The 80,839-nt window shown below is 52.8% G+C and carries 56 protein-coding genes and 3 pseudogenes (1 of these 59 only partly in view); 28 read left to right on the top strand and 31 right to left on the bottom strand.

Features of this window, described 5'->3' with window-relative positions:
- Window positions 1–20: 20 nt before the first annotated feature.
- Entirely contained in the window at window positions 21–572 is a 552-nt protein-coding gene (locus ACQE3E_RS23975) for a hypothetical protein (protein ID WP_427501733.1), read from the bottom strand.
- Between the two features lie 651 nt (window positions 573–1,223).
- On the opposite strand from ACQE3E_RS23975, the gene ACQE3E_RS23970 reads away from it, so the two are divergent.
- Window positions 1,224–1,697, top strand: a complete 474-nt coding sequence (locus ACQE3E_RS23970) for a hypothetical protein (protein WP_427501732.1) — start codon at window positions 1,224–1,226, stop codon at window positions 1,695–1,697.
- Window positions 1,698–2,385: 688 nt separating this feature from the next.
- Here the strand turns inward: ACQE3E_RS23970 and ACQE3E_RS23965 are convergent.
- Window positions 2,386–2,658, bottom strand: a complete 273-nt coding sequence (locus ACQE3E_RS23965; protein WP_427501731.1) for a hypothetical protein — start codon at window positions 2,656–2,658, stop codon at window positions 2,386–2,388.
- A gap of 194 nt (window positions 2,659–2,852) precedes the next feature.
- Here ACQE3E_RS23965 and ACQE3E_RS23960 point away from each other — a divergent pair, with 194 nt between their 5' ends.
- Window positions 2,853–2,984 carry a hypothetical protein gene (locus ACQE3E_RS23960; protein ID WP_427501730.1) on the top strand — a complete coding sequence of 44 codons (132 nt, stop codon included), beginning with the start codon at window positions 2,853–2,855 and terminating at the stop codon, window positions 2,982–2,984.
- A 152-nt stretch (window positions 2,985–3,136) separates the two neighbouring features.
- Here the strand turns inward: ACQE3E_RS23960 and ACQE3E_RS23955 are convergent, their stop codons facing one another.
- The 9 genes and pseudogenes from ACQE3E_RS23955 to ACQE3E_RS23915 all read right to left on the bottom strand — a co-directional run bounded on the left by ACQE3E_RS23955 (window position 3,137) and on the right by ACQE3E_RS23915 (window position 36,326).
- On the bottom strand, window positions 3,137–4,366 hold the full coding sequence (locus ACQE3E_RS23955) for a glycosyltransferase family 4 protein (protein ID WP_427501729.1): 1,230 nt from the start codon (window positions 4,364–4,366) through the stop codon (window positions 3,137–3,139).
- A gap of 225 nt (window positions 4,367–4,591) precedes the next feature.
- Window positions 4,592–17,347, bottom strand: coding sequence for a calcium-binding protein (locus ACQE3E_RS23950; RefSeq protein WP_427501728.1), 12,756 nt, complete (start codon window positions 17,345–17,347; stop codon window positions 4,592–4,594).
- Complete coding sequence (locus ACQE3E_RS23945; RefSeq protein WP_427501727.1) at window positions 17,344–17,961, bottom strand: DUF6438 domain-containing protein; 618 nt, start codon at window positions 17,959–17,961, stop codon at window positions 17,344–17,346. The genes ACQE3E_RS23950 and ACQE3E_RS23945 overlap by 4 nt, the downstream gene beginning before the upstream one ends.
- 22 nt (window positions 17,962–17,983) lie before the next feature.
- Window positions 17,984–18,472: pseudogene (locus ACQE3E_RS23940) on the bottom strand (REP-associated tyrosine transposase).
- 144 nt (window positions 18,473–18,616) lie between these two features.
- Complete coding sequence (locus ACQE3E_RS23935; RefSeq protein ID WP_427501726.1) at window positions 18,617–19,285, bottom strand: hypothetical protein; 669 nt, start codon at window positions 19,283–19,285, stop codon at window positions 18,617–18,619.
- A 623-nt stretch (window positions 19,286–19,908) separates the two neighbouring features.
- Window positions 19,909–21,459, bottom strand: coding sequence for a TolC family protein (locus ACQE3E_RS23930; RefSeq protein ID WP_427501725.1), 1,551 nt, complete (start codon window positions 21,457–21,459; stop codon window positions 19,909–19,911).
- Window positions 21,449–22,792: an HlyD family type I secretion periplasmic adaptor subunit gene (locus ACQE3E_RS23925; RefSeq protein WP_427501724.1), complete on the bottom strand. Its 1,344-nt coding sequence runs from the start codon at window positions 22,790–22,792 to the stop codon at window positions 21,449–21,451. Before ACQE3E_RS23925 ends, ACQE3E_RS23930 begins: the two co-directional genes overlap by 11 nt.
- Window positions 22,789–25,014: a type I secretion system permease/ATPase gene (locus ACQE3E_RS23920; RefSeq protein WP_427501723.1), complete on the bottom strand. Its 2,226-nt coding sequence runs from the start codon at window positions 25,012–25,014 to the stop codon at window positions 22,789–22,791. Before ACQE3E_RS23920 ends, ACQE3E_RS23925 begins: the two co-directional genes overlap by 4 nt.
- A gap of 317 nt (window positions 25,015–25,331) precedes the next feature.
- Window positions 25,332–36,326 carry a S8 family serine peptidase gene (locus ACQE3E_RS23915; protein ID WP_427501722.1) on the bottom strand — a complete coding sequence of 3,665 codons (10,995 nt, stop codon included), beginning with the start codon at window positions 36,324–36,326 and terminating at the stop codon, window positions 25,332–25,334.
- A 222-nt stretch (window positions 36,327–36,548) separates the two neighbouring features.
- On the opposite strand from ACQE3E_RS23915, the gene ACQE3E_RS23910 reads away from it, so the two are divergent.
- Together ACQE3E_RS23910 and ACQE3E_RS23905 are read left to right on the top strand one after the other, a co-directional pair.
- Window positions 36,549–37,061: a hypothetical protein gene (locus ACQE3E_RS23910; protein ID WP_427501721.1), complete on the top strand. Its 513-nt coding sequence runs from the start codon at window positions 36,549–36,551 to the stop codon at window positions 37,059–37,061.
- A gap of 214 nt (window positions 37,062–37,275) precedes the next feature.
- Entirely contained in the window at window positions 37,276–37,467 is a 192-nt protein-coding gene (locus ACQE3E_RS23905; RefSeq protein ID WP_427501720.1) for a hypothetical protein, read from the top strand.
- 838 nt (window positions 37,468–38,305) lie between these two features.
- On the opposite strand, the gene ACQE3E_RS23900 is transcribed toward ACQE3E_RS23905, so the two are convergent.
- The 3 genes from ACQE3E_RS23900 to ACQE3E_RS23890 all read right to left on the bottom strand — a co-directional run bounded on the left by ACQE3E_RS23900 (window position 38,306) and on the right by ACQE3E_RS23890 (window position 40,530).
- The gene (locus ACQE3E_RS23900; RefSeq protein WP_427501719.1) at window positions 38,306–38,845 is read right to left on the bottom strand and encodes a hypothetical protein; all 540 of its coding nucleotides are present in this window, start codon (window positions 38,843–38,845) and stop codon (window positions 38,306–38,308) included.
- A gap of 89 nt (window positions 38,846–38,934) precedes the next feature.
- Window positions 38,935–39,294 carry an REP-associated tyrosine transposase gene (locus ACQE3E_RS23895; RefSeq protein WP_427501718.1) on the bottom strand — a complete coding sequence of 120 codons (360 nt, stop codon included), beginning with the start codon at window positions 39,292–39,294 and terminating at the stop codon, window positions 38,935–38,937.
- Window positions 39,295–39,597: 303 nt separating this feature from the next.
- Window positions 39,598–40,530: an IS5 family transposase gene (locus ACQE3E_RS23890; RefSeq protein WP_427501717.1), complete on the bottom strand. Its 933-nt coding sequence runs from the start codon at window positions 40,528–40,530 to the stop codon at window positions 39,598–39,600.
- A 601-nt stretch (window positions 40,531–41,131) separates the two neighbouring features.
- Between ACQE3E_RS23890 and ACQE3E_RS23885 the strand changes: the two genes are divergently transcribed.
- Complete coding sequence (locus ACQE3E_RS23885) at window positions 41,132–42,403, top strand: IS256 family transposase (RefSeq protein ID WP_427501716.1); 1,272 nt, start codon at window positions 41,132–41,134, stop codon at window positions 42,401–42,403.
- Between the two features lie 688 nt (window positions 42,404–43,091).
- Here the strand turns inward: ACQE3E_RS23885 and map are convergent.
- Window positions 43,092–43,880, bottom strand: a complete 789-nt coding sequence (gene map, locus ACQE3E_RS23880) for a type I methionyl aminopeptidase (RefSeq protein WP_427501715.1) — start codon at window positions 43,878–43,880, stop codon at window positions 43,092–43,094.
- The gene (locus ACQE3E_RS23875) at window positions 43,873–44,079 is read right to left on the bottom strand and encodes a ParD-like family protein (RefSeq protein ID WP_064031023.1); all 207 of its coding nucleotides are present in this window, start codon (window positions 44,077–44,079) and stop codon (window positions 43,873–43,875) included. The genes map and ACQE3E_RS23875 overlap by 8 nt, the downstream gene beginning before the upstream one ends.
- Window positions 44,080–44,228: 149 nt before the next feature.
- Between ACQE3E_RS23875 and ACQE3E_RS23870 the strand changes: the two are divergent.
- Window positions 44,229–44,447, top strand: a pseudogene (locus ACQE3E_RS23870) (tyrosine-type recombinase/integrase); the annotation flags it as partial.
- Window positions 44,448–44,748: 301 nt separating this feature from the next.
- Here ACQE3E_RS23870 and ACQE3E_RS23865 read toward each other — a convergent pair.
- The 10 genes from ACQE3E_RS23865 to mobI all read right to left on the bottom strand — a co-directional run bounded on the left by ACQE3E_RS23865 (window position 44,749) and on the right by mobI (window position 55,543).
- The gene (locus ACQE3E_RS23865) at window positions 44,749–45,642 is read right to left on the bottom strand and encodes a hypothetical protein (RefSeq protein ID WP_427501714.1); all 894 of its coding nucleotides are present in this window, start codon (window positions 45,640–45,642) and stop codon (window positions 44,749–44,751) included.
- 91 nt (window positions 45,643–45,733) lie between these two features.
- Window positions 45,734–47,146: an MBOAT family O-acyltransferase gene (locus tag ACQE3E_RS23860; protein WP_427501713.1), complete on the bottom strand. Its 1,413-nt coding sequence runs from the start codon at window positions 47,144–47,146 to the stop codon at window positions 45,734–45,736.
- A gap of 18 nt (window positions 47,147–47,164) precedes the next feature.
- A complete protein-coding gene (locus tag ACQE3E_RS23855) occupies window positions 47,165–47,527 on the bottom strand; it encodes a hypothetical protein (RefSeq protein WP_427501712.1) in 363 nt (120 codons plus the stop codon).
- On the bottom strand, window positions 47,524–48,009 hold the full coding sequence (locus ACQE3E_RS23850) for a thermonuclease family protein (protein WP_427501711.1): 486 nt from the start codon (window positions 48,007–48,009) through the stop codon (window positions 47,524–47,526). Before ACQE3E_RS23850 ends, ACQE3E_RS23855 begins: the two co-directional genes overlap by 4 nt.
- Before the next feature lie 14 nt (window positions 48,010–48,023).
- The gene (locus tag ACQE3E_RS23845) at window positions 48,024–48,656 is read right to left on the bottom strand and encodes a DUF4400 domain-containing protein (RefSeq protein WP_427501710.1); all 633 of its coding nucleotides are present in this window, start codon (window positions 48,654–48,656) and stop codon (window positions 48,024–48,026) included.
- Window positions 48,653–49,057, bottom strand: coding sequence for a hypothetical protein (locus ACQE3E_RS23840; protein WP_427501709.1), 405 nt, complete (start codon window positions 49,055–49,057; stop codon window positions 48,653–48,655). Before ACQE3E_RS23840 ends, ACQE3E_RS23845 begins: the two co-directional genes overlap by 4 nt.
- Complete coding sequence (gene traD / locus ACQE3E_RS23835) at window positions 49,035–50,879, bottom strand: conjugative transfer system coupling protein TraD (protein ID WP_427501708.1); 1,845 nt, start codon at window positions 50,877–50,879, stop codon at window positions 49,035–49,037. Before traD ends, ACQE3E_RS23840 begins: the two co-directional genes overlap by 23 nt.
- Window positions 50,876–52,963 carry a MobH family relaxase gene (gene mobH, locus ACQE3E_RS23830; protein WP_427501707.1) on the bottom strand — a complete coding sequence of 696 codons (2,088 nt, stop codon included), beginning with the start codon at window positions 52,961–52,963 and terminating at the stop codon, window positions 50,876–50,878. The genes traD and mobH overlap by 4 nt, the downstream gene beginning before the upstream one ends.
- A gap of 14 nt (window positions 52,964–52,977) precedes the next feature.
- Window positions 52,978–53,427, bottom strand: coding sequence for a hypothetical protein (locus ACQE3E_RS23825; RefSeq protein ID WP_427501706.1), 450 nt, complete (start codon window positions 53,425–53,427; stop codon window positions 52,978–52,980).
- A 1,150-nt stretch (window positions 53,428–54,577) separates the two neighbouring features.
- Window positions 54,578–55,543 (bottom strand): conjugative transfer protein MobI(A/C), encoded by a 966-nt coding sequence (mobI, locus tag ACQE3E_RS23820; protein ID WP_427501705.1) that lies wholly within the window; start codon window positions 55,541–55,543, stop codon window positions 54,578–54,580.
- Window positions 55,544–55,729: 186 nt separating this feature from the next.
- On the opposite strand from mobI, the gene ACQE3E_RS23815 reads away from it, so the two are divergent.
- Window positions 55,730–56,698: a hypothetical protein gene (locus tag ACQE3E_RS23815; protein WP_427501704.1), complete on the top strand. Its 969-nt coding sequence runs from the start codon at window positions 55,730–55,732 to the stop codon at window positions 56,696–56,698.
- Here ACQE3E_RS23815 and ACQE3E_RS23810 read toward each other — a convergent pair.
- Window positions 56,685–56,855: a hypothetical protein gene (locus ACQE3E_RS23810; RefSeq protein ID WP_427501703.1), complete on the bottom strand. Its 171-nt coding sequence runs from the start codon at window positions 56,853–56,855 to the stop codon at window positions 56,685–56,687. The two genes, ACQE3E_RS23815 and ACQE3E_RS23810, sit on opposite strands and share 14 nt — an antisense overlap.
- Before the next feature lie 153 nt (window positions 56,856–57,008).
- Between ACQE3E_RS23810 and ACQE3E_RS23805 the strand changes: the two genes are divergently transcribed.
- From ACQE3E_RS23805 to ACQE3E_RS23795, 3 genes are read left to right on the top strand one after another with little or no spacing between them, the layout of a single operon-like run.
- On the top strand, window positions 57,009–57,545 hold the full coding sequence (locus tag ACQE3E_RS23805; RefSeq protein WP_427501702.1) for a transglycosylase SLT domain-containing protein: 537 nt from the start codon (window positions 57,009–57,011) through the stop codon (window positions 57,543–57,545).
- 2 nt (window positions 57,546–57,547) lie between these two features.
- Window positions 57,548–57,817, top strand: a complete 270-nt coding sequence (locus tag ACQE3E_RS23800) for a flagellar transcriptional regulator FlhD (RefSeq protein WP_427501701.1) — start codon at window positions 57,548–57,550, stop codon at window positions 57,815–57,817.
- Between the two features lie 14 nt (window positions 57,818–57,831).
- Window positions 57,832–58,344 (top strand): FlhC family transcriptional regulator, encoded by a 513-nt coding sequence (locus tag ACQE3E_RS23795; protein ID WP_427501700.1) that lies wholly within the window; start codon window positions 57,832–57,834, stop codon window positions 58,342–58,344.
- A gap of 209 nt (window positions 58,345–58,553) precedes the next feature.
- Here the strand turns inward: ACQE3E_RS23795 and ACQE3E_RS23790 are convergent, their stop codons facing one another.
- On the bottom strand, window positions 58,554–61,787 hold the full coding sequence (locus ACQE3E_RS23790) for an LGFP repeat-containing protein (protein ID WP_427501699.1): 3,234 nt from the start codon (window positions 61,785–61,787) through the stop codon (window positions 58,554–58,556).
- 775 nt (window positions 61,788–62,562) lie between these two features.
- On the opposite strand from ACQE3E_RS23790, the gene ACQE3E_RS23785 reads away from it, so the two are divergent.
- The 4 genes and pseudogenes from ACQE3E_RS23785 (at window position 62,563) to ACQE3E_RS23770 (ending at window position 63,724) form a co-directional block, all read left to right on the top strand.
- A complete protein-coding gene (locus ACQE3E_RS23785) occupies window positions 62,563–62,838 on the top strand; it encodes a type II toxin-antitoxin system Phd/YefM family antitoxin (RefSeq protein ID WP_427501698.1) in 276 nt (91 codons plus the stop codon).
- Between the two features lie 83 nt (window positions 62,839–62,921).
- The gene (locus tag ACQE3E_RS23780) at window positions 62,922–63,164 is read left to right on the top strand and encodes a type II toxin-antitoxin system RelE/ParE family toxin (protein ID WP_427501697.1); all 243 of its coding nucleotides are present in this window, start codon (window positions 62,922–62,924) and stop codon (window positions 63,162–63,164) included.
- A 22-nt stretch (window positions 63,165–63,186) separates the two neighbouring features.
- Window positions 63,187–63,375, top strand: a pseudogene (locus ACQE3E_RS23775) (transposase); the annotation flags it as partial.
- A gap of 106 nt (window positions 63,376–63,481) precedes the next feature.
- A complete protein-coding gene (locus ACQE3E_RS23770; protein WP_427501696.1) occupies window positions 63,482–63,724 on the top strand; it encodes a transposase in 243 nt (80 codons plus the stop codon).
- A gap of 531 nt (window positions 63,725–64,255) precedes the next feature.
- On the opposite strand, the gene ACQE3E_RS23765 is transcribed toward ACQE3E_RS23770, so the two are convergent.
- Window positions 64,256–64,642 carry a hypothetical protein gene (locus tag ACQE3E_RS23765; RefSeq protein WP_427501695.1) on the bottom strand — a complete coding sequence of 129 codons (387 nt, stop codon included), beginning with the start codon at window positions 64,640–64,642 and terminating at the stop codon, window positions 64,256–64,258.
- An 85-nt stretch (window positions 64,643–64,727) separates the two neighbouring features.
- A complete protein-coding gene (locus ACQE3E_RS23760) occupies window positions 64,728–65,798 on the bottom strand; it encodes a helix-turn-helix domain-containing protein (RefSeq protein WP_427501694.1) in 1,071 nt (356 codons plus the stop codon).
- Window positions 65,799–66,065: 267 nt separating this feature from the next.
- Between ACQE3E_RS23760 and ACQE3E_RS23755 the strand changes: the two genes are divergently transcribed.
- The 14 genes from ACQE3E_RS23755 (at window position 66,066) to ACQE3E_RS23690 (ending at window position 77,229) form a co-directional block, all read left to right on the top strand.
- Window positions 66,066–66,314, top strand: coding sequence for a hypothetical protein (locus tag ACQE3E_RS23755; RefSeq protein WP_427501693.1), 249 nt, complete (start codon window positions 66,066–66,068; stop codon window positions 66,312–66,314).
- Between the two features lie 3 nt (window positions 66,315–66,317).
- The gene (gene hxsD, locus ACQE3E_RS23750) at window positions 66,318–66,593 is read left to right on the top strand and encodes a His-Xaa-Ser system protein HxsD (protein WP_427501692.1); all 276 of its coding nucleotides are present in this window, start codon (window positions 66,318–66,320) and stop codon (window positions 66,591–66,593) included.
- Window positions 66,593–68,059 (top strand): His-Xaa-Ser system radical SAM maturase HxsB, encoded by a 1,467-nt coding sequence (gene hxsB / locus ACQE3E_RS23745; RefSeq protein WP_427501691.1) that lies wholly within the window; start codon window positions 66,593–66,595, stop codon window positions 68,057–68,059. The genes hxsD and hxsB overlap by 1 nt, the downstream gene beginning before the upstream one ends.
- Window positions 68,056–69,213 carry a His-Xaa-Ser system radical SAM maturase HxsC gene (gene hxsC, locus ACQE3E_RS23740; protein WP_427501690.1) on the top strand — a complete coding sequence of 386 codons (1,158 nt, stop codon included), beginning with the start codon at window positions 68,056–68,058 and terminating at the stop codon, window positions 69,211–69,213. The genes hxsB and hxsC overlap by 4 nt, the downstream gene beginning before the upstream one ends.
- Before the next feature lie 3 nt (window positions 69,214–69,216).
- On the top strand, window positions 69,217–69,879 hold the full coding sequence (locus ACQE3E_RS23735; protein ID WP_427501689.1) for a thermonuclease family protein: 663 nt from the start codon (window positions 69,217–69,219) through the stop codon (window positions 69,877–69,879).
- 854 nt (window positions 69,880–70,733) lie between these two features.
- Window positions 70,734–71,243 (top strand): HNH endonuclease, encoded by a 510-nt coding sequence (locus tag ACQE3E_RS23730; protein WP_427501688.1) that lies wholly within the window; start codon window positions 70,734–70,736, stop codon window positions 71,241–71,243.
- A gap of 69 nt (window positions 71,244–71,312) precedes the next feature.
- Window positions 71,313–71,915: a hypothetical protein gene (locus ACQE3E_RS23725; RefSeq protein WP_427501687.1), complete on the top strand. Its 603-nt coding sequence runs from the start codon at window positions 71,313–71,315 to the stop codon at window positions 71,913–71,915.
- Window positions 71,916–71,978: 63 nt separating this feature from the next.
- Complete coding sequence (locus ACQE3E_RS23720; protein WP_427501686.1) at window positions 71,979–72,149, top strand: hypothetical protein; 171 nt, start codon at window positions 71,979–71,981, stop codon at window positions 72,147–72,149.
- Window positions 72,150–72,276: 127 nt separating this feature from the next.
- The gene (locus ACQE3E_RS23715; protein ID WP_427501685.1) at window positions 72,277–73,095 is read left to right on the top strand and encodes a hypothetical protein; all 819 of its coding nucleotides are present in this window, start codon (window positions 72,277–72,279) and stop codon (window positions 73,093–73,095) included.
- Between the two features lie 102 nt (window positions 73,096–73,197).
- On the top strand, window positions 73,198–74,463 hold the full coding sequence (locus ACQE3E_RS23710) for a hypothetical protein (protein WP_427501684.1): 1,266 nt from the start codon (window positions 73,198–73,200) through the stop codon (window positions 74,461–74,463).
- A gap of 219 nt (window positions 74,464–74,682) precedes the next feature.
- Window positions 74,683–74,970, top strand: coding sequence for an IS66 family insertion sequence element accessory protein TnpA (gene tnpA, locus ACQE3E_RS23705; protein ID WP_150050865.1), 288 nt, complete (start codon window positions 74,683–74,685; stop codon window positions 74,968–74,970).
- The gene (gene tnpB, locus ACQE3E_RS23700) at window positions 74,958–75,308 is read left to right on the top strand and encodes an IS66 family insertion sequence element accessory protein TnpB (protein WP_427501683.1); all 351 of its coding nucleotides are present in this window, start codon (window positions 74,958–74,960) and stop codon (window positions 75,306–75,308) included. The genes tnpA and tnpB overlap by 13 nt, the downstream gene beginning before the upstream one ends.
- An 83-nt stretch (window positions 75,309–75,391) precedes the next feature.
- Window positions 75,392–77,005, top strand: a complete 1,614-nt coding sequence (gene tnpC, locus ACQE3E_RS23695; RefSeq protein WP_427501682.1) for an IS66 family transposase — start codon at window positions 75,392–75,394, stop codon at window positions 77,003–77,005.
- A 23-nt stretch (window positions 77,006–77,028) separates the two neighbouring features.
- Complete coding sequence (locus ACQE3E_RS23690; RefSeq protein ID WP_427501823.1) at window positions 77,029–77,229, top strand: PEP-CTERM sorting domain-containing protein; 201 nt, start codon at window positions 77,029–77,031, stop codon at window positions 77,227–77,229.
- 479 nt (window positions 77,230–77,708) lie between these two features.
- Here ACQE3E_RS23690 and ACQE3E_RS23685 read toward each other — a convergent pair whose 3' ends face one another.
- A protein-coding gene (locus ACQE3E_RS23685) for a conjugal transfer protein TraG N-terminal domain-containing protein (protein WP_427501681.1) crosses the window boundary here: on the bottom strand, window positions 77,709–80,839 show its 3' portion. 511 nt of this gene lie beyond the right edge of the window; 3,131 of the gene's 3,642 nt are visible here — the last part of the coding sequence; its start codon lies beyond the right edge, outside the window; it ends in the stop codon at window positions 77,709–77,711.

Here is an 80,839-nt window from a genome sequence, read left to right as displayed (position 1 = left end):
ACGGTCTCCCGAAAAATTCCCTATTTGCAGACAACGGCCGTTCTTAGCCGGTCCTCTAACGAATCAACCTTGTACTGTTTGAGGAAAGCCTTGATTGCAACAGGCTCATGCTGCTTGCCATCGTTCGAATAGAAGAAGAGGGTGGCCCTGGCCCGCTTCTGGCTGGCATTGAAGTGATAGGAAAGTTCCAGGACGCCGGTCGGATCTGTCAGGGCGGCATAGGCGAGCAACGAAGAAGGGGCCTGGACCGTCCTGCTGATGGCCAGGGCCTGGTTTCGGGTCCAGGTTTCAAACTCCTTCAACACGCCGTTCGTGCACTCGGCAACCTTCTCGATCAAGATGTTTTGAAAATAATTCACCGTGTCGAAACCGCCCCCCATCCCCGGGTCATCCGGGTCTGGCGGGGCGTCCAGGTCATCCACGACGCCAATACTGGTTAGGGCCGTGCTCTGGCCGGCAAGTTTCGCCCCGTCCTCTTCGGCATTGGACGGTACCGGCAGGACTGTGATAAATAGCCAAAACAGCATTACCGCTGACAAAGGTTGTCTTGGATGGTGCTTTTCGCTATTCATAGTCTTTTCATGTCCCTTGACCATAACAATAAGAGCGAAAGGATTTTGTGGCTTCCATTGCCATCTGAAGAATCACATGGTGCTCGAGATTTATGACTGTCATCTTTTCTGAGTTGCCTGGGACGGTAACTTCCACGCCATTCAGAGAAATCACTGCATTCCCACCCTGTTCGTTTTCGGTTTTTAGAAGCGTAGCGATCATGGCTTGTCTAACAAGGTATTAAGCTGTTAATAGTATATTCGCCAGAGATTAAACGTTGTCTGTCTAATTTGTTGATCAGCAAATGATTTCCCCTTCGATATATCATCAGTGATAGGCGGCTATGACTGGTAACAATTGAATTGCCGTCATTGAATCACATTTGGCGATGGCAGCAAAGGGTCGGTTTGGCTCCGTGACGAACGGCGGCTTTCGGGTGTCAGAATTCAATGGCGGCTTTCCGGCGATGAATCTGAAGAACGGACGGTCAACACCCGACCCTTTGCGGACTATCGCTACGTTTGATTCAATGTCTGCAATTTGACGTTTACCAGCCATATCTACTAGATTCCGATGATATACAGAAGGGAAACCCAAATACTGATCAATAATTTATCGTTTCGAGGTTCATTTTTCGGTAGATTATGCTGTTAACAGCTTAATAACTTGTTATGCATCACATGCGACCTAAAATAACGGCGATCATTTTTGTCCTTATGGGATTGGTAGCGACGCTTGCGCTACTCGCGCAAGGCACCGTTGGACCTGCATCGATTGTTCATAAAGAGGTGGCCGAGCGTGTTGGAAATTCCGCAGCTCGAATCAATGCTGTTGTAGTCGCAAAATCAGAGGTATTGCCCCGGTCCATTGAATTACCATGGCGCCGGGAAGCAAAAATCACCATAAAGCAAATATATTGGTGGCTTACTGTGGGATATGGAATACCGGAATATGGAGAGGAATATATCCTTCGAAACGAGCGTAATGTTGAGGATGTCCGTTGTTTAGTTAGAGTTTTTGGTGACCACGTTGTTGGAATAACCATTGTTCGAAATCTGTCAGATACTGCATTCTCTAATAGCCTGATGGCCGCGCTATTAAAGGAGTTCCCAGGGTATATTTTTTTGGAAAAACAACATGCATAACCAGCGGGTCAACTTGACCGTCAAAAGCTACGCTCCTATCGTCGTTGCACTTTTGCCGCCAAGTTACCCTTATCGTTATGCACTATAGAGTCGAATACAAAGAGGATAGAGAGGCCATGCAGTTCGACACAGCGGAAGCTTGTCTAGGCTTTCTTGAGTTAGTGGGGACTACAATAGATAAACCCGTAGGTGTCTATATTGCTAGGAGCAATGGGGAGGCTCTGAGTTGTGTGATTGGAGCCTTAACAACTGCATTTGTGTGGTATCCAGCCAAGTATGATGGCATTGGTACTTGGTCTTCATACACCCATAAACCAGCTGAACGAGAGTTGGACTATTGGTTGTGCGGGTATCACACCCAAGCGGCTACTGAAAACCAGGTCGATAAGGCGCTTCTTTCTGAGGTAGTGCAAGGCTTTCTTAATGACGGCACAAGGAGTGACTTGATCCAATGGGTAAGAGACTAGCGCATAACACGGCGCTCCAGCCGACGTCAGGCCGCGATACGGCCTTCCTTGGCTGAGCTTGGCGTTAAACAAGAAATATCTGACTAAAACCAGCCATTCAGAAATTAACCCCGAAGGTCGCAAATTGGCCGGTTGGTTCAGGTCGCCACCGTCTGCTGTGTAATCCTACAGTTTGCAGAATCTATATTTAGCTGAACGGCCGCTTTGTAGAATCGTGACCGTCAAAAATGGGTCGAGTCCAGCCGAAGACCACTTTCAATGGCTTGCCCAATAACGGCCCTTCGTTCGTTGAGGTCATGGGCGGAAAAGTCACCGGTATCGCCTAGAATCTGGTTTGGCAGGCTGACACCGATCATTTGGGCATTTCGACCAGCGGCTATGGGAGTGACCGCTAGGCCCAAAGGTCCACCATCGGAATACGCGGCCCCCTTGATATGCAGCGACTCAGTGACCAAGCCATTGTTTTCATTATAAATACGTTTAAGGACTTTCATTGATTTAACATAATTAATGTTATGCGAAGTCAGGAATCTGTTTAAGCAATAGCGTCATGTCCCGTTTTCGCAACGTTGCCCTGTTAACCTTGACGCGCGAAGCGGGCTGTCAACCGGCATCACACTGACAGGACGATCTGGCTCCAACCTCATCCCGAGATGGCTACCGCGTCAAAGACCTGGTCAATTTCACCTTGCTGGACAGTCAAGTCGAGAATCTGGTGTCGGCAATGACGGCGTTCGCACCGCCGGCTGCGAGTCAGACCACCTTGCCGACCGAATATCAGACCGCGCTGGCACCGGTGATTGCGGCCAATTGGCACTAATCGGCGTATCCTGAAGCCTGTCCCTGAGGTGTTTTGCTTCAGGGATTTGGCTCCCGATCCTTGGTGCGCTTCCGAATGGATGTCCTCTGGTATTCTTGCGGTCGTTAACCAACGGGAGACGTCACAAAACGCGGCTGCTGTTTTCTACAGGCTTAGCCGCGTTGCCTCAAATGCTCCAATAATTCAATCTGTGCAGGCAAACAAACCGCGTTGAGATCATAGCGATCAATCACGGTTTGGCGGGCGTTGCGGCGTAATGCGGCAAAACCCTGCGGCCCTGCCTTTAGACCTTCGATAACCTGATCGGCAATCTCGCTGGGCGAGAAGAAGTCCACCAACCAACCGTTTTCGCCGTCGCGCACCACTTCTTTTACCGGCGCGGTGTTCGAAGCCACCAGCAAACAACCGGCGGCCATCGCTTCCAACATCGACCAGGACAACACGAAGGGGTAGGTCAGATAGACGTGAACCCTGGATAGTTGCAATATCGTCAGAAAGGTCGGATACGCTACCTTGCCCAAAAAATGCACCCGCCGACTATCCAATTCGTCGCCAAGCTCCGCCAGCAACTGTTGACGATAGGTCTGCCCCGGCGGCAGACGCTTGCCGTAACTGACCTCGTCGCCGCCGACGATCAAAATTTGGGCGTGGGGGCGAGCCGCCAGGATGGCCGGCAAGCTGCGCATGAAGCTCGGAAAGCCGCGGTAGGGTTCCAGGTTGCGGGCAATATAAGTAACGATTTCGTCGCCCCGACTCAGCGATAATCCCGCTTGCGCGAGGGTCAAGGTGGCATCCGGCTTCGGATACACGATGCGAGTATCGATACCGTCGTGGACCACGTTCAATTTATCCTGGTAGCCGCTTGGATAGCCTGACTTCTGCCACTGGGTGGGGCAAAGTCCGGCATCGACGGTATCCAAGGCCAAGTAGTTGCCCAGGTTCTTGGTCCGCAAGCGCGGCCCATCGTCGAAGGCGACCGGTTCGCTGGGATCGAAACCGACATCGGCACCGGTCAGGCGGTAAAAGAACTCAAAGTAGCCCAGCAGTGGCGAATCCGGAAATACCTCCTTCAAATACCAGATCTCGCCCCAGCCGTTATGGCCCAGCATCACATCCGGCACGAAACCGGTGCGCTTCAAGTCCAGGGCGATGCGGGCGATGCTCTGGGCGTTGATCACAGCCGATTCGGTTTCCCGCAAATAGTGGTGAACGGTGTGCGACCGTGCCCGGTGCGGCCGGTAAACAATTTTCCGCACGCCCGGCAGTTCGCCTTCCGAACGTTGGGTGATAAACACGACTTGATGCTGAGGATTCGCAGCCAGATAAGCAGCCAAATGGCGATACTGTCCAGGGAAGTTTTGATGGACGAATAGGAATTTCATCGGATGTTAAAGCGCTAAACCAAGCCGTTTGCGGCGTTTACAGTGTAAGGCACAGGAATGTTGATATTCTAAAGCGATCATTTTGGGTAGACCACGGGGCAGCGGCTAGCGGCACCGAGCGCGATCACCGAGTGTAGGGCTGGACAGCCTCCACGGGGCGGGTACCCATGAACGAACCTGGAGTCCCCGAGGCCAAGCGCCTCGGGAACTGGCTTTAGAGGACGATCAATGCCAATTGGCCGCAATCACTGGTGCCAGCGCGGTCTGATAATTGGCTGGCAAGGTGGTTTGGCCCGACGCCGGCGGCGCGAAGGCCGCCATCGCCGACACCAGACTCTCGACTTGGCTGTCCAGCAAGGTCAAATTACCGTCGGTGGTCTTGAATTGCTCGACATGGTTGGCGCTGCCGCTGTACCAGTCTTGCACAACCAATTTGTCCGAGGTACCGATGATGCTGACTTCCAGGTTGTTGCCGGTGTGTACGAACCACAACTGGTCGGCGCTCACGCCGCTGACGAACAGGGCCACGTCGGTATTGCCCGCCGTCGCATCGTTCTCGACCACGGTGTCGGCACCGTAATCTCGGCCCAGCTGGTAAGTGTCGTTGCCATTACCACCAACCAAGGTATCCATTCCTTCTCCACCATCCAGCTGATCGCCGCCGCTGCCCGTACTCAGATAATCATTTCCTGCGCCGCCGCTAAACGCGTTGTCGCTATTCGAAGAATCACCTAACAGTTGATTGTCTGAGTTATTTCCAATCAAATGGAATCCAGAAGATCCCCAAACGATAGCGTTTTCAATATTTGAGGCAAGCTCATAAGTCTTACCGGATGATATTTCTGAAAAGTAAACAGTATCCACACCTTCTCCGGCATTCTCCACTAACGTATCGACGTTAATGTCAGTGTCTGTTAACCAATACGTATCGTTACCATCACCGCCAACTAAGGTATCCGTGCCGTCACCACCGCTAAGCCCGTCATTACCGAAACCGCCGCTCAATATATTAGCGCTTTCGTTACCATTCAGGCTGTTGTTGCCGGTATTGCCAATGCCATTGATAGCTCCCGCACCGTAGGCCAAATTCAGGCCCTCCACATTGGCAGCCAAGCTATAGTTATTTATGCCGGTTTCTACAGTATCCCAATCACCTTCGCCCATGCTTTCAACAACAATATCCCCTAAGTTATCGACATAGTAATAGTCGTCTCCAACACCGCCCATCAGAGTATCGGCACCCAGTCCACCATCCAGAGTATCGTCACCTAGACCTCCAGAAAGAAGATTGGCGCTCTGATTTCCGTAAAGCTGATTATCCCCATCGTTGCCGCTACCGTTGATAGCCCCGGCGCCATACGCCAACTGCAAGTTCTCGACATTGGTGATCAAGGTATAACCGCTAATACTCGTTTCCACGGTATCCCATCCCTCGTCCGCGTTCTCGAACACCGCGTCGCCGACGTTGTCAACGTAGTAATAATCATCATCGACGCCGCCGGATAGGTTGTCCGCGCCCAAACCGCCATCAAGCGTGTCGTATCCTGTTCCTCCAATCAGTACGTTGGCTGCGCTGTTGCCGATTATGAAATTATCTTCTTCATTCCCGGTGCCGTTGATGGCGGTTGTGCCGGTTAACGTCAGGTTCTCGACGTTGGCTCCCAGGGTCCAGGTGATACTGCTTTGCACGGTATCGATGCCTTCGTTAGCATTTTCAACGACCGTATCGCCGCTACCCACTACGTAGGTGTCGTTGCCGACGCCGCCGGTCAGGGTGTTGGCTACGCTGTTGCCTGTCAGGACGTTGTCCAAGGAATTGCCGGTACCGTTGATGGCGGCCGTGCCGGTCAAGGTCAGATTTTCAACGTTGGCGCCCAAGGTCCAGGCGATACCGCTTTGTACAGTGTCGATACCTTCGTTGGTGTATTCTACGACCGTATCGCCGGTGCCCACGACATAGGTATCGTTGCCGGCGCCACCGGACAGCACGTTGGCCGCACTGTTGCCGGCCAGGACGTTGTCCAGAGCGTTGCCGGTGCCGTTGATGGCGGTCGTGCCGGTCAGCGTCAGACTCTCCAGATTGGCGCCTAAAGTCCAGGTAAGACTGCTTTGAACAGCATCCGTACCTTCACCAATCGCCTCTATCACGACATCGCCGGCATTGTCCACCACGTAAATATCGTCGCCGACCCCACCCATCATCGTGTCGGCGCCTGTGCCGCCGGATAAGGTATTGGCCGCCGCATTGCCGGTCAACGTGTTGTTCAGAGTATTGCCGGTGCCGTTGATCGCCGCAGTACCGGTCAATACCAGGTTCTCAACGTTATTACCCAAGGTGTATGCCGCGCTGGAATTCACGGTATCGGTACCCTCATTCGCATTTTCGGTGACGATATCCGAGGCATTGTCGACATAATAGGTATCGTCGCCCATGCCGCCGACCAGACTGTCAGCACCTGCGCCACCGTCCAAGGTGTCGTTACCGGCACCGCCGGTCAAGGTATTGACGGCACTGTTGCCGGTCAGAACGTTGTTTAGAGTATTGCCAGTACCGTTGATGGCGGTCGTACCGGTCAACACTAGATTTTCGACGTTATTGCCCAACGTGTAAGCCACGCCGGAACGCACGGTATCGGTACCCTCATTCGCATTTTCGGTGACGATATCCGAGGCATTGTCGACATAGTAGGTATCGTCGCCCGTGCCGCCGACCAAACTGTCGGCACCCGCTCCACCGTCCAACGTATCGTTACCGGCACCGCCGGTCAAGGTATTGACGGCGCTATTGCCGGTCAGGACGTTGTCCAGCGTGTTGCCGGTGCCGTTAATCGTGGTCGTACCGGTCAAGGTCAGATTTTCAACGTTGGCGCCCAGGGTCCAGGTGATGCCACTTTGCACGGTGTCGATGCCTTCGTTGGCGTTTTCCGCGACCGTATCGCCACTACCCACGACATAGGTATCATTACCAGCACCGCCGGTCATCACATTGGCTGCACTGTTTCCGGTCAGGACGTTGTCCAAAGCATTACCGGTAGCATTGATTGCGGTTGTACCAGTCAAGGTCAGGTTTTCAATGTTGGCGGAAAGAGCGTAAGTCACAGCGCTTTGTACTAAATCGTTACCTTCACCGATCGATTCGGATACGACATCGCCGGCATTGTCCACCACGTAAATATCGTCGCCGGCACCGCCAGCCATCGTATCGGCACCGGTACCGCCCGATAGGGTATTGGCCGCACTGTTACCGGTTAACGTGTTGTTCAAGGTATTGCCAGTCCCGTTGATCACCGAGGTACCGGTCAACACCAAATTCTCGACGTTATTGGCCAGAGTTAACGAGACAGTACTGCGCACCGTGTCTGTTCCTTCGTTGGCATTCTCTGTCACGACGTCGGAAGTACTGTCAACGACATAGATATCGTTTCCTGCGCCTCCCACTAACGTGTCATTACCGGCACGACCGTCCAACGTATCGTTGCCGGCACCGCCGGTCAGTGTGTTAGCGGCACTATTGCCGGTTAGGACGTTATCCAGCGTGTTGCCGGTGCCGTTAATCGCGGTCGTACCGGTCAAGGTCAGATTTTCAACGTTGGCGCCCAGGGTCCAGGTGATGCCACTTTGCACGGTGTCGATGCCCTCGTTGGCGTTTTCCACAATGATATCCCCGGTTCCGACCACATAAGTATCGTTGCCTAATCCGCCGGTCAATGTGTTGACCGCACTGTTGCCGGTCAGGACGTTGTCCAAAGCATTACCGGTAGCATTGATTGCAGTCGTGCCGGTCAAGGTCAGATTTTCAACGTTGGCGGAAAGAGCGTAAGTCATGGCACTTTGTACTAAATCGTTACCTTCACCGATCGATTCGAATACGACATCGCCGGCATTGTCCACCACGTAAATATCGTCGCCGGCACCGCCAGTCATCGTGTCGGCACCGGTACCGCCCGATAGGGTATTGGCCGCACTGTTACCGGTTAACGTGTTGTTCAAGGTATTGCCAGTCCCGTTGATCACCGAGGTACCGGTCAACACCAAATTCTCGACGTTATTGGCCAGAGTTAACGAGACAGTACTGCGCACCGTGTCTGTTCCTTCGTTGGCATTCTCTGTCACGACGTCGGAAGTACTGTCAACGACATAGATATCGTTTCCTGCGCCTCCCACTAACGTGTCATTACCGGCACGACCGTCCAACGTATCGTTACCGGCACCGCCGGTCAGTGTGTTAGCGGCACTATTGCCGGTTAGGACGTTATCCAGCGTGTTGCCGGTGCCGTTAATCGCGGTCGTACCGGTCAAGGTCAGATTTTCAACGTTGGCGCCCAGGGTCCAGGTGATGCCACTTTGCACGGTATCCAAGCCTTCTCCAGCGAGTTCCGTTACCGTATCGCCGCTAACGTCCAATACATAAATATCGTCTCCTAAACCGCCGAGCATAGTGTCCGCGCCAGTTCCACCATTTAAGATATTGTTTCCGTTATTTCCGGTAAGGATATTGGCCAATGAGTTCCCGGTCGCATAAATTGCATCACTACCAGTCAATACCAGATTTTCCACATTTGTCGTCAGCGTATAACTTACCGAACTCCGCACTGTGTCAGTTCCCGCGCCTGACGATTCGTTGACCACGTCACCGATGTTATCCACGATATAAACGTCATTGCCCGTACCGCCAGCCAGGTTATCCGTACCCATTCCGCCGTCCAACGTATCATTACCGCTTCCGCCGCTAAGTGAGTTATTGGCTGAATTACCCGTTATGACATTGTCTAGAGCGTTCCCTGTACCGTTAATTACATCCGCACCAGCCAGAACCAGATTCTCTATTTCGGTACCTAACGTAAACGAAACACTGCTAGTCACAGTGTCGATTCCTTCGTTAGCAAACTCAACAATCTGATCGCCAACATTATCCACAATAAAACTATCATCACCTGAGCCACCTTCCATGTAGTCAGCTCCACCACTACCATCCAAGGTGTCATTACCGCCTCGGCCGTACAGCACATCGGCGGACATGCTCCCGGTAATGGTATTCGCCAATCCGTTGCCATCGCCAACCGCGCCATTTGAGTTGGCTAAAATCAAGTTCTCGACGTTGTCGGCGACAAGCGTGTATATTAGCTTGCTTCGAATCGTATCGACGCCTTCTCCACTATTCTCTATGACCTCGTCGTCGACATCATCAATTTCATATAAATCGTTTCCGTCGCCGCCAACCAGTAGATCCGAGTCTAAACCACCATTCAAATAATCATTACCCGAGCCGCCTAACAGCACGTCGCCGTCAGTTCCACCGTTTAACGTATCGTTTCCAGATCCTCCTTCCAAGGTGTCTTCACCATAATTGCCGGAAAGCACGTCATCCCCTCCCAATCCAGACAGTAAGTCATAACCGCTCTTACCTGCGAGAGAATCATTTAACTCCGTTCCCGTTAACACCATATTGGCAGCCGGAGTAACCGAAAGATTAAAGTTAGTTGAATTGACGTGGCCTTTTTTATCGGCAACAGAAACTTGAATAGTTGTAGAGCCTAAATTACTTCCTGTTGGCTGCCCGCTAAATGTTTTTGTAGCAGCATCGAAAGTAATCCAACTTGGCAATGGCAACCCGCTCTGAAGTCTTGCCGAGTAGGTTAGTTCGTCGCCCTGATCGGGGTCGACGAACACCTCAGGCAAAGCAAAGGCAAAGGTATCGCCGTCAACAACGTTTTTATCCGGTAAAGACACGGCAAGTTCAGGGGCGAAGTTCAAGTCCAGACCGGCTTTCTGTTCAATGGTCTTGGCATCCCATGTCACACCGTTACTAAATCTCAGCGCTTCGATTCGATAGCCCGGATTCGGCAGCCATCGAACCTTAAGCTGATCCTCCGTGCCGTTGATACTGATCAGGATATTCGCGTCGTCGTAAGTGAGCGTGACATCCTCCGGGGCAATACCCGGTTCGAGCGCTATTTGGTCATATCCGCCACTGACTCTGTCAAAATCGACTATCAAGTCTTTATCGGAACCAATCCCAAAAATGTAAGTGTCATTGCCTAAACCACCGTTCAGGAGATCATTACCCGACCCGCCAATGAGGGTATCGTCGCCAGCGCCGCCGTACAAAACGTCGTCGCCTGCGCCACCGGAAAAGTTGTCATTGCCTTCGAATCCTTGCATGGTATCCGCGCCGGAAAAACCAACCACCGAATCGTTCCGGCCGGTGCCCTGGATGTCTCCCCCTTGGGAGGCACCCGCCCAATAACGATTAGCTATTGCAGCCTTATCCCAGACAGTACCATTCACAAATTCGACTCGATCTACGTGGTTAACGCCAGGTATAAACCAGCCATCAAGTACCAGTTTGTCACCAGTTGTCGAGACAACCAGCTGAAGATCATATTCGTTTTGATCCCCCATACCCACGTGCCAGTGCTGGCCTGTCACCACCACGTCTTCCGGTCTGATACCCGCCCCCATGCGGATCGTATCGCTACCGTCGTTTTCATGGTCCAGAGCACTATATGGCCCATTACCCGTACGGATTTGATCAGTACCATAACCTAATCCAAACAGATAGGTATCATCGCCCGCACCGCCAATCAAAAGGTCGCCAACGCCACCGCCGATGGTATTGGTGGTTATTTCCCCGTCGGCACCGCCGTCCAAAGTATCGTTACCGTCGCCACCCTCCACATAGTCAATGCCTAGGCTGCCACTTAGCACGTCATTGCCGGCGAAACCGTAAATTCGATCTGCACCGTTTAAACCGGCAATCGTTTCATTGTTCATCGAACCGTAGAGTAAATCATCGCCACCACTAGCATTTAAACTGAGTGCTGCCAGAATCTGGTTTAGATTCCAGATAGTGCCGTCCGCAAATTCAAATCGACTAATAATGTCTGTCTGCGATGGCTCGAATGATTGAATATCCAGCGTGTCCGAACTGTCGCTCAGTGCTATTCGCAAGGTACTATAATTCGCCGCATCGACGGGAAGCATGCTTAATCTGAGCAGGTTGGGCGAGATATCAGCGTTGAACCGGACAATGCCGGTTGGGTGATAGCCGGTAACGACGTCTGCGCCATAGCCATGCCCGAATACATAAATGTCGTCTCCACCCGCCAATGTATCGTTCCCCGCACCACCATCCAGAACATCTCGGCCTTTTCCTTCACCACCATACAAGTAATCGTTTCCGGAACCGCCTAGCAAAAGATCGTTACCGGATCCGCCATCAAGCGTATCGTCACCGTCCCCTCCATACAACGAATCAAAACCCGAACCACCATTGATGGTATCGTTTCCTGCTTGCCCGTTAATGACATCGTCGTATTTGCTTCCATTTAAAGTCTCGCCTACGGACGTACCTGAAACAGGGCCGCTCGTCGGCTTTGTAAGATCCCACACGGTTCCATCCGCAAAAACCGCCCGTTCAATCCTGCTGAAATCGTCACTTAGACGGTTGCTCAAAATCAGAATGTCTGTGGTACTACCGGCTAGTTTGATACGCAAATCGGAATAATATTCTTCTAATATAACGTCTTGTGGACGAACGCCAGAGGTAAACTGGATTGTATCGTTTCCGCTACCGGACTGCGCACTTCCCAGCAGTTCATACTCGGTAATCTGAACTGTTCCGGAGCCGTAGCCGAACAGGTAAGTGTCATCACCTTCGCCTCCATAAAGTTCGTCAACCGAATTGGTATTACCTCCGCCATCCAGTACATCATTGCCCGAGTTTCCGTAGATACGGTCGCCACCGCCCAGCCCATTAAGACTATCGCCATTGGGACTGCCATAAATGTAATCCGCTCCGGATGTGGCGCTCTGACTGCCGCTGTGGGCTTCGATCGCGGCCCCATCCCAGACCGTACCGTCTGAAAACTCCAGTTTTAGCGTACCGTAGATATTTTCTTGATTGAACCATCCGTAGACTTCCAATTGATCAGACGCCCCAATAATCGAAATCATCAAACTCCCATTGTTGTAACCGCCGCGTGCCAGGACAATCTCGTTAGGAAGTAACGACAGCCGAATTGTATCGGTATCGCCAGCAGCCACATCTCTGCCATAAACCGTCCGCTGATAAACTGAATCGTAGAGATAATCTTGGCCGGATCCGCGGCCGAAATAGTAGTAATCGCTGCCCCTTCCCCCTCTCAGTGTATCGTTTCCGGCGCCACCATCTATCACGTCGTTGCCATCACCTCCGTCAAGATTATCGTTGCCTCCGCCGCCCATCAACGTATCGTTGCCATTGAAGCCGAACAGTTGGTCCGCACCGAAACCGGTTTCTTCTCGATCGTCGGATGCAGTGCCGTAAGCGATGTCGTTACCCTCTGAACTGGCCAAGGTCAGCCGATTTTGGATATCTTGCGCAGTCAAAATCGAGCCGTCCGCAAACAAAATCTGAGCGAGCCGATCGAATCCATCGTAACTTTCTACGAATTGCCCGGATACGGTGATTTGATCGCCACCATTCACACCAATGAACAAGCTGTTGGCATCCCGTGTAAATTTCAAATCCACCAGAGAGATGCCGGCGCCGAATATCAACGTGCCATTGCTGAAATAGACCAAATCATTGCCGTCGCCACGCGAGAAGTAAACATCGCTATTGTTCCCGCCGTGTATAGTGTCATTGCCTCTACCCCCGACGAGAACGGCGGCCGTCCCATCACCGATAACGGTTAGATCATCGTTACCCGCACCGCCCTCCAAATGTACCTGATCCCATTTGCCGGAGTACGTACCACCTTGAATCGTATCGTTGCCATCACCGCCAAACAGAACATCATTGCCACCGGAACCCACGATACTGTCATTACCGCCCAAACCATTGAAATAATCGTCATCCTCCGGATATCCCACGATGGTGTCGTTGCCGTTGGTCATATGCCAGAGATTGGCTTTGATGTCGTCGACGGTCCAAACCGTGCCGTCAGCGAATTCGATTCGTTGAATGACATAATTCTCGGCCGTGGAAGTCCCCCCCGTCATTCGCCAATGGTTCAGTATCAGCTTGTCGCTGCCATTGCCAAGATCCAATACGAAGCCATCGTTATAATCGGATTCGCTGGCCGTTGGGCGGCGCAGTATTACGCTCCCGGGCAAGATGCCTGCACCCAATTTGATGACGTTGATACCGTTCGCCACTTCCTCGATGCGGTCTTGGCCATAACCCAGATTAAATAGGTAGGTATCGCTGCCCAGGCCGCCGCTGAGATAGTCGTTACCGGTTCCGCCATCCAGCGTGTCATCGCCGGCATTACCGTAAACACTGTCATCGCCGCCGGCCGCGCGAATGTTGTCGGCCCCAACGAATCCGAATAAGCCTTGTGATGTATCATTACCGGCGAGAACCGCTGCTTTGATTGACTCAAAATTTAGGCCGGTACCGTCGCTGAATTGAATGTGTTGAATGGGGTTATAAGTATTGTTTACATCAGCGTCTGTAAAGAAATTCCTAATGGTGATTTTGTCGTTGGTATTGGCCAACGACAAGACAAGATCGTCGGAATAAGCGGAACGGGCAACCACAATGTCGCCTGCATTGATCCCTTCTTTGAATTGCAGGGTATTGTGTTTACCTTCCGTACCAAACGACGGCATAATCGTGTCTTGGCCGTCGCCTCTGCCAAATCGGTAGGTGTTATTGCCCCCGTTGTCATACAACCAGTCATTCCCCATGCCACCGTCGAGCGTATCGTCGCCTGCATACCCGAAAAGCCGGTCGTCGCCCATCCCGCCGATGAGGATATCGTTGCCGGAACCACCGTACAGTGTATCGGCACCTGCGCCGCCGTAGAGTTTGCCGCCATCGTTACCCAAGCCCAGGTTGAGGGCGGTAGTGAGGGACGTACCGACCAGCGTTTCCAGATCGACTTGATCCCCGTTGGCGAATGCCAGCGTGGCTTCGGTGCCGAAAAAGGCGCTTTGGATTTTGACTGTTTCTCCAGTATCCGTGACGATACCCAAGAGGAAGTATTGATTTTGATCGCCAAAGTGACCAACCGTAAGATCTGTCACAGTATTAGCAGATGCGAGTTGGATGGTATTATGACCATCAATATCGCCAATCGTGTCTTCACCAGTTACGTTCTGATAAGTATCGTCACCGGCGCCGCCGGCCAGATAATCGATGCCACTCCCACCATCTAAGGTGTCATTACCGCCATCGCCAAACAAGTTGTCGTTGCCCTCGCCGCCGAACAGCAAATCAGCGCCTTGGTATTGCGCATCAATGCCGGCGGCGTCGCCTTCCAAGTTGTCATCGCCGTCCCCACCGTAGATCGTATCCGCACCGCCTTCGCCCCAAACCGTGTCGTTACCGCCCTTGGCATCAATGAAGTCATTGCCGTGATAATAGGCGGCATAGCCCACACGCATATCGTCCCCTTCGATGATGTCGTTGGTATCGCCGCCAAGGATGGTGTCGCTACCGCCGCCGCCCCGGGCGAATTGCTGCACTTGGCCTTCGCCTAAATCCAGGTAGTCGTCACCGTGCTGATCCGGACTGGCGTTCAGGTCGCCGTCCAAGCCATCGTCGTTGGCACCGCCGTAGACCGTATCGTTACCGGCGCCGCCGTCGAGGGCGTCCATGCCGTTTTCGCCGTAAATCACGTCGTCGCCACGCCCGCCCATGACCCAATCGCCGCCGTCGCCGCCGTAGACCATGTCATCACCGCCTTGGCCGGTATCGAGCGAGCCGTTCACCGGGCTGAGGCCGACACCGTTGAGATTGGGCCGAGTCGAGTCGGCAAAGGGATAGGTCTGGTCAGTCTTGGCAAAGGTCCAGTCATTGACCGAAGTGGTGTAATCCGCATCGGCGAAGATGATGTCGTTACCGGCCCCGCCTTCCAGCCAGTCGCTGCCTTCGCCACCCATCAAGGCATCGGAACGGCCGCCGCCGATCAGTATGTCGTCGCCGGTGCCGCCGCTGAGAAAATCGCCCACCCGATCAGCCGGGACCGGGCCCAATCCGGCTTCGGCGTTTTGTTCGTCAGCATAGAGTACGTCGTTGCCTGCACCGCCTTGCAGGAGGTCGCGACCGGCGCCGCCGTCCAGCACGTCGTTGCCTTGGCCGCCGAGCAACAAGTCGTTGCCGTTGCCGCCGTACAGAATATCGTTACCGCCCAACGCCACCGCCTGAACGACGGCCCCGTTGAGTTGCTGGCGGTGATGAGTCACCCCGTCTTCGTCCAGTTCGGCAATACTGGTCACGGACCAAGCGCCGCTGGCGTTGGCGATACCCCCATCGCCGTAGAGCAAATCGTCATCGCCGCCGCCCAGCAGAATATCCGCGCCGTCGCCGCCGGCCAATACATCCTGGCCACTACTGCCGTAGAGTTGATCGTTACCGCCGCCGCTGGCCAGCAGGTCGCCGCGTTGCGCCGTGCCGACAGCGGTTTGGCCTTGGTTGTATAGGGTCTGGAAGTCTTGTTGCTGGTCGGCGTACAGCAGATTATCGCCGCCGCGATTGGCCAGCAGGATGTCGCTCCCGCCCATACCTTGCAACAAGTCGTTGCCGGTGTCGTCGTAGAGGGTATCATCACGGCCCGGATCGGCTTCGTCGCCAACCTTAACATTGCCCAAGGCGTCATAATCAATCTGGATACCGTCTGTGTTGGGGTCTTGGTCCAGGGGCTTGAGGTCTCCGTGGGGAATAACACTTGCCGAAACGTCGGCGGCGGCAGTTTGCAGATGAATGCCGAAATCGTTCTCTGCGAATGCACTAGCGCTAGTTTGGTTTTGGAAAGTTATGCTATCTTCGGCACTCAGCGTCAGATGGCCGGGAGAATGGAACTGAATAATCTTGCCGTCACGAGAAGTAAAGATTGTGCCGCTGCCGTTATCGGTAAATACACCATCAATAAGTTTACCTTCATAGAAAATTCTATTTTGACCGCTATCAACAATAGTGTCGTTGCCTTCGATTATGTATAAGTCTTCACCCTCTCCTCCAATCAGCGTATCGGCGCCAGCCCCGCCTTCCAGCGTGTCTTTACCTCTACCTCCCTCAAGTCGGTTGTTGCCGCCATTGCCGGTCAAATGATCGTTTTTAGAACTGCCGATAGCGTTTTCGATCCAGTTGTTTTCTTGACCAGCCACTTGAAAGGCAATGGCTATTTGGGATTTACTTGTTTTTTCACTACTGCCGACAAAACTGAAATGGCCTGGGCGTAGGTCAATGGTGACGCTTTGGCTTTGGTCGCTGGCGTCGATTGTGTCCGTACCACTAGCGTCCCAGATGGCTTGAATGGCATCAAGAGCACCTGTTTTAAACTGGAAAATATTATCGCCGGCATTGGTATTAGGATTGACGCCATAGAGATATTGAATAGCCAAAATATCGTACAGCATCGGTTTTGACGGTAACCACCAACCGCCGAATTTATCTATATAATTAACCATTGTGGTGTATTTGGTATTGGCTGTTTCGGCTAAATCAGGATAATCTGTTAAATAGGGAGAACTCTCATTTGATTTATAGTCTTTTGGATGATCCAATCCAAGGGCATGCCCGAGTTCATGAAATATCGTTTCATAGCCAATCTGTCCCGGCGCAAGTTGGCTATTTTGTGATACTGCGCTATTTAAAAAAATATCGCCATCTACACCGGCCTTTTTAGGATTGGGTGATAGCGTGTTCCCGAATTCGTCCGGATCCATTTTTATGTTTGTAACCGCAATATCGCCAATTTGGCCTATCGATTGTACAAAGGTAATATTGGCTACCGCTGCCCAAGCCTCCGTAGCTAAGTTGAAAACGTCCTTTTGTGCTTGGCTAAGGCTGCTAAAACTGTTGACGTCAACAACACTGCGGGAGTTTAATAACCATGAGTCACCATATTCTCCGGAATAATAGGCAGGGCGGCCATCTAAAAAGCTATAGGTTATAGTTAAAGGCGTATTAGGATTAAGCCCGGTGACCCGGTCACCGTTCCAAGAATACTTTGCCAAGGTATTTATGATATTTTGTTGATTCGTAGTCATTTAATATAGTCCATCAGTAATTTATAATTGGGGGAGTGGTTTAAAATTGGGCAGTATTCACGTCTGGGATTGGGCATTGGAAAACATAGCCATGGCTCCAAATTAATCATATTATTGAGAATACTTACAAATTCTTTGAGAAGGACAGCCACAGGTGCAATTTTACTCGTTTCATTGCCATTATTATAGATAATAGAAGTACTCCAATCTCTATCGTCAATATATTCTATTTTATACCGTTCCAGATTATATTGTTCATCTTGGCTTAAATTATGCCGGTTGTCATAGCGCACCATAAACTCGGAAAGTTCTTGTTGGCGTTTTTGATATAGTTTTTGATAGAGATCGACCAGATATTGCACCTGTTTAGGTTTTATCTTGCCGTAGCGGTCACCGATGACATTGACATCGTCAACCCCGTGATAATGCACAGTTCCATCCGCATAGAGCTCAATTTGATAATTAAGCCACGCAGCGCTTTGGACGCCGTGCTTGTCAAAAATCAACACAGGCGGGGGCTTTGCAGGGCAACTTCCAATCGACAAAATCCATAAAATCATAAGGCGCAATAGCCAGCGGGCATTGCGCCGTATTTTCAAACTATTCAAACTCATATAAATCTCCATCCATTCCTGCTCAATTTAAAGGATAAATATCACGTTCAACCCATCGGTGAAAGGTCGAATAAGGCCAGTCTTTTACTTGCTAAACATAACCATGTTTCATTGGGTTGCAATGGATATCATTCGAATGCGCTTGAAAATCCGCTTCATCTCGAATGAGATGATTCCAATAACGCCGCTGCCAGATGCCGCGTTCTCCTCGTTTAAGTCGCACACTCGATCTGCGCTCGGTTGTGGGTATTGCTTTAGAAAATCCAATTTTTATCAAGCGTATTCGGGTGGCAAAATCGGTATCGTTTTCCGGTAACTCAATCAAACAATGCATGTGTTCGGGCAATACCACCCAGCCGTGAATTTCGAACGGGTGATGAGCTTTCACCGTTTTAACCGACTCCCTCAAAGCTTGAATATGCCGGATCAACAAATCGTTATCCTTTCTTTATAACAAATTGATAGTAAAAAAATAGGTTTCGCCATGATGCCAAATTCTCCGGTAATCCATTTGTTTATTATCTATTTCGTGTTTTAAATACGGCGAAGTGCCCGTTGGTTATTGCGCCTTACGGCCTTAATGCGCCTAATTTCTGTTGCTCGGTAAAGTTTGCCATGATTATAATCCTTGTATATATTTAAAATTAATAATGAATTAAAACTTGAAGTCATCTGGCAAATATTGCGGGCAATCTTCTTCGCTGTTTTGGTGTTTTTCCGAAAAACACAGCCAGTTTTTTAAATCATTTGCCATATATTTTTTAAGTATTGTCAGTAACCCTCTGTAATAAAAAGCATTCGCAATATCTATTTTCGTATCCTCGAGTGTTAAGTGCGCTGATTTGCTCATTCCAACACCAATAGCTCTTTTACCATCATACTTTAGGAGTTCTCGAAACGGTAAAGATAAGAAGTCTTTTACCACTTCATCGACTTGCTCTTTACTTAGTGTTGCATCATAGCCTGCAACAACTCCATCAGTTTTATACGATTCATCGTTATCTCGGATAATAATGTTGTCTTGATAATGCACATTTCCATTTTTGTATATCTTTATAGAATGAAATCCAATTAATCCAATTTTCCTAAAATCACTCCTAAGCTCTAATATGACAGGGTTTGGCGTCTCAAGTGCGTAACTATTATCAAAAAAACATACAGCCAAAATTATAGAAACGATCATAAAACGCGATAAGATGCGCCGATAGGTGCCGACGCCAGGAGGCGCATCTGTCGAGTTACTAAAGGCCGTAAGGCGCAATAACCAGCGGGCATTTCGCCGTATTTCTATTCTCGGGTTATTATTCAAATTCATATCAATCACACGCCTTCCTATCTATTATTTGTTGCTCATAATTAGAACGATTTCTATCTAAGAGAAGTTACTGTACGGCCTTTTTTCTTGTACAGGCCGACAATAATTACTTTCGATCCGATTCCTTAACTAACCTTGTTTCGCTCGTTTCCGAGCGCCGATGTAACGTAGACGATCATTCGGTTTTTTCACCCACTCCGCGGCGTTTTGTAGCTACTGCCATCGCTTCGAATAAATTAATGTGTCTGGCGCGGCCCTGGTTCAGGTAGCGGTCGCCTTGGATGGGCAATGTTGGTCGATTGTCGCTAACAGACTAACTGATTACCATCACCCTTTTGTACTATCCGCCTGGGTTTTATGTGTGACGCCTTGCGCATTTCAGCTACGTTCGCGCTGCTAGACCCCACACGGTGCCATGGACGAATTGAATGCGCTGCAACGGGTTGGGGGTATTCGACGCGTCGTCTTGCGTGAGTAAGTCCAGCACGGGGGGCGATCGGTGGTCGCGGCAATCGTGATGAGCTGAGCGTTAACCGAGGATACTCAAACAGCAAGCGCCGACCGTTTTTGAGTTTTGCCTTTTGTCGTTTTGTCGTGTGGCGGTTGCATCTGCGAACGCCAGCCTATTGAATTCATCGTTCTGGAGTGCTGATAGCCGACTGACCGTTTCCGGCGCGCCCTTCGGCTTGCTCGATGATGTCCCGGCCCAGCAGGCCGGTGCTGGTGAATAAGCGCAAGCGCGCCGCTCGCCAGTCGGCCAGAGTGCGCAGGCGCTCCTGGCGGGCGTCGGCCAGCGCGGTCTGGGTATTCAGCAGTTCCAGGATGTCGGCGGCGCCTTTGTCGTAACGCCGCTGCGAGCTGGCGACGGCAGTTTGCGCGCTGTCCAGCCAAGTTGCCGAATAGCTCAGATTACGCAGTGCCGCTTCGGCCTCGGCGTGGGCCTTGACCACGTCCAGCAGGGTTTGTCGCTCGGTGTCGGCCAGTTCGGCCGCGCGTTGTTCGGCTTGGGCTTGCGCGCCGCGGATTTTGTAGGTGCGGGCAAAGCCTTCGAACAGCGGGATGGTCAGGTTGATGCCGATGGTTTCCACCCGGGTTTGGCTTTGCGACAGGGCTTGATTGGGGTAGCCGTTTTGGTAGGCGTTCAGGCTGAAGTCCAGCGTCGGCAGGCCTTCGGAACGGGCTTGCACGATGCGCTGCTTGGCGGCTTCCCATTGGGCCTGGGCCGCAACGATGGCCGGATGCCGGCGTTTGGCCTCGGCCAGCCAGATTTGCAGGTCGCGGCCGTCTTGGGCCAGCGTTTCGCCGGTTTGCTCAGGCTCGGCATTCTCCGGCAGGGTCAATACCGTTTCCGGGGCGATCCCCATGGCCTGGCGCAGTACCGCCAAGGCTTTGCGGTAATCGCCGTCGGCCCGGCTGCGCCCCAATGCCGCCTTGGCCAGGGCGGTTTCGGCTTGCAGAGTATCGCTACGGCTGCTGGCCCCGCTGGCCTCGCGGCGGCGGGCGCTGGCCAGGGTTTGGCCGGCCAACGCTTCGCTGTCGGTCTTGGCCTGCCGTTGGGCATTGGCGGTTTGGGCGTCGAAATAGGCTTGAATCACGCCGTCCAGCAGGCGTTGAAACACCGCGTCCTGGTTGGCCAAGGCCTGGGTCAACAGCCAGTTGGCGGCAGCCAGATTGGCGGCGCGGCCGCCGAAGTCGAACAAGCGCCAACTCAGATTGCCGTATAAGGTAAAGCCGTCGGTTTCGCTCGAAGGGAGGGGCGAGTCCGGATATTGGTAATAGCTGTTCAGATGGTTGACCGCCGCGTTCACGGTCGGCCAATAGCCGGCCTTGGCCACGCCGAGATTGGCGGCTTGGATCTTGAGCTCGGCCCAGGCGGCTTGGGCTTGCGGATGGTGGCACAAGGCTAGATCCACCGCCTCGTCCAGCAGCAACGGCGCGGCAAAGTCCTTTTCGACCGGACAGATGATGCCGCGCCGGTCGCCCGGCAATACGGCGCCTTGCTCCAGCACTGGCGGCCGGGTATCGAGCGGATCGTCGAGCACATCGGGGATATTCGGTCCGGCGGCCCAATCAAAACTCAGCGCCGGCACCGGTAGCAGACTCAGCGCCAAACCCAGCGTGATGACTTTGCTCGAACGGCGGGGGTGGCACGCGGTTCGCACCGTTCCGGACTTAACGCTCACGCAAGCTTTCCCGGCCGTGCTGCAACAGCGGCGTCAGTACGTATTCGATGACCCGGCGCCGGCCGGTTTTGATGTCGGCCTGGATCGACAAGCCGGGTGACAGCACCGCATCGTGGCCGTCGACCGCCAGCGTCGCCTGGTCGAGGGCAATGCGCACGCTGTAGATCAAGCCTTTTTTCTCGTCTTGAATCGCATCGCGCGAGACGTGGGCCACCCGGCCGGTGACGGTGCCGTATTTGGTATAGGGGAAGGCGTCGATCTTGACTTCGGCGCTCTGGCCTTCCTGGACGAAGCCGATGTCCTTGTTTTCCAAGCTGGCTTCCACTTCGACCGTGCTGTCTTGCGGCACGATCTGCAACAAGGGTTGGGCCGCCGCGACCACGCCGCCGACGGTGTGGGCCGCGAGTTGCAGTACGGTGCCGGACACCGGCGCGCTCAGTTTGAGCAAACGGCCATGGGCGTCGGCGCGGGCGGCGTCCTGTTCGGCGTCGCTGGCCAGTTTGCCGGCTTGGGTGTGTTCGTCGAAGGCCAGTTTGCGGGTTTCGGCGATCAGCGCCGCGCGTTGGTTTTTGGCGCTGTCGAGTTGGCCTTGCAGTTCGATGCGGGCCTGTTCCTTTTCCAGATAGGCGTGCGGGGCGACATCGTGGGCCTCGGCCAGGGCCTGGAAGTCGCGGGCTTGTTGCGCGACCAGCGGCAGTGCCGAGGCGTAACGGGCGATGTCGCCGTCCAGGCGTTGCCGCTTGGCGGTGAAGTCGCGGTACTGGCCTTCCAAATGCGCCAACGCGGCTTGGTATTTGGCCTCGGCTACTTGTTCGGGCCGAATCAAAACCGGTGGCTTGCCGCGGTCGATGGCGTCGATCAACGCTTGAGCCCTGGCCTGTTGCAAGCGGGCTTCGACGACATTGGCTCTGGCCTTGTCGCGTTCGGCATCGAAGGCGCTACTGTCCAGATTCAATAGCGGCTCGCCTTGGCGGACGAACTGGCCTTCGCGGACGTAAATCGCCGCGACGCTGGCGGTATCGACCGAGGCGATGGTTTTGGTGCGGGCGCTGGGGATGATCTTGCCGGCGGCGTTGACGATGATGTCCACTTCGCCGAACCAGGCCCAGGCCAGCGTTGCGGCGACCAGTGCCATCAACAACCAGGCCACGCCTCGACCCAGCGGCGAGACCGGTGCGGCCTGTAAGGCCAGGGCGGCCGGCAGAAATTCGGCTTCGTCGTTCGAACGTGGCGGGCTATCCAGTTCCCGCCGTTGCCGCCAAAAGTAACGGAAGGTGTCGCGGTAACGGCCCCACAGTTCGGCGTAGGCTTGCCAGCGGTAGCGCAGGCTCATGCGCCGGCCTGCTGCAATTGGTAAAGGTGGGCGTAGATGCCGTTCGGCACTTGCAATAATTCCTGATGCCGGCCGGTCTCGGCGATCTGGCCGCGCTCCATGACCACAATACGGTTGGCATCGCGTACCGCCGACAAACGGTGGGCGATGATCAATACGGTGCGACCCTGGCAGATGCGGCGCATATTGTCCTGGATGACTTTTTCCGACTCGTAGTCCAAGGCGCTAGTGGCTTCGTCGAAGATCAGGATGCGCGGGTTGCTGATCAACGCCCGGGCGATGGCGATGCGTTGGCGCTGGCCGCCGGATAAACCGGTGCCGTGTTCGCCGACCAGCGTGTCGTAACCTTCCGGCAATTCGCAAATGAACTCGTGGGCGCCGGCCAGTTTGGCGGCTTCAATCACGGCTTCGAACGGCAAGGCCGGATTGACCAAGGCGATGTTGTCGCGAATCGAGCGGTTGAACAGAGTATTTTCCTGCAACACCACGCCGATTTGTTGGCGTAGCGAAGCGGTGTCGATGATGCCAATGTCGTGGCCGTCGATCAGTACCCGGCCGCGGTCCGGTACGAACAGGCGCTGCACCAGCTTGGTCAAGGTGCTTTTGCCGGAGCCGGAGCGACCGACGATGCCGATCACTTCGCCCGGCGCGATGCGTAAGTCGACCGCGCGAATCACGTCCGGCGCATCCGGCCGGTAACGGAACGACACCTGGTCGAACTCGATGGCGCCGGCAATCCGCGGTAGCCGGGTTTTTTGGCCCATGACTTCGCTGCGGGTATTGAGAATGTCGCCCAAGCGGCGCATCGAAATGCCGACTTGCTGAAAGTCGTTCCACAGCTGTGCCAGCCGCAAAATCGGCGCCGAGACCTGGCCGGACAACATGTTGAAGGCCACCAGTTCGCCGACGGTCAACTGACCGTCGACTACCAGCGTGGCGCCCAGCCACATGATCGCGGCGGTCACCAGTTTGCTGATCAGATTGACGCCGCCGCCGGCCAAGGTAGCGGCCTGGGTGACCGACAGACCGGCCGTGACGTAAGCGGCCAGTTGCTTCTCCCAGTGTTGGGTCCAACGCGGTTCGACCGCCATGGCCTTGACCGTGTCGATGCCGCTGATGGTCTCCACCAAAAAAGCCTGGCTTTCGGCGCTACGGTTAAATTTCTCGTCCAATCGAGCCCGAATCACCGGGGTGAACACGACCGACAACAGAATATACAGCGGTATCGACACCACCACGATCAGGGTCAGCCAGGCGCTGTAATACAGCATTACGCCGATGAAGATCACCGAGAACAGCAAATCCAGCAGCAAGGTGATGGCATTACCGGTCAGAAACGAACGGATATTCTCCAGCTCGCGGACTCGGGCGACCGAATCGCCGACCCGGCGGGCTTGAAAATAGGCGGTGGGCAAGGCCAACAAATGCTTGAACAAGCGGGCGCCCAACTCCACGTCGATCTTGCTGCTGGTATGAGCGAACACCCACGTGCGGATACCGGACAAGGCAGCTTCGAACAGCATCGCCCCGATCAGGCCGATCGCGATCACATTCAAGGTCTTCATCGCGTGATTGACCAGCACCTTGTCCATCACCACCTGGAAAAACAGCGGCGTGACCAGGCCGATCAGCTGCAACACCAGCGAAATTAACAACACTTCGCCGAACAGTTTGCGGTACTTGATCAAGGCCGGAATGAACCAGGTGAAATCGAACTGGGCCGCCTCGCCGGCATAGCTGGCCTTGGAGGTAAAAAACAACAGTTCACCGGTCCAGCTCGCCAGCAGTTCGGCCAGGGTCATCACCGCCGGCGGCTCGCCGGGGCGCTGGATCAAGGCTTTGCCGCCGGCGTTGGGCAAGCCGCCATGGGTGGGCGCAGCCCCGCCTTGGTCAGGGCCGGCAGGTGCGGGCGACCCGGCATCGTATTTGGCCAGGATGAAATAACGGCCGTCCTTGCCCAACGCGATCGCCGGCAACGGCGCTAACGCCAAACGTTTCGGGTCCTGCCGGCGCGGCTTGGCGGTCAAGCCCAAGCGTTGAGCGGCCAGTTGCAGTGCCCGGTTATCGAAGCGGCAGCGCCCTTCGCGATCCGGCACCAACGCCGGCCCGAACTCGTGGCGCAAGGCGGCTTCGTCGGCGGCCACGCCGTGGAAGGCAGCCATCATCAATAACGCGGCCAGACCGGTGTCCAGGTCGGCGGGGGGTGGGGCGGACAGGCTCATCGGCTTTGCATCCGGGCCGTCCTGCGCTGATCGAGCAATGACTTGGTAACAAGCGGGGCGAAGCCAGATATTGAGGAGTGGTGCGAAGCTAACACAGTATCCTTACTACGTTGGTTGAAGTGATGATGGAAGGTCGGCGATGACAACCCCAGAACCGATACAGGCTTTGACTGCGGATTCGATCCACTGAAATTCGGCGCTAATTTACCGAGATTCCAGCGCGCTGTCCAACCCTGGTATCGGGACGTCGCTTCGCCTGTGTTCTGAGCCAGGGCCGGCGCCCAGAGATCGGGTCTCCGAGCGCCGATCCGGTGGGCTTATTGCCAATTCGCGACAATCACCGGCGCCAACGCGGTCTGGTAATTGGCCGGTAACGTGGTTTGGCCGGCCGCTGGAATCCCGAAGGTCACCATTGCCGAAACCAGATTCTCGATCCGACTGTCTACTAAGGTATGGTTGCCGTCGGTTGTCTTGAACTGTTCGACATGAGCGGCGCTGCTGGCGTACCAGTCCTTGAGCACCAGTTTATCCGAGGTGCCGATGATGCTAACTTCCAGATTATTGCCAGTGTGAACGAACCACAACTGGTCCGCGCCGACACCAGTCAGAAATTGAACGACGTCGGAATTGCCGACCGTGGCATCGTTTTCGACGATCAGATCCACGCCGTCGCCGCGGGCAAAGCCGTAAATGTCGTTGCCCGCGCCGCCGGCCAAGGTGTCGGCGCCTTTTCCGCCCCTGAGGGTGTTGGCACCGGCGTTGCCGTAGATCGTGTTGTCCAGACCGTTACCGGTGGCGCTAATCGCTACCGTACCCGTTAGACGTAAACTTTCCACGTTGTCGGTTAAGCTGTAGCTGACGCCGGCGTATACCGTATCGCCACCTTCGCCGGCCGCTTCAATCACTACGTCGCCGATATTGTCCACCTCGTAGGTATCGTTGCCTTGGCCGCCGCGCATGGTGTCGGCACCGCCGCCGCCTTTCAATGTATTGGCACCGGTATTGCCGTAGAGGACATTATTTAGGCTGTTGCCGGTAGCGTTAAGCGCCGCCGTACCGGTTAAACCTAAATTCTCCACATTGTCAGCCAGGGCGTAGCTGACGCTAGATTTCACGGCGTCGATACCACTATTCATTAACTCCAGAATTGTATCGCCAGCATTCTCAACGAGGTAGGTATCGTTGCCCAAACCTCCCACGAGTTGATCAATACCCGCTCCTCCGTCCAAAATGTTGGCCTCGTCGTCACCAGTCAACAAATTGTTGAGCGAATTGCCGGTGATATTCAATCCTGACTGCGAGGACTGCGCGTTTTCGACATTTTCCGCCAGTCTATACGTCAACCCCACCGCAAAACCTGACAGACGTACCGTATCCCAACCTTCTCCCGCCTTTTCCAACACGTTATCGATGTTGCCATCGTCAGCGGAAAGATAGTAAATGTCGTTGCCGGCACCACCGACCAAAGTATCCAAACCTTTACCACCATCCAGTTCGTCATCACCCGAGTACCCGTTAAGCAAATTATTCAAAATATTACCGTTCAAAATGTTACGCAGCGCATTCCCATTTGCGGTCGTTGCCGAATCCCCCATCAGTGAAATATTTTCTATACTTTCTCCTAATGAAAAATTGACATAGGCTAAAATTGTGTCGAAACCCGAGTTGACATAACCATCAACGTCCCAGATTAAACTATTATCTTCAAACACAATGTCGCCGGGGTTGTCAACAATATAAATATCGTTACCGACACCGCCATCCATAAAATCCGCACCTAAACCGCCATCCAGCGTGTCGTCGCTTCCAAAACCACCTTCATCAATTAATCTATTATCTAACGAGTTTCCGGTTAACCGGTTGCTGGCTTCATTCCCCGCGGCTCTGATGGCTGACGATCCAAACAATGTGAGATTCTCGATATTGGAATACATGCCCAAGGTGTAATCGACATTCGATTGTACAGTATCAAAACCCTCGTCTAAATGTTCAACGACCACATCCGATTGCTTATTAAGGATATAAATATCGTCTCCGCCGCCGCCAAATAGCGTATCAACACCATCGTTAACGCCTCCGCCGCCGTTCAGTGTATCGTCACCTACGTTGCCAATTAGTTTGTTTGCTAACAGGTTTCCGGTCATATTGGTTCCTAGCGAAGAACTTGCTCGCATCACTTCAATATCATTGAAACCGTCGTTGCTTAAGGTATAGTTGTTTCGAATCCACACAGTGTCGATACCCTCGCCGGTACCTTCGAATATGACGTCGTCCGCATTGTCTATTACATATTCGTCGTCCCCGATGCCCCCGGATAGGGAGTCGACACCCTCGCCACCGTCAAGTAAATTGTCGCCGTTATCCCCGAAAATGTTATTGTCAAGATTGTTGCCATGGAGCGTTAACCCAAGCCCAATTGAGCCAAGGTTTTCAATGTTCGATGACAGGTTGAGAACATCGTCCTCGGTAATAACCGTATCGATACCTTGATTTTCAGTTTCAATGACAGTGTCGCCGAAAATAAAATAGGTATCGTCGCCCAGTCCGCCCGAGAAGGCGCTTGATCCATTTCCGGTTAGCGTGTTATCTAGTTGGTTGCCCGTTATCCTGTGGCCTAAAGAACCTAATGCAACGACGTTTTCCACATTACCATAGTTATTAAGATCCATGTCCGAATCACCGAGCACCTGATCATAACCGCCGTCCGCCAATTCGGTAATGACATCGCCCAAATCGACATAGTAGGTATCATCGCCATCGCCACCTTGCAAAACGTCATCTCCTGATCCGCCATCAAGCGTGTCGGCGCCGTAACCTCCGCCGCCATACAATGTATCGCTACCATCACCACCAGATAACATGTCATCGCCATCGCTGCCTTGCAACAAATCGTTACCATCACCCCCATCAAGCGTGTCATTGCCATATCCGTAGATACCCCCCTCATCAAGCGTGTCATTGCTATATCCGTAACCACCCTTCAAAGTGTCGTTTCCGTCCTCGCCCAACAGTAAGTCGTACCCAGCGCCACCGTCCAAATAGTCATTACCGGTACCGCCATATATTTCGTCATCCCAGGCCCAGGCCAATTCCGAGCCCCATGAATAGGTGTATTCCGCTTCATTTGCGTATGCTAACACCGTGTCGTTACCCTCCAAGGCGTGTACGATCATCGGGCCGTCGCCGGTCCATGCGTAGTATTCGCCATTCAAACGATCTAATCCCCAGTTGAATGACGCTAGCGATGCGTAATCGCTAATATAGTCGTCTCCACCAGTCCCGCGAAGCGGAGGACGGGCATAATTCAAAAGATTCTGCAACACATAGGCCGAACTGCTGGCTCCGGCCAATACCGTGTAGTGGTGTAACATCTCTCCCGTGGAGGATTTGGTGTCCCAACTCACCAGTGCATCAGGTGCGATACCTTGCCCCTGTGAATTCTCGGCGGGGGTCCAGTCGGAAAGACTCAGTGTCCCGGCCGATCCTCGGTGATCCGGGTCAAGCTCGCCCCATTCAACTTGTAAATTAATAAAATCGTCGGTCGAATACGTGTTTCCGTTAATTGAGCTACTGATTAATTTATGATCGAAATTAAAACCGTAGCCACGATAATTAACTAAATCGGTTAAATTTAAGGTGAGTCCCTGAGTAAAGTCGCTACGATTTAAACCCTCGATTTGACTAGATGTTCCGCCAAAATCCATAAATGGCAGCTGGCCATCTGCCATCCATTGCGCTTGAGTTTTACCTAAATATTTTTGATCCAGGTTATTCTTGCCGGCAAATTGATTGATGCTGTCCGTCCATAAATTGGCAATTCCAGGCGCGATTTTTGAAAAATTTGCCCTATCGTATTGGGCAAAGGCAACCTTGTCGCCTTTATCTAACATTACGACTGAAAACTCGGTGGTATTAATATCGACAAGGTAAAAGTCGCCGCTTTCTCCGCCTTGAATGATTCCGGTTTCCGGCGTCATCAGAATATCGTTGGCTGGAGTACCGCTAATATCGGCTGTTTGAACAAGTTTTCCGAATCGCTCGGCATCATTATAGAAAGCCGAGGCTCCCAATTTAGTGGGTAAATAGGTTTCGCCACTTGGCGCGGTTAAGGTGGTTGGTTTTTCAGTCAATTCCCTTAGCAATGTTCTAACATCGACAGTTTTATCAGCAAACTTAATTTTATCTATTTGATATTCTCCACTAGTGCCGCCGTAAATAGTGATAACCCCATATACCGGGGAGTCGACAACGCGATCAACATACTGTTTTTTTATATCATCCCAAACCGGCTTAGACTCTCGAATCGTGTGATCGACCACCTTGATAACAAACGATCCGTATTCTATAGTCGGATAATATCCGAGTCCTTGATTTACTGTTGAGCTATCAATAGTAATTTCGTCCCACTTAAAATCCGACATGTCCAGCGTATCAACCCCTTCGGCACCTCTTAATCGTTCGTCCAATGCAATAATATCCAGATTACCGTAGCCACGGCGATACATGTAGGTATCATCACCGGCGCCACCGTTGACTTGGTCGATAAGTTTGTCCGAGAACTGCTTAGTAAAGTCAACGGAACCACTCAATTGGTTCTCAATGATGCTTCCATAGCTGTATATTGGCCGCCCGGAGTAATGCGTTTCAACATAGGCGCCACCGCCGTCGATGGTATCGTTACCGCCGAAGCCGAGCAGTAAATCCCCCGCGGCCACGGCGGCCGTGACAAAGGATTCCGCCTCGGTACCGTATCCGGAAGACTCTATGGATTGGTCTTGCGGCGGAGCAAGCGCTTTAAATAATGCGCTAGGCGAGTTTTTATCAGAGGATCCGGGAGCGACATAGTTTAAATAATTGTATTCGAAAGAATAGTCACGATTTCCTTTACTATCGCGCATAGTAGCGCCATTTTTATAGTGTTGGTATTCGGTTCTACTGACCGAGATAGTTTGTGTTTCGGTGTATCTATGCAGATTCCCCCAGTAAGAGTAATCTACTAGGTTGGTAAAAACAAATACATTGAGTCGATCCGGTGCTTTAATAAAAGCCCCTGCTTCTCCACCTATAACGGCTTGTCTATCGCTTAAATCGATGGTTACCGTCAAACTGTGTGGATAATATGTTTTATCGGGATTATTAACAGAAATCCAAGTCTGGTAATCGAGAATATCGGATTTTTGATTAATTTTGTACTGATATAGGCCGGCTTTGCTATCCCCGGTTAAAAAGTTATCAATCGAGTAACTCGTCGAGTGACCGCTCGCATCGAAGACGGTAGGGAAAACGATATTTTTAATGTCGTTTTGCCAAGCGCCGGTTTCAAAATAGCCGATAATATCGACCGTATATTTACCGTCCAGCGATTGAATCCGTAAGGTGTCGAAATGCGCCGGTCGCTGAATGCTTGCCAGATAGCTAGGGTCATTCCATCTTCTATACTTAGAATAGTCTTTATAATTTGTATCCTCGTAGCGCCACAACGCCGGAAATATGACTGTATCCGCCAACGCAGCTTCCGCGGAGGTCGGCGGGGCGGAGACGTAGGGGTAGTCGGTGTATTGACTAAGATAATCCGCTTCCAGCGGGTTGGGGATGCGAAAAAAACGCAAGCCTTCGGGAACGGCGCCAAACGGCATCATCAAAGTATCTTGCCCACCGTGGAAGGTATCCCGAACTACCGTGACGCCGCCGGTCGTTTGAAACTTATCGTCGCCGACGCCTCCGTCCAGAATGGCCCCGGACAATCCACCGGCCAAGCTGTCGCTACCAGCCCCACTGGTAACATACCAATAGGCTGCGCTCGAGTCCGCGGTATAGCGAACGCCGTTCAAGGTCGGGTTCTCGGTAGCCGAGCCCAACGGTCCGCCGTAGAGTTGATCGCTGTTTTCCGACCCGATTAAAATCCCGACAGCGGATGTATTTCCCACTGATTGGGTGTCATATTGGCTTAGATAATCAAAGCTATCGTCAGGGAAAAAGCCCCAGTTTTCGAAGATACTTCTGAGTGTGGCGGTTGAGTTGGTCCCTGTAGCGCTGGTGAACTTGAAGTTGGTACCGATGCTATAAGAAGATAGCGTTAGCGAATTAGAAAAACCGCTTCCCCAACTCAATTTAACTTTGGCGCCGTTACCGAGCAGTTCGAACCGCAGCTGATTGTGGTTTGTGAAATCGGTAACCCCGGCAATCTCGACAGTATCAACGCCGGTGAGTTTGGCAGCAGTATCGTTGCCGGACGCTAGTTCGAGTTTGATGACGTCGGTTCCCGAACCGGTATCGAAGTAATCGTCGCCCGCCCCCCCCATCAATAGGTCGTCGCCATCGCCGCCTAGCAGCTGGTCATTGCCACCGCCGCCAGTCAGCGAATCGTTGCCGTTCCCACCCGACAGGACATCGTCGGCGTTGCCCCCAATGAGCGTGTCGTTGCCGTCCTCGCCCAATAACGAATTGCCGTCATTACCGCCAATTAACTCGTCGTTACCCGCGCCACCGTTCAGTGAGTTGAACCCCGCTTCGCCGTAAAGATGGTCTTCGCCATTGCCGCCGAACAAAATATCGTTATTCGCGCCGCCCCAAAGCCAATCGTCGCCCTCGTCACCCAATAGCGTGTCTTGACCGAGTCCGCCATGCAACTGATCGTTACCGTCTCCCCCGGATAGCTTGTTGCCATCGTTACCGCCGACCAACTCATCGTTACCGCTCCCGCCATCCAAGACGTTGTAACCCGCGTCCCCATATAGATGGTCGTGGCCGGCACCGCCGTTTAAACTATCGTCGTTCTCGCCGCCCCAAAGCCAATCGTCACCGTTGCCGCCTGTCAGGGTGTCGTTTCCGGAGCCGCCCATTAACGTATCGGCGGTATTGGTGGCGCCTAGCCTGTCGGAGATCGAGGCGATGCGGTCGTTTCCGTTACCGCCGCGGAACGTATTTCCGCCCGCCAACCCGAAGATAACATCGTTCCCTGCGCCGCCGTCAATAGTTAGACCGTTGCGATTCAAGGCGTAGACGAGATCGTCCCCGCCCAAGGCGTTGATAATCGTCGATCCGAACCGGTCTTGCAGGATTGCGTCGTTGTCCTCCGTGGCTAAGTTCCCGATCAAGGCCGATACCTGCCGCTCCGATGCGCCGTACTGGACGTAATAGAGTGGCGAGCTATTCAGTTGCCACTGTGCAAGATCGACGGAACGCGCACCGAGAATCACGCTACTGCCGACGCCGTAATTCAAAGTGGTTTCAACGGCAAAGCCGTTTTGGGTAACGTTGGAGAAATTAAAGTGCCGGGTAACGTTTGCCGACGACAGACTAATAAAACGCAACGTATCGATATCTTCCAGGTCGGTTATGACGTCGGCGCCATCTCCGGGATTGAAGACAAACACGTCGGCGCCGCTGCCGCCGGTCAGGCTATCGTTGCCACTGCTACCGGTCAGCGTGTCATTGCCGCCACCGCCATCCAGAATTTCTGCTTCGCTGCTCGCATTGATGATGTCGTTCCCGTCGTAGGCCAAATATCGGCGAGGTCCTAGCAAACTCATCGCGGAGTCCCAGACCTCCTGACTTATGGTCTTGGGTTTGGCTACAGAGCCACCGGCGCGTAGCGTCTCATCCTCGGCGGTTCCGGTTCGCCAGTGCATGTTCTCGATACTGTAATACGCTGGTAGCGTGGGATTGTAGTATTCTCGGGTCATTGAGATTATCCAATTGCCATCACCGCTAGCGCTCCAAGTGAACCGACGCAGGAAATCGCTAGCGCCAAGATCGACGTAACTGCCGTCGGCCAACTCAATTTCAAACTTAATTCCCGCCGCAACTTCCGCCCATGCATCCCGAATATCAGCAATCTGTCCGGACTGCATTTGCCCTTGTTCCATTCGGTCTGCGTAGTAATTGATCAAGCCCATTTCGAACCGCCTGTTGCGATAGGTGGCTTGCTCCTCGGGGTGGAAAACCAATGACCACTCCGGCGCGACATAAATCGTACCCACGGAATACCCGCTGGTAATCGGGTCTTGGGTTATGGGGCTGTCCGCGCGATAAGTGTAAAGTTGCGAATCGTTCAGAACGGCCGTAACGCCGTTAAGAATGATCTTGCTCTGGCTGCCTCCCCCGACATCGTAGCTAATCTGCAGGTTGGACCCGATCACCGTTTGCGTGATGTTGCTTTTGGGGATTTTGGACTGGGTACGGATTACCAACGCATCCGCGGCATTGGCGGTTTTAAAGTCGGTGATGATCGTGGTGCTTGCGGTATTGCCGTCAATTAGAAATACATCGGCGTCCGCGCCGCCGGTCAACGTGTCGCTCCCTTGCCCGGCAATCAGGAGGTCTTGCCCGGAATCCCCGAAGAGCGCATCGTTACCGATCCCCCCTTCCAACAGGTCATGACCGTTTCCACCGGTCAGGGTATCCTTGCCGCTACCGCCGATTAAACTATCCGCGCCGGCTCCGCCATCGATGCGGTCGTTGCCGGTGCCGCCGTTCAAGTTATCGTTATTAGCCGATCCCGTGAACACGTCATCACCGCCACCGCCTACCAAGCGATCGACACCTTGTCCAACCGTAAGCGTTTTTCCGGCAACATTCCCTGAGCCAGTTGTTAGATTTATCGAAGTATTGCCGCTCACCGCCGCCATATTCAATTCGGATGGACTTGAATCGGGTACGTTGGCGATTTTCCAGTTTCCAATATATTCGTCGGTAATCACATAGCGCTTAGTTTTGTCGCGTTCGACGCCGACAATATCCAGCGACGCGAACAAATCTGCTGACGTTTCCATCCCGCCCAGACTATCCTCGACTTTGACTTGCCAAGTGCCGATGCTATTTTCCCCGCGAAAATGAACGCTCATCAGTTGCTGGCTAAATAGCGTCTCTCCCGGCGTATTCGCCAAAATTGCCCCGTCGGATTGAACGCCATTTCGATTCAACAAGACACTATGCGTGCCATTGGGCGAGATGAGTGTAATCACCAGGCCCGCCCACCTGGGATGATCGAGTTCCAGATGTAACAACACCTGTTCCACATTGACCGAACTGGTGACGTCGAAATTTAAAGTCCAAGAGGTATTCCCTGTACCGGGGTCGGTAACCGTATTGGCCGGCTGACGCTGATCCACAGCCACTCTGACCGGTTCGCTGCCTTCCGATTCCCAGCTTTCCGCCATCCGGACCGCCGCTGCCGCGTCCACCAAGCCGAAGCCGAAATCGTGGCTGAAATGCATGCCGCCGCCGTTCCAATCACTGTTGCCGTTGCTATACCAAACGGTGTCACCCTGGGTTCCGTCGCCAAGGTTCTTGGTAGCGGTGAGCGCTAAAATCGTTTGTACGTCGCGGTAACTTAAACCCGGATTAGCTTGCAGCATCAGCGCTACCACGCCGGAAACGACCGGCGCCGCAAAGGAAGTCCCTTGAGTTTCCTGGCTGTCGGCGCCAACCACGCTGCCGTTGGCGGTTTCGATCCGCACGCCGCTGGTGACAATGTTGGAACCCGGTGCCGCGACTAAAATATTTGCCCCACGGTTACTAAACGGCTTAACCACAGAGGAACCCCCACCAATGTCGCCGGTTCGGTTGATTGCCCCTACATTGATAGTCCAGGCGTTATTGGTCAGACTTGACAGCCCGGCGTCGTAGGCCTTGGCGCGGTCGTTTCCGGCGCCGAAAATCAATACCGTACCAAGACCGTTTCGCCCCTGTCTGACGGCGTTCTCAATCGCCTGATTATCCGACGCTTGTTCCACGCTAGCGCCCAAGTAAGCCTTATCGTCGTTCCAAGGGTTAGTGTGCCCCCAACTGTTATTGACGATGTCGTAGTGTTTTAGGTTCGCTAAATCGGCTTGATAGCCTGAAACCGAATTTTCAGGCACCATGCCGATCGAATTTAAATCTGAGTCGTAAGCCACGCCCACGCCGCCGATGCCGTTACGGTCGGCTCCGATGACCCCCGCCACGGCGGTGGCGTGAACCGAATGGTTGGCGGTGTCTATGAATTCGGCACTTTTATTGTCAACCAAATCGGGATGGTTCAAATCGGCCGCTTGGCGGCTGACGGCAAATTGGCCGCTGGGTTCCAGCACCAGCACCTGGACGCCCTGCCCGGTGTAGCCCATATTCCAGGCCGTTTGCGCGTTAATGGCACCGAGATACCATTGCTTGGCGTAATCGGGATCGGCTGGGGCGTTGGCGGGTACCAGCAATACGCGTGCCTTCATTTCGCCGCTGACGGTCGGATCGGCGACATTGGCCACCACCGGCGCCGTGTTGCCTTGGGCATCCTTGACTTTGTAACTGAATTCGGGAACGACTGAGCTGCCGGCTTTCGGCGTAAAGGTGATGGTTTTACCGTCGGCGCTCAAGGCCACGGACCCGCCCAGCGCATCGCCCACCCAATAAATCGATAATTGCGGGCTGCCTGGGTTTTGCAAATCCAGGTCGTTCGCCAGCAGGCTGCTGACGGCAATGCTGTAGCCGCTCGCCGTGCCGTTGACCTCAACGCGATCGTTGACCGGCAGGGGATTGGGTAGGGTAAAGTCCACCGCAGTCGGCGTTTGTCCGCGCAGGAAGCTGAAGCGCTCGACATTCTTCACCGTCTGCACGCCGTCGCGGTTGGAGACTTGGCCGGCCAGCACAGCGCTGCCGTCGCTGTTTTGGGTGTCGGTAATGGTCCAACTGGCGTCGGCGTTTTTGGCGAAACGGTATTCTTCCAACTGGCCTTTGAGTTCGATCAAGTCGGTGCCGGCCCCGCCGTCCACCGTGTCCGTGCCGCCACTGGCAATAATCACGTCGTTGCCGTTGCCGCCTTGCAGGTCGTCATTGTCCAGACCGCCGTCCAGCACGTCGTTGCCGTCGCCGCCCAGCAGCTGGTCGTTGCCGCGATGGCCGCGGATCAAGTCGTCACCGGCCAAGCCTTCCAATACGTCGTTGCCGTCGCCGCCGGACAGTACGTCATCGGCGCTGCCACCAATGATCAAGTCATCGCCCGCCGCGCCGTCGATGAAGTAGTTATCCGCGCCGCCGCCAACCAACACATCGTCGCCATAGCCGCCATAGACCACTTCGCTATGAGTCTTGGCCAGGTTCAAGAATACGCCCCGGTCATCGGCGACCAGCACGGTATCGATGCCGGCCCCGGCGTCGATGTCGGCCTGGTAGTCGTCGGCGTCGATGATCAACAGGTCGGCACCTGCGCCGGCATTGAAGTGATCGCTACCCGCGCCGCCGGTCGCCCAGTCGTCGCCAGCGCTGCCAATTAGAGTATCGTTGCCGACGCTGCCGATGGCTTGGTCGGCGCCGCTGCCATTCAAGTCCAGCGTCACGCCGAAGCCGCTTTTGGCGACCAGCGCGGTTTGGCCGCTGCCGCTGATTTTGTCGATGGCTCCGCTGGCGCCGTAAGCGGTGCTCGATACGGTAGGCGCGCTGCCGGTTTGGTCGAACGGCACGTCCCACAGGGTTTTGTGGCTGCCGTCGGCATAGGTGGCGACCACGCCTTTGATGCCACTCTGGCCGACCACCGGATTTGCCACTGTACTAGTCTGTAGGTGAGCGGGATTGAGATCGATGCTGACGATGTTGAGGTCGGTCAGGCTTTGCCGTTCTTCCGCGCTGGCGTAGCCGTCCCGGTTGCGGTCGGCCCAGAGTTGCAGTTGGGCATAGGCGCTGTCGTTGGCATTCAGTATGCCGTCCTTGATGCCGTTAGCGTCGCCGTCCAGGCTGAACAGGCTCAGCGGTTTGCTTGGCGCCTGCCCCGAGCCGGTCGAAGGGTCGGTCAAATCCACCAGTTCAGTGCCGTTGTTGATGCGACCGTCGCCGTTGACGTCCAGTACCAGCAGAGGATCGGTCGGCGCGGTCCAGTGCACGGCTTCCGAAACACCGTCGGCGTTGAGGTCGAAGTTAACGCCATCGGCACCCAGGCGGATGCCGTCGCCGCCGGCGTCCAGGCTGAGCGGGTCGGTGTAGGCCAGATGCTTGCCGTCGAAGGTCAGTTGCAGTTGGCGGCCTTCGGCATCGTGGCTCTGTACAAACCAGCCGGCGGCAAAGCCGCCGTTGGTTAATTGATTTTGGTTGGGCGAGAGGATCACGTCGGTGGCGCCGTTGAAGGTGACATACTGGCCGTTGACATAAGCCCCCGAACCGGCGTTGGGGGTAATGGCAATGGCGCGGCCCTGGCTGTCGAGATGCAGGGTACCGGTAAACGTGAAGTCCTGGCCGTTGCTGCGGTTAACGAGGGTTTGGTTGGGCAAGCTGCCGACAGCGCCGGCGGGGAGGTTGTTCAACACGATTTGGCCGTCCCCGCCGGACGAACCGCCGAAGCCGGCGGCGCGCAAGGCGTTCATCAGGTCGTCGGTGGGATTGAAGCTGTGGTTGCCGGGCCGGGTGGCGTCGGCCGTCAGGTTACTGGCGACGGTGTTGGCTATGCCGCTGCCGTTAACGTACGTCGACGACATCGCCGCGTTGTAACCGGCACCGCCGGCCAAGTTCCCCCAACCGTGCGCGCTGCTGCCCAGGCTGGCGGGGCTGGTGGGTTTCAGGTCGCTGGGGTCGGTGGTGAGGTCGAAGGTGGCGGGGTTGGTTGAATCTTGAACCAACTGCTTATTATCAAACAAATCAAGTACTGCAGTCTTTAAATCAGCTATCGATACAGGACTTAACCCGAGATAATCAGATAATGAAGTCCAAAATAATGGTGAATTTTCTTCGCTTAAACCTAGAGCGGGAGCGATACCGGTTTCCCACAAATATTTACCAGACAAACCTGCCGCGACTCCTCCAATTGCGGCAGCACCAAGTGCCCATGCTCCAGTTATTGGAAAGCTCAATATCGCTGCGCCTACCAACACTCCGGTTAAGGCTCCCATTGCCGTTGACCCTAGTTCAAAAGATGTGACGTTTGGGTCTTTCATTTCCCATAACACTTCGGCGGCGGCAACCGTTGTTCCTAGGTTTTTGGCGATACCCTCAATTTTGATTGCCATCGGCTTAACGGTACTGGCGAAATCGTTATACCAATCGATATTGGCCAAACTCGTTTTGACAGTATCAATACGAGCAAGGACCATTTGGTTGCCAGTTTGCTTTTCTACAATGGTAAGCTCGTCATATAAAGCCGTAGTTACCTTATCCCATGCCTTTGCCATTTCATGCGTTTGTATTGCTGTAATGGTTTCTTGTTTGACAAGGTCATTTGCAGTTTTAATGAGATTGTTCAAAGAGCTCGTAATGCGATCAAGTCCTTTGCTGGCAATCTCTGCCCCAACGCCACCCGCATCCCAGCCATCTAAATCATACCAAGCCATATTTATCTCCTGAAAGCAATAAAGACAATTTTTTCAAATAAACAATATGCAACTGCTAATAATATTGCTGCCGCTATGCCGCTAAATAAATAACCAGTTACAGAAAGAGCAAAACGCGAAGAATTAATTGGCAAAAAATTAAAGTCATACCCAGGATTCACAAAAAGACAGAAATATCCCAAAAAGGACATCAATACAACTCCAGTAAAAAACACTTTTATCACCTCAAATTGTGTTTTTGGCAACCAATCAATTAAACCCTGGTTCCTCCGAATAGACAGGATTGAAATGAATAAATAATACGGTGATAAAGCCCACATGAGCGAAAAATAGAGCTCGGATACTTGTGGAAATTCAGACTTTATTGCATACCCTTCTATTGGGGGGAATATTGCCTTTAATTTTGATGTGACAGATTGAAGCAGCCAATGCTTATCGAGAATGTTTTCTGGACAAAGCAACGCAATAAAAAATCCAAATACAATTGGGGAAATAAACATTAGGCGACCTGGATTTTTAAAATTAGGTTTGTCGTATTTCATTTATTCTATTTTCCATGGGCTGTTGGACTCAGATAGGCATCAAGGCCGTAAGGCGCAATAACCAACGGGCATTGCGCCGTATTTTCAAACTATTCAAACTCATATAAATCTCCATCAATTCCAGCCCAATTTAAAGAATAGATGCTCTGCTCAATCCACCGGTGAAAGGTTGAGAATGGCCAATCTTTTACCTGCTTTACCCAGCCATGCTTTACCGGGTTGTAACGGATATAATTCAAATGCGCTTGAAAATCCGCTTCATCTCGTATCAGGTGTTCCCAATAGCGCCGCTGCCATAGGCCGCGTTTTCTACGCTTGATTCTTTTGGCCGACCCGTTGACAGCCAGTTCGTTGAACAACTGTAAATCCATGCGCTGCCGGTCGGCTTCCGCTAGCGGCGGATACTCGCGCGGCGGCTGATAGGGCGTCGTGTAGACGTACCAAGCCAATACCAACAGGACGATAACGCTAAGAACGAGCAGTATTTTTTTTTGATGGGCATGTTGGCGCGGATGAGCAGGCCGAATGATTATGTGGACGAAATCGTATTTTATGAAAATGACAAATCAATGACATCGGCTAAAGTCAGCGGATTCAAGCATTGACCTATCCGCTAGGCTTTGACTTTTAAGGCTTTTGCGTTAGCGGTTGTCCCAGGGGGCATGACGCTAAGTCTTTTCAGGTTGCTCGGCTTTGTTGCATAAACCCCAGGGTAAGCAAACTTCCCTTTACCCCAAATCCGCTAGACGGATTTAGGGTATAGCCACCGTAACCGGCGTACCCAAGTGGGTGAATCGGTTTAACAGTGCAGCCCGAATCTGTAACTCGGCAACCTGGCTGTTAAAGCGTCGTGCATTGACGGGTTCGCCCAACAGTTTGAAACAACGCATTTTGGTTTCCACCAGGCTGCGGCGATGATAGCCGCTCCACTTTTTCCAAATGGCTCGACCTAACCGTTGCATGGCACGCAGCGTTTCATTTCGAGCGTGGGCGCCTGGCGTATTTTCTTTCCACGGCTTGCCGTTCTTTCGCACGGGAATAATGGCTTCCGCGCCCCGTTCGGCAATCGCCGTGTGATCACGTTTAGTGTCATAGGCGCCATCGCCACTGACAAAGTTGATACGTTCGTCCTGAGGAATCTGATTGAGCAAATCCGGTAATACTTGAGCGTCACCGACACGGTTTGACGTGACTTCAGTCGCCCGAATTTCCAGGGTTTCGGCATCGATTCCTAAGTGAACCTTACGCCATTGGTGGCGATACTCAGCCCCGTGCTTCTTGGTTTTCCATTCGCCTTCTCCCAACATTTTCACGCCGGTGCTGTCGACGAGCAAGTGCAACCCCTTGGGATTGGGGCGATAAGAAATACAGACCTGCAAGCGTTGCTGGCGACGGAAAAGCTTCGAATAATCAGGCATCGGCCAGTCGAGGCCAGACAGCTTCAACAGACTGTCCACCATGCCAGTAGCTTGCCGTAACGCCAGGCCGAATAGGTTCTTGACCATCAGGCAAAATTGAATCGCTGCATCTGAAAACTTCTCCGCTCGCCCACGTTTTCCACTAGTCGGCGCTAACCAATCCATGTCTTTATCGATCCATAGCAACAGGGCTCCGCGTTGCTTCAAGGATTGGTTGTAATCACGCCAATTGGTCGTTCTGTATTTTTGGGGTTGTACCTTAGGCATTTAGGCTCACTGTCAGTGATTCTCCTTTCACAGTGGGGGCTACGGGCGATTTATGCAACAAAGCCCTTGTCTAATAATTTCAGCAAATTACGCTTTGTTGGCAAGGTTTAACTGCTCTTTTCAGGATCATCGCTCATAACTGCTCACATAGGAAAAATGATTTATTTGTAAGGTTGAGGTCATTTCTACGACTTGCCTCTGAACGAGTTCAGATAAGTTTTCAGTGGGGCCGCGTAACGATGAATGCATTCAAACCTCGAAATTTCGACAGCGTGGAAGCAACGAAAACCAAGTTTCCCCAATTGCTTTCAGACTAAGCCTTCCAGCAGCATTATTCATAGAAACCGAGCATCTTTGTCCGCGCACCATAATCCCACAAGCCGCTACTGCCCGGATTTCATCGCTAACCAATCCAATCCAAATCGCCCCAAATATTTACGAAGCCTATCCGAATCATTTGTGCTGCCGCGCTGCGTGCGGGAAACGCTAAACAGCCGGGAGTTATAACTAAATCTGGTGTACGGCCAAGCTTGAAGAGAGGTGGCGTCCTCTGCTGAAATGAGATTGACGAGATCGAATAACAGCCACCACGAGAGACGCCATGAACAAAGATAACGCAAAAGACTGGGGATGTGCGGGTTCCATCCACGATAGTTTGACTGATTTATTAAGAAACGGTGCTCGCGCCTTAATTCAACAGGCCGTTGAAGCCGAGCTCCAAGCCTTTTTGACGGACTACCGGAATGTGACGGATTTGAAAGGTCGCCAGACGGTTGTTCGCAATGGGTATTTACCCGAACGTGAAATCGTTACGGGGGTGGGTCATGTGGCCGTCAAAATTCCCAAGGTGCGAGACCGTTCCGGCGGTGGCATCAAATTCAATTCGTCCTTGGTGCCACCCTATGTCCGTAAAGCCAAGCGGGTGGAAGCGGCTTTGCCCTGGTTGTATCTGCGCGGTATTTCGACGGGTGACATGCAGGAAGCGTTGTCGGTGCTGCTGGGCACAGAGGCTAAAGGCTTGTCGCCAGCGGTGGTCAGTCGCTTGAAAGCGCAGTGGGCCGATGATTATCAAGCCTGGAATCAGCGAGATTTGTCGAATGAGCGCTATGTCTATGTGTGGGCCGACGGTATTTATTCGACGCTGCGCGGCGAAGATGACCGCCTCTGTCTGTTGGTGATCATCGGCGTCAATGAGCAGGGTGAAAAGCGACTTTTGGCACTCTCGGATGGCTATCGAGAATCCAAGGCATCCTGGCTGAGCGTCTTGCAAGACTTGCAGGCTCGCGGTTTACAGGACGCGCCGAAACTCGCCACCGGTGATGGGGCGCTGGGCTTTTGGGCGGCGGTGAACGAAGCTTGGCCACAGACACGGACGCAACGCTGCTGGGTTCATAAAACGGCGAATGTGCTGGCCGCATTACCGGATTCGCTTCAGGCAAAAGCCAAGGCAAGCTTGAAGGAAATCTGGATGGCGCAAACCAAAGCTCAGGCAACCAAAGCCTTTGATCGCTTCCAGAGAGACTTTGAGGCCAAGTACCCCAAGGCGGTTAACCTCTTGGAAAAAGACCGTGAATCGCTACTGGCGTTTTACGACTTTCCCGCCGAACACTGGGCACACATCCGCACCACCAATCCGATTGAATCGAGCTTTGCCACCATTCGCCATCGGACGACGCGAACCAAGAACTGCGTGTCACGGAATACGCTGCTGGGCCTGGTGTTCCAGTTGGCACTGACCGCCGAAAAAAGTTGGCGCAAGATACGCGGATTTAAACAATTGCCGGACGTGATCCAGGGCATCCGATTTCAGGATGGCATCGCTGTCATCGCTGAGACAGATAATAGGGAAGACAATCAGCAGATCGCCGCCTGATTCAATTGGCCTGTACACCAGATTTGACTATTTCTCTAGAGCCTATATGGCTGACTATTGAGATATCTTGCAGATGTTCTGCTAAAACAAGTCCAGCGCCACACCTATCCGGGACTAAATTCATCACTTCGCTAGCGCTCCGTTTCCATGAATTTCAGCGCATGTGAATTGCGTTTTAATCCCCAGTGCTTAATCCATCTCAAACGGGATAGGTAAGCATAAAAATTCGAACTAATCATTGGCTTCATATAATACGCAACCTGGTTCCATTGATATTGCAAGGCTTGGTGACACGCCGTTAAGTCATGCGAGAGCCGATGTTTCGACCCATGGTTGGGTCGAAACGAGATGATTCGGACGCATCGGGGCCGCCGAAGGCCATCACCGAGACGGTGGAGTCCTGATTTTCATCCCATGGATGGGCGAAAATCTTTCCGGACGGAAGCCGTCACTCGCCGCGAAACCTAGTAGGCATGATTGGTAAAAATAATATTGCGGTCATTGCATCAGATTAGACGATAGACCACAACGGGTCGCCTGGCGACCGTCGGCTCATCAGATTCACGCCGGAAAGCTGTCATTCAATTCCGATACCTGAAAGCGGCCGTTCGTCACTGTGTCCAACCGACCCAAAAGCGACATTTACAGCTTTGCGATCAATTTCGGCTGGAATTTAAAGAGCTGCCGTTCAACTTACAGTTTTTGTTAAACGTTCTTCATCTCGCAGAGTCAGAACTTCATAGCCCTCTGCTGTAACCGCAATAGTGTGTTCCCATTGTGCAGAGAGCTTTTTGTCACGAGTAACGACTGTCCAACCATCACGCTTTGTTTTAATTTTAGCTTCGCCTTGGTTGATCATTGGCTCGATGGTAAAAGTCATACCTTCTTGCAAAACAATTCCGCTATTCGGTTTTCCGTAATGTAAAACCTTAGGCTCCTCATGCATTTCTTGTCCAATACCGTGACCGCAGTATTCGCGTACAACCGAATAGCCATGTGAAGATGCAAATTTTTTAATCGCGTAACCAATATCACCAAGTGTTGCGCCGGGTTTTACTGCGCGAATACCCTGCCACATAGCCTCGTAAGTTTTATCAACTAGCCTTTGGGCTAATGGTGAAGCATCGCCGACTATGAACATTTTACTTGAGTCGGCGATATAACCATTTTTTTCAAGCGTTATATCGACATTGATGATGTCACCGGACTTAAGAAATTGGGTGGTGGAAGGTATGCCGTGACAAACAACATCATTGATTGATGTGTTTAGAACAAATGGGAAATCATATTGTCCTTTACTGGCCGGTCTTGCATTTAACGTGTTGGTAATAAAATCTTCAACCCGATCATTGATTTCCATGGTTGAAATGCCGACTTTGATGTGTTGATCGAGATAAGTGAACACAGATGCGAGCAAACGCCCTGATTCACGCATCAAATCAAGTTCATTATCATTCTTTAGGACAACACTAGCCATTGCTAACCTCATTTAACTCAACAGCAGCAAGGCGTAATTGTTCTCGCAAAATCTCTGTGTAAGTCATGTTGGGATGAGTTTCAGCGAGCATGCCGATTTTTATCCAAAACTCAGCCTGGGAATTGATCGAACGAACCATCGTGCTACTGGCTTTCCGGATCTCTTCATGTAGTTCATCACTGATTTTAACGATGCCCATAATTACCCTTAATATACGAAACGTATATGTATTGTATATTAACGTAATGGTGATCACAAGAATCTGCAAAGGACGTTTCCGGCGAGTGCTGGTCTTCGCGATATAAAAATGGCTATCCCTGTGCTGATTTTCCGCTACACCGGCACGGTTACCATTTGTACGAAACCCATGTGCAACAAGCCATTAATTTAGCCGCGCGCGGAAGCCGAATTGCCAAACGCGCATCGGCGCATACATTTCGTAACAGCGTTGCCAGCCATCTATTGCAAGCCAATGTCGATATTCGCACCAATCAAGAACTATTGGGCCACAGCGATTTGAAAACGATGATGGCGGCAATGAGTCAGTTTGTAGTCATTGGTCAATGAGTGTTCTCTGACAGCTATTGGCCGGGTCGAGCCGAAGACGACTCAAGGTTGCTTGCCCAAAAGCCGCCACTCGTTGAAGTTAGGAATGAAAAATTACGCCGACATCATCAAGGACCGGTTTTGGCCGGAGGGGCCTAACGGCTGGAGATCCAACAAGTTATTGGCGCCAAATTCCCATTGATTTCAACCAAACATGCTTTAACCGGCCACGGGCACTTAGTCGTCTTGCAGTCGATCTCTCAGCCTAACGCCCGAACCATGCTTGCCAACCTGTCGATCACTTGTCGTTCTGTTGTCGTCTTTACTTTGAGCGATTGCATAACGCACAGTCCAACACTATCGTCGATTCCGTCGTCCGAAAATGCTTGTAATCGTAAAATCGGATATTCGCGTTTTCACTCAGCAAGAGTGAGCAGTCGGGAATATTCCGGCCACCTGTTCTACTCGAAATCCGGGTTTTGAACTCCTCCAGTCCCGATGTCCCGTAGACTTTTGCAATACTCGGATGCAGCGGGTTTAAATAGTAATGCGCTTCGATCTGTTGGCTATTTAGAAACTCCACCAGCGATTTAAACTCGTCGAATCGCGTCATTATCCAAGGCGAAACAGACTTTGGCCCCCTACCCTGCTCGAATTGTCTGTTGACGAATTCAGTTTCGTTTCTCTGTATTTCCGTCTCGTACCGGACCAATTGATACCGGCCCGTTTCGTCGATGTCGTATCGAACGGAGATGGTGTGATGGTAGGCATCAAACAGATACCCTATCCCATCGCCGAGGCTGGGTTCGAACAGGTAGTCCAAATAGAATTTCCAGCGCGATTCGCCGGTCACGATCGGATGCAATCGATTGGCCGGGCCCTCGTTCACCGGGTCTGAAAAGGCGAACGGCTCCAATCCGTAGACGATGCGCTTCAGCGGCAGCCCTTGTCCGATCAAGGCCTTGATCGTTTGAAGAATTTCGCCCGGCCGCCCCGCCAAGAAGGCCAGGTTGTAACACCGGCTTTCGGGGAAATACACCGCCAACAGCCGTGGATCGAGCAAGCCCATCACCGATGAACCGACCAAAAGGCAATCAATTGGCTGCTCTGGATCCGGAGCCGATATCGTGTTCAACAAATGCCGCACCTTGAGGTAGCGTTCGTTGGTCGCCGGCGACGTGTAGGGTTCCGCAACCCCTCGGTCGACGTCGAACACTTGGTAGGGATTGACCCACCAGTTCCACGCCGGCATCGCCCCGCCGATCAATGCGGATAAGGCCACAGCGGACCGCCAGCAATGGCCGAACTTAAAACGACCAGTAGATGAAGCTTTCATGGGCTGCCGATAACCAGGTGCCGGCGAAGAACAAGCCAGCGAAGACCGCAAGCGCCTTCAAATTCGGGGTCAAGGTGTCGAGTTGCGCTTGCGCATGGCGGTAGCGCAGACAAATGGCCAGTAGGAAGCCGATGGCGAGCATGTCCAGGCCGTTGACTAGCCCCGATATCGGAACCATCTCGGACCCGAACCAGCCGGCGAGCATAACCGGTACCGATATCCCATTGAGTCCCAGCATTGCTTGCCAGATCTGTAACGCCTGGTCAACGTTCGCCGCCCTAAATAGCACCCACGCAAAAAACACTCCCAACAAGGTCAAGGTTCTGGCCAGATAGCCCGGCATCGAATAACCGGTCTGGGTCCACAGCCGATACAGCGCGATCATTCCGCCGTGCATCGCTCCCCAGACGACGAAGGTCCAGGCGGCACCGTGCCATAAGCCGCCCAGTAGCATCGTCATGATCGCCGCCCACAGACCACGGTAAAAGCCTTGCCGGCTTCCCCCCAACGGGATGTACAGATAGTCGCGCAGAAATCGCGAGAGCGTGATGTGCCAGCGCTTCCAGAAGTCGGCGATCGTGTCGGCTTGGTACGGCGAATGAAAGTTTTGAGGGAGCACGATTCCGAACATCAATCCGATGCCGATGGCCATGTCGCAGTAGCCCGAGAAGTCAAAATAGATTTGCAAGCCGTAGCCCACCGTCGCTACCCAGGCTTCGCAGAGCGTGAGTTGATTGCTGAGTCCAAACAAGGGATCCACCACGGCCGCCAAGCGATCGGCGATCACGGTCTTTTTGCACAGCCCGGCCGCGAACAGGAACAGGCCTTTGGTCATGCGTTCCGGATCGAAGCGAATCCCTTGCTTGAGCTGCGGCATCACGTCGGAGTAGTGCAGGATCGGGCCGGCAATCAGATGCGGGAAAAACGAGATGGAAAACGCGAAGCGGCGCAGGTTGAAATCCTCGACGCGGCCTTGGGCGCAATCGACTAAATAGGCGATCGCCTGAAAGGTGAAGAACGAAATCCCGAGCGGCAAAACCACGTGTAGCAATGGCCACTGGCTGCCAGTCAGCGTATTACCCGTCTCAATCAGAAAATCGGCGTATTTGAAATAGGCCAGCAACCCCAGATTGTAGAGAACACCCACGGCGAGCAGGACGTTGGAACGGGTGAAGGCCATCCGTTTGCCCCAGTAGAAATTCAGCAAGGCGTTGACGACCAAGAGCACGGCATACTCGCGGCTCCATGCCGCATAGAACAACACCGAACTGGCGACGATGAACCACTGTGCCGTATTTCCGTAGTGTCGCGATGTGAACCACCACCAACACACCAGGGTCGCCGGCAGAAACAGGTAGAGGAATTCGGGGGCGGTGAACAGCATGAAGACCTCGCCTGCCCGTTATGCCATGTTGTCCGACGCGGACTTCGCCGCGGCAGCCAATGCCGCTCGCGTTTCGGGGTGAGGCGCCAATGTGCTGGCGGTGGGGGCCACGACCTTGTTCTCCGGATCCAGCAACACGATCATGCCCATCACCACTCTGAACAGCGAAGCGCTACGGCTTAAGCGAATCAGGTATTCACACACCCGCCGGCAGTGCTCGCTGTCTTCAATGAAAAAGGGTTCCGCTTCGTCTTCATTGTGCTGCGGTTTGGCGATGTTCTCGGGCAGGGTGGCGCCGTAGCGGCGGCTGATCGCTTCCAGCGCGCTCGTCAGTTCAAGGGCCATATCAAGATCAGCCTGGTTCGCCTTCGCCATCTTCATTTTGATGCTCCGGCATGTCGATAATCCCAAGGGGCCATAGGATTTTGGTCTTGCCACAACCCGCGCCGCTGATTCCGAGCATCCCGCTCGGCTTGATGAAAGACCGGATCACTGGTGTATTGCCGATACGCCCAGGCCCCGCCCTTGGCCACTTGTGCCAAGTTAACGTCCTGACCTTCCAGGTCGACATGGCCGATGAGGCGGCCATAGCGATCGGTATGGTCGACCGTGACCCGGCGCTGGTACACGGTATTGGCTAATCCGAGCCTGGCAGCCTCGCCATACATTTGTTTGAGCTCCGGCGCATCGATGTTGGCCAAGCGCACTTTTAAGGTCTGCCGATCGTCGGTCTGTAAAGTGAGCGTGTCACCGTCGTGTACGCCTAAGACTACACCGGCCAGACGCTGCGCCTGGGCAGCGGTACCGAGAAGAAATAACCCTAACAGGGTAATCAGGCGGCCTGTCTGTCGGTATCGATTCATTGTGTGGCTCCTGGCTATACCCGTTTTTGGGTGTGGGCGAAATAGATATTCATCGCCAAGGCGATGCCGACACAGGCGATCGGCATCGCTTGAGGCGGAATCGGAAATGGGAAGGTCAAGCCGAGCAGCAGCAAGTACACGATGCCGATGACGGCGTAGAAGCTATAGCGGTGCGCTAGAGGACTGGAATAATCGAAGTTGGATTGCTTGATTTTGCGTTGTATCAAGCCGTCCACCGCACTGGGGATAACCGAGGCGATTAGAAACGGCCACCACGACAACAGCAAAAACAAACGCCGTAGCGATTGGTAAAAGGTCCCGAACAACACGTCCAATTTGCTTTGGACAAACGGGAAATAATCGGTCTGCCCAAAATGCTCAAATCCGACCGATTTCTCGCGCTCCGCTGTCGTGGGTATGAAAAAGTGGTAAACGTTTTGTTGAATGCCGGTTTGCACCAATAAGGCATTGAATACCGAGGTGGCCTCCTCGCGGATGCGCCGATCGTGATCGGCGCCGAGGTATTCGACGATCATCCGGTCTTCGGTGTCTTGCATATCGGTCAGCCAGCGATCGGAGACCAATACCGCCACCAAAAACACTTCGGCGATCCACAAGATGAAGGTGACAAAGAGGCTTTTGGTCATGACACCGCCGAAATACGCTCAAGGATGGCCATCACTCTGGGGTTGGTCACCAACCTGTCGATCGGTACTTCCGTGGCTAACCGCTCGGACAAACAGGTTTGCAGGGCGTGCACCGTCTGGTGCAGCCGGAAGCCGTCATCCGGATGAGCTTGCGCGGATGCCCGAGCATACCGTGTCAGCACTTTAAGCATCATCTCAGTGATGGCGGTTTCCTGTTGCTCAGCATCCTGGCCGTGTTCGAGCAGGATTTTGATCGCGCACTGGATGATCTCGATGGCCACCGGCCAGTCGAGTTCCAGGATTTGCAATTCCGTGTTCTCGGACCGGTTTAATTTGCGCCACCGTTCCAATTGGACTACTTCCATCGGTTTTTCGGGTTTACGCCGTTTGGGATTTGACATTCGTGTGTTCCTTATCCAATTCAGAAATGAGTATCGGCAGGCGGCCCTTGACGATGCGGCCGCCGGACAATTTGGCGATGTAGTGCAGATCGGGCAATTGGCCTAATAGCTGCGGAGCGAATAAGTCGCCCTCTTCCTCCATCAACCGTTCGCCGATATTTCCGGAAAATACCGCTGGATTTGCTGAATGGGTAGAAACGCCCTGGGTTCTCATGACGTATTTCAATCGGGTTTTGGGTAGGTTATCGGTTATGTAGGTTTGGGTTTCGGCATCCATCACGCGAAGCGCGATGAGGTTGTTGAGGTTGGCCAGTATTTGCCGAGCCTTGGCTTCGGAACCCAATCGGGCCGAGAAGTCGGCAAACGTCTGGGTGGCAATGAACAGTCGGAATTTGGCGCCGCGGCCTTTGTTCAAGAGCTGGATGCACGGGTCGTTAATCACCTCGGCCGCTTCGTCGACGAAGATATTGACCGGCCGATTGTCGATGCCGTGGTTGTAGCGGTCGCCGGCGACGGCCGCCAGATCCGCCAGCAGGATGGAGCCGATTGCGCTACCGACCATGCTGTCCGATAAGGAATCCAGGCCGATATAGGCCACTTGGGCGCCTTTAATGATTTCGGCGGCATCGGTGATGGCCCGCGTATCGTTCGCGTCGCTTTGATCCGGCGACAATAAGGCCCCTAAGCTGCCGGAGGTCAGCATATTCATCAGCGGCAACAGCGAGGCAATCATTTTGCTGAAATGGGTGCGGTCGTGTTCGAACATGGAAATCAGCCCTTCCAGGTCGGTGTTCTGTTGTTCCGCCTGCACGCGCTCCCGATAGAACCTGACCAACAACTGCGCGGTTTTATCGCTAAAGTCCTGCTTCTTCAAACCCACACTGGCACGCCATTCGAAATCGAGGACCTTGTCGAAATAACGGGCCAGCGCTTTAATGACCAAGGGCACGGGGCCGCCTTCCAGATAGGTGCGAAGTTTCACCAAGGACGGTTGTTCTTCGGCGGCAAACAGCCCTTGCACGATATTGTCCAGCGCCTTCTGGCCGAAGGCCTTGAAGGGATCCGACCCGGACTCGCCGGGACTGACCGCGGCAATTCGGCTGGCCAGCTCGGACGAGCGATTGAAGTTTTTCAAAGGATCGATGCGCACGCTCTGGTCCGGAAAGGCCGGATGGAAGTAGACGAATCGCTGCGGCGAACCGGACAGCTGACAGGCACGTTCGGCACACCATTTCAAATCTTTGTCGCCCTTGGGGTCGATGATGATCACGGCTTCGTTGCGCAGTACGGCCTGCGTGACCAGGATGTCGAACAGCCGGGTCTTGCCGGCGCCGGTGGTGCCAACGATCAGGGTGTGGCCGGCGCTATGCGCAATGGCTTGCCGGATGTAGCCTTCGCTTAATCCCAGACCGTGGATCCAGGTCGCCCCCATCCGATCAAGATTGACCGGAATCAAGCCGGTTAAATCGCGTTTTTGGATGTCGTAGGCCAACTGGGCGTGCTGCTGATTCCACTCGAAGCCCCAACCCAGCCACCATTGGTCGGGATGGCGTCGCACGATCCCGGCGAGACTGGCGACGTTGAAGCGTTGGAATTTGAAATATTTGAGCCGGTACTTGCGATACCACACCCTAGCCGATGCCGGCAGGCGTCTGCCCGCCATCAAGAGACACACCGCCATCAGCCCGTTGAACGGTTCGCGCGGCAGGCCGGAAAAGATCACCATGACATACGCCACCAGTCCAAAGGCGAACCAGACCACAATCGCGGTGACTTCGTAATTGGGTCGCCAGGGTAGCTGATAGTCATATTCGTCTTTCATGACTTTTTGACGATGAAGCGCTTGTTGATATTGTCGACAACAATATCGGCTCGATTAAAGGCTTGCTTTATTAATTGTTTATATTCTATTAGCCCTTTATCCTCGATATATTGCCTTAGTAAGGCTAAATCCACGGTAAAGGTATCTTCGGTCTCTTTCACAGCCATCGGCAGTTCGAAGGTTTTAATCAAGTGAATCAGGGACTCAATCGAAAGGGTATCATCGCGGTGTCCGGCATTCTTCACCGAGATCTCGCCGGAATTGGCTGGCGGGTGATCGGCGTCCGGGGCGTCTTCGGTGGCGTAACGAGCTGGTTGGGATACCGGTTTGGCTTCGGCGGGTTCTAGCAACACGGCCAGATGTCGGCTGGCCGCCTTATTCAGCAAAACGCCTTTGACGCCGCCGATCTCGGTCACCTTGACCATGGGTTTGCGGGAATCGACTTCGATCATGCCGGCCGCATCCAGTGTCCTGACGATCTCGATGGGCTCTTGGCCCAGCCGAGCCGCGAGCGGCTGGTGCAAAACGAACACCAGACCTTTGGGTTGGACCAGAAAATAGTCGGCCGATGCCGGACCCAGGTTTTGCGTCAGCACGGCGCCCGCTTCGGATTTCGCCGCCAGCCATTGCCTGGCGGCTTGAATCTCGGCATGCTTTGCTGCCTCCCTCGATTCCGATGCGTCCGGCATGGCCGTCGGTGGGCTCGGTTGAGCATGACTCGATGCCGCCGGGTTTGGCGTGCCGACTTGAAGCACTTCCCGCGCCTCGGTTTCGACGACCGCTCCCGGCGCTGTTTCCGGTGCCGACAGTGGGTGATGCGGCGCCCCAGGCGTGGATACGTTGTCGTCAGCGCGGGCTGACGTGGCGGCCACGATGTCAATACCTGCTATCGGATCAGGCTGCCCGTCTTGATCGTCGATGTGGATCACCTGTCCGTTGACAATTAAGGGTGCGGCTTCGGGATACACGTGCCGAGGGTCCGACAACTTAAGCACTCTGAGCGGCGTATCCAGGCAATCCGGCTGAATCGTCCAATAACGCCTTACCTCGCGTGCGTCCATTCGATACGGAACGGCCAGCTGACGATCGAAGAGGATGTCGGCTAAGGTATCCGGGTGTTTCGGAATACCGGGAATATTGTTTTGGGTGATCAGGCGACAAATCTCCTCGGCCGCTTCGTCCCAGACGATAAACAGGCCTTCTTTCAATCGCCAAACGGTCGCCCTTTTGACGTTGTCGGTCCATTTTCCCTTTTTAACCAGTTGCCGCATGGCATCTAATATGAACCATTCGATGGGCGCCCCGATCGACGGGTCGATGGGAATACAGTTTTCCTTGAGGTCCCTTTCAACACTGTTGTAATCCGCGTCCATCACCAACGCAAACATCTTTGAATGATGCGGCGTACCGGCAATCGTCAGCAGCATTTCTTTATAGATGATTGGGCCATATTCGTTTAAATATTCTGAAACGCTTGCGAAGATGATTTTATTGATCAATGCCGCCGAGACAATCTCGTGGTCGCCATGACGATTCGCTCGCCAATGCAGATAATAGCGCTGGATTCTTAGTTTCTTTGCCCAAGTCTCAATATCATCCCCCAGGATATTGCAGGTATGCCGCCCGTCTTCCGATTTAATTTCCATATCAGTGACCGGTTTACCTAAATCATGCAACATGCCGGCAATGAATATCGCCAGCCGCCAGCGGGGCGTGAGTTGTTTGCGTTTTGCCGGCGTTTCGTCGATGCCGTATAACACACCGTGCGACTGATAAACGGCTTCGTATCCCACCTCCAGTCCATGCCGGAATAAACCGCCCGCCCCTCGATGGTGATGCTTTTCAGACGCCGGCAACAAATGCACAAATCGCGCGTAATTCAATATTAATGGATATACCCGCTGTTGATATTCCTCGTCTGTTACGCTCAAATAATGTCTGATCTTTTGAATTAACTCCGCTTGGGACTCCAATATTTTCTGGGGTTGCCTCACCGGCAAGCCTTTGGCAAATGGCGGGTAACGGGGCACGTCTTCTTCCGGCTCGGTAGCCCCTAAAATCCGGTTCAGTATTTTCGCTAACATCGCCGATGCCCGAATTATTTCTTTAGACTTTTCGGATCGCACGACGCCTTCAATCGAGACGGCATAGTGGTGGTACGAACGATCTCACGATCGCAGTCGGTCATATCCAGTTTGTGCCGGCAATACTTTCGCCAAGCTCTTTCAATGTCGTCCGAATCGGTCTGACAACTTGGTTGAGTGTCCGCCAGATCCGCCTCGCCGAGCGGGCGAGTGACGAGTCCGGTGCCATCCGCTGCCCCGCGGGTTTCGGTTTGCGGCTGCCGGGTGACCACGTGCTCCATCGACGACTGCCGTACCGCCGCCCCGCCCGTTTCCGAGGCAAAGGCATCCATGCTCAGCCGCCAGTGAGGTTGCGGCCTGGTCTGCGCCATCGATGCAATGACTTGCGCCGAGGTAAGCTGATCAACGGGTGCCTGCGCGCAACCGGCAATTAAGGGAAAAAGTAAGCATATCGCTGTCCGCATCGGCCTGTCCTCAGTTGTGGGTCAGACCAGCATATCGCATTCGAAAAATGAAACCCGCTGGCTAAATGCTTCAGAAATGCACTTTCCCAGCGGGTTTTCTGATCCCCGTTTCTCGATTCCCACTCATGTGTATTTAAACGACTTGCACCATTGCAATCTTGTCACAGGCACTGCACCATTGTTTTGTTAAACCGCCTGCACCATTTTATAAATATGGTTTTTGGCGGTTAAAAATCTAATGGAGCAATATCGTTTAAAACTTGAGCTATTGAGCGATATGGCTGGGCCACTTTCATTCAGCGAACGGCGCTCGCCGGCAACAAACCACCACTATCTGTTAACTTTCAGTCGGTTACATCACTGGATGCAATGGCGCAGCCCCTTTAAAAAACGAATGGCTCAGCCTGTTAAAAAAAATAATGGTGCGGCCTGCTGAACCAGACAATGGTTTTCAGCGGTTAGTTAATTTTTTAAACTCTCTATTTCTAGTTCCCATTCAATCAGTTGCGCGCTCTGCTCCATTATTTTTTTTAGCTGGCCGCCCCATTCCGGCGAAATATTTTCGCTAGGCTACGCCTGCCTGATCGTGGGCTTCGGCCGGGAATCTTTGGAATTCGCGTGGTGGAAATCGGGGTCTTAAGAAGCGCCCTTTACACCGCTTGGGATATCCCGGCCGACCCTATTCAACCTGAAACCGGAACAGGGGTTCACCCTATCAGGGTCGCTAAGTTATCGGTGATTGACGTGCAATGGTTGCTTTTTGACCGAAAAATGGAAGACGAATCGACTCGAGATCGACGCACAATCGACACCAATCGATTTTTACCGAATTTCAAGTGTTTTCCCACGCCGAGTCGATTTTGAGTCGACTTTCAGATCGACAGTCGCCGTGATAAGCGACTTTGACCAGAAAATGAATCGGGCGATTTTTATCGGTTACCCTGGATCTGCACGATGCGTTACCCGATTAAGACCCCAGCGAGAGATCGGCAGCGCCAACCCGGACGCGGAAAATCTCGAAACCAACCTATCCCGACGGGTTTTGCGGCGCATCCGACCTCACGTTGCTGCGAACGCCAACCCGATACAAGCCAATCCAGTGCCTATTCAGATTGGCAACCGCCCGTTTAAAGGGCAATACAGCACGCGCTTAAACGTTTTGATAGTCCAGCAATGCCTCTTTAATGCCGGCTAAAAGCCACATCTGTTTCCTGATTCTGGCAAGCTCATCTTCTGTTTCGATCACAAGCTTTGCAAACCATTCCGGCTGTGCCTGGACGATTTTTTCCAAAATCGAATAGTGATGCACGTTTCTCGGCTTTTTATAACGCTTTTTTTCGATAGCCTTTTGACCGAGAAATTTAGCCTCGTACCATTCGATGCTGATCGAATTCCCCCGGTTGCTCTTAATTCTCAAGCCTAACGATATTGACGGCGTTTCCAAACTATAGTCTTTCTTGTTATTACTCCAGTAATAACTGACATAATACTCGGCTTCTTTTTCCAACAGCGCGGCTTGATCACACAACCAAAGTTTTAATGCATCATTATTGGAAAAACTGTTCGCGGCGTCTTCAATGCTTGATAGCCGTTTTAACTCATACCTTACAGCGTCTAGATTCTGCTTGGTTTCCTGTTTGTTTACGTGGCAGGCTATTAATGTATATTTAACCAATAATTCTAATATCACAGTCAGTCTTTTATTAAATTTTCTGATCGATTCTAATTGATCTTCCGTTTCGAATACCAATGTCTTTAATTCCAGAGGCGCTTTCGCCAAAAAGTGATCGAGATAGTGAAATCGATACCGATCTTTTGGAAGGGCGAATAATCGCGTTTCAATAAACTGGTTATTTGACCAACGACCGACGCCCCAACCAAGTAGCCGTTTGTCATCCGCTGTCCATTCAAGCTTGATTCCCAGAGGGTATCTAGCGACGGCGGAATTTTGGCGAATCAATTCAATATAACCTTCCGTATATCGATTAACGACTGCCTGCGCTTGCTCTCGCAACTGATCTATTTGATGAAATAGCCAGGCGCAGACGGCCGGCGTGGCTTGATAGTACGTATAGACCGCGGGCTCGATCGCCTGGCTGGGTTGTGGATTCACCATGAGAAAGACCTTCCCTATCGGTATAGCAAAGGGGGCATGGTAGCGTATTGACTTTTACAAACCCGCTGGCAAAGTGCATTTTAAAAGCATCTAGCCAGCGGGTTTCTTGTTTGAAAATTGCTAAGATCGACACGCGTCTATCATCAGTCGCTATAACCTTACGCAATCGACAGGACACTCATTCACATGTTTATACTTGGCTTAGATATCGGCTACTCGAACGTTAAAATCGCCTTCGGCGAGCATCAATCGCTTCCCACCACCCGCCTATTCCCGGCCGGCGCCGCTCCCATCGAACACTTGCCGCAAGCCATCGATCGAACAAGTGATACGTTGCGGGTCAACGTCGACGGCACCGCCTGGGGCGCCGGCATCAGCGTCAGTAAACTGAGCAACTGGAACCGGGCGCTACATCGGGACTATGCGGCGACCCCCTCCTATCGAGCGCTATTCCACGCCGCCTTGCTGGCTACGGAACAACCCCACATCGACGTGTTGACCACCGGGCTGCCCGTCTCCCAATGGCAGGACAAATCCGCGCGGGATGCACTTGCTGCGCAATTAACCGGCGTTCATCAGGTCACGCCGAAACGCCAAATGAGCGTGGCCCGCGTTCAAGTGATCCCGCAACCCGTCGGCGCCTTTGTCGAACAACTGTTCAGCACGCAAGACCAACGGCTCAACGCCGGACGGGTGCTGGTGATCGATCCGGGGTTCTTCTCGGTGGATTGGGTACTACTGAACGAAGGCGAAATCGTGACGGCATCGTCCGGTACCAGCCTGGAAGCCATGTCGGTCTTACTCGATAAAACCAGCGAACTGATTTGCCAAGACTATGGTGGCCATCTTCCCCCGGAAAAAATCGAGGACGTCTTAAGAGCCGGTGGCACCACAGTGTTATTGCTGGGACAGACCATTGAAATCCAGGCGTATTTATCTGCGGCCGCGCAATCGGTCGCGGAGGTAGCCTTGGCAGCGATGAAACAATCGCTGCGGCGCGAGAAAGCTTCCGTGGATATCGTCCTGCTCGCGGGCGGCGGCGGCGCCCTGTATCAAGAAGCCGCCAGGTGTATTTTCCCCTCGAACCCTGTATTTCTGCCGGCGCAGCCGGCGATGGCCAATGCCCTCGGCTTTTTCTATTTCAGCCGAGCGTGATGATGAAAATATTGGTTACGATCAATTCAGGCTCCTCCCCGGAACTGTATGCAGCGATCGAAACGACACCGGCCAGGGACCGGGCGGAAAGGCTGCGGACCTTGGCGACACTCGGCGTCGTCAGCGCGCGGAATGGTCTACAAACCGTGTCAGCCATGCCTGACACGCCGCCAAACCGGCTCGAAGCGAATCAGACTCTGGTGAAGCTCAAGTCAAGTCTGAATGCCGAACAATAGCGACTTGCGCTATTGCGTTTTTTGATTCCTGTGTTTTTCTATAAGAGTAGGCACTGAGTATGCGAAAAGTGTGGATGATCTGCGTCTTGAGCGCCCTGTCGGCTAACGCTTACACTAACCCATTAACTGAATCGGACTGGGGAAGAATTGCGATGGAAAAAGGGCTAGACCCCTTTGAATTGTATGCCGTATCATTGATGGAATCATCGAAATACAGCGGTAACAGAACGATATCGCCTTGGCCGTGGGCGATCAACTCGGCCGGCAAGTCGATGCTGCCTCAAACCCATGCCGAAGCGCTTCAGAGCCTAGAGCGTGAATTAGACAAAGGGATTCGATCAATCGATATCGGCTTAATGCAGGTGAACATCAAGTGGCATGGCTATCGAGTCCACGACATCCGCAGCCTCTTTGATGCAAACGTGAATCTACGAATCGGTGCCGACATTCTGGCCGAGGCCATTCGATCCGAGCCCAGTGACAGAGCGCTGGGTCTAGGACGATATCATGCCGGTTATGGAAACGAGCCGGAGCGATTAGCCCGTGCCTATCTTTACGGCCAAAGAGCCTTATCGATTGCCAATGCGCTTAGGACGTATTTTGGAGATTAATCATGACCGATGCGATTGAAGCATTTAACCTCAAGCTTCTGTTGTTCATTCGAGAGCATATGTTGGACGATCAGTCCAGTAAGCTACATATCCTCATGGGCGTTGATAATGACGCGGCGCATTTAATAAAAACGGCCAGTATTGAAGACATTATCAAATTATCCAAAGTGGGATTTTTTTTATTCTCACCGCGTTTTGAATGTGATGAGTTAAAGAAAATTCTAGACTCGAATACGCTTGATCCTAAAACCCTGGTAGAGATTTTTAAATAAAAGGATACTTATTTATGGCCCAGAATAACGATGCAATTTCAGTGTTCGACAAACACCGCTTGGCGTATGACATGGTTAAGGCCGGCTTTAGGACATCAATCGTCTATATCCATACGCAGCTCTCAAAGATTTTGTTACGCAAGCTGTATAAGACACTTCATAATAAATCGCCGAGCTCAGGTTTGTTGCCGTCATCGGCCTACGTGTTGTCCAACCGCAAAAACCAAATCTATGCCACGTTATTCATGCGTATTTACTCAAAATTACATAAAGATATTGAAAATTCCATCGACGTGAAATTGGTCATGGACTCGTGGGACATTTATAAGCTTTTGGTCCCTCAGTGTTCTAACGAAGCGCTCGATATACATCCTCGAACCATCAACGAAGCCTGGGCACTGACCAGAGACTTTCGGGCGTCAACGAATTATTTTGCAAACTGTCGTCAGTGCAATCAACACTATTTAGCCTGCGACGATAGCCGCTTGGCAAAAAAGTGCCCGTTTTGCAACGCCGGAAACAGGTGAGCGGTTAAGTATACCAACCAATTTGTTTGTCAAAAACCCGGGGGTCGTTGCGTTTCGAGCCGCTTATCTGTCAGCCTAGTGGCGTATTTCCCCAAGCTTAAAGTGGTTAGATAGGGAAAGTTCGTTTTCAAGACCAGTCATTTTGGGTCTGCTGTAAATTTGCGATAGAAGCCATTTAAAGCAACGGTGACCGAAAACACCGACACCTGCTAATCGTGCACCCACTTGAAGGTTAGGCGGGCTCCGGGATTTATCTCGTTCAGTCCATTCAAAGTGGCCACGTTTTGTACGCCACCGCCGAAGAATCCCTTGTCTTTACGGAATGTCAGAGTGGCACTAGCAAGTTGGTAAAGGTACAGTCCGTTCGCAGCAACATGGATTTCATCGTGGGTTGCAATGGTCACCCCGGGGTCCGTGGCATTCTCACGGATCACAATTTCTTTGCGCCAAGTGACGGTGGCGGGCGTCTGAAGAACGAACTCGACTCGATCGTTTGGCACGGCGCCTTCTTCCACGGTCACTTCGATCAAATCCGCCGCATCCGATGTACGCAGGACGTCACCATCACGCAGGAAGTTAACAGGCTGAAACACATCCGAGGCCGGGCGATTTTCCGGCGCCCAGACTCGTATACGCACTTCGAATTGCCCGTTTCCATCGCCAGGCCTGTCGTCGTTGATCCTTAGAAACAATTTCCGCGGCTCGTGATAGTTCCAAGGGCTTCTAACCATGCCGTTGCCAATGCGGAAGTAGCCGTTGAGCCGACCAAGCAGGCAAAACGCTTTTGCTGCGGGGTCTAGCCCTACATGCAGCGGCCAGTTTTTGTCGGCGACCAGCCGCGTTAAGCCTTCCGGCCCATTGGAGGGATCGAGAAGGCCGCCACCCCAGATTTGCCCACTGGCATCGATCTGGATCTCGCAACCGGGATAAAGTGTGATGCCGGTCGGCACGTCGCCGGGACTGGCCGCGCCTATCGGAATGCGGATGTCGCAAATCGTCTGGGTTGCAGGCCCCCAAGCATGGATCGGAATTGGCACGGGTCGGCGCGGCACCAGGGGCAATCCAAATAACTCCAGACCGGCGGCGTCCGTAATCTTGGGCCAGAACCCAAAGCGGTTGGCGGCTAGCGGCGCGGGAAACCGTGACGTGGTAACCGGGTTACCGTCCTGTATACGACGCTTTGCATGCCAGAAGGCCAGAGCCAACCCTGCCAGCAAATCCAGCGGAGAATGACTCGAAGTCTCGCTCGAGTGACCACAAACTTCATTAAGGTTTCCGCCTCCGTCTATGACGATGGGAAGTTGCGGCGCAAAATAGCTGTCTCGAAACAATTCGACGATGACGCGTTCCAGCATCGCTACCAAACGTGCGTCGCTGGCATCGTCGTTGAACGCCAAGGCCGCGATGCCATGGGCAAACAGCGTGCGGCTGCCAATCCCTTCGGGCTCCAATTCAGGATGGGCTTGGCGGATTTGAAACCATTCCGCGAAGGTATCGCGGACCGTCGTATCAGCATCGTCTATCCCGGTCAGGCCTATCCAGCTATGGAAATTGACAGACCACTTGTCATACGTTGCGAAAGCGGCTTGCCCTGTGGTCAAGGTTGAATAGGCCAGTGCCTTGTCGAGCACATCGCGAAATAACAAGGCGGCCGGCGTTTCGTCCTGCTCTTTGATGTCGAAGATGCTGGCGTTCTGCATTACCGCGAGCGCACTGAAGATCGTGGACGGAAGTATGCCCAATCTGGAAACCAAGGAGGTCAGATCGAGGGTCAAGGGCGGTACGGCACCGAGCGCCGTGCTGATGACGGGTCCCAGCAAAGAGAGTGCGACTGGCAGCGATATCCAGCCGATAACCTGGGAGGCAGCGATGGGGCCTTCCAGCAGGGGCCAATAACCGGCCCGTTCCATGGCACCGCGAAAGTTCGTGCGCGACCCGAAAGCGGTGCCGCCGGCCGCAAACTGAAGCGCACGCGAAAACGGGTGCTCCAAAACTGGCAGTAGACCGGTAGCCCCCCGCCACGTGAGCCCCCCCATTGGTCGAACCAACAGATAGCCGTTATCCGCCAGGTAGTTCCCCAGCCAGGTGGCCTGGCGTCTCGCTGTATTCGAAATGTCCTGGTCATTTCCGGCGAGCTTGGAGATTATCCAGCAGGACGCGACTAGGCCGGTCAACTCGTCCATTGAAAGTTCCCAACGGCGGTAGCGCGTCCAGTAACGGTATTGGCGGTCGCTGTAAGCCTGCGCTTCGGTCGGTCCAAGCCAGCGCGTGAGGAGTTCGGGATCGCGTCTTGGATGATGGTACCAATGGCTGGCCGGCAGCGAGTTGGCATAGACGCCATCGCCCACATCCAGGAATTGGTCTCCCCGGACGTCCGGCTCGTTTTCGTTGTAAATGGGCAGACCGGCATCCCAGCGTGTCGGCAAGCGCGCCTCCGAGTTCGCCCCGTTTTCGTTCCAGCTAAACAAGGAATCCAGCGTTTGTTGGGCAGCACTCAAGACCCTGGCCGATTCGGCATTTCCCGCATCGAGTTCAATCGCCAATGCGGTATGCAGGAGTGCGCCGTCCATCAACGGATTCTCGCCGTAGCTCTCGACGATATTCCAACGATCTACGTCCTCCAGGCGGCTTGCCTGCAGGCGGTTGCGGACCACCAAATGATTGCGACGCCCTTCGTGTCCGATGGCGAAGAAGCGTCCGATTATCTGAGCCCTAACCTGCGCATAAATGCGTTCGTAATGATGAGCTTCGGCGACCGCTTCAGTCTGACCCGGATGCCAGGTGACAATGCCATGTTCGAATACGTTGTACCGGCCGCCGCTGCCATCGGGAATGTCTAACTCGTCGGTGACGGGAAAGCCCAGAAAGCCTTGTTCCCAGCTCAAATCGGCCCACTTTTGCCGTATTAAGCCGTGAACCTCGAAGGCGCCCCAGCGTTCGGTCCAGTAGATGGAGCCGCCATCGAAATGATTAAAAAATCCGCCCCCGCCCGGGGTTTGGGTCTCGTCGCTAGCAGGTCTGCCCAGCAAGCCAGTATGTGCGCCCAGACTCAGCCATTTAGCAAGTATTGCGCCGCGCACGATATATCCTCGTAAGTCGGGTACCTGGATGATGACCGGATTGGGACGCGGCGTGAAATTGCGCAACACGCCACGGTCGTTACGCTCACCCGGTAAAACGTAGCTGTAAGGATTGCCGGCCAGAGCGATTTTGAAGTACACGTCCGGATTTCGCTCGCCGGGATGCTCGGTGAAGTCCGATCGATGGAAACGAAAGACCGCGTTTCCGTTTGGATCGGTCAATTGCGTCGTGCCTAATTTGTCGTCAGGGCTCCTGGGGTCCTGGTCATAGGCTTCGATGGTGAGGCCGACCAGAGGCAGGCTTCTGGAATCGACGCAACGGCACGCGACGACCAACTCAGGGTCTGGGTGGGTCGATGTCACCGTTACGGTGACCCGGTTGGAATCCGTTTGCCCGGTTGTACGCCAATGTCCTCCCGTCTGTCCATGTGTAGGCTCAATCCAAATCCGGGTCTGAAGGATAGCGTGTATCGTGGGGTTACTAGGGCTATTGAGGGCCACATCGACTCGGAAAGTGCCATTCTCTAGGTCGATCGAGGCCAGTATGCGTTGCTCATCCACTACCAAACTAACAGTGGCCGAGTTTGGTGGATCGGTGAATGCTTGGAAACTGCCTGAGAAGGCGACTACTCTCGAAGTACCCAGTGGAGCTTCTATCACATCGCCGTCAGCGGGAGAATCCAGGGATATGGACGTCATGACAGTCTCCTTTTATTATCGAGTAGCGGTAGCTACCAATTCATTGAAAGATCCTCGCAACTTGAAAGGGCACACATTGGAGGGTTGGCCTGCATCAATCGACTAAGAAATAACGCTAGTGAAATACTACAGAGAAAAAATGGTTTTTGTAAATAAGTACGTTTGTAGTAGTACATTCGTACTGGCACTGACGCATAATGGTCATCAGCGTTAGTCGTTTGCGTGAGCAGCGCAGTTCTTTTGGTACGACTACGCATGACAGAGCTTGCAGCCAATAGCCCCTCCCAAATTGGTGAAAATTCGGCTTTAGTTTCACCAATTTCACCAATTCTGCCAAACCCTCACTAGCCTACCCCCTACAAGACGGTATGTTGACGGCGTAGAGGCTATAATCGGGACTTAATTCGATCTGAATTTATTAGTTCAGAAGTCGTGCAAAATGAAACTATCAGAAAACATTAAACCCATCAGTTACTTAAAAGCCAATGCGGCCGAAGTCATCGAAAAGTTAAAAACCGGACATCAGCCGCTGGTCATTACCCAAAACGGCGAGGCTGCGATGGTGGTGCAGTCGGTTGCCGATTACGAACAGACCCAGGAATCCCTGGCCTTGCTAAAAATGTTGGCGCAGAGTCAGCAGGCTCTCGCCGAAGGCAAGACGGTTTCCAGCGCGGAGGCGTTTAGCTGTTTACGTGCGCGGCGCGGCTTGACATGAGCGTTCCGATACGATTGACAGAACCGGCCATAGCCGATTTACTTACCATCAATGATTACTAACTGATCGAAGTCAGTGATAAGGTGGCGGCAAAAATCATCGATACGCTTGAAGCCGCCGTCAACAGCCTTGCCGATTTGGAAGAACGCCGCACTGTGCTGAAAGAACTTCTGGTATTGGCGATTCGGCAATACCGCCAACTCATCGTAAACCCCTACCGGATCATTTATCAAAATCAGCCTGATCAAGTCGTCGTTCATGCCATCTTGGATGGGCGACGCGACATGCAAACCTTGTTAACCCAGCGTTTGATCGGTGCACTCTAGTTGCTCAACCCCAAATTCAAGGATGACTTGTCTGTGCTCCCAGGAGTACAACGGCCAGGCGGCCGTCGATGTTGACAGCCTACTCATCGTGACGGTCACGCTGACGCAGGACACCAACGACAAGCCGCAAGTCGAACCGATGCTGGACGAAGTAGCCCAATTGGAAAGCGATTTGGGCAAACCCGATACCTTGCTGGCCGATAACGGCTACTTCCGCCAAGGCAATGTCAAAGTTTGCGAAGACCGAGGCATCACGCCTCTGACCGACCTGGGCCGAGATTCGCATCATCTACCTTTGGCAGAGCGCCTCGCGGACGATGCGCCCGCGCCCCCACACCGGCGATCCGGTGGTCAACATGGTGCATGCCTTGAAAACCCAACAGGGACTCGCCTGTTACGGACAGCGCAAATGCAGCGTCGAGCCGGTGTTTGGCGTCATCAAACCGATCATGGGCTTTCGACAGTTCTCGTTGCGCGGCCTGCAAGCGACATCGGACGAATGGAAACTGGTCGCCTTAGCTTACAATCTGAAACGGATGCACGTGCTGGCGGCCGGATAAGCTGGAATGAGCGTCAAAGTCTCGCCAGTTTGCCTGGTATGCCGAGCAGATTAGGCGGCTTTTGGCTGGGTGACATCCGGTAATTTGTTTTGCGAGCCGCACCACCGGCTTCTTTTGCCGGGCGGCCCCACAAAATCAGGCGGCTAAGGTTATTGTCCGACAGGCTCCAAGCAAAGAGCGAAATCAATCCCGATGTAAACGCTTGTCTTTATTACAAAAATCAAGCGGTTAATTTCCATTATTTAACATAACCTAATCTTATGCGAAGTCGCACAAACAACCAAATGTTAGTGCAAACAAAGAGTGTAATTGTTAATGAAGCGGCCATCCATAGTCATCTAAAGTGGCTTTTGCTTATATCTCGTCAAATTGTAGCTTCGCTCCCACTGGGCCTAATTGAGTGACGAACTCCAAAACCTGTTTAAACTCATTACCCGATTTGTAAAGCTTTGAGTCCTGCAATAACTGGTCAATGCAATTTCGCCGTTTGTTATTGCTCATTTCCTTTGTCCTATCTGGATAATGTTTAGACTAACTGGCCTGCATCTCGATTAAGCGGGTTTCGGCCATCTCCCAAGGTAAGCGTCGGCCGTTTTCTTTCATCTGTGCATATGCGATGCGGGCCGCCCCAACGTCAATAATGCCATGACCAATCAAGCTTTCCACAACCCACAGCGTGCCTTTTACTTCAACAAATTCCTGCTCAGCAGCCTTGCGCAAGTTTTGATCGCCGGTCAGTAACGGACATTGCTCCTGCTTGGCCAACATCAACGCAAAACAATCATAGCGGCTAGGCTGCTTATACTTGGCTATCAGCTCTTCAACCTCAACCATTGACGCCGGCGTTAACTCGCCCAACTGCAAGCCATACTCCAGCAAATAACCGTGATCGGCTTCCAATTCATCGGCGAACAACATATCCGGCACTTGAATCTGATAAGGCAACTTGAATAGAGCTCGAATCAAACTGCCCTCTTCCAAATCGATCAGGATATTGGCGTCGCTAATGAGTAACCGGCTCAAGGCTATCTAACGTCCGTTGTTGATGGAATTTCGCTACCGGTAGCCCTAATAATTCAGCGGCTTTGGATTCGCTGAAATAGTCTTCGGCCAGCGCCCGATAGACCAACTGCTTAAACAGCAGGGTTTGCTCGGCGGGATATGGTTTGCCCGGCTCGCAACTGCGCCACCCCTTAGAGCTAAAGGCCATATAACTTGCCTGAAACGTGGCCTGCGTAATAATGCCAGCTTGATGCGCACGAAACAAAACGCCCTGCATGCTCAAACCAAATTCGTGTTTCAGCATAAACAGTTCGTTCAATTCCAGCCGGTGGCGCTTAGCGCCTAAATGCTCAATCAGCGTTGGCTTGGGCAGCAAAAACGTGCCGGCAAAACGATTACACAGCTTTTCTTCGTCGGCCAGCAATGCCGCATCCAAGCGGCCTTTTAACAGTAAGTGCCCCAATTCATGCGCCAAGGTAAACCGTTGGCGGTCGCCGGTCCAATTTGCGCCGACTACGACCACCGGCAAAATGTTAATCATGCCCGCCAAACCATCGAACTTTTTGCTGTCGTCCACGCAACTGCTGATCACCATCACCCCATGAACTTCCAGGGTGTCGATCATATCCGGGATGCAACCCAAGCCCAGGTTCCAGGCTAGCCGCACGGTTTCCGCCAGGCTGTCGATTTGCTCGGGATCCTCAATGCGTTCCGGCAAACCGGCGGGCAAGGCAAACGGTTGGATGGGCGATTGCGGGTATAAACCCAGCAATTCGTGCCAGCGTTCGGCCTGATCACTGATGTCCGCCTCGATTTTGGCTAAGCTCTTTTGCGACAAGCTACTTTTCTTACGATATTCGATACCTTCGATAGTCAGGGTTTGCGGGCGAAAGAAATACTCGGTACGCACGCCCAGAATTTTCGACAATTTGATCAGTTGCGCGGAAGACGGGGTTTGCAGTTCGTTTTCAAACTTGCTGATGGTGGTGTGGCTCAAGTCCGCTTGTTCGGCTAAAGCCCGCAACCCCAAACCCGCCGCCTTCCGGGCGCGGTGTAGACGTTCACCTAACATGGTGGCCTCTTGGGTTTACAAAAACTATAAATATAGTGATTAATGTAAACTTTTTTACCACATCAAGCCAGCGCTATTTCGTCGCTGGTGTAGTCGAGGGCACTACGCTTTTGGCGGTGCACATTCATAAATCAGGGATTTTTTTGGGTTTCAAGTGTAGCTATTTGTTGGTTATGAATACTTAACTGATACACAATTCGACAAGCGTCGCCTGATTAGATACCCTAGCAACGATTCGCTTTTGAATCGCTATTTTGGAAAATGGATATGAAAAAAAGCTTTTTGACCTCTTTATCGGTTTTGGCTGTATCAATTGCTGCTGATGCCTCAGCGGCTTTGCCAGAAAGCGCAACTAATCAAATGCCAACGCTGGACACCGCTTCAATCGAGAAACAAACCTCACAATTGCCGTTTGTGATTGATAGACCAACTGTCGAAAATGGTGGCGTTTTTGTGGCTGCTCACAGCTCGCATGCTTCTCACTCATCTCATCGGTCACACTACTCATCACGCTAAAAAATGACAAAACACGAACTCAGTTTTGATGTTCGCGTTTTTTCGCTTGAAACGATCAAACGGGCGCTTTATCGATATCAAGACAAGTGTTCGTTTGACATTCAACTGAGAGACAGCGACATCGTGATCGCTTTTGAATCATCTATCGACGACATGACAGATCGGATTAAACGCGAAGTCTTGGATCAGGATTTACGCGACACGGTTTCGAAAGAAACCGCAAACGTCCGCCAATTGATATTGGCAAACGCCTTTTCGAATACAGGATTGATTGGATAATGTCACTGCTAGGGAAGCGCTTCAAGCTGGTTGATGACTTCAACCAAGCGAAAAACCACGATTACCACCTGCTGCCGTCACGTTTTGCCGGATTGGATGATGGTCGGTATCTTTTGAGCAACGAAGTCGGCGAATATCTGGTTGTCGACCGTCCGCAGCTCGAAAGCTACGTCAGGAAAATCGTCGATCAGGATACAGACTTTTACCACGACCTGAAATCCAAGCATTTTCTATTCGATGACGACTCCAATGTCGCTATCGACCTACTGGCGCTTAAATACCGTACCAAGGCGCTAAGAACTTCGCAATTCACCTCGCTGCATATCTTCGTGGTCACGTTGCGTTGTGACTATACCTGCCAATACTGCCAGGTATCGCGCCAAACTGACGACAAGCATGCTTTCGATATGTCCGAAGAAACGGCCAGCAAGGCGCTGGCCTTGGTTTTCAGGAGCCCGTCGCCAGCAATCAAAATCGAGTTCCAAGGCGGTGAGCCGCTGCTCAACTTCAATCTCATCCAATATGTCGTGTCAGAAGCCAAAAAGCTCAACGAAACGCATAAAAGGGATTTGCAGTTCGTCATCACCAGCAACCTGAGCTTTCTCGACGATACCGTGCTGGCCTTCTGCCAAGAACACGGCATCCATCTGTCGACATCGCTGGACGGCAACGAAGCCCTGCACAACAGCAACCGGCCTCGCCCCGGTAAAAACAGCTACAAGATTACGGTCAAAGGCATCAAAAACGCCCAGCGATTTTTAGGTCGCGACAAGATTGGGGCGTTGATGACCACGACCGAAAAAAGCCTGTCGCAAGTCAGATCGATCATCGATACCTACCTGGAACATAACCTCGACTGCATTTTCCTGCGTCCGCTCAGCCCGTATGGGTTTGCGGTCAAGAATCACCAGACGCAGAAATACGACATCGACAGATGGTTCGAGTTTTATAAAGAAGGCTTGGACTATATCCTGGAGATCAACCGCCAAGGACACCACTTCGTCGAGGTCTACACGCAAATCATCCTGACCAAGCTGCTGTCGCCTTTCAATACCGGCTACGTCGACCTGCAATCGCCTTCCGGCGCCGCGATCGCAGCCATTGTTTACAATTACGACGGCGATGTCTACGCATCCGACGAAGCGCGAATGCTGGCCGAAATGGGCGACAGGAAATTTAGGCTCGGCAGCGTCCATACGGACAGCTACGAAGACATCTGGCTATCGGATGTTCTGCTCGATACTTTGGAATCGAGTCTCTCCGAAAGTGCCCCGATGTGCCACGACTGCGGTTTTTTGCCCTATTGCGGCACCGATCCCGTCTACCACTACGCCACGCAACAGGATGTCGTCGGTCATAAGGCATTCAGCGGCTTCTGCGCCAAGAACATGAAAATCTTCAAGCATGTGATTAAGCTGCTGGAAGACCCAGACACCAAAAAGATATTAACCAACTGGGTGAGATGATGATTCATTTGAGCGCCAAGGACAATGCCGCTTTATCGGCGATGACGCATGAAGAACCGTTGATCGCCAAGATCACCGTTAATCTGAACCTGCCAAACGGGCTTCGTTCGCAAAGCGTTTTGATCATGCATGAACCCGCCGCGATACCTGACGGCTTTGGATTAGTGCTGCTGGCGTTCGATGGCGAAATCGCTAATGCGCCTGTAAATACCGTCAGGCTGTCGAATGAAATCCGCTATCTTAAAGAAAACGACGTCATCAAGTTCTATCCTACCGGCTGCAAGATCAATGTGTTGTACCGGAAAGAAGCGAACGTAAATACTTTCCTGCTGACCGAACGCTGCAACTCGTTTTGCATCATGTGTTCGCAGCCGCCGCGCGATATAGACGACAACTATTTGGTCGATGACATCCTGGAAGCATTGCCGCTGATCCATCCTGAAACGCCTGAGATCGGCTTTTCCGGTGGCGAGACGACGCTGATCGGCAACGACAGCTTCACCCGGCTGATTCAAGCCGCCAAAAACCACTTACCGAATACCTCGCTACACATTCTGTCCAATGGCCGAAATTTCAAGAACCTTGATCTGGCGATTAAGGTTTCGCGCGTTCAGCATCCAGACGTCATGATCGGCATACCGCTGTATGCCGACTATTCGCAATTGCATGACTTCATCGTGCAGGCAGACGGCGCATTCGACGAAACCATACGCGGTATCCTCAACCTAAAACGCTGTCAGGTCCCGGTCGAAATCCGCGTGGTCATCCATCGGGAAAATTACCACCGTCTACCGAGACTGGCGGAGTTCATCACGCGGAATCTCCTGTTCGTCGACCACGTCGCATTGATGGGGCTGGAAATAATCGGCTTCGCGAAATCGAACCAGCAGGCGCTATGGATCGATCCTTATGATTACCGGCATGAGCTGCAGGAAGCTGTCGAAACCATGGCGAAAGCCAGCATGAAGGTATCGATCTACAATACTCCGTTCTGCGTCGTTCCCGAATCCATTCGCTGTCATGCCGTCAAATCCATCAGCGACTGGAAGAACGACTATCTGGATGAGTGTTCGGAATGCAACGCTAAACAGCAATGCGGCGGGTTTTTCTCGTGGAATCTCAGCAAACCCAGCTTACACATTCGCCCCTTATAACGTATGCGCATAATTTTATTCTTATCACTTATCTTAAATGCCGCAGTCGCTTTATCTGAAACCCTAGAAGGGTATGTCGTTTCTGTGCATGACGGCGATACTGTGACGTTACTATTGGCCGATAAAAGCCAAGTCAAAATCAGGCTGGCACAAATCGATGCCCCAGAGAGCGATCAGGCGTTTGGTCAGAAATCGAGACAAGCGCTAGCCAGCATGGTTTTCAACAAAAACGTCAAAATTGAAAAAGAGACCGTCGACAAATATGGTCGAACTGTCGGCACGATCTTTGTCGATTCCATAGACGTGAACAAAGAACAAATCAGGCAAGGCATGGCGTGGGCATACCGCCAATATCTTCATGATCAAAGCCTCATTCAAGATGAAGAAAATGCAAAACAATCCAAAATTGGCTTGTGGTCTGATCCAAATCCTATGCCACCTTGGGAATACAGGCATTCAAGAAAGGGGCAACAGCAGAATGCACCCCCACTCAACGTGTCTACAGCCATTGAAAAACCGTCCAATAACCAATGCGGTGCAAAACGTTATTGCAAGGAAATGAATTCATGCGACGAAGCAAAGTTCTACTTGAATCAATGCGGATTAAGCAGGCTCGATGGCGATGGCGACGGAATTCCGTGCGAAAAGCTGTGTAATATCAGGTAGCCCATACCTTTTCATTAGCCAGCTAAACTTAAATAAATATAGTTGCGGATAAAAACGATTATGCGGAAAGACATTGCGGTCTTTTTATGGTTTATATTTTTACTTGTCCTGCCTATGGTAGGCATGGCCGACACCTATCACGATAACCTAAGAACCTGTCTAGGCGGTTACCCGGCCCTTTGTAATCATGCCCTGCTCAGTGCGGAACATGCCCAGCAAGTCCGGAAGGCGGAGTACGAGACCAACTTAAGAACCTGTCTTGGCGGTTACCCGGCCCTTTGTAATCATGCCCTGCTCAGTACGGAACATGCCCAGCAAGTCCGGAAGGCGGAGTACGAGACCAACTTAAGAACCTGTCTTGGCGGTTACCCGGCCCTTTGTAATCATTCGCTGCTCAGTACGTACACCACCGTCCGATGCTCCGCTTTGCGCAGAAAACGGGTCTTGTTATGGCGACATTAGTCCCATTACTGGACTGCCAAAAACCGTCAACGTACATGGATATTTTCGTAGAGATGGAACCTATGTTAGAGGGCACTATAGAAGCCACAGATAGACGCTTCAACACTTGATTGTAGGGACTTGCAATCGAAAACGAGCAATCAGCAATCAATACAATTTTTGTACCGGAATCAAATGGTGTTCAAACTGACATTATCTGCAACTAAAACCGACCCGTTGCGGACTGTCGTTCGAAGTGATTCAATGGCAGCGATTAGGTCATTAGCTGCCATAACGCACAGTAACCGATGAAACACGGAAAAAAAATCTCATGCCTATCAAATTATTATCGTGTAGAAGTACATAAATGAGTGGATATACTGTTGACAGCTTAATAACTTGTTAGCCCATTTATGCCAGGCACTAAACACTTCACTCGAATGCAATATAACGTCGCACGTGGTTTACGAGAGATCGTTGCACCACGTCAAACCATGCCAACAGCTCAGTGGCAACATCTTAAAGATGAATTTGATGGCCTTTGTGTTTTTTGCGGAAGTGGCGCAACCAAGGAAAATAGAGGAATCGTCCCAGACCACCTTATCCCGGTCACGCGCTTCGGTGAGCTAGTTATTGGAAATACAGTTCCCGCTTGTCAAACATGCAACGACTCTCGCGGAGATGGCGATTGGCGGCCCTTTGTCAGGGCTAAGTATCCAGGAGACTCAGAAGCACAAATCGAGCGAATTGAGGCGTACCTCAAACGCCACCCTTATCACCCATCATCCCCGGAGACGGCGCTCTCCCCTGAAGAGCAGAAGAGCTACGCTCAACTACTTAAAGACTGGGAGTCTTTGCTTGCGCGAGCACGCACACTGCATTCGTCTGCGGAGACAAGGAGAAAACACCATGCAAAGGGCTAACCAATCATTCCACCGGACCTGGTGCATAAAGCCGCGCTAGTCCGGTGAATTCAGACGTTAGGTTCGCAAATGCAAATTGTCCCGGGTAACCATATTGAAGAGCGCTTCAGAGCTTTGGCGACCGAGGTCTTTGGCCTATCTGTTGAAGCGTATCTCGCCGCCAATCACGGACGTCAGTTGTTTGGCTACGCGATTGACCTTCCCGCTCACTCGTTTTTCCCGTTGTTTGGAAATCCCCCGGCCTCACTAACTGAAGCCATGAATAGGCGATTTGGCGATTCAATTGCTGGTTACAAAGTTGCCGTCCAAGAGGTGTTTCCAATCGCCGGCCTCAATGCAGACGTACTGCTTTTGGCTACCGAGCTAAGCGTTGCGCCGGAAAGTGACTTCGATACCATATTGATACATAAACTATGCCATTTGGTACTTGACTCCAATTCGCTTGGACTAACCAATCTCACCCTTGACCAGAAATCTCGCTACAGCGGTGAACGCCTGTACAAGAAGACTGACAGAGAAAATGAACGAATAACTAAGCACAGCGTTCAATTCTGCACGCTGCTTGCCGCTGCCGCCGAAAGGTACGCCAAAAACTCCCCCGTGCTTTCCATTCGGTCAGCTGTACTTGACTCCGCAATGCGTTATGACCTTAAGAGCAACACGCGAACCTAACCCGGCAGTCGATCAGACCTGCGCGAAAAGCCGCGCAGGCCGCTCATTTCTACGTTATAGCGCATGAAGAATATCCAAGTCATCGACGGTGCCGCTAACTCTGTGTACGACATCTTTGCCGCAACCGATGATGAGTTCGCTCTTATTTTTCCGGAAGGCCAGGATGTTTCCTTTATCGAAGAAGTCATGGCTCGTGGACCAGAAAAAACAGTACTACCCAACGCGACGAGATGAAGAAGCAATTAATCCCAATGGCACACGGCTTCGATAGCGTGCGCAATAACCTGACAGTCGAGAGGGACGCTTCGCGGCTGGGCCGCTCGCGCCCCTCACTTCCACGTTATGCATCCGAGAAATCGTTATGAGCGCGGAAACCTACAACAAAATTCGAAGAATCCTCTTTTGCACAGCCAATGATCGGACGAAGGGATTTTCTGTTGCCTACGAGTGGATGGAAAAAACCTATCGGAGGCAGTTAGATACCCAAAGCTATATTGGCCTCATGGCTGAGCTTCGGTTTTATGAGCAACATGGAAAAGAGTTTTATCTAACTGTGGCGGGCGACATGGGGGAGCATGCCGATTTTGCTGGAATGTTTGGCGCACGACCAGCAAGGTTTGATGTAACGACAAACATCAATTTCAAGAAATTTCTTGACTATGAGCCCTTTATGGGCACAGGCCCAAGCTACAAAATCGCCCTGCTGGATCAAGGAAATTTTGAAGTCATTGATGTTCTTGATCTGGCGTTTCCAAGATGCAATAGCTGTGGCAGTCATCTGTTCCCAGCCATCGTTCTTCTTGATCAAAACTACAATCGTCATGGCGAGTCACAATGGACCAACGATCAGCTACTAATTGATGTGTGCGCCGGATGCGAGGAATACATCGAAAGGCAGCGCTACACCCATTCTGGCTTATTTAGCCCACAGGAACACTATGATGCCTTTGCCGGATATGACGATGACGACCTCGCCGAAGAGTCAACAGAACAACATGTTGTTTCGGCATACAAGTATTTCCGTCGGCAGCATTCCGATTACCTAATGGCTGTTGGCTCACACAGTTACATAATTACGGAACCAAAGGGTGGCGGACATTGGGCGATAAATTTCAATTTCGTAAACGCGGCAGTATCCAACGAAATGCCAGACGAGATTGAGTGTTCCCACGAAATTTAGGCATAACATGGCGCTCAACCTCGCTCCTTTCGGTCGCTGGACGCTGCGCGATAAAGCCGCGCAGCGCCGGTTCGCTCTACGTTGGACCTCTTTGGTGACGCCGTGGGTCCACTAGCACTTTTCGACAAATCCTTCTTGCAGTCGCTCACGGTCGATGAGTCGGTGTGGTTTGATCACTTCTTCTTGCCAGTCATCTGTCCGCTGTTCTTTGTTGAAACGCTTGCCGACCTCAGCAAGCGAGACCGTCCAGGCGCCTCAAGAACTCCTGAAGATTTAGTCCGTATCATCGCGGACAAGACACCTGTCATGTCGGGGGCACCTTGCGTGCATCACTCACAAATCTGCATAGCGAACTTGATGGGTCATGAGGCGCCACACTTTGGTCAAGTTCCCCTTGCAGGAGGCCGACCGGTCCGAAACGCAGCCGGTAAGGCGGGGGTGGTGTTCAAGAATTCTCCTGAAGCCGAAGCATTTTCGCGATGGCAGCGGGGGCAGTTTCAAGACATTGAACGGGAGTCCGCGTCATCATGGCGTGCAATGCTGTCAGATCTAAATTTGCCTGAAGTCGCTTCGAGGATGCGTACGCTTGGAATAACCCCTCAAAGTTGCAAAACGATAGAGCAAGCGTACGGCATCGCCGCCTCGCTTGTGAATGCGAGGTTTGAGCCGGAGCAGCAACTCGCGCTTCTCTTTTCCTTCGTTCATATTCCCCAACAACTTTGGGGCCCAATCATTCAGCGTTGGTCGGATGCAGGCTTTCCGTCCCTGGCGGAGTACGCAAACTATGCCGCGCATGTTCTAAAAGTCGAGATCTTCTTCCAGATTGCGCTCGCGGCCAATTTAATTTCTTCAGATCGCGCCTCCAATCGCGCTGACATTGCATACCTGTTCTACTTACCGTTTTGCCACATCTTCGTGTCAGGGGACAAGCTCCACAGACGCTGCGCACCCGTGTTCCTGAACAAGCGGCAAGATTTCGTTTGGGGCCCGGACCTAAAGACGGACATTACGCGGATCAATCAGGAACTCTCCTCTGTGCCGGAAGAAGAGCGCCAGATCGGCTTGCACAAGCTGGCTCCCCGACCACCCGGAGATCAAAATGGCATCGTCGCTTCGTTATGGAGGAAGCATGCCCCGAACGCTGAATCCAATCCCGAGGCGCCGATCCCGTTGTCTCTGGAGGCGGAGCAAAAGCTTGTTGAACAACTCAAAGCGTTCACAACGGCTCCGACCGCTCCAGATGTCGCACAGCTAACGTCAGATGATCTCGAAAGCGTTGCAATCGAAAGGCTTGTCCCAGCAAAGAAAGACGGGTGGTGGATCATTCCGAAAGACGTCGCTGATCTAGAGCGGGGCGATGAAGTCTAACATGACAATCGGCTCATACGTCCTATCGGCCGTTTCGCCGGCCTACTGTCCGCCGGTCATTTCTGCGTTAAGCGGCGGCTTTTAGGTGTTTACCTGCTACATGTAGAACAATGCCGATAGACAGCTTGTGGCCGTAGTTTCGCGGTAAGCTAGCATCGGTTCCACATGCAAAAAATATTGGACCTGCGGCATCCTGTGATTTTTTGATCAGGAGAAGTAATGGCGATCACATCGAAGTGGCTTCAGCATATTGAAGCATGGCAACGTAGCGGTCTATCGCAAGCCGAGTATTGCGCTGAGCAGCAGATTAACGTTCGCACGTTCACGGCGCGGCTGAGCGACTATCGAAAACTACCAGCGACAGTATCGTCTGCACTGATACCGGTGCAGGTTGAGCCTGCGCCAACGGCGGCGATTGTCTTTACGCATGCCCAAGGTCATCGCTTGGAATTACCGGCTTCCGTGTCGGCGAACTGGGTCGCTGAGTTGTTGCGATGCCTGGCTTGATCGACACACCGGCGCAGATTTGGTTGGCAGTAGCGCCAGTCGATATGCGGCGCGGCCTGGATGGCTTGTCGGCCGTCGTCCAACAGAGCCTAGGGCATTCGCCTTGCGCCGGATCGGCTTTTATCTTCCGCAATCGCGCCGGCAACCGCTTGCGGTTGTTGCTGTGGGATGGCAATGGCGTGTGGTTGTGTCAGCGCCGTTTGCATCAGGGCAGTTTTGTCTGGCCCAAAGCGGATGACAAGGTATTCGCGATCAGTCAGGTGCAGTGGCAATGGTTGATTGCTGGCGTTGACTGGCAACGGCTATCGGCAAAATGCCAACCCGATTGGCAGGTCTGACGCGGTGAACAGACGCGCTTAAAATCCTAGTAAAATCCAGTCACATCAAGGGTTGTAGGGCTTATTGCGGTATAATAGCCGTTATGAATTCGCTCCCTAAACTCGATCAATTGAACCTGGAATCGGCGACCAAAACCGAGGTGGCGGCACTGATTCAATCGCTGATCGAACAGGCGGAACGGGATGCCAAGATCATCCAAGCCAAAGATGCCGTCATTCATGCCAAAGATGTCAAAATCGCTGCGCTGACGCACGAACTGGCCTACTACAAGCGCATCCGTTTCAGTACCCAAAGCGAAGCCTTGGCGCCATTGCAACGCGATGTGTTCGAGGAAACCTGGAATACCGATATCTCGGCCATCGACGCGGAAGTCGAACAACTGCAAGACGATAGCCCTTGTGAAACGGTAGCCCGCCCGAAACGCCCGCGCGCCGGACGTCAACCCTTACCCGAGCATTTGCCGCGCATCGAACATCGCCACGAACCGGAATCCTGCAGCTGCGGCCAATGCGGGCGAGACTTGGTCAAGATCGGCGAAGACGTCAGCGAACAACTGGACGTCGAACCCGCCAAGTTTTTCGTGCATCGGCACATCCGCCCACAGTACGCCTGCCGAGCCTGCGAAACCATCACGGCCGCGCCGATTCCACCGGCGGTGATCGACGGCGGCATGGCAGCGGTTGGTTTATTGGCCTGGGTGCTGATCGGCAAATTCCTCGATCACTTACCGCTTTACCGGCTGGAACAAATCGCCGCTCGGGACGGCGTGATCTTATCCCGCTCCACGTTGGCGGATTGGGTCGGCCGCCTCGGGGTCGCTTTGCAACCTTTAGCTGATCGACTAGCCTGGCATCTGCTACAGCGCGATTGTCTACATGCCGATGAAACGCCGGTACCGCAGCTCGATCCTGGCAACGGTAAAACCAAGAAAGCCTATCTATGGGCTTATCGCAGCAACGATTTACAACCAGGCCCCAAGATCATCATCTTCGATTACCAAGCCGGTCGCAGTGACCGGCATGCGCAGCAGCTTCTGCAAGACTGGCATAGTCAGCTCGTCGTTGACGACTATGGGGGCTATAAAGCCCTGTTTGCCGCTACCCGCGCGCATCCCGAAACCCAATACATCCTCGAACCGTGTATCGAACTAGCGTGTTGGGCGCATGCGCGCCGGAAATTCTTCGATCTGTTCCAGGCCAGTCAGAGCCCTGTGGCGCAAGAAGCCCTGAACCGCATCGCCGAGCTGTATGCCATCGAAGCCGAAGGCCGGGATATGGCAGTCGATGAGCGGCAACGTCTGCGCGCCGAAAAAAGTTTGCCGGCTCTGACAATCTTGCATGACTGGTTACAGCAAATCCGCCTGAATACCGCGCCCAACAGTGCAACGGCCAAAGCGATCGATTACAGTCTAAAACGCTGGATTGCGCTGACGCGTTACGCCGAAACCGGCGATCTGCCCATCGACAATAATCCCGTCGAAAACAGCATCCGTCCCATTGCCTTGGGAAAAAAGAATTGGTTGTTCGCCGGTTCCGAACGCGCCGGACAACGGGCGGCCGTCATTCAAACCTTGCTCGGCACTGCCAAGCTCAACGGCCTCGATCCCAGCGCCTGGCTAAAAGACACCCTGGAAAAACTCCCCACCTGGCCCAATAGCCGCATCGACGAATTACTACCGTTCAGTAACATGGATTAAATCATAACGGCAACACGTTGACGATGTGGTGGGGGCTAGCCGCTTACACTGAAGTGTGGATCTTCGTTACTCAGCTTGGCTTCCCGAACCACTACGATAAGCTCAATCAGAACTATGCATGGGCCGTCAGTCCCGGTCAAGTGTCCGCCGTGCCTGTACCGAGCGCTGCCTGGCTGATGGGTGGCGGCCTGTTATGGTTCGTTGGTAATAGGCGTCGCCGCTAAATTCGCGAGCGAATTTTTTTATCGTAAAGGGGTTGATCTTGGCCGCCGCGCAGGCGGCTTAGTAGAAAAACTTCTAAGCCTGTCAGGCAGCGCATTTCTGTGAAAAGAAGTTGAGAATAGATACTAGGCGAGTAAAATAATGTCTCACATTAATTCAGCTGTTAAGCCTATTGTTCCCTAGCACCACGAAACTCTATTTGCCTGACCATGATTAGACTCAACAATCAGAATACATTTCGACCGAAACGCCCGTCACAAATTGATGACGGGCGCATCGCTTGTCCGCATTGCCAACGCCGAATTGTCCCGTATGTGTATTTTTCATACGGCGTGGCCATGCATTCCATCTGTAAGTTGTGCGGAGGGACAGTTCAGGTTTTTAGAGAACCAAAGAAACCCATTACTTTTTTTGGGTTACTTTTCCGTATTTTCGTTTTTTTTGTTTGCCTTATTTCACTTCGAATATACATAAGTTACCTTTAAGAGGAACTAAGTACCTTTCTGACATATTCCTGAGTTTCTTTGAACGGCGGCACGCCATTGTGTTTATCAACACTACCCTCGCCAGCGTTATACGCCGCCACCGCATATTCTAAATTCCCGTCATATCGATTCAGCAAGAAACGCATATACTGACCGGCTGCATCTATCGCTTGCGCCGGATCCTCCGGATCTTTCACACCAAACCGTGCCGCCGTATCCGGCATCAGCTGCATCACACCTTGCGCGCCTTTCGGCGATAGCGCATGACTGTCAAACGCCGACTCGGCTGATGCCATCCGACTTAAAATCCCGTCAGGCAACCCGTATCGGCTTTCCACTTGTTCGAAGATCGGCTGTAACTGGTTAGGCTCCACTAACGAACCGGCACTATTGTTTTTTTTTACCGCGTCATTGTAGTTGCCGATCGAATGAGCCAAATCCGGCCTGTTTTGCGTCGCAGCACGATTGAGCAATTCGGCGATATCGCCGCCTAAGTCCGGGCCATGTTCGGTAACCAGTTTTTCACGCGCTGCCGCAGTAGCATTCCCGCTACCGAATCCGTAATCGGCAGCTCTCAGCCCCATGCCGGTTTCCGTGAGCGCGGCTTTGTAATACTCCAGTTGACTTGGGGTTAGGTGGTTCGCGACTTCATTTCCTTTCATCTCTCGCCAGGCTTGAACCGCTTGTTCGCCCCCCTCGCCGGCTTCATTAAACGCTTTTTGCGCTGCAGCCGCATAGCCGTCACCCTGAGCAAGATGGCCAGACATCGCATCGAAAAAGGTACTGGCGACACCATAGGCCTGTCCTCCTAATGTTTCAATACTGAGCCTAGCGCTATAAAGCGTCCCCGCCGCAAAATCGTAATTCATTTCGCCCACTGACTGTTCGCCTCTGGCCAGATGGGCTATCTCTTGGGCAAAATAGTCAGCCTTAGCCCCGGCCATTTCTGAAAATTCAGATTGGGTACCCGCCTTGAGCTCACGGGTTTCTTTATTATGAAAATCCCCGACTTTCGCATCGCCAGCGCTCACCTGACGGCCAATTTCGCCCATCCGCGCATTGACATGCCCTGGCAAATTGCCGGCCGCTCCCCGCGGGTCGGCCACGCCGGCGCGATCGAATTGCCCCCGCGCGTCGCCGTATGCAGGCGCATCGGCTTGAAGTCCGGCATTCTTATGCGGATCCGCCATTTGACCGGTTTTCGCCGCGAACGCATCGCCCAGCAATTCAAATCCGGACGCTTTCGCTTGTCCCGCTTCGGCTCGATTCATGTTCCGGAATCTGGCCTGCGAATGTCCGGTCAGTAGTGACAGGCCGGCCGCCGCGTAGGCTTGATCCTTATCGGTAATCAAGCCCGACTGGCGCCATTCGCCGGCCAGGCTTTGCGCGTCGCCGCTTAAACCATATCGCAATAGCTCATTATTCAGTCGGCTCATTAAACCGGGGTGGCTACTGATCGCGTGGCCAGATTCCAGCGCGCCGAATTGGGCGTTCGTGCCGAGTCGGCTTTGCATCGACGAGGTAGCGCTATAGGCTTCCGACGCGGACAGCACGTCGTTCGCTGATGATTGCAAACTTTGCAGGGTTTGGTGGTTAAGGCCGAGCGACACCACTTCGCGGGTCCCGGACTGCGCATCGGATGCTACGCTGCGGGCCAAGTCGGTTTGAAACCCGGCATCGTCGGTCAAGCGCGTGGCCATATCGTTGGCGATTTCGTTGGAACGGGTGTCGTTCAACCCGAACTGACTTTGCAACCGATCGCTGATGTCGCCTCTTATTCTGTCTTTTTGGGTTTGTTTGTCATTCCTACGTCCGCCGCTCTCCCCGTCTTTTCGAGGAAACCCACTTTCGCTCGCGGCCACCCCGCCGGACAGCACCGACGCAAATTGATCCGAGGTCATATTGGTATCGCTATAGCGTTGTGCGTACCCAGACGCTTCGCTGCGCATCAACTTGTCGGTTTCGGACGAGCTGCTATTGAGCCTCTGTGAGTAACTGGAGCCGGTCGAGGCGTCTCGATTCGATGCAAAACTATTACCCGCCGAACTCGCCAGCGAGCTCATGAATTGCGTGCCGGCCTGGCGCATCCAGTTCGACGAGGATGAGACCGCTTCGGACACGTCGCGTCCGACATTAAAGGTGGGCAAGACATTTTCGGCGCCGGCTTGATGAGTCCCTCTCAACGGAGAGTGATGATAGCTAGACTGGTTGGCAAACACCGGGGCTGTGGCCAACACCGCCGGCGAACCCGCGCGCTCGTCAATATAATCGCCGCTCTGCATGCGCCCCATGAAGTGGGTGGCGGTCACCGAACCGCCGTAGACCAGCATCAAGGCGATCGCCGGCGTCGACGACGCCAGCATGCCGCCGATCGCCACCCAATCCTGCAGCACCATGTCCATCTGGTAGATCCCTTCGATCGAGGGAATGTTGAAGCCTTGCGCATCCAGCGCATCCAATTTGCCCAGCGCCGACATGTTGATGTACAAATTGATGACCGCCATGATCGGCATCCACAACTGGATCCACAACAGCATTTTGAAATACTGGCCGACCATCGAAATACCGGCCGACCCCAACATCACCGCGAACACCATCAACGGGGTAATGGCGTAGCTCAAACCCTCGATCCAGGTCATCATTGGCCGGACGATCCGGGTAAACAGCGTTTGTTCCGCCGCCCACTGCATATTGCGCTGCTGGATCGATTGATGGACCATCGCCGCCTTGTTCCACTTCAGGCCATCTTCGTAGCGGCCGACGATGCCTTTTTCGAACATCGGCACGACCAAGCTGGACAACATGTAGTCGTTGGCGCTGATGGTGCTATTGGATAAGGCCGATAAGGCATCGCTAATCCGGGTGCTGACATCCTCCGGGCGATTGAGGTTCAAGGTTCGTTGCAGCAAATCCTCCAGACCGGTGATGGCATACTTGGTCACGTAATCGTCCAGGGCCACATAGGCATCGGTACAGGTCAAAATCTGCGGACCCGACCCCAGATAAATCTCGGTGGTGTAGATTTTGGAGTTAAAGCGGATCGCCGTCATCACATTCGAGGTGCGCATAATCGCATCCATCGTGTTCAAGTTCAGATCCACGCCGGTTATCGTGCATTCCTTGATGT

The organism is Methylomonas sp. MED-D (assembly GCF_050276835.1).
GTDB classification, from domain to species: domain Bacteria; phylum Pseudomonadota; class Gammaproteobacteria; order Methylococcales; family Methylomonadaceae; genus Methylomonas; species Methylomonas koyamae_A.
This window is presented reverse-complemented; position numbering and strand designations above follow the sequence as displayed.

Bases quoted from the DNA above. Each gene is read 5' to 3' on its own strand.
- ACQE3E_RS23975 (WP_427501733.1), bottom strand. From the start codon at position 572: ATGAATAGCGAAAAGCACCATCCAAGACAACCTTTGTCAGCGGTAATG.
- ACQE3E_RS23970 (WP_427501732.1), top strand. From the start codon at position 1,224: ATGCATCACATGCGACCTAAAATAACGGCGATCATTTTTGTCCTTATG.
- ACQE3E_RS23965 (WP_427501731.1), bottom strand. From the start codon at position 2,658: ATGAAAGTCCTTAAACGTATTTATAATGAAAACAATGGCTTGGTCACT.
- ACQE3E_RS23955 (WP_427501729.1), bottom strand. From the start codon at position 4,366: ATGAAATTCCTATTCGTCCATCAAAACTTCCCTGGACAGTATCGCCAT.
- ACQE3E_RS23950 (WP_427501728.1), bottom strand. From the start codon at position 17,347: ATGACTACGAATCAACAAAATATCATAAATACCTTGGCAAAGTATTCT.
- ACQE3E_RS23945 (WP_427501727.1), bottom strand. From the start codon at position 17,961: ATGAGTTTGAATAGTTTGAAAATACGGCGCAATGCCCGCTGGCTATTG.
- ACQE3E_RS23925 (WP_427501724.1), bottom strand. From the start codon at position 22,792: ATGAGCCTGCGCTACCGCTGGCAAGCCTACGCCGAACTGTGGGGCCGT.
- ACQE3E_RS23920 (WP_427501723.1), bottom strand. From the start codon at position 25,014: ATGAGCCTGTCCGCCCCACCCCCCGCCGACCTGGACACCGGTCTGGCC.
- ACQE3E_RS23900 (WP_427501719.1), bottom strand. From the start codon at position 38,845: ATGAAATACGACAAACCTAATTTTAAAAATCCAGGTCGCCTAATGTTT.
- ACQE3E_RS23890 (WP_427501717.1), bottom strand. From the start codon at position 40,530: ATGCCTAAGGTACAACCCCAAAAATACAGAACGACCAATTGGCGTGAT.
- ACQE3E_RS23885 (WP_427501716.1), top strand. From the start codon at position 41,132: ATGAACAAAGATAACGCAAAAGACTGGGGATGTGCGGGTTCCATCCAC.
- map (WP_427501715.1), bottom strand. From the start codon at position 43,880: ATGGCTAGTGTTGTCCTAAAGAATGATAATGAACTTGATTTGATGCGT.
- ACQE3E_RS23875 (WP_064031023.1), bottom strand. From the start codon at position 44,079: ATGGGCATCGTTAAAATCAGTGATGAACTACATGAAGAGATCCGGAAA.
- ACQE3E_RS23860 (WP_427501713.1), bottom strand. From the start codon at position 47,146: ATGCTGTTCACCGCCCCCGAATTCCTCTACCTGTTTCTGCCGGCGACC.
- ACQE3E_RS23855 (WP_427501712.1), bottom strand. From the start codon at position 47,527: ATGAAGATGGCGAAGGCGAACCAGGCTGATCTTGATATGGCCCTTGAA.
- ACQE3E_RS23850 (WP_427501711.1), bottom strand. From the start codon at position 48,009: ATGAATCGATACCGACAGACAGGCCGCCTGATTACCCTGTTAGGGTTA.
- ACQE3E_RS23845 (WP_427501710.1), bottom strand. From the start codon at position 48,656: ATGACCAAAAGCCTCTTTGTCACCTTCATCTTGTGGATCGCCGAAGTG.
- ACQE3E_RS23840 (WP_427501709.1), bottom strand. From the start codon at position 49,057: ATGTCAAATCCCAAACGGCGTAAACCCGAAAAACCGATGGAAGTAGTC.
- traD (WP_427501708.1), bottom strand. From the start codon at position 50,879: ATGAAAGACGAATATGACTATCAGCTACCCTGGCGACCCAATTACGAA.
- mobH (WP_427501707.1), bottom strand. From the start codon at position 52,963: ATGTTAGCGAAAATACTGAACCGGATTTTAGGGGCTACCGAGCCGGAA.
- ACQE3E_RS23825 (WP_427501706.1), bottom strand. From the start codon at position 53,427: ATGCGGACAGCGATATGCTTACTTTTTCCCTTAATTGCCGGTTGCGCG.
- mobI (WP_427501705.1), bottom strand. From the start codon at position 55,543: ATGGTGAATCCACAACCCAGCCAGGCGATCGAGCCCGCGGTCTATACG.
- ACQE3E_RS23815 (WP_427501704.1), top strand. From the start codon at position 55,730: ATGTTTATACTTGGCTTAGATATCGGCTACTCGAACGTTAAAATCGCC.
- ACQE3E_RS23810 (WP_427501703.1), bottom strand. From the start codon at position 56,855: ATGGCTGACACGGTTTGTAGACCATTCCGCGCGCTGACGACGCCGAGT.
- ACQE3E_RS23805 (WP_427501702.1), top strand. From the start codon at position 57,009: ATGATCTGCGTCTTGAGCGCCCTGTCGGCTAACGCTTACACTAACCCA.
- ACQE3E_RS23800 (WP_427501701.1), top strand. From the start codon at position 57,548: ATGACCGATGCGATTGAAGCATTTAACCTCAAGCTTCTGTTGTTCATT.
- ACQE3E_RS23795 (WP_427501700.1), top strand. From the start codon at position 57,832: ATGGCCCAGAATAACGATGCAATTTCAGTGTTCGACAAACACCGCTTG.
- ACQE3E_RS23785 (WP_427501698.1), top strand. From the start codon at position 62,563: ATGAAACTATCAGAAAACATTAAACCCATCAGTTACTTAAAAGCCAAT.
- ACQE3E_RS23770 (WP_427501696.1), top strand. From the start codon at position 63,482: ATGCGCCCGCGCCCCCACACCGGCGATCCGGTGGTCAACATGGTGCAT.
- ACQE3E_RS23765 (WP_427501695.1), bottom strand. From the start codon at position 64,642: ATGTTGTTCGCCGATGAATTGGAAGCCGATCACGGTTATTTGCTGGAG.
- ACQE3E_RS23760 (WP_427501694.1), bottom strand. From the start codon at position 65,798: ATGTTAGGTGAACGTCTACACCGCGCCCGGAAGGCGGCGGGTTTGGGG.
- ACQE3E_RS23755 (WP_427501693.1), top strand. From the start codon at position 66,066: ATGAAAAAAAGCTTTTTGACCTCTTTATCGGTTTTGGCTGTATCAATT.
- hxsD (WP_427501692.1), top strand. From the start codon at position 66,318: ATGACAAAACACGAACTCAGTTTTGATGTTCGCGTTTTTTCGCTTGAA.
- hxsB (WP_427501691.1), top strand. From the start codon at position 66,593: ATGTCACTGCTAGGGAAGCGCTTCAAGCTGGTTGATGACTTCAACCAA.
- hxsC (WP_427501690.1), top strand. From the start codon at position 68,056: ATGATGATTCATTTGAGCGCCAAGGACAATGCCGCTTTATCGGCGATG.
- ACQE3E_RS23735 (WP_427501689.1), top strand. From the start codon at position 69,217: ATGCGCATAATTTTATTCTTATCACTTATCTTAAATGCCGCAGTCGCT.
- ACQE3E_RS23730 (WP_427501688.1), top strand. From the start codon at position 70,734: ATGCCAGGCACTAAACACTTCACTCGAATGCAATATAACGTCGCACGT.
- ACQE3E_RS23725 (WP_427501687.1), top strand. From the start codon at position 71,313: ATGCAAATTGTCCCGGGTAACCATATTGAAGAGCGCTTCAGAGCTTTG.
- ACQE3E_RS23720 (WP_427501686.1), top strand. From the start codon at position 71,979: ATGAAGAATATCCAAGTCATCGACGGTGCCGCTAACTCTGTGTACGAC.
- ACQE3E_RS23715 (WP_427501685.1), top strand. From the start codon at position 72,277: ATGAGCGCGGAAACCTACAACAAAATTCGAAGAATCCTCTTTTGCACA.
- tnpA (WP_150050865.1), top strand. From the start codon at position 74,683: ATGGCGATCACATCGAAGTGGCTTCAGCATATTGAAGCATGGCAACGT.
- tnpB (WP_427501683.1), top strand. From the start codon at position 74,958: ATGCCTGGCTTGATCGACACACCGGCGCAGATTTGGTTGGCAGTAGCG.
- tnpC (WP_427501682.1), top strand. From the start codon at position 75,392: ATGAATTCGCTCCCTAAACTCGATCAATTGAACCTGGAATCGGCGACC.
- ACQE3E_RS23690 (WP_427501823.1), top strand. From the start codon at position 77,029: ATGTGGTGGGGGCTAGCCGCTTACACTGAAGTGTGGATCTTCGTTACT.